The sequence below is a fragment of the Campylobacter sp. CNRCH_2013_0671h genome (assembly GCF_025773055.1).
In the GTDB taxonomy this organism is placed as follows: Bacteria; Campylobacterota; Campylobacteria; order Campylobacterales; family Campylobacteraceae; genus Campylobacter_D; species Campylobacter_D lari_D.
The window spans coordinates 57,672-173,014 of the sequence record NZ_JAKMTG010000003.1 but is presented as its reverse complement, the minus strand read 5'-3'; the positions used below and the strand labels follow the sequence as shown (position 1 = coordinate 173,014).

At 28.7% G+C, this 115,343-nt stretch carries 106 protein-coding genes, 2 tRNA genes and 3 pseudogenes (2 of these 111 cut by a window edge); 45 read left to right on the top strand and 66 right to left on the bottom strand.

The window, feature by feature from the left end:
- From L8X97_RS03625 to L8X97_RS03610, 4 genes are all read right to left on the bottom strand, one after another.
- Positions 1-228, bottom strand: the beginning of a protein-coding gene (locus L8X97_RS03625) for an ABC transporter permease (protein WP_263662656.1). Its footprint begins 1,065 nt before the window's first position; 228 of the gene's 1,293 nt are visible here — the first part of the coding sequence; it begins with the start codon at positions 226-228; its stop codon lies off the left edge, out of view.
- The gene (locus L8X97_RS03620) at positions 218-1,639 is read right to left on the bottom strand and encodes a Fe-S-containing protein (RefSeq protein ID WP_133319909.1); all 1,422 of its coding nucleotides are present in this window, start codon (positions 1,637-1,639) and stop codon (positions 218-220) included. Before L8X97_RS03620 ends, L8X97_RS03625 begins: the two co-directional genes overlap by 11 nt.
- A 77-nt stretch (positions 1,640-1,716) precedes the next feature.
- A complete protein-coding gene (locus L8X97_RS03615; RefSeq protein WP_012661874.1) occupies positions 1,717-2,238 on the bottom strand; it encodes a ferrirhodotorulic acid transporter, periplasmic binding protein in 522 nt (173 codons plus the stop codon).
- Complete coding sequence (locus tag L8X97_RS03610; RefSeq protein WP_263662655.1) at positions 2,235-4,286, bottom strand: FTR1 family iron permease; 2,052 nt, start codon at positions 4,284-4,286, stop codon at positions 2,235-2,237. Before L8X97_RS03610 ends, L8X97_RS03615 begins: the two co-directional genes overlap by 4 nt.
- A 285-nt stretch (positions 4,287-4,571) precedes the next feature.
- Between L8X97_RS03610 and L8X97_RS03605 the strand changes: the two genes are divergently transcribed.
- The gene (locus L8X97_RS03605) at positions 4,572-5,948 is read left to right on the top strand and encodes a cation:dicarboxylate symporter family transporter (RefSeq protein ID WP_263662654.1); all 1,377 of its coding nucleotides are present in this window, start codon (positions 4,572-4,574) and stop codon (positions 5,946-5,948) included.
- Here L8X97_RS03605 and L8X97_RS03600 read toward each other — a convergent pair.
- A complete protein-coding gene (locus L8X97_RS03600) occupies positions 5,945-6,802 on the bottom strand; it encodes a D-amino acid aminotransferase (protein WP_263661195.1) in 858 nt (285 codons plus the stop codon). The two genes, L8X97_RS03605 and L8X97_RS03600, sit on opposite strands and share 4 nt — an antisense overlap.
- 11 nt (positions 6,803-6,813) lie before the next feature.
- Complete coding sequence (locus tag L8X97_RS03595) at positions 6,814-7,791, bottom strand: glycosyl transferase family 90 (protein ID WP_263662653.1); 978 nt, start codon at positions 7,789-7,791, stop codon at positions 6,814-6,816.
- A gap of 131 nt (positions 7,792-7,922) precedes the next feature.
- On the opposite strand from L8X97_RS03595, the gene L8X97_RS03590 reads away from it, so the two are divergent.
- Entirely contained in the window at positions 7,923-8,414 is a 492-nt protein-coding gene (locus L8X97_RS03590) for a hypothetical protein (protein WP_133319905.1), read from the top strand.
- On the opposite strand, the gene L8X97_RS03585 is transcribed toward L8X97_RS03590, so the two are convergent.
- A complete protein-coding gene (locus L8X97_RS03585) occupies positions 8,411-9,334 on the bottom strand; it encodes a hypothetical protein (protein ID WP_263662652.1) in 924 nt (307 codons plus the stop codon). The genes L8X97_RS03590 and L8X97_RS03585 overlap by 4 nt on opposite strands.
- 3 nt (positions 9,335-9,337) lie before the next feature.
- The gene (rsmH, locus tag L8X97_RS03580) at positions 9,338-10,255 is read right to left on the bottom strand and encodes a 16S rRNA (cytosine(1402)-N(4))-methyltransferase RsmH (protein WP_263662651.1); all 918 of its coding nucleotides are present in this window, start codon (positions 10,253-10,255) and stop codon (positions 9,338-9,340) included.
- A 60-nt stretch (positions 10,256-10,315) separates the two neighbouring features.
- On the opposite strand from rsmH, the gene L8X97_RS03575 reads away from it, so the two are divergent.
- The 5 genes from L8X97_RS03575 (at position 10,316) to L8X97_RS03555 (ending at position 16,334) form a co-directional block, all read left to right on the top strand.
- On the top strand, positions 10,316-10,894 hold the full coding sequence (locus L8X97_RS03575) for a class II aldolase and adducin N-terminal domain-containing protein (protein ID WP_263659740.1): 579 nt from the start codon (positions 10,316-10,318) through the stop codon (positions 10,892-10,894).
- Positions 10,895-10,975: 81 nt separating this feature from the next.
- Positions 10,976-12,454: a peptidylprolyl isomerase gene (locus L8X97_RS03570; protein ID WP_263662650.1), complete on the top strand. Its 1,479-nt coding sequence runs from the start codon at positions 10,976-10,978 to the stop codon at positions 12,452-12,454.
- Entirely contained in the window at positions 12,451-13,830 is a 1,380-nt protein-coding gene (gene ftsA / locus L8X97_RS03565; protein ID WP_220566695.1) for a cell division protein FtsA, read from the top strand. Before L8X97_RS03570 ends, ftsA begins: the two co-directional genes overlap by 4 nt.
- 11 nt (positions 13,831-13,841) lie before the next feature.
- Entirely contained in the window at positions 13,842-14,948 is a 1,107-nt protein-coding gene (ftsZ, locus tag L8X97_RS03560; protein WP_039626779.1) for a cell division protein FtsZ, read from the top strand.
- A gap of 21 nt (positions 14,949-14,969) precedes the next feature.
- A complete protein-coding gene (locus tag L8X97_RS03555; protein ID WP_133319900.1) occupies positions 14,970-16,334 on the top strand; it encodes a nicotinate phosphoribosyltransferase in 1,365 nt (454 codons plus the stop codon).
- On the opposite strand, the gene ispG is transcribed toward L8X97_RS03555, so the two are convergent.
- A complete protein-coding gene (gene ispG, locus L8X97_RS03550; RefSeq protein WP_250322407.1) occupies positions 16,331-17,395 on the bottom strand; it encodes a flavodoxin-dependent (E)-4-hydroxy-3-methylbut-2-enyl-diphosphate synthase in 1,065 nt (354 codons plus the stop codon). The genes L8X97_RS03555 and ispG overlap by 4 nt on opposite strands.
- 67 nt (positions 17,396-17,462) lie before the next feature.
- Between ispG and L8X97_RS03545 the strand changes: the two genes are divergently transcribed.
- Both L8X97_RS03545 and L8X97_RS03540 read left to right on the top strand, forming a co-directional pair.
- Positions 17,463-18,335, top strand: coding sequence for a hypothetical protein (locus tag L8X97_RS03545; RefSeq protein WP_263662649.1), 873 nt, complete (start codon positions 17,463-17,465; stop codon positions 18,333-18,335).
- A 5-nt stretch (positions 18,336-18,340) separates the two neighbouring features.
- A complete protein-coding gene (locus L8X97_RS03540; protein WP_263662648.1) occupies positions 18,341-18,754 on the top strand; it encodes a DUF2972 domain-containing protein in 414 nt (137 codons plus the stop codon).
- On the opposite strand, the gene L8X97_RS03535 is transcribed toward L8X97_RS03540, so the two are convergent.
- The 4 genes from L8X97_RS03535 to L8X97_RS03520 are packed head-to-tail and all read right to left on the bottom strand — an operon-like array spanning position 18,747 to position 21,518.
- On the bottom strand, positions 18,747-20,591 hold the full coding sequence (locus tag L8X97_RS03535) for a primosomal protein N' (protein WP_263662647.1): 1,845 nt from the start codon (positions 20,589-20,591) through the stop codon (positions 18,747-18,749). The two genes, L8X97_RS03540 and L8X97_RS03535, sit on opposite strands and share 8 nt — an antisense overlap.
- Positions 20,588-21,058, bottom strand: a complete 471-nt coding sequence (locus L8X97_RS03530; protein ID WP_133319897.1) for a type II secretion system protein — start codon at positions 21,056-21,058, stop codon at positions 20,588-20,590. Before L8X97_RS03530 ends, L8X97_RS03535 begins: the two co-directional genes overlap by 4 nt.
- The gene (locus L8X97_RS03525) at positions 21,059-21,298 is read right to left on the bottom strand and encodes a hypothetical protein (RefSeq protein WP_133319896.1); all 240 of its coding nucleotides are present in this window, start codon (positions 21,296-21,298) and stop codon (positions 21,059-21,061) included.
- Complete coding sequence (locus L8X97_RS03520) at positions 21,285-21,518, bottom strand: hypothetical protein (protein WP_012661890.1); 234 nt, start codon at positions 21,516-21,518, stop codon at positions 21,285-21,287. Before L8X97_RS03520 ends, L8X97_RS03525 begins: the two co-directional genes overlap by 14 nt.
- Positions 21,519-21,672: 154 nt before the next feature.
- On the opposite strand from L8X97_RS03520, the gene uvrB reads away from it, so the two are divergent.
- Positions 21,673-23,646: an excinuclease ABC subunit UvrB gene (gene uvrB, locus L8X97_RS03515; RefSeq protein WP_263662646.1), complete on the top strand. Its 1,974-nt coding sequence runs from the start codon at positions 21,673-21,675 to the stop codon at positions 23,644-23,646.
- A gap of 16 nt (positions 23,647-23,662) precedes the next feature.
- On the opposite strand, the gene efp is transcribed toward uvrB, so the two are convergent.
- From efp to pheS, 8 genes are read right to left on the bottom strand one after another with little or no spacing between them, the layout of a single operon-like run.
- A complete protein-coding gene (gene efp, locus L8X97_RS03510; protein WP_263662644.1) occupies positions 23,663-24,232 on the bottom strand; it encodes an elongation factor P in 570 nt (189 codons plus the stop codon).
- Between the two features lie 60 nt (positions 24,233-24,292).
- Entirely contained in the window at positions 24,293-25,873 is a 1,581-nt protein-coding gene (gene serA, locus L8X97_RS03505; RefSeq protein WP_263659747.1) for a phosphoglycerate dehydrogenase, read from the bottom strand.
- Positions 25,870-26,349 carry a hypothetical protein gene (locus L8X97_RS03500; protein WP_263659748.1) on the bottom strand — a complete coding sequence of 160 codons (480 nt, stop codon included), beginning with the start codon at positions 26,347-26,349 and terminating at the stop codon, positions 25,870-25,872. Before L8X97_RS03500 ends, serA begins: the two co-directional genes overlap by 4 nt.
- Before the next feature lie 6 nt (positions 26,350-26,355).
- The gene (locus L8X97_RS03495; protein ID WP_263660222.1) at positions 26,356-28,023 is read right to left on the bottom strand and encodes a 30S ribosomal protein S1; all 1,668 of its coding nucleotides are present in this window, start codon (positions 28,021-28,023) and stop codon (positions 26,356-26,358) included.
- Between the two features lie 55 nt (positions 28,024-28,078).
- Entirely contained in the window at positions 28,079-28,915 is an 837-nt protein-coding gene (locus tag L8X97_RS03490) for a 4-hydroxy-3-methylbut-2-enyl diphosphate reductase (RefSeq protein WP_220566687.1), read from the bottom strand.
- On the bottom strand, positions 28,905-30,191 hold the full coding sequence (gene aroA / locus L8X97_RS03485; protein ID WP_263661202.1) for a 3-phosphoshikimate 1-carboxyvinyltransferase: 1,287 nt from the start codon (positions 30,189-30,191) through the stop codon (positions 28,905-28,907). Before aroA ends, L8X97_RS03490 begins: the two co-directional genes overlap by 11 nt.
- Positions 30,188-32,518 (bottom strand): phenylalanine--tRNA ligase subunit beta, encoded by a 2,331-nt coding sequence (gene pheT / locus L8X97_RS03480; protein WP_263661203.1) that lies wholly within the window; start codon positions 32,516-32,518, stop codon positions 30,188-30,190. Before pheT ends, aroA begins: the two co-directional genes overlap by 4 nt.
- Entirely contained in the window at positions 32,515-33,507 is a 993-nt protein-coding gene (pheS, locus tag L8X97_RS03475) for a phenylalanine--tRNA ligase subunit alpha (RefSeq protein ID WP_263662643.1), read from the bottom strand. Before pheS ends, pheT begins: the two co-directional genes overlap by 4 nt.
- Before the next feature lie 84 nt (positions 33,508-33,591).
- Here pheS and L8X97_RS03470 point away from each other — a divergent pair, with 84 nt between their 5' ends.
- Complete coding sequence (locus tag L8X97_RS03470; protein WP_220566684.1) at positions 33,592-33,957, top strand: histidine triad nucleotide-binding protein; 366 nt, start codon at positions 33,592-33,594, stop codon at positions 33,955-33,957.
- A 16-nt stretch (positions 33,958-33,973) separates the two neighbouring features.
- Here L8X97_RS03470 and pckA read toward each other — a convergent pair whose 3' ends face one another.
- The 5 genes from pckA to L8X97_RS03445 are packed head-to-tail and all read right to left on the bottom strand — an operon-like array spanning position 33,974 to position 41,439.
- Positions 33,974-35,548, bottom strand: a complete 1,575-nt coding sequence (pckA, locus tag L8X97_RS03465; protein WP_263661204.1) for a phosphoenolpyruvate carboxykinase (ATP) — start codon at positions 35,546-35,548, stop codon at positions 33,974-33,976.
- Positions 35,549-35,558: 10 nt separating this feature from the next.
- A complete protein-coding gene (locus tag L8X97_RS03460; RefSeq protein WP_263662641.1) occupies positions 35,559-37,337 on the bottom strand; it encodes a biotin/lipoyl-containing protein in 1,779 nt (592 codons plus the stop codon).
- Positions 37,338-37,395: 58 nt separating this feature from the next.
- Positions 37,396-38,730 (bottom strand): sodium-dependent transporter, encoded by a 1,335-nt coding sequence (locus L8X97_RS03455; RefSeq protein ID WP_133319885.1) that lies wholly within the window; start codon positions 38,728-38,730, stop codon positions 37,396-37,398.
- Positions 38,731-38,739: 9 nt separating this feature from the next.
- Positions 38,740-40,077, bottom strand: coding sequence for a sodium-dependent transporter (locus tag L8X97_RS03450; RefSeq protein ID WP_263662640.1), 1,338 nt, complete (start codon positions 40,075-40,077; stop codon positions 38,740-38,742).
- Between the two features lie 9 nt (positions 40,078-40,086).
- Positions 40,087-41,439, bottom strand: a complete 1,353-nt coding sequence (locus tag L8X97_RS03445) for a sodium-dependent transporter (protein ID WP_263661209.1) — start codon at positions 41,437-41,439, stop codon at positions 40,087-40,089.
- A 194-nt stretch (positions 41,440-41,633) separates the two neighbouring features.
- Between L8X97_RS03445 and L8X97_RS03440 the strand changes: the two genes are divergently transcribed.
- From L8X97_RS03440 to L8X97_RS03425, 4 genes are all read left to right on the top strand, one after another.
- Positions 41,634-41,957: a F0F1 ATP synthase subunit C gene (locus L8X97_RS03440; RefSeq protein ID WP_012661906.1), complete on the top strand. Its 324-nt coding sequence runs from the start codon at positions 41,634-41,636 to the stop codon at positions 41,955-41,957.
- A 29-nt stretch (positions 41,958-41,986) separates the two neighbouring features.
- Positions 41,987-42,072: transfer RNA gene (locus L8X97_RS03435), tRNA-Leu, on the top strand.
- Positions 42,073-42,102: 30 nt separating this feature from the next.
- Complete coding sequence (locus tag L8X97_RS03430) at positions 42,103-42,537, top strand: hypothetical protein (RefSeq protein ID WP_263662639.1); 435 nt, start codon at positions 42,103-42,105, stop codon at positions 42,535-42,537.
- 64 nt (positions 42,538-42,601) lie between these two features.
- A complete protein-coding gene (locus L8X97_RS03425; RefSeq protein WP_257928992.1) occupies positions 42,602-43,897 on the top strand; it encodes a methyl-accepting chemotaxis protein in 1,296 nt (431 codons plus the stop codon).
- Positions 43,898-43,908: 11 nt separating this feature from the next.
- Here L8X97_RS03425 and L8X97_RS03420 read toward each other — a convergent pair whose 3' ends face one another.
- The 9 genes from L8X97_RS03420 to L8X97_RS03380 form a co-directional block, all read right to left on the bottom strand.
- Positions 43,909-45,072, bottom strand: coding sequence for a metal-dependent hydrolase (locus L8X97_RS03420; RefSeq protein ID WP_263662638.1), 1,164 nt, complete (start codon positions 45,070-45,072; stop codon positions 43,909-43,911).
- On the bottom strand, positions 45,069-45,971 hold the full coding sequence (locus tag L8X97_RS03415) for an NAD(P)H-dependent glycerol-3-phosphate dehydrogenase (protein WP_220566678.1): 903 nt from the start codon (positions 45,969-45,971) through the stop codon (positions 45,069-45,071). Before L8X97_RS03415 ends, L8X97_RS03420 begins: the two co-directional genes overlap by 4 nt.
- 2 nt (positions 45,972-45,973) lie before the next feature.
- On the bottom strand, positions 45,974-47,392 hold the full coding sequence (gatB, locus tag L8X97_RS03410; protein ID WP_133319695.1) for an Asp-tRNA(Asn)/Glu-tRNA(Gln) amidotransferase subunit GatB: 1,419 nt from the start codon (positions 47,390-47,392) through the stop codon (positions 45,974-45,976).
- A gap of 123 nt (positions 47,393-47,515) precedes the next feature.
- Complete coding sequence (locus L8X97_RS03405; RefSeq protein ID WP_133319696.1) at positions 47,516-48,196, bottom strand: F0F1 ATP synthase subunit A; 681 nt, start codon at positions 48,194-48,196, stop codon at positions 47,516-47,518.
- A 60-nt stretch (positions 48,197-48,256) separates the two neighbouring features.
- Entirely contained in the window at positions 48,257-49,765 is a 1,509-nt protein-coding gene (locus L8X97_RS03400; protein WP_263662637.1) for a phytoene desaturase family protein, read from the bottom strand.
- Entirely contained in the window at positions 49,756-51,096 is a 1,341-nt protein-coding gene (gene radA / locus L8X97_RS03395) for a DNA repair protein RadA (protein WP_258108000.1), read from the bottom strand. Before radA ends, L8X97_RS03400 begins: the two co-directional genes overlap by 10 nt.
- Positions 51,097-51,137: 41 nt before the next feature.
- The gene (locus L8X97_RS03390; protein WP_263662636.1) at positions 51,138-53,012 is read right to left on the bottom strand and encodes a motility associated factor glycosyltransferase family protein; all 1,875 of its coding nucleotides are present in this window, start codon (positions 53,010-53,012) and stop codon (positions 51,138-51,140) included.
- A 5-nt stretch (positions 53,013-53,017) separates the two neighbouring features.
- Complete coding sequence (ftsY, locus tag L8X97_RS03385; protein ID WP_263659762.1) at positions 53,018-53,884, bottom strand: signal recognition particle-docking protein FtsY; 867 nt, start codon at positions 53,882-53,884, stop codon at positions 53,018-53,020.
- The gene (locus L8X97_RS03380; protein WP_263662634.1) at positions 53,884-54,429 is read right to left on the bottom strand and encodes a TlpA family protein disulfide reductase; all 546 of its coding nucleotides are present in this window, start codon (positions 54,427-54,429) and stop codon (positions 53,884-53,886) included. Before L8X97_RS03380 ends, ftsY begins: the two co-directional genes overlap by 1 nt.
- 66 nt (positions 54,430-54,495) lie before the next feature.
- Here L8X97_RS03380 and L8X97_RS03375 point away from each other — a divergent pair, with 66 nt between their 5' ends.
- From L8X97_RS03375 to L8X97_RS03360, 4 genes are read left to right on the top strand one after another with little or no spacing between them, the layout of a single operon-like run.
- Positions 54,496-55,125, top strand: a complete 630-nt coding sequence (locus L8X97_RS03375; RefSeq protein ID WP_263662633.1) for a 5-formyltetrahydrofolate cyclo-ligase — start codon at positions 54,496-54,498, stop codon at positions 55,123-55,125.
- Positions 55,049-56,602, top strand: coding sequence for a ribonuclease Y (rny, locus tag L8X97_RS03370; RefSeq protein WP_263660211.1), 1,554 nt, complete (start codon positions 55,049-55,051; stop codon positions 56,600-56,602). The genes L8X97_RS03375 and rny overlap by 77 nt, the downstream gene beginning before the upstream one ends.
- Before the next feature lie 8 nt (positions 56,603-56,610).
- Positions 56,611-57,174 carry a DedA family protein gene (locus L8X97_RS03365; RefSeq protein WP_133319703.1) on the top strand — a complete coding sequence of 188 codons (564 nt, stop codon included), beginning with the start codon at positions 56,611-56,613 and terminating at the stop codon, positions 57,172-57,174.
- Positions 57,171-58,430 (top strand): ComEC/Rec2 family competence protein, encoded by a 1,260-nt coding sequence (locus L8X97_RS03360; protein ID WP_263662632.1) that lies wholly within the window; start codon positions 57,171-57,173, stop codon positions 58,428-58,430. Before L8X97_RS03365 ends, L8X97_RS03360 begins: the two co-directional genes overlap by 4 nt.
- On the opposite strand, the gene L8X97_RS03355 is transcribed toward L8X97_RS03360, so the two are convergent.
- Genes L8X97_RS03355 through L8X97_RS03345 form a run of 3 tightly spaced genes read right to left on the bottom strand, consistent with a single transcriptional unit; the run spans position 58,377 to position 61,281 of the window.
- Positions 58,377-59,189, bottom strand: coding sequence for a YihY/virulence factor BrkB family protein (locus L8X97_RS03355; RefSeq protein ID WP_133319705.1), 813 nt, complete (start codon positions 59,187-59,189; stop codon positions 58,377-58,379). The two genes, L8X97_RS03360 and L8X97_RS03355, sit on opposite strands and share 54 nt — an antisense overlap.
- Complete coding sequence (locus L8X97_RS03350) at positions 59,189-60,571, bottom strand: FAD-linked oxidase C-terminal domain-containing protein (protein WP_133319706.1); 1,383 nt, start codon at positions 60,569-60,571, stop codon at positions 59,189-59,191. Before L8X97_RS03350 ends, L8X97_RS03355 begins: the two co-directional genes overlap by 1 nt.
- Positions 60,571-61,281, bottom strand: a complete 711-nt coding sequence (locus L8X97_RS03345) for a plasminogen-binding N-terminal domain-containing protein (protein ID WP_412175093.1) — start codon at positions 61,279-61,281, stop codon at positions 60,571-60,573. The genes L8X97_RS03350 and L8X97_RS03345 overlap by 1 nt, the downstream gene beginning before the upstream one ends.
- A gap of 127 nt (positions 61,282-61,408) precedes the next feature.
- Here L8X97_RS03345 and L8X97_RS03340 point away from each other — a divergent pair, with 127 nt between their 5' ends.
- From L8X97_RS03340 to tpx, 3 genes are read left to right on the top strand one after another with little or no spacing between them, the layout of a single operon-like run.
- Positions 61,409-62,566 (top strand): M23 family metallopeptidase, encoded by a 1,158-nt coding sequence (locus L8X97_RS03340; RefSeq protein WP_133319708.1) that lies wholly within the window; start codon positions 61,409-61,411, stop codon positions 62,564-62,566.
- A gap of 1 nt (position 62,567) precedes the next feature.
- On the top strand, positions 62,568-63,911 hold the full coding sequence (gene mgtE, locus L8X97_RS03335) for a magnesium transporter (RefSeq protein WP_133319709.1): 1,344 nt from the start codon (positions 62,568-62,570) through the stop codon (positions 63,909-63,911).
- An 11-nt stretch (positions 63,912-63,922) separates the two neighbouring features.
- Positions 63,923-64,441, top strand: a complete 519-nt coding sequence (tpx, locus tag L8X97_RS03330; protein WP_263659313.1) for a thiol peroxidase — start codon at positions 63,923-63,925, stop codon at positions 64,439-64,441.
- On the opposite strand, the gene L8X97_RS03325 is transcribed toward tpx, so the two are convergent.
- The 6 genes and pseudogenes from L8X97_RS03325 to waaF form a co-directional block, all read right to left on the bottom strand.
- Positions 64,438-65,823, bottom strand: a complete 1,386-nt coding sequence (locus L8X97_RS03325) for a replicative DNA helicase (protein ID WP_257938844.1) — start codon at positions 65,821-65,823, stop codon at positions 64,438-64,440. The two genes, tpx and L8X97_RS03325, sit on opposite strands and share 4 nt — an antisense overlap.
- Before the next feature lie 12 nt (positions 65,824-65,835).
- The gene (cysK, locus tag L8X97_RS03320) at positions 65,836-66,738 is read right to left on the bottom strand and encodes a cysteine synthase A (protein WP_263659312.1); all 903 of its coding nucleotides are present in this window, start codon (positions 66,736-66,738) and stop codon (positions 65,836-65,838) included.
- A gap of 96 nt (positions 66,739-66,834) precedes the next feature.
- Positions 66,835-67,137 (bottom strand): HU family DNA-binding protein, encoded by a 303-nt coding sequence (locus L8X97_RS03315; RefSeq protein ID WP_039619003.1) that lies wholly within the window; start codon positions 67,135-67,137, stop codon positions 66,835-66,837.
- 92 nt (positions 67,138-67,229) lie between these two features.
- Entirely contained in the window at positions 67,230-68,357 is a 1,128-nt protein-coding gene (locus tag L8X97_RS03310; protein WP_263659311.1) for a hypothetical protein, read from the bottom strand.
- An 8-nt stretch (positions 68,358-68,365) separates the two neighbouring features.
- Positions 68,366-69,869: pseudogene (locus L8X97_RS03305) on the bottom strand (MBOAT family O-acyltransferase).
- Positions 69,870-70,790: a lipopolysaccharide heptosyltransferase II gene (waaF, locus tag L8X97_RS03300; protein ID WP_263662631.1), complete on the bottom strand. Its 921-nt coding sequence runs from the start codon at positions 70,788-70,790 to the stop codon at positions 69,870-69,872.
- Between the two features lie 52 nt (positions 70,791-70,842).
- Between waaF and L8X97_RS03295 the strand changes: the two genes are divergently transcribed.
- Complete coding sequence (locus L8X97_RS03295; protein WP_263662630.1) at positions 70,843-71,643, top strand: glycosyltransferase family 2 protein; 801 nt, start codon at positions 70,843-70,845, stop codon at positions 71,641-71,643.
- A gap of 4 nt (positions 71,644-71,647) precedes the next feature.
- Here the strand turns inward: L8X97_RS03295 and L8X97_RS03290 are convergent, their stop codons facing one another.
- From L8X97_RS03290 to L8X97_RS03245, 10 genes are all read right to left on the bottom strand, one after another.
- Complete coding sequence (locus L8X97_RS03290) at positions 71,648-73,585, bottom strand: motility associated factor glycosyltransferase family protein (protein WP_263662629.1); 1,938 nt, start codon at positions 73,583-73,585, stop codon at positions 71,648-71,650.
- A complete protein-coding gene (locus L8X97_RS03285; RefSeq protein ID WP_263661224.1) occupies positions 73,585-74,349 on the bottom strand; it encodes an oxidoreductase in 765 nt (254 codons plus the stop codon). The genes L8X97_RS03290 and L8X97_RS03285 overlap by 1 nt, the downstream gene beginning before the upstream one ends.
- Positions 74,349-75,056, bottom strand: a complete 708-nt coding sequence (locus L8X97_RS03280; protein WP_263662628.1) for an acylneuraminate cytidylyltransferase family protein — start codon at positions 75,054-75,056, stop codon at positions 74,349-74,351. The genes L8X97_RS03285 and L8X97_RS03280 overlap by 1 nt, the downstream gene beginning before the upstream one ends.
- A complete protein-coding gene (locus L8X97_RS03275) occupies positions 75,049-75,951 on the bottom strand; it encodes a Gfo/Idh/MocA family protein (protein WP_263662627.1) in 903 nt (300 codons plus the stop codon). Before L8X97_RS03275 ends, L8X97_RS03280 begins: the two co-directional genes overlap by 8 nt.
- Positions 75,948-76,976, bottom strand: a complete 1,029-nt coding sequence (locus L8X97_RS03270; RefSeq protein ID WP_263659302.1) for a nucleotidyltransferase family protein — start codon at positions 76,974-76,976, stop codon at positions 75,948-75,950. Before L8X97_RS03270 ends, L8X97_RS03275 begins: the two co-directional genes overlap by 4 nt.
- On the bottom strand, positions 76,973-78,133 hold the full coding sequence (neuC, locus tag L8X97_RS03265) for a UDP-N-acetylglucosamine 2-epimerase (RefSeq protein ID WP_263662626.1): 1,161 nt from the start codon (positions 78,131-78,133) through the stop codon (positions 76,973-76,975). The genes L8X97_RS03270 and neuC (L8X97_RS03265) overlap by 4 nt, the downstream gene beginning before the upstream one ends.
- Complete coding sequence (gene neuB / locus L8X97_RS03260; protein ID WP_263662625.1) at positions 78,123-79,127, bottom strand: N-acetylneuraminate synthase; 1,005 nt, start codon at positions 79,125-79,127, stop codon at positions 78,123-78,125. Before neuB ends, neuC (L8X97_RS03265) begins: the two co-directional genes overlap by 11 nt.
- Before the next feature lie 20 nt (positions 79,128-79,147).
- Positions 79,148-79,552 carry a MaoC family dehydratase gene (locus L8X97_RS03255; RefSeq protein WP_258108296.1) on the bottom strand — a complete coding sequence of 135 codons (405 nt, stop codon included), beginning with the start codon at positions 79,550-79,552 and terminating at the stop codon, positions 79,148-79,150.
- Between the two features lie 3 nt (positions 79,553-79,555).
- Positions 79,556-79,969 (bottom strand): hypothetical protein, encoded by a 414-nt coding sequence (locus L8X97_RS03250; protein WP_263662624.1) that lies wholly within the window; start codon positions 79,967-79,969, stop codon positions 79,556-79,558.
- A gap of 288 nt (positions 79,970-80,257) precedes the next feature.
- Positions 80,258-81,265, bottom strand: coding sequence for an NAD-dependent 4,6-dehydratase LegB (locus L8X97_RS03245; RefSeq protein ID WP_263659299.1), 1,008 nt, complete (start codon positions 81,263-81,265; stop codon positions 80,258-80,260).
- 205 nt (positions 81,266-81,470) lie between these two features.
- Between L8X97_RS03245 and L8X97_RS08385 the strand changes: the two are divergent.
- Positions 81,471-82,201: pseudogene (locus tag L8X97_RS08385) on the top strand (glycosyltransferase family 25 protein).
- Here L8X97_RS08385 and L8X97_RS03235 read toward each other — a convergent pair.
- Genes L8X97_RS03235 through L8X97_RS03220 form a run of 4 tightly spaced genes read right to left on the bottom strand, consistent with a single transcriptional unit; the run spans position 82,191 to position 85,885 of the window.
- A complete protein-coding gene (locus tag L8X97_RS03235; RefSeq protein WP_263662623.1) occupies positions 82,191-82,862 on the bottom strand; it encodes a cytidylyltransferase domain-containing protein in 672 nt (223 codons plus the stop codon). The pseudogene L8X97_RS08385 and the gene L8X97_RS03235 sit on opposite strands and share 11 nt — an antisense overlap.
- Positions 82,859-83,974: a UDP-N-acetylglucosamine 2-epimerase gene (gene neuC / locus L8X97_RS03230; RefSeq protein ID WP_263662622.1), complete on the bottom strand. Its 1,116-nt coding sequence runs from the start codon at positions 83,972-83,974 to the stop codon at positions 82,859-82,861. Before neuC (L8X97_RS03230) ends, L8X97_RS03235 begins: the two co-directional genes overlap by 4 nt.
- Positions 83,971-85,002 carry a sialic acid synthase gene (gene neuB1, locus L8X97_RS03225; RefSeq protein WP_263662621.1) on the bottom strand — a complete coding sequence of 344 codons (1,032 nt, stop codon included), beginning with the start codon at positions 85,000-85,002 and terminating at the stop codon, positions 83,971-83,973. Before neuB1 ends, neuC (L8X97_RS03230) begins: the two co-directional genes overlap by 4 nt.
- On the bottom strand, positions 84,944-85,885 hold the full coding sequence (locus L8X97_RS03220; protein ID WP_263662619.1) for an alpha-2,3-sialyltransferase: 942 nt from the start codon (positions 85,883-85,885) through the stop codon (positions 84,944-84,946). Before L8X97_RS03220 ends, neuB1 begins: the two co-directional genes overlap by 59 nt.
- 95 nt (positions 85,886-85,980) lie before the next feature.
- Here L8X97_RS03220 and L8X97_RS03215 point away from each other — a divergent pair, with 95 nt between their 5' ends.
- On the top strand, positions 85,981-86,886 hold the full coding sequence (locus L8X97_RS03215; protein ID WP_263659295.1) for a glycosyltransferase family 2 protein: 906 nt from the start codon (positions 85,981-85,983) through the stop codon (positions 86,884-86,886).
- On the opposite strand, the gene L8X97_RS03210 is transcribed toward L8X97_RS03215, so the two are convergent.
- A complete protein-coding gene (locus L8X97_RS03210; RefSeq protein WP_263659294.1) occupies positions 86,858-87,919 on the bottom strand; it encodes a beta-1,4-N-acetylgalactosaminyltransferase in 1,062 nt (353 codons plus the stop codon). The two genes, L8X97_RS03215 and L8X97_RS03210, sit on opposite strands and share 29 nt — an antisense overlap.
- 57 nt (positions 87,920-87,976) lie before the next feature.
- Here L8X97_RS03210 and L8X97_RS03205 point away from each other — a divergent pair, with 57 nt between their 5' ends.
- Complete coding sequence (locus tag L8X97_RS03205) at positions 87,977-89,185, top strand: glycosyltransferase family 2 protein (RefSeq protein WP_263659293.1); 1,209 nt, start codon at positions 87,977-87,979, stop codon at positions 89,183-89,185.
- Here L8X97_RS03205 and L8X97_RS03200 read toward each other — a convergent pair.
- Positions 89,165-90,334: a glycosyltransferase family 2 protein gene (locus L8X97_RS03200; protein WP_263662618.1), complete on the bottom strand. Its 1,170-nt coding sequence runs from the start codon at positions 90,332-90,334 to the stop codon at positions 89,165-89,167. The genes L8X97_RS03205 and L8X97_RS03200 overlap by 21 nt on opposite strands.
- A 58-nt stretch (positions 90,335-90,392) precedes the next feature.
- Here L8X97_RS03200 and L8X97_RS03195 point away from each other — a divergent pair, with 58 nt between their 5' ends.
- Entirely contained in the window at positions 90,393-91,388 is a 996-nt protein-coding gene (locus L8X97_RS03195; protein ID WP_263662617.1) for a capsular polysaccharide synthesis protein, read from the top strand.
- Here L8X97_RS03195 and L8X97_RS03190 read toward each other — a convergent pair.
- The 4 genes and pseudogenes from L8X97_RS03190 to waaC all read right to left on the bottom strand — a co-directional run bounded on the left by L8X97_RS03190 (position 91,372) and on the right by waaC (position 95,993).
- Positions 91,372-92,545: pseudogene (locus L8X97_RS03190) on the bottom strand (glycosyltransferase family 2 protein). The gene L8X97_RS03195 and the pseudogene L8X97_RS03190 sit on opposite strands and share 17 nt — an antisense overlap.
- Positions 92,546-92,548: 3 nt before the next feature.
- The gene (locus tag L8X97_RS03185) at positions 92,549-94,096 is read right to left on the bottom strand and encodes a glycosyltransferase family 2 protein (RefSeq protein WP_263662616.1); all 1,548 of its coding nucleotides are present in this window, start codon (positions 94,094-94,096) and stop codon (positions 92,549-92,551) included.
- Positions 94,097-94,104: 8 nt separating this feature from the next.
- Positions 94,105-94,977 (bottom strand): lipid A biosynthesis lauroyl acyltransferase, encoded by an 873-nt coding sequence (locus tag L8X97_RS03180; RefSeq protein WP_263662615.1) that lies wholly within the window; start codon positions 94,975-94,977, stop codon positions 94,105-94,107.
- Positions 94,974-95,993 (bottom strand): lipopolysaccharide heptosyltransferase I, encoded by a 1,020-nt coding sequence (gene waaC, locus L8X97_RS03175; RefSeq protein ID WP_257938865.1) that lies wholly within the window; start codon positions 95,991-95,993, stop codon positions 94,974-94,976. Before waaC ends, L8X97_RS03180 begins: the two co-directional genes overlap by 4 nt.
- A 66-nt stretch (positions 95,994-96,059) precedes the next feature.
- Here waaC and L8X97_RS03170 point away from each other — a divergent pair, with 66 nt between their 5' ends.
- The 18 genes from L8X97_RS03170 to L8X97_RS03085 all read left to right on the top strand — a co-directional run bounded on the left by L8X97_RS03170 (position 96,060) and on the right by L8X97_RS03085 (position 114,440).
- The gene (locus L8X97_RS03170) at positions 96,060-96,839 is read left to right on the top strand and encodes a 3'-5' exonuclease (RefSeq protein ID WP_263662614.1); all 780 of its coding nucleotides are present in this window, start codon (positions 96,060-96,062) and stop codon (positions 96,837-96,839) included.
- A 58-nt stretch (positions 96,840-96,897) separates the two neighbouring features.
- Positions 96,898-97,884, top strand: a complete 987-nt coding sequence (galE, locus tag L8X97_RS03165; protein WP_263662612.1) for a UDP-glucose 4-epimerase GalE — start codon at positions 96,898-96,900, stop codon at positions 97,882-97,884.
- The gene (locus L8X97_RS03160) at positions 97,878-99,572 is read left to right on the top strand and encodes an ABC transporter ATP-binding protein (protein WP_263662611.1); all 1,695 of its coding nucleotides are present in this window, start codon (positions 97,878-97,880) and stop codon (positions 99,570-99,572) included. Before galE ends, L8X97_RS03160 begins: the two co-directional genes overlap by 7 nt.
- Positions 99,569-100,633 carry a glycosyltransferase gene (locus L8X97_RS03155; RefSeq protein ID WP_263662609.1) on the top strand — a complete coding sequence of 355 codons (1,065 nt, stop codon included), beginning with the start codon at positions 99,569-99,571 and terminating at the stop codon, positions 100,631-100,633. The genes L8X97_RS03160 and L8X97_RS03155 overlap by 4 nt, the downstream gene beginning before the upstream one ends.
- 1 nt (position 100,634) lies before the next feature.
- Entirely contained in the window at positions 100,635-101,735 is a 1,101-nt protein-coding gene (locus tag L8X97_RS03150) for a glycosyltransferase (RefSeq protein WP_263662607.1), read from the top strand.
- 1 nt (position 101,736) lies between these two features.
- Positions 101,737-103,875, top strand: coding sequence for an STT3 domain-containing protein (locus L8X97_RS03145; RefSeq protein WP_263662606.1), 2,139 nt, complete (start codon positions 101,737-101,739; stop codon positions 103,873-103,875).
- Positions 103,872-104,999, top strand: coding sequence for a N,N'-diacetylbacillosaminyl-diphospho-undecaprenol alpha-1,3-N-acetylgalactosaminyltransferase (pglA, locus tag L8X97_RS03140; protein ID WP_263662605.1), 1,128 nt, complete (start codon positions 103,872-103,874; stop codon positions 104,997-104,999). The genes L8X97_RS03145 and pglA overlap by 4 nt, the downstream gene beginning before the upstream one ends.
- Positions 104,992-105,594, top strand: a complete 603-nt coding sequence (pglC, locus tag L8X97_RS03135) for an undecaprenyl phosphate N,N'-diacetylbacillosamine 1-phosphate transferase (RefSeq protein ID WP_039626890.1) — start codon at positions 104,992-104,994, stop codon at positions 105,592-105,594. Before pglA ends, pglC begins: the two co-directional genes overlap by 8 nt.
- Positions 105,581-106,177: a UDP-N-acetylbacillosamine N-acetyltransferase gene (gene pglD, locus L8X97_RS03130; RefSeq protein WP_263662603.1), complete on the top strand. Its 597-nt coding sequence runs from the start codon at positions 105,581-105,583 to the stop codon at positions 106,175-106,177. The genes pglC and pglD overlap by 14 nt, the downstream gene beginning before the upstream one ends.
- Complete coding sequence (gene pglE / locus L8X97_RS03125; RefSeq protein ID WP_263662602.1) at positions 106,174-107,334, top strand: UDP-N-acetylbacillosamine transaminase; 1,161 nt, start codon at positions 106,174-106,176, stop codon at positions 107,332-107,334. The genes pglD and pglE overlap by 4 nt, the downstream gene beginning before the upstream one ends.
- Before the next feature lies 1 nt (position 107,335).
- Entirely contained in the window at positions 107,336-109,099 is a 1,764-nt protein-coding gene (gene pglF / locus L8X97_RS03120; RefSeq protein WP_220567226.1) for a UDP-N-acetylglucosamine 4,6-dehydratase (configuration-retaining), read from the top strand.
- A gap of 113 nt (positions 109,100-109,212) precedes the next feature.
- On the top strand, positions 109,213-109,590 hold the full coding sequence (locus L8X97_RS03115) for a chemotaxis response regulator CheY (protein ID WP_039619063.1): 378 nt from the start codon (positions 109,213-109,215) through the stop codon (positions 109,588-109,590).
- Positions 109,591-109,602: 12 nt separating this feature from the next.
- The gene (locus L8X97_RS03110) at positions 109,603-110,439 is read left to right on the top strand and encodes a 50S ribosomal protein L11 methyltransferase (RefSeq protein WP_133319740.1); all 837 of its coding nucleotides are present in this window, start codon (positions 109,603-109,605) and stop codon (positions 110,437-110,439) included.
- The gene (ftsH, locus tag L8X97_RS03105) at positions 110,439-112,361 is read left to right on the top strand and encodes an ATP-dependent zinc metalloprotease FtsH (RefSeq protein ID WP_263659278.1); all 1,923 of its coding nucleotides are present in this window, start codon (positions 110,439-110,441) and stop codon (positions 112,359-112,361) included. Before L8X97_RS03110 ends, ftsH begins: the two co-directional genes overlap by 1 nt.
- Positions 112,361-112,978, top strand: coding sequence for a phosphatidylserine decarboxylase (locus tag L8X97_RS03100; protein ID WP_220567229.1), 618 nt, complete (start codon positions 112,361-112,363; stop codon positions 112,976-112,978). The genes ftsH and L8X97_RS03100 overlap by 1 nt, the downstream gene beginning before the upstream one ends.
- Positions 112,975-113,685, top strand: coding sequence for a CDP-diacylglycerol--serine O-phosphatidyltransferase (gene pssA, locus L8X97_RS03095; RefSeq protein WP_133319743.1), 711 nt, complete (start codon positions 112,975-112,977; stop codon positions 113,683-113,685). Before L8X97_RS03100 ends, pssA begins: the two co-directional genes overlap by 4 nt.
- Before the next feature lie 61 nt (positions 113,686-113,746).
- The gene (locus L8X97_RS03090; protein ID WP_133319744.1) at positions 113,747-114,301 is read left to right on the top strand and encodes a hypothetical protein; all 555 of its coding nucleotides are present in this window, start codon (positions 113,747-113,749) and stop codon (positions 114,299-114,301) included.
- A gap of 49 nt (positions 114,302-114,350) precedes the next feature.
- Positions 114,351-114,440, top strand: a tRNA-Ser gene (locus L8X97_RS03085).
- A gap of 92 nt (positions 114,441-114,532) precedes the next feature.
- On the opposite strand, the gene L8X97_RS03080 is transcribed toward L8X97_RS03085, so the two are convergent.
- Entirely contained in the window at positions 114,533-115,036 is a 504-nt protein-coding gene (locus L8X97_RS03080; RefSeq protein ID WP_263662662.1) for a site-specific integrase, read from the bottom strand.
- Positions 115,037-115,077: 41 nt separating this feature from the next.
- Positions 115,078-115,343: the 3' portion of a hypothetical protein gene (locus L8X97_RS03075; RefSeq protein WP_263662601.1), read on the bottom strand. The gene runs 70 nt beyond the window's last position; only the last 266 of its 336 coding nucleotides appear in the window; the start codon falls outside the window, past its right edge; its stop codon occupies positions 115,078-115,080.

The window sequence follows — 115,343 nt, the reverse complement described above, 5'->3', positions numbered from 1 at the left end:
AGGCTCATAAATTTTATTACCCACTTCTACACTCAAACTTGCACCTTTAGGTAAAACTAAAATGTTTGATCCATAACTTCTTAATTCTTTTGTAATTTCATTACCTATACCCAAAGTAAGATTTAACATAGTAGCCATAAGTAAAGTAGCTAAAAAAATCGTTAGTAAGGCTAGAGATTTTTGGATTTTATTTTGAAAAATAGAGTTTTTTACAATCTTAACTTGCATAGTCATTTCCTAATAAATTATGAATTCTATATTTTGAAGATTTATTCATATCAATGTATTTTAAAGGATCGTTTTTAAACTCTTCATAATTTTTTTCATTAGCAAAAAAATATGTTCTTCCTTTATAAACATAAGATCTTGGTGCTTTTAAGTTAATAAGCTCGGTATGATCAATAGGATCATAAACTTTCTTTTCTACTACTTGAGTGAAAAAATTTACTCCATCTAAAATTTCTGAAAAAGGTATAATAACCTTACCATTTTCAAATTTATATTTCATAGGGATAGGATTACACCCACCTGCCTTACCTACACTTGGTAAGAAAATTCTAACATTACATGAAATACAAATTAACTCTCCACCTTTTTTAACATACCCCATATCTCCACATATACTACAAGCATCAAAAACTGCTACTGGAGAGTCTTTATCTTCTCTTTTGTTAATTAAGAAAAATCTTACCACTTTACCCTCATCGCTAATATAAGCAAAGCGATGTAAGTTATTATCTCTTAATATTGCCACATCAAAAACAAATTCATTATTTTCATTTGGCTCTACATAGGTTGGCTCGTCTATGGTGATTGGTCTTGAAGCATGCAAGTCATAAAAGAGAAAAATACAAAGACTTAAAATCATAGCACTAAAAATACTTGCACTAAAATTAGTTATAGTTGAATTTTTTGCTTGATTTTTTCTAAATTCTATATCAAAATCTTTTTTCTTGCTGTTTTCACTCACTCTTTGCTTTAGAGCTAAAACTATACAAATTCCTAGCAATAAAAACCATATATATGTATAAAATTTAGCATAATATACACTTTTTGCCACATAGCTTAAATATAAACTTTCTGTTTCTATCACACCTTCTCTCATAAGGTGCAATAAAATTTGCGCTAAAGCTTCATTTAGATAAAAAATCACGATAATGAGTAAAAATAAATTTAAAAATTTAAATTTAAATTCCCTTAGCCATCTTGTAAAAAGATAAACCCCAAAACACATCACAAAAGCAAGCAAAATAAGCCCAAAAGAACTAATCGCTAAAGAATCTAAAAAATTAGTGCTTAATATAGGAAAGTCTATAGAAATATGTAAGTATTTTATACCAAAAGCAAAAGATAATAAAAAAAGCAATATTGCTTGAATTTTTTCTTTTAAAAAATTATTTTTTATAAAAGAAAAAATGATAACACTTAAAAACAATAAAACAAATAAAACATCATTAGAAAAATACAACAAATCATAACTTAGTGTTTTAGCGCTAATAAAAAAAGCAAAATAAGAAAAAACAAAACCCACAAAAGCAAGTTTAAACACTAAAGAATTTTTTAGATTATAAAAAAATAAAGCACTTAAAAGTGCGTAAGAAAAAAATACTCCAAAAAAATGTACAAAATAAATCGACATGGGCTCTTCTTTGATAGAATTTATTTATAAAATCAATAATTTTATAAATAAACCCTAGCAAAAAGCTAGGGAAAAAATCACTTAGGTTTTCCTGTGTATTTAAAGTTGTATTTAACTGAAAATGGCTCAAACCATTTACCAACACCTGTTTCTTTATCAACATGGCGTCCAAAACCTTGTTTTTCTGGGCTTTCTATTAAAAATACTAACTCATAGTTTCCTATGCCTGTATCCATTTTTAAATTTGCACCATAGTGAGGGCCATCATCTGCTACCATAGGCATAAGAGTTCCTGTTTTTACTTTACCATTGTCAAGATTAGTTAGCTTATAAGCTATAGTTAAATAAGGAATCCAAAAACCTTCTGGAAAGCCGTTTTTATTACCCTTTAATGCATGAATATCTGCTTCAAGGTGAATATCTGCTAAACTTGCTGCAAGATCAATCCCTCTTGGCTCCATTTCGATTGGCTGCAAATAAACAGCTGCTATTTCCATACCATTTAACTCATAAGGATCGCCAATTGGTACCTCTGCTGCAAAAACTGAACTAGCTAAAATACTAGCTGCTGCACCTAAACTTAATAAAGTTTTTTTCATATTTTTTCCCTTTTATTTGAAATTTGCTTTGTTATAAAAATACCCATAATGAGTAAGATTAAAACCATAAACTGAGGTATGATGCTCTCATAGTAAGGATAAATTCCAAGCCATAAAATTCCTTCAAAATCAAAAGGAAGTAAGCTTGGTGTAATAACCTTGGCTTCTATGAGCTCACCAATGCCTTTGCCTGTAAAGACAAAGACCATATAAAAAATAATGTATGAAGTTATATAGAAAAATTGTTTTACTGGTATTTTTAAAGCACCAGCTTTTAATAAATAATAAAGTATTATAAGTATAATTAATCCACTAGCTAATCCTATAAATATAAAACTATAATCTGTGCTTGTTTTTGCATCAAATAATAAAGCTTGATAAAAAAGAATAGTTTCAGCACCTTCTCTGTATACAGCTAAAAACACACTAAACCATAAAGTTTTTGCTGAATTATTTGAGATAGCTTCAACTGCTTGAGTTTTTACATAATTTGCCCATTTTTTATTTTGCGCATTTGATAAAAGCCAAAAACCGACATAAAATAGTAATACAACAGCCACAAGCATAGTAATGCCCTCTAAAAATTCTCTACTTTGCCCTGCTTGTTCTTTAAAAATCCATGAAATAAAAAATGCAGTTACAAAACTTAAAAATACTCCACTCCAAAGTGCTGAATATACTATACTTAAACGCTTTTTATTGCCACTTTGAACTAAATATGAAACTATGGCTACAACAATGATTAAAGCCTCTAAACCTTCTCTTAAGATAATACCCAAAGCCCATATAAATAAAGACATAGGTGAAGATTCTTGAATTTTATCCAAAGAATTTTCAATTAATGTACCAAGCTCATCAAAATTCTGTTTTAATTCTTCTTTAGAAGCACTTGCTTTAATAAGTGCAACACCTTTTGAAAAATAACTTTCTATTTTTAATTTTAAAGCACTATCAATAGCACCAATTTTACTTTCCATACCACTTGCTTCAAAAATATCCAAATAAACATTTTGTAAAGCATCTATGCTATTTAAATTAAAACCATCATAATTTTGTAAAATATTATTAAGTGCAATTTTTATATCATCATATACTTTAGTATAGTTTTTAGTACTCATAACACTTTCATCAAAGCCTTTAACCTGAAGTAAAGCTAATTCTTCTTTGGGTAAAGCTAGGAATGCTTCATATAATAAATCTGATATGTCTGAAATTTCATCTCTTATAGCTTTTTCATCCAAAGTGTTATTGTTGATTTTTCTTATTATAGTTCTAAGTTTTGTTTGAATTTTTTTATCCATACCCGCTTTTGTGTATCTTGCTACTAAAACTTCTACCTTTGAATTTCTATAATCTTCGAATAATGCTGACTGGATTAAATCTTTAGCTTTTTGGTAATCTTTATTTACAAAAGCCAATGCTGCTTGATCAAGTTTTGAAATCATTGAATCCATTAAAAATTGCAATCTTGCATCCATAGCTGAAGCTTCTTGTAAGGCTAATAATGTTTCATCTTTTTGGATATTTTGCTCTTGAGTAGTTGAATTTTGAGTCAAATTTGATGATGTTTGTCCTTTAACATCCTCTCCAAGTAAAGATGCAAACATAGCTTCAGCTTGCGCTTGACGCTCTTTTTCTGCTTTTAAAGATGAGCTTTCAGCTGCTTTTTTATCATAATTTATATCACTAGCTTCAGCTTTTAATTGAAATCCTTTTTCTAATATAGGAACGACTTCATCTAAATCAAAATACAAGCTACTAATTAAAGCTTCTATCTTAGAAATATCTTCTTTATCTTTATACATTTTTCTTAAATTAATAAATTTACGCTCCATCACAATGACTTTTCTACCGACATTGCGACCAATAGAGCCTTCCATGGTTTCAAAATGCTGAAAATATGCATCTTCAGCTTTTTTCTTAGCTTCTAAATTTTTATTATCTTTATATAACACCATGCTTTCATTCAAAATTTGCTTAATATTTTGACTTTCTTTTTGATAATCAATATCCCTAGCAAGTGTTAAAGAACAAAATAAAAAAATCATTAATAAACTTATTTTTTTAAACACTATTTTACTCCGAAATGATATTCATTTTTAAAATCATAGTCACAAGTATAGTACTAGCTTTCTTAAATTTAGATAAACATTATCATTATTTATTTCATAATAAATCATACAAAAATACTACAAAATGCTACTTTTATCTACAAAATAAGATAAAAAATTATTATTTTTAGCTTTTATATTTATTTTTTATTTATTTTAACCATAAAAATAAGTTTTTCTTTGCTAATATGTATCGTTTTTTAAAATTACAAGGAGTTTTTTATGCTAGTTATTACTCATGAAAAACCAAGCAAGCTCAAAAAAATGTTAAAAAATTTAGGTTTTTGGGTGATTATAGGAATTATAGCTGGCATTTGCCTTGGCTTATTAGATAAGGAATTTGCATTAGCTAGTAAAATCGGTGTAGATTATTTTATACAAGCTTTAAAAATTCTCATAGGTCCTATTATATTTTTAACTATTGTTTTAGGTGTTATTAGTCTTGAAAGCTTAAAACAAGTTGGAAGCATAGGAGCTAAAGCTTTGCTTTATTTTGAAATAGTAAGCACTTTTGCTTTAGCTATTGGCATTTTTATGGCAAACATTATGGGACCTGGTAAAGGAATGAACCTTGATCCAAGCACTCTAGATCAAGAAAGTGTAGCTCAATTTGTTAATAAAAATATAGAAATAAGTGCACAAAATGAAATTTTGCATATTTTAAAAGACGCTATACCTACTGATATCATAGCTGCTTTTAGCGAAGGAAAAACTTTGCAAATCTTAGTTATAGCTCTAGCTTGTGCTTTTATTATTTCACTTATGAGAATTGATGAGAGAAAAACTATACAAAAAACCTTAGAAATTATGCAAAGTTTTGTTTTTAAAATCTTAGAAATCATTATGTATTTTTCTCCCATCGCTGCTTTTTCTGCAATGGCTTTTTTAGTGGCAAAATATGGACTTGATTCTTTATTAAATTTGGGTTATTTGCTTATTGTTATGTTGCTTGCTTCTTTGCTTTTTATCTTTGGAGTTTTAGGGCTTATTTGTTTTATTGCTAAAGTCAATATTTTTAAATTTATGCGTTTTATCTCAAGAGAAGTTTTAATAGTTTTTGCCACGAGTTCTAGCGAATCAGCATTAGCTCCGCTTATGAGAAAACTTGAAAAAGCAGGAATTTCAAAAGCCACTGTGGGCTTGGTATTACCAACTGGATATAGTTTTAATCTTGATTGTACTAATATTTATTTAGCTATGAGTTTAATTTTCCTTGCTCAAGCTTTTAATGTAGAACTTTCTTTAACTCATGAAATTAGCATTTTAATAGTGCTTATGATAGCCTCAAAAGGTGCTGTTGGTGTGACTGGATCAGGTTTTATTATACTAGGAAGTACACTTGCGGCTTTATCTAATATGCACATTGCAGAAGCTAACAATGGCTTAGGAGCAAGTTTGGGCGAGGTTTTACCTGTGGCTGCCATTTCTATACTTTTGGGCGTGGATAAATTTATGTCTGAAATTCGTGCTGTGGGAAATTTATGTGGTAATAGCGTAGCAGCTTTAATCGTAGCTATTTGGGATAAACAAATAGACTGGGAAAAGTTTCGCTACGCTCTAGATAATCCTAAAGAATTTACTAATGCGGGTTTTGATTAAAAAACCTCTTTTTGAATTTTTTCTACATATTTTTCTCTTAGTTTTTGGGTATAAAAGCCCACCTTACCATCATTAATTACCTTACTATCTGCTTTTATAATACCTAAAATCAAAAAAGTAGCCGCAGAAATAAACACCTCATCAGCCTCATACACTTCTTTCATACTAAAAGCTCTTTGATCTACTTTAAGATCAAGTTCTTTTGCAAATTTTAAGATATTTTTACGGCGAATTCCTGGTAAGATTTCATTAGAAAATGGCTTAGTGATTAAAGTTTTATCTTTTATAATAAAAGCTGAACTACTAGAAGCTTCCGTAACTAAAGCATTTTCTACCATAAAAGCTTCAAAAACCTTAGCTTTAACAGCTTCTTCTTTTGCAAGACATTGAGCTAATAAAGAAATTGATTTTATATCCCTTCTTTTCCACCTTAAATCAGCTGTTGAAATAACACTCACCCCATTTTTAGCAAACTCATGCTCAATCACCTTGCATTCAAAAGCAAAGGCCATAATAGTAGGTTTTAACCCCTTTAAAAGAGCAAAATTTCTACTAGCAACCCCTCTAGTAATTTGCATATAAAGCCCGCCTTCTTTGAGAGAATTTTTAATGATTAATTGTTTTAAAATATTTTCAAATTCTTCTTTTGTATAAGGAATTTGTAGATCAATTTGGGCTAAACTACGCTCAAAACGCTCCCAAAATTCTTCCTTATCAGCTATTTTTGCATTTACCACAGGAACTACTTCATAAATTCCATCTCCAAAGATAAAACCTCTATCAAAAATACTCACTTTAGCTTCGCTAGCTTTTATAAATTCATCATTTAAAAATACTATTTCCATCTCTTGCATAAACTCTCCTTTTAATCAAATAAATTAATAATATCTTTTGGTAAATCAAGCTGATTAGAATAATAAAAATACTTAGCTAAAACTAAAATTCCTATATAAAATTCTATCTTTTCATCTAAAAATTGCTCTATATAAGCATGAGCATTTTGTATGATTTCTTTTGCTCTATGTGGATTAGCTAAATAATAATCAAGCAAAGCTTCTACATTTTCATAATCATCATCAATCAAAGCAAAATGCTCATTTGGAACTAACTTTCCTTCCATAAACCAAGTTTCATAACGCATTTTTGGGGCTAAAACTAAAGAATTTGTTTTCATCGCCCACTTCAAGTTGCTTGCTACATCATTACCTTCTAATGAAAGTAAAAATTTAAACTGGGTTTGATAGGCTCTGCTAATTTTAAAATTTAAATTTTTAATCCATTTTTCGGCTTGAATTTTTCTACCGCCAACATGAGCAATATCGCAACGAGGATTATCAAAATATTTTTCAAAAAATTTAATACGATGAGGTTGATAAATTGCACCTCTAAAAAAGAGTAAGTCTTTTTTATCTTCAAATTGGTTTTTATCTTGTATAAAATCAAAATGTCTATTTTTGTCTAATTTTAAAATGATATTATTAAAGCCATTTTCAACTGGTCTTGATTTAGCTATGCTTGGATATTTAAGATTATAACTAATATCTCCAAAACCTTTAATCCATAAAAAATCATCATTAAAATACTTACTAATCGCATAAGCATCATAAGCATAGGAAGTTTTTTTAAAGGGAAATTTTCCTATTTTTTCATAATTTTGAAAATTTTTTATATCAAAAAAATCATTTTGCAAATTGTAATAATTTAAGCGAGTAATAATATTATCTATATTTTTTGATTTTAAAAGCTCTTTGAAAATATTTTGTAATTGATTTTGATAAATTTTTCTAGGTATAAAACTTTTAGCTATGCCTTTTACATTCATCATAAATCTAGAATCTGCCATCTTTTTCTTTCTTTATATGCAAAAATAATGTAAATTTTAACACAAGATTTCATTTACAAGACTTAAAATTTATCTTATTTAAAAACAAAAATGCTAAAATCACAAAAATCACATACTTACTAGGTAAAACAATGAAAATACAAGAATTTATTTTAAACTTTATTTTTAAAGTTTCAAATCAACCTGTTAATTTAAAAGATTTATTAGAAGCAAATGCCTTATTAAATGAAGGTATGATGATAGATCCTGCGAAATTAAATTTTAAATTTAAGGTATTTAATTCTTATCTTATATATACCCTTTTTTGTATAGCCATTTTAGTTCCTATGCTTATCATCAGCCATTATTTTTTAACAATTATTGATTTTCATATTAGTATCTTAAGTGCTATTTTTGTTACCGCTTGTGTTTTTGTTGGCTATGATATTTTTAAAATTTATACTAGAAAAGTAATAAGCAAAAGATTATTGAAAAAAGCCTGGACTTTACATTTTCCATATTTTGCTTATGAAAAATATTCAAAAATAGCAGAAAATATTTATAACCAAGCCATTAAAGAAGAAATTCCAAAAAATCAACTTGAACAATATGTTTTGGAGAAAATCATTCAAACACAAGATTAATCTAAAAAGTCTAAAACTTGATTTTGAAAATACAATGCTTCAAGCTGTCTTTGAAGCTCTTTGTTTTCTTCATCTAAAACTAATTCTTGCGATCTTAAATCTGCTATTTCTCTACTTACATAATAAATTTGATTTCTAATATAAATTTGTGGGAAAAATATCAATAAAGCAAATGCTATCATCAAACCTGCATATAATAAATTTTTAGGGGTTAAATTTTTATTTTCCTCACTTACTATGCTATCTAAAAGTTCGTATTTATCTTCTTGATTATATTCTTGGTTTTCTTCAAGCCTTACTTTTTCTTCTAAAATTTTTTGCTCTTGCTTAGCTAATTTTTCTTTTTCTTTTAATTCTTCTTGAGCTTTTTTTATTTTTTCTTGTTCGATTTTTTTTTGCTCTTTTAATTCTTGTTTGAGTTTGACTTTTTCTTTTCTTTTTTCTTTTAAATCTTGAAATTTTGAAGCGACAAAGACATTACTTTGAGTAAGAATTTTAGATATTTGAATAGAATCTTTTTTTTCTTGTTGTATTTTTTCTACTTTTTTTACTTCCTGCAAAGTTTTAACATTTTTAGATGACTTAAGATTTTTATCATTTTTTTTATCAAATTTTTCTTTTTGCTTTTTGAAAAAATTGAGTTGTAATTTAAAAGGCTTTTTTTCTTCTAATTTAACATTTATCAAATCTTCTTTTAAATAAATAGCGGATTGTTTTTTAGGTTTTTCTTTATATTCTTCATCAAAGTCTGTAAATTTAGGTCTTTTTTTACGCTGTATTCTATTTTTTAATATGCGATCGCTTTCATTGAAATTGTGCTCATACTCTTCATAAGGCCTACCTTCTTTAATAGCCCTAGAATACTTCAACATTTTTTCGCGTATATTTTGTTTTTCTTTTAAAAAATCATCTTCAATCATTATTTACCTAAAATAAAAAATTCTCATTTTTGCACAACTTGATCTACTATTATAGCTTATTTCTTCTTTGGAGGCACTTATAGCTTTTTTACTTAAAATTTTACCAAGACTATGTCCTTTACCGCATTCGCATTTTATAGCTCTTTCATCACAAATGCAGTCTTTTTCCCATCTTTTAAAAGTATTTTTTACTATTCTATCCTCTAAAGAATGAAAGCTAATAATAGCTAATTTGCAATCTTTTAATTTTACTTTTTCTATATTTTCAAGTAAGGATTTTAACTCACCAAGTTCATTATTTACTTCTATACGCAAAGCTTGAAATACGAGCAAAGCTAAAGATACATTGCGTCCTTTTAACTTAGCATTTCCTATAATTTGACTTAATTCTTTTGCACTTGTAATCTCTTTTTGACTTCTTGCATTGATAATTTTTTGAGCAAGCATTGAAGCAACCGGCGCTAGATCTCCATAGTCTTTAAAAATTCGTTCCAAAGCTTCCTTGTTGTAAGAATTCACCACTTCTTTAGCACTTAAAGGATTATTTTGATCCATTCTCATATCTAAAAAATCGGAATTTAGTGAAAAACCCCTATCATTTTTATCAAGCTGCAAAGAAGATACACCAATATCAGCTAAAATTCCTCTTATGTTTTGCGTTGAAATTTGAGTTAAAATATCTTTAAAACCTATATGATTAAAACTTATTCTATCTTGAAAATTTTTCAAAAACTCTTTGGAAAAACTTAAAGCCTCTAAATCTTTATCGCAAGCAATTAATCTTAATTTTTCATGAGCTTGCAATAATGCTTTAGAATGCCCTCCATAACCCAAAGTACAATCTAAAAAATCTCCGCTATCAAAATCATCAAAAGTATTTAAAACTTCTTGTAATAAAACAGGAATATGTGGACTTTGCAAAATATACCTTTTAATATTTTTTAGTATAATACCTTAGCTAAGTTTAAAACAAGGTTTTTAATGAATAAAGAAAATATTATTTCCCAAATTCAAATTCTATCCTCATCAATGTTTAAAAAAAATTTTTTTGGAATTTGCCATGGTTCTGTTTCAGCAAAACTTTCCCAAGGCTCATTTATTATCAATAAAAGCAATGCTTTTTTGAATCAATTAGATGAAAAAAATTTAAGTATCTTAAAATTTGCAAAAGATTATAGCTGGGATGAAGCAAGCAGCGATAGTGAAATACATAAAAGCATATATGAAAATATACCTGAAGCTAAATTCGTATGTTTTGCTTATCCAGCTTATACCTTATCCATGAGTTTAAATCATGATTTCATAACACCTCAAGATTATTTTGGAGAAATTTTTTTAGAAGAAATTCGAGTTTACAATCCTAAAAGTTATGAGGATTGGGATGATAGATCGCAAACTGAAATTTATCGTTATATGTTAGAACAAAAACAAAATTTTGTCGTTGTGAAAGGATATGGAATATTTGCTTATGGAAGAACAAGCTATGAACTTGGAAAAATAATAGATTTAATCGAAAATTCTTGTAAAATTATCCATTTAGCAGAGACAAATTTATCATAAAATCATAAAATTAATTTTTTATTAATCACAAATTACCTATAATTTATGGTTTAATTTAATTAATTATGGATTGGGGTAAAAATGCTCACTTGGATGCAGCATCATAAAAAATATTTAGTTATTACTATTTGGATTAGTGTTATTGCTTTTGTTGGAGCAGGTTTTGTTGGCTGGGGAAGTTATGATTTTAACACCGATAGATCAAATTCTGTTGCAAAAGTAGGCGATGAAAAAATAAGCTATGATGAATTTAATCTAAAATATTCTCAATTATTTAACTACTACTCACAATTAAACAATGGCAATTATACACAAGAACAAGCACAAAAAGATGGCTTAGATACTCAAGCTATCAATGAACTTATACAAGAAAAACTTCTGCTTTCTTATGCTAAAACTTTAGGTTTAAATGTAAGCGAAGAAGAAATTGCTTATGATTTAGCGCATCAAAAAATTTTTCATAATGCTTCAGGTGTTTTTGATAAAGATTTATATTATAATTTACTTGCAAGAAACAACTATACACCAAAAGCTTATGAAAAAATTATCCATGATGAATTATTGCTTAAAAAAATCAATGCTATTTTAAATTTACAAATCAAACAAAATGAGCTTGATATGTTTGGTGCAAGTTTTTTAATGCAAGATAATTTAAAAATTCAAATAATAAAACTTGATAATAAAAATATTCCTATTGATGAAAAAGAACTAAAACAAACTTGGGAAAAAAACAAAAACCTATATAAAACACAAAAAAGCTATGAGCTTGCAACTTATTTTTTAGATCCTAATACAATCACAGTTGTTGATAAAGAAATTCAAGCTTACTATGAAGAAAATAAAAATGACTATAAAGATTTTGCAGGAAAAATTCTAAGCTTAGAACAAAGCAAAGATAAAGTTATAAAAGATTTAAAACTTTCCAAGCTTAAACTTAAAGCTAATGAAAGCTATGTTGCTTTGAGAAAAAACGAGCTTAGTTTTGACAAAAACATCACAATAAGCGATGCTGATATTTATTACCCTTTAGAAAACATACAAAAAGCTAAAGAAAATGATTTTATTAAGCCTTTTAAATTTGAAAATGGCTATATGATTGCAAAACTTATAAAAATAAATCCTATACAGACTATGACTTTTAAGCAAGCCAAAAATGAAGTGAGCAAACTTTACATCAGAGAAAAAACTAAAACTTTATTAGAAGAAAAAGCAAAGCTTGCCCTAGATAATTTCCAAGGCATAGATATAGGAACTTATAGTCGCGACTCAAGCAAAGGGGCAAAAGTAGGTGAAATGATAAACGATGCTGAATTTAGTGAGTTTTTAATGCATGTATTTGACTCAAATAAAGCTAAATCTTATGTTTTATTTGATGATAAAGCAATAGTTTATGAAATTACAAAGCAAACTCTAGAAAACAAAGATAAAGAAGAAATTTATAAATTTATCATAGAACAAAGTGCCAAACAAACTAAACAAGCTTTACTTAAGGAAGAATTATTAAAAAAACTTATAGAATTATATCCAATCCAACGCTATTATAAAGGAAATACAAATTGAATATTTTAGGAATTGATTTAGGCTCAATACAAACTTGTGCTATTTTGGCACAAAAAAGCGAAGAAGGACTTAAAATCATTGGTTTTGGAAAATCAAAATCAAATGGTATAAAAAAAGGAGCAATTACCAATATAGAGCTTGCTTCAAAATCTATAGAAGAGGCAGTAGCCGATGCACAAATGATGTCAGGTGTGCATTATGATAAAGTAATTGTATCTATTTCAGGTGCTTATGCAAAAAGTGTAGACAGTATAGGTGTAGTTAATATACCAAATCATGAAATAGGTATTAAAGAAATTCACAGAGCAGTAAGCACAGCAAAACATACCGCAAATATACCTAGTGGATATGAAATCATTCATGTATTGCCTTATAATTTTAAAGTAAATGATCTTGAGCATGTAGAAGATCCTTTGGGAATGAGTGGAAATCGTCTTGAAGTTTCTACGCATATTGTAATCTCGCAAGAAGTGCATATTAAAAATCTAAAAAAAGCAGTTGAGCTTGCTGATCTTAGAGTAGATAATATCGTTCTTTCAGGATATGCTTCTTCTATCGCATGCTTTGATGATAGTGAAAAAGAATTAGGTGCTATTTTAATCGATATGGGTGGAGCAGTTTGCGATATGGTCATTCATGCGGGTAATTCTATACGATATAATGAATGCTTACAAATTGGTTCAGTAAATATCACTAATGATTTATCCATAGCTTTGCATACCCCACCAAAAGAAGCAGAAAAACTAAAATTAAATTATGCATCTTTAGCACAAAATGAAAACTCAATTATACAAATTCCATATATGGGTGATGAAAAAAGAAAAAATGAAGTTTCAGTAGAAGTTATATCTAATGTTATTTATGCAAGAATTGAAGAAACTATTATTATTTTGGCTAAAATGCTAAGTGATAATGCTTGTGCAAATCAAGCAGGAGCAGGCATAGTATTAACAGGTGGAATGACAAAATTTGCAGGACTTGACAAACTTGCTTCAGCTTATTTTGATAATAAAGCTGTTAGAATAGCGACCGCAAAAAAAGATACTATGGATGGCTTTAAAGAAATTTTTGAAGATGCAGAAAATAGCTGCGCTATAGGTCTTTGTTTATATGGTGGTGGACATTTTACTCCTTATGAATTAGATTCTAATGAAAAACTAAGATACAAAGGAGAGCCTGAATTTATCAACAAACAGATAAAACAAAATCTCACCATAGAAGAACATGAAGAAGAAAATAAAAATTTTGAAGAAATTTTTCAAGAACAGAGAGATTTTGAAGATGAAAAAACAGAATTAACAAAAGTTGAAACCAAAAAAGATAAAAAATCAAGTTTTATGCATAATTTTTGGAATAAATTAATAAACCAGTTCTAATAGGAGATACAATGAGCGAATATCTAGTAGAAGAAATGCAACACGCAAAAGGTGCAAAAATAAAAGTCATAGGCTGCGGTGGCGGTGGCGGTAATATGATAGATCATATGGTAAATATGGGCTTACATGATCTTGATCTTATCTCAGCAAATACTGATGCACAAGCTATAGCAAAATCTTTAGCAAAAACTAGAATTCAACTAGGTGAGAAAAAAACTAAAGGTTTAGGTGCTGGAATGCAACCAGAAATTGGAGCAGAAAGTGCAAGAGAAAGCTTTGAAGAAGTAAAAGCAGCTTTAAGTCAAAGTGATATAGTATTCATTTCAGCAGGACTTGGTGGTGGAACTGGTACAGGTGCAGCTCCTGTTGTAGCACAAGCTGCTAAAGAAGTAGGCGCATTAACTGTTTCGGTTGTAACTATGCCTTTTGCTTTTGAAGGAAAACAAAGAAAAAAATTAGCTGAAGCTGGCTTGGCTGAATTAAAAAAAGAAAGTGATTCTATCATTGTAATCCAAAATGAAAAACTTCTTAGTATACTTCCAAAAAAAGCAGGTATAAAAGAAGCATTTAAACTAGTTGATGATATCTTAGCTAGAGCTGTTAGAGGTATGGTGTCTATTCTTTTAGAAGATGGCGATATCAATGTTGACTTTGCAGATGTTAGAACTGTTATGAGCCATAGAGGTTTAGCTTTAATGGGTGTGGGTCATGGAGAAGGTGAAAATGCTATCATGGACGCATTATCAAGTGCTATAGAATCTCCATTATTAGATGGTATGACTATGAAAGGCGTTAAGGGCGTGATTATCCATTATAAAATTGGACCTGAATGCTCATTGATAGAAATTTCACAAGCTACTCAAAGCATTAGCGATATAGCAGATGAAAATGCAAAAGTAATCTTTGGTGCAACTACTGATGAAAGCATGGGCGATCGTGTTGAAGTAACTATCATTGCTACAGGTTTTGAAGATAAAGCTGAAATAGAAAGTGCTAAAGAACAAGAAGAAAGTAAAAAAAATAGCTATATGAATTTGCGCAAAGCTAGCGGTGGGTTTGATGAGGAAGTAATTTCTCAACTTGATGTTCCTGCTTTCTTGCGTCGTCAAATGGATTAATTTGTAAGTAAAAATCCTTATATGAATTCTTCATTATTATGTGATTTTTACGAACTAAGTATGGCTTATGCTTATTTTAAACAAAATATGCATAAGCAGATTGTTTATTTTGAAGTTTTTTTTAGAAAAGCTCCTGATAGTGCTTCTTATGCTATTTTTTGTGGATTAGAACAAATCATAAATCATATTAATCATTTTTCTTTCTCTAAAGATGACATAGATTTTTTGAAAAATACTAAAAAATTTGATGATGATTTTGTAAACTACCTTTCAACTTTAAAATTTAGTGGAGATATACTAAGTGTTAAAGAAGGTGAATGTATTTTTGCTAATACACCTTTAATGATTATCAAAGCACCTATAATAGAAGCTTTATTATTAGAAACTTTCATACTTTTAACTCTAAATCATCAATGTCTAATTGCCACTAAAGCTAGCAGAATTGCTCAAATTGCAAAAGAAAAATTACTCTTAGAATTTGGCTCTCGCAGAGCCCATGGAGAAAGCGCAGCTTTAAATGGTGCTAGAGCTGCTTTTATAGGTGGTTTTCATGCAAGTGCTTGTACTTTAGCTGGGAGAAAATTTAATATTCCTATTAGTGGAACCATGTCTCATGCTTGGGTACAAATGTTTGATGATGAGCTAAGTGCTTTTAGAGCATATTGTCAAATTTATAAAGATAATATAAGTCTTTTGATTGATACATATGATTATAAAAAAGGTATTGAAAATGCTATTTTAGTTTTTAATGAGTTAAATACGCAAGATTCTATGCAAAATTATTCCATCCGTATTGATTCAGGAGATTTGCTGAAAATCTCTAAATATATTAGAAAAAAACTAGATCTTGCTAACTTAACAAAATGCAAAATCATAGCTAGCAATGCCTTAGATGAGTTCATCATAGAAAAATTACTAAAAAACAAAGCTCCAATCGATGCTTTTGGTATTGGAGAAAAGCTTATTACTTCAGCAAGCTCGCCTATTTTTGGAGCTGTTTATAAGCTTGTTGCATTAGAAAAAAACAATCAAATCATCCCTAAAATAAAAATCAGCGCAAGCTCAAGCAAAACAACCTTGCCACATTTTAAAAAACTCATAAGGTATTATAAAAACAATAAAGCAAGTTTTGATATTTTATATACACATGATGAGAGTATCAAAAATTATCAAGGTTATACATATAAAAATTTACATGAGCTTATTTTTAAAGATGGAAAATTAATCTATGGGCTTCCTAACTTGAAAAATATTCAAGAGTATCATAAAAAAAGTGTTGATAGTTTGGATTTTAAACTAAAAAAACTTCAAAATCCAAGTATTTATAAAGTAAAAATTTCTAAAAAATTACAAAATATGCAAAAAACTTACTTAGAAAAAAATTAATCTTTTTCTCTAAGTTTTACTTCATCTTCTACTTCAAGTAAAAATCTATCAACAAGCTCATCTTCTTTTAATTTTGCTACCACTTCACCATGTCTTATAACTAAACCTTGATTTTTTCCAAAAGCAATAGCCACATCAGCACCCTTAGCCTCACCCAAGGCATTTACAACACAACCCATAACACTTATATTTAATGGTTCTTTTATATGTTTAGTTTTTTCTTCTACTATCTTAATCGCTTTAATCAAATCGCTTTGAATTCTTCCACAAGTTGGGCATGAGATGATATTTACTCCACTCTTTTGCACTCCACTATCTTGCAAAATAGCCCTTGCTACCTTAATCTCTTCTTCAAGTTCCCCTGTCATAGAAACTCTCATTGTATCGCCTATACCTTTTAAAAGCAAATTTCCTAAAGCAATCGAACTTTTAACCGTACTATGAAATTTAGTTCCTGCTTCAGTAACCCCTAAATGAAACGGATAATCACAAAGTGGTCTTAGAGCTTCATAAGCTTTTATGGTATTTTGCACATCTGAAGTTTTCATAGAAATTTTAATGTCAAAAAAGTCTAAATCTTCTAGTAATTTTATATTATACAAAGCGCTCTCAAGCATAGCCTCTATATTATAACCATATTTATCACTAAATTGCTTTTCTATAGAGCCATGATTTACCCCTATTCTAATAGGAATTTTTCTTTGTTTACAAGCTTGCACCACTTCTTTTATATTTTCTTTTGAGCCTATATTTCCTGGATTAATTCTCACCCCATCGATAAATTCAGCACAAAAAACTGCTAGCTTATGATTAAAATGTATATCCACTATTAAAGGCAAGGGGCTTTTTGCTTTGATTTCTTTTAAAGCTCTTGCATCTGCCATGTCCAAACAAGCTAAACGCACTATATTTGCACCGGCAAAATAAAGCCTATTAAGTTGCTCTAAACAACCTTCAATATCTCTTGTTTTAGTAAAAAGCATGGATTGCACAGAAATAGGTGCATCACCACCTATTAAAACATCGCCTACTTTTATTTGTCTTGTTTTATATCTTGTCATTAAAATCACTCTAAAAATATTTTTATATAATTTTAATAATTTAATCTAAAAATATCAAGGATTTAATATGAAAAATTTACTTAATTTTTTATCAGCTCATTTAGATAGCAAAAAAGCAAATTTTTTATTAAATTCACTCAAAACCAATCAAGATTATTTTTTTCAAAAATTTATACTAGATAATATAAATCATATTACAGCTTGGCTTAATAGTGACGATTTTAAACAATATGAAAATAAGACTTATCCACCATTAGTAAATCCAAAAAATATCGATATAGAACCTAGTGATTATTGCACAAAACTTGCTTGGAAACTAAATATACCTCTAGAAAATGCTAAATTTATCTATATTTCCCCTCATGGTGTTGGCGCTGCTGCTTTTTTAACACTACTCAATGAAGCATGCAATGTTTATTGCTCTGCTTCTTGGGTATCTCCAAACAACGGATATTACAGATATAATTTAAATTTTAAATCACTTCTTCAATACTCTCAAACAGCTATTAATATATCCGAGACAAATATTTTAGATTTGGATAAATATTTAAATTTAATTAGTTGTGATATACCTATACTAATTCAAACACGAGATCCCATATCTTTATTAAAACATTCATATGGAAGAGATTGGAGTAAAGTTCAAAGAAACTATAATCAAAATTTTAACTTAAATTTTAACTACCAAGAATATATTAATTTTTTAAAACCAAACAAAACTTACATGAAAGATGATTTTGAAAATTTACTAGAAAATACTTTTATAATGCATACTCTACTTAATAAAATTAACACAAACAATATTACTTATATAGATATGTGTGACTTAAACGAAAAGAAGGCTTATAATACTTTTATTAACTTGGCAGATAAATTTGATTTTACCCCCCCCATAATGATGAAAATCTTTTTAAAAGAAAAGAATTTAGAGGTTATATAAGATATTTGCTTCCTTTAATTTTTCAAGTAGATTATGAAATAAAATTAATTATTAATAGATATCATATAAGCAACGAGCAAATAAATATTTTTTCCTACATTAGCAATAATGATCTTAAAAATAACATTGGCATTTATATCGATAAAAATAAAATATCTAAATTTTTAAATCATAAAAATTATGCAAGAATCAAACAATATTTATCCAATTTTTTAGATGCAATCAAAGAAATTGTTGACTACACAGAAACAAATCTTATGAAAGAAGATGAAGTATTAGACTATCTCAAGAAAAACAAAACAGCAAGGCTAAAACTCAAAGATATATTAGATAAAGAACTGATACATATTAAAAATTTCCGCCCTGATATTGTGAAATCATGGAAATATTACCAAGAATTTGAAAAATTCTTTAACTAAAATCAACCGGATCTATATCGCAAGTAATATTTTTAAAATTTAAAGCAAAGTGCTCAAATTTTACAAGTTCTTGATGAGTATTAGCGCGCAATAATACATAAAAACGCCATTTTTTATTTAGCATTTCAATGCCACAAGCACCATGGCCTACTAATTGCACTTGTTTTAATTCTTGAACTTTATTAGCTATAAATTCACATAAATTTAAAGCTTTGTTTTTATCCTCATCTTCAATAATTAGCCTTAAAAGTCTTTTAAATGGGGGATAAAGCTCATTTCTGGCATTTAATTCATCTTTTAAAAAACTATCGTAATCTTGTATATATTTTTCAAAAAAAGATCTATTTTTAGTTTGTAAAAGTACCCTACCCTCACCCTTTCGACCTGCACGACCTGCTACTTGCATAGCAAGAGCCAAAGTCTCTTCCAAAGCTTTAAAATTAGGTCTGAATAAATACTCATCAAGACCTAAAATCACACTTAAATCCACATTGTGATAATCATGTCCTTTAGCAAGCATAGAAGTGCCTACTAAAATATCAATTTTTTCTTGATTAAAATCTTTTAAAATCATATCAAGCTTTTTTACACTGCTAATCTCATCACTATCAAATCTTTTTATGATAGGATTAAACTCAGCTAATTCTCTTTCTAAAAGCTCACAAAGCTCTGCTGTGCCCATTTTTTTAGCTTCAAGCATAACTCCATTGCAAGTTGGGCAGGTTTGATCGATTTCTTTAGTAAAATTGCAATAATGACATTTTAATGCATTTTTATTTTTGTGCAAACTCAAAGCAATAGAACAAAAAGGGCATTTAATAGTATTAGCACATTCTTTACATAAAATTTGTCTAAAATTTGCCCTTGTAGGTAAAAATACCACAGCTTGCTTTTTATTTCTTAAGCTAATTTTTAATTCTAAAAGTAATTTTGACGAGACACTAAGCTCGCTCTCATCATATAAAAACTGCTTTTTGCTTTCAAAAAAGGTTCCTTTAAGTCTAAAACAAGGATGTTTATAATAACTTACAACACTTGGAGTAGCCGAACCTAAAAGAACTTTTATATGCATTTTTTTTGCTACAAATAAAGCCAAATCTCTTGCATTGATTTTTGGATTATTAGAAGCTTTATAAGAATTATCATGCTCTTCATCAATAATAATCAAACCCAAATTCTTAAAAGGTAAAAACAAAGCCGATCTAGCTCCCACCACCAAAAGAGCTTTTGAATTTGTTAAATCTTGCAAGTATTCTTGCTTTTTTTTCTTAGTAATTTTAGAATGCCACAAGAAAAAATGCTCACCAAAATACACTTTTAATCTTTTTTGCATTTGCGGAGTTAGAGCGATTTCTGGCATTAAAAGCAAAACTTGCTTTCCTTGCTCTAGATATTCTTTTATCAAGCTAATATAAATTTCAGTTTTACCACTTCCTGTATCGCCAAATAATAAACTAGTTTGTTTAGTTTTTATAAATTCCAAAGCCTCTTGCTGGTTTTTACTTAAACTAGGTGCTTTTTCTATATAATTTTTTTCATTTTTATACTCTTTAATGCTTTCAAACATACCCAAAACAAAAGCTATTTTACTAGCATAATAATAAGCAATAAATTGAGCAAGTTCGTATTGGTATTGCGTTAGTTTAAAACCTGTTTTTTCTTTTATAGCTTGGGTTTTAAAATCAGGCTTTGAACATTTTTGTAAAATTATAGCTTTGAGATTTTTTTTCCTTGCAAGATCAACTATCACTTCATCTAAAATTTCAATTTCTTCTTCACTTTCATAAATTAAGGTATCTAAATAATATCCTTTTATAGCAAGTTGATAAAAATTCAAAACCCATAATCCTTACAATTTAAACTCACACATTCTAAAAAAACTTTTTCACCATTATAAGAAAAATCTATGTAATTTTTAGCATTTATAAAAAATCTATATTGAGTATTTGCTATTTTCATCCATGATTTTTTACTTGAAACAATTGGCTTATCTAATACACTATATGTACAATGATTTGTTTTTTTGTAATTTTGCAAACTATCACAAAAAAATAATTTTTGATTTTCACTATTTATCAAAGCTTCATCTAAAATGGCTGGAAAATCCTTACTTTCTTTAAATAAAAACTGATTTTTGAGTAAGGCCAAAGAAGCATTGATGAGCTCTACCTCACTTTTTGCTTGGATAAGTTTAGCATCATTTTTTCCAAAAGAAAAATACGGATAAGCAATTGTGCTAAGAATAGCAATAATCATCATACAAAAAATAAGCTCTACTAAAGTAAAAGCTTTTTTTACTTGCATTTATTGTATTTCTTCATCGATAGTGTTTATAAGTTTGTTGAGTTCTTTTTTTAAGATATAATTTTCGTAGCTAAGTTTTACAAAAGCATTAATGAAATTTGCAAGTTCTATCTTACCTGTGCCTCCAGAAATTAAAGCAATTTCATCTTCAAGATGATTTGCAAATTCATTACTGCATGTTACAACAAAGTCTTTCGCATAGACATTGATTGTAACTTTTCTTTGATTATTGTTTGCCAAGAACTGCCTCTATTTTTTTGATCACATCTTCACTTTCAATATTTTTATTTTTAAGCTCTTCTTCCAAACGCGCAATTTGATTGTTTTTAGCTTCATTTTGTGCTTTTACGCTTACTAATTCATTTCTTAAATTTTCATTTATTTCACATACTTCATTATATTTAGCCAAAAGCTCATTTACTTTATCTGTCATTGTGTTGATTATTCTTTCATCATACATAATTTTTTGCCTTTATTGATTTTATATTTTAGAGTATTTTAAACACATATTGTAACAAAAAAAAATTTAATTTTGCATAGCTTTTTGTTTTAAAATTTAAATTTTTAAAAAAAATTTTGTGTAAAATTAGTAAAAATACAAGTTAGGAAAAATTATGTTTGAACTTACTAGCGAATTTAAGCCAAGTCCTGATCAAAAGCAAGCTATTGATGGTATAGTAAAAAGCATTAAAGCAGGCAATAAATACCAAACCTTGCTAGGTGTTACAGGTAGTGGAAAAACTTTCACTATGGCAAATATCATTAAAAACTTAAACATGCCTACTCTTATCATGAGCCACAATAAAAGCTTATGCGCGCAACTTTATAGTGAATTTAAAGGCTTTTTTGCAAATAATCATGTGGAGTATTTTATAAGCTATTATGATTATTATCAACCCGAGGCTTATATACCAAGAACCGATGTTTTTATAGAAAAAGACAGCTCTACTAATGAAGACTTAGAAAGATTAAGACTAAGCGCAAGTGCTTCGCTTTTAAGTTATGATGATGTTATTTGCATAGCTAGTGTTTCAGCAAATTATGGTTTGGGAAATCCAAGTGAGTATGTGGGTATGGTTTTGATTTTAGAGCTTAATATGCAAATAAATCAAAAAGAACTTTTAAAAAAACTTGTAGATATGGGTTATAAACGCAATGATAATTTCTTTGACAGAGCTGATTTTAGAGTCAATGGAGATATAGTAGATATATATCCAGCTTATTATGAGGATGAAGCTATTAGACTTGAATTTTTTGGCGATGAACTTGAGGCGATGTATCATTATAATGTCTTAGAAAATAAAAAAGGTAAAGACTTAAAAAAATTTATACTTTATCCAACTAGTCAATTTAGCGTAGGTGAAGCTAGACTTAAAGAAGCTATAAAAGGTATAAAAGCTGAATTAAATAAACGCCTTGCTTATTTTGAAAATGAAAATAAACTCGTAGAAGCACAAAGACTAAAACAAAGGGTAGAATTTGACCTTGAAATGCTTCAAAGTACTGGCATGTGTAAAGGAGTTGAAAATTATGCCTTGCATTTAACAGGGCTTAAGAGCGGCGATACACCTTATACGCTTTTTGATTATTTTGCCATTAAAAATCAAGATTTTTTAGTCATTGTAGATGAATCTCATGTATCTTTACCACAATTTCGCGGAATGTTTGCAGGGGATAGAAGCAGAAAGCAAACTTTGGTTGATTATGGTTTTCGCTTGCCAAGTGCCTTAGATAATAGACCTTTGATGTTTGATGAATTTATTAATAAAAATTGTAAATTTTTATTTGTTTCAGCCACACCTGCACCTTTAGAACTAGAATTAAGCAAAGAAAATATTTTTTATCAAATCATGCGTCCAACAGGGCTTTTAGATCCTAAAATAGAAATCAAAGATAGTGAAAATCAAGTAGAAATTTTATACGATGAAGCTAAAAAAGTTATAGATCGTAATGAAAGAGTTTTAATAACCGTTTTAACTAAAAAAATGGCTGAAGAGCTTAGTAAATACTACTTAGAACTTGGCTTAAAAGTAAAATACATGCACTCAGAAATTGATGCAATTGAGCGCAATGAAATCATCCGTGGCTTAAGAAGTGGCGCTTTTGATATTTTAATCGGGATTAATCTTTTAAGAGAAGGACTTGATTTACCTGAAGTTTCCCTTATAGCGATTATGGATGCAGACAAGGAAGGCTTTTTAAGAAGCACCACCGCACTCATTCAAACGATGGGACGCGCGGCTAGAAATGTCAATGGAAAAGTATTACTTTTTGCTAAAAAAATCACAAAATCTATGCAAGAAGCTATCGATACTACCAATGAAAGAAGAACCCTACAAGAAGCTTATAATAAAAAGTACAACATCACACCAACCTCAGTAAAAAGAAACATAGAAGAAAGTTTAAAACATGAGCTTGAACAAGGAGAAATTTATCGTAAAGGCAAAGAACTTGAAAAAATGCCTGCGAAAGAACGCGCTAAAATAGTAAAAGAATTAAGAAAACAAATGCTAGAAGCAGCTAAAAATCTTGAGTTTGAGAAAGCGGCAATGCTTAGAGATGAAATTAATAAATTAAGAACTTTATAATCCCTTAAATAAGGGATTATTTATTTGCTCTTTCTATATACTCTCCACGCACAGTATCAACGCGGATTACTTCCCCTTCTAATACATGGAAAGGAATTTGCACTACTGCGCCTGTTTCTAAAGTAGCTGGTTTTTTGTTTGAGCCTTGAGTATCACCTTTAAAATTTGGTGCTGTTTCAATAATTTTAAGTTCCATTACTTGAGGTACTTCCACACCAATTGCTTTTCCATTGTGAAATAAAACATCTACCAAGGTTCCATCAAGCATCCATTTTTTAGCTTCACCCACATCTTCATCGCTAATTGCAACTTGCTCATAAGTTTGGGTATCCATAAATTGACAATTTTCACCATCATCGTATAGATATTGCATTTGTTTTTCTTCTAAATTTGGAGATTCACATTTATCCCCTGCATGGAAAGTTTTTTCCAAAACCTTACCATCGATAAAAGATTTAATTTTAATACGAACAAAAGCAGGACCTTTTCCTGGTTTTACATGTTGATATTCTACGATTTTAAAAGGAATACCATCAATTTCTATTTTTAAACCTTTTTTTAAATCTCCCATTCCATAAGAAGCCATATATTTTCCTTAATTTTAAAATTAAAAAATAATTGTAACAATTAAGGCTTATAAAAAGCCTTAAATTTCTGCATATTCTGCAAAAATACAAGCATCAATAGCTCTTAATTCCTCAAGCAAAGCTTTTGAAATTTTTGTATCAAGCAAAATTACAGCCAAAGCTTTTCCAAAGCCATTTCTACCAAGTCTAAAATCAGCTATATTGACATTATTTTTGGCTAAAATTCCGCTAACATTAGCAATAACTCCTGGTATGTCATTATTGTTTAAAATTATCATTTTCCCTTTTGGTTTAAAATCTACATCAAAACCATTTAACTCTACTATCCTTTGTTCATTTTCACCAAAAATAGTCCCTGAGATAGAAAGGTTAGAATTATCTGTAATTACTTTTATAGTGATTTTATTACTATAACCACTACTTGGTAGAATACAAGAAGAAAGTTCTACGCCCTTATCTTTAGCTACAAAATGTGCGTTAATATAATTAATATTCTCACCTAAAATTCCTCTTAAAACACTCACTGTTGCAAAAGTTAGTAAAGACTCATTATACTCGCTAATTTGTCCTTCGCTCTCAAGTTTAATAGCCTTAATAGGAGTTTTATCAAGCTGAGCAGCCAAAAAGCCCATTTTGGAAATAAGCTCAATATAAGGTGCTACAAAACTTGGTAAATCTTCAGTTTTAATCGGTAAATTTAAAGCATTAGGATAAGAAATTCCTCTTGCAGCATTTAAAGCTTGCTCGCATGCTTGGATAGCGATATTTTCTTGACTTTCTAAAGTGTTTGCACCAAGATGAGAAGTAACAGAAACATTTTCAAAGTCTAAAAATGGATGATTAGTTGCCGGTTCTTTATTAAACACATCAATACCAAGCCAAGCTATTTTACCACTTTTTAAACCTTCACACAATGCATCTTCATTATAAAGACCACCTCTGGCACAATTTATCAATCTTACCCCATCTTTCATTTTAGAAATTTCTTCAAAAGAAATCATATCTGTTGTTTCTTTTGTTTTTGGCGTATGTATGGTAATAAAATCACTTTGAGTTAAGATTACATCTAAAGAATTCACACACTCTATACCCAAATCAGTCATTTTAGAAGCTACCACATAAGGATCATAAGCTATAACTTTCATACCAAAAGCTTTTGCACGTACAGCCACTCTTGAACCTATATTACCAAAACCTATAACTCCTAAAGTTTTATTCATAAGTTCAACACCATACCACTTTTCTCTTTCCCATTTTCTTTGTATTTTTAAAAAATTATGAGCATTTACAAAAGATCTTGCAGAGCATAATAAATGATTCATAGTAAGCTCAACTGCTGCTATGGTATTAGCCGTTGGTACATTCATTACTATAATGCCTTTTTTAGAGCATTCATCTATATCAACATTATCAACCCCAACGCCTGCTCTAACTAAAGCTTTTAAATTAGAACATGCATTGATAAATTTCAAATCCACATCCGTTGAACTTCTAGTAATAGCAACATCTACATCATTTAATTTTGTTAAAAGTTCATCTTTAGGTAAATGTGCTGCTTCGATAAGCTCAACATCATCAGCTTTTCTTAAAAGTTCTACGCCTTTGTCTAATATCGCATCACATACAATAATTTTTTTCATAACCAAACCTCCTTTAATTTTGCATTTATGTTATAAATTTTTAATTTGTCGATCAGTGTATTTAATACTTTTTCATTATTTGTATCTAAATAAATTGCCACTTCATCTTTACTCTGTGTTAAAGTGTATTTGATAAAAAAAGAATGCAGAGTTTGCTTTAAACAAAACATAGAATAAACATCATTTTTATTTACATCGAGCATATAAAATTTTTGTTTTGGCTTTACTACAGAATCATCCATATTAAAACTCATATAAAATTCATTTGCTGCTGGAGAAAAATCATTGATTTTAATATTTGAAAGTTTATCTTGCCAAGTTTGTGGTAACTCTTTTTTTATTTCATCAAAAGAATATTTAACATTTTGTGAGATAGGTAAATTCCCAATATCTACATATCTCACCATAAAAATAAAAACAATAAATAAAATTAGGCTTAAAAAACCTAAAATACCATAAAGGGTATATTTTTTCATTTTTTATTATAAAAGTTGATCTTTGATAATATCACCTAAAGTTACTTTGTCATTATCATTGATTTCATTTAATGCTTCTCTTTCTTTCATTCTTGCAAGGCTTTTTACGCTTAAACGAATTCTATTTTTCTTTTCATCAATGAAAACAATCAAAGCTTCTATTGTATCACCTACTTTTAAACTTGAAAAATCAATATTTCCCAAATCCTCTTTATGAATAAGCGCATCAACGCCTTCTTCAAGCTCTACAAAAACTCCAAAATCTTTAATATCTCTAATTTTACCAGAAATAACATCATTTACTTGGTGTTTTTGAGCATAAACTTGAACAGGACTTTTTTGTAATTCTTTAGTACTTAAAGAAATTTTTTGATTTTCTTTATCTAGTCTAATGATTTTAACTTCTACAACATCACCAACTTTATACATATCTTTACATTTATCACTTCTATTCCAAGAAGCATCTTCATTATGCAACAAACCTTCTAAATTAGCAATTTTTATAAAGGCACCAAAATTAGTCACGGAAGTAACACTGCCTTTTAGCACATCACCTACTTTATACGATTTTAAAAACTCATCAAAAGGTTTTGCTAATAAATTTTTTAAAGAAACTCTAAGTCTTCTTTCTTTAGCATTAATTTCAATCACTTCCACATCAAGCTCTTGACCTTCATTAATATAATCTTTTGGATTTTTAGCATTTTTATCCCAAGAAATTTCACTTATATGTAAAAATCCTTCTATATCATTTCCTAAATCTACAAAAGCACCATATGGTTCTATATTTGAAACCGTAACTTTAATAGTATCACCAACTTCTAAACCATCTTTAATTTCATCCCAAGGATCAGGCATGGCAAGTTTTATAGATAAAGAAAGATGTTTTTTATCTTTATCATATTTAATCACTTTTACAGGAACTTTATCACCTTCATTATACAACGAACTAGGATTTACTGGTCCTTTATAAGAAATTTCACTATAATGAACTAAACCATCAACACCACCTACATCAACAAACATACCGTAAGTAGTGATTTTTTTAACAACACCTTCTATAATTTCTTCTTGATTTAATACATTTGAAATAATTTCTTTGCGTTTTTTTCTTTCCTCATCTACTATTTTTTTTCTAGAAACTACTATACTCTGAGCTTCTTTATCTATTTTTATAATTTTAACTTTAAAAGTTTTATTGATAATATTATTTGAATCTTTAAAACTGCTTTGTGATTTTGGTAGGAAAAACTCCACTCCATTTTCATCCACAGCTACAAAGCCACCTCTATTTTTACCAATGATTTTTACATCAAATATACTTTCATCATCTTTATAATTGTTAATAAATTCTTTAACTTTTTGTTTTCTTAAAGCTTTTTTATGAGAAAGTAAAGATCTGCCACCGCGAGAACCTACTATAGCAACTTCTAATGTATCACCTTCTTTGAAGATAAATTCGCCTTTTTCGTTTTGAATTTCTTCTGCTACTAAAATACCTTCTGATTTTTGTCCTACATTTACAAATACCTCATCGCCTTTAATCGCGACAATTATACCTTGTGTAGTTGCCTCCTCATCAGACTTAAAAGATTCTTCAAGCATTTGCTCAAAATCTTCTTCTATGATAATATCCTCTAGTCTGTTTTGAACTTTTTTGTTCACCTCGCTCATTGTGGTCCTTTGTTTTAAATTTTAATTGTTGATTATAGTATTGTTTTCTTTAAACTTAGTTAATTTTGGTGTATTCTTTGATTTTTTCCAAAACCAAATCAATCACCCAATCAGGTGTAGAAGCACCCGCACTAATGCCACATTTTTCTTTACCACTAAACCATTCTTTCTGAATTTCTTTTTCATTTTCGATTAAATAACTATCTTCACAATAGTTTTTTGCTATCAAAAAAAGCTGTTTAGTATTGGCTGAGTTCTTCCCTCCAACTATTATCATTACATCACTTTTTTTAGCAAGTTCATTGATTGCTTCTTGATTTTTAAAAGTCGCATCACATATTGTATTAAAAACACGCACTTCCTTAACCCTAAGCATTAAAAAATTTACAATTTCCATAAATTTTTCTATCTTTTTTGTAGTTTGTGATACTACTGCAATTTTAGAAGGCAATTTAATATCAAGCAATTCTTTTTCATCAAGCACTACATAAGCTTTAGTACTTACATAACTTCTAACCCCTTTTACTTCAGGATGATTTTCATCCCCAAAAATAACAACTTCATAACCTTCATTGCTCATTTGTTCACAAATTTTTTGAGGTTTAGTCACAAAAGGACATGTAGCATCAAAAATTTCTATATCTTTTTGCTTTAATTTTTCTAAATCTTGCTTTGTAATACCATGGGTTCTAATAATGGCTTTTTTTTCTGCGTTTAATTCATTGATATCATTTAATGTTTTAACATTATAATTTTTCCAAAGTCTTGTGATTTCTTCATTATTATGAATTAAAGGTCCTATAGTAGCTGCATCTTTAATCTGCTCGGCTTTTTTAATAGCTCTTTTTACTCCAAAACAAAATCCATAACTTTTTGCTAATTCAATCTCCAATCTTAGCTCCTATTTGCTTTAAAATCTCAATAAAATTTGGAAAAGAAGTTTTGATGCATTCACTATCATCTACTTCCATTCCACATCTTAAACCTAAAATTAAAAAACTCATCGCAATTCTATGATCTCCAAAGCTTTCTATTTTAGCATTTTTAACTTCGCCGCCTTCTACTTCAAAGCCATCTTCAAATTCTTTTACTTTTATGCCACATTTTTGCAAATTTAATACAATTGATTTGATTCTATCACTTTCTTTTACGCGCAATTCTTTAGCATTTTTTATAATGCTTTTTCCTTTTGCACAAGCAAAAGCTATAGCCAAAGCTGGAATTTCATCAATCAACCATGCGATATTTTCACTCACATTTACCGCCTTTAGAGGCGTACTTTCAACACAAATTTCTCCAATACTTTCAAAATCTTCATTAGTAATATTATAAGTGATCTTTGCACCCATTTTTTCTAAAATTTTAAAGGCTTCAATGCGTGTTTTATTTAACAAAACATTTTTTAAGACTACTTTTGAATGAGGTAAAATACAAGCAGCTAAGGCAAAGTAAAAGGCTGATGATGGATCATTTGGTACACATACTTCAAATGCTTTTAATTTTTCTTTTAAAGGATTGATTTTGATAAAAGTTTTATCCTCATTTAAATACTCAATGCAAGCTCCCATTTTATTAAGCATAATCTCACTATGATCCCTTGAAAGCTCAATTTCTTTAAAATAACTTTCTTTTTTGGCAAATAAAGCTGCTAAAATTAAAGCTGATTTTACTTGAGCTGAAGCAATATTACTACTAAAGTCAAAACCATCTAACTTAGCCCCTTGTATGCAAATAGGCGCTAAATTTGCGTTAGCTCTTCCAAAAATCTTAGCTCCTAAACTCATCAAAGGCCCACTCACTCGCTTCATTGGCCTAGCATTTAAATAACAATCTCCACTAAGAACAAAAAATTCATCTTCAATAGCACTTAAAAAACCTATTAAAAGTCTCATAGCTGTACCTGAATTTCCACAATCTAAAACGCAATTTGGAGATTTTATATATTTTGGAGCTTTAATATAAATTAATCCATCAATTTCTTCAACTTCAGCTCCTAAAGCTTGAATGATTGCTAAAGTATGTAAAGTGTCTTGTGCTTTTAGATAATTTTTAATCTTACAAGTTCCTTGAGTAAGCAAAGAAAAAATAGCAAAGCGATGAGATATAGACTTATCAGAAGCTATATCTTCAAGCTCTACTTTAAAAGAATCAATAGGGCTTATCTTCATCGAAGTTTTAAACCATGCTCATCATCTAAAGCTTTGATAATTTTATCAATATATTCAAGGATAATATTATCTTCTAAGGTTTTTTCAAAATCTCTAAATACCAAATTAATAGTCAAGCTATAAAAATCGCCTAAATTCTCATCTGTATATAAATCTACCACTCTAAAGCTTTCTAATCTTTCGATATTTAATTTAGCAATAGTGTGTTTGATTTTTTCATATTCAAAACCCTTAGGTATAACTATACTTAAATCCCTGCTCATAGATGGAAATTTAGAATATGCTTTAGCGGTTTTAAAGTCTTGTTTTAAGCCTTCCAAATCAAGCTCACAAATATAAGTTTTAACCAAATCCCTTTCATTTTCTATACTTAAATGCACTCTACCTACAAAACCTATACGCTTGCCGTTTTTATATACATTTGCTTGTTCATATGGACTTAAAAATGCATATTCTGATTTTTGTAAACTAAACTCACCTATAATGCTTTTTAATTCTGCTAAAAAGGTATAAAAATCCACTAAAACAGGCTTGGCCTTATTTGTGATTTTAGCTTCTTCTTTATAACCACTAAAGATCATTGCAAATTTAGCATGCTCATTTGAAAACTCATCAAAAACACTACCACACTCAAAAAGTTTAATTTTCTTTTTTGAATTTCTTAGATTAAAGCTTACTGCATTTAAAAGATGATTTATCAAAGTACTTCTTAAAGTATTAAGTTCGTTAGTAATAGGATTAATGAGTTTGTTTTTAATACATTTAAATCCTAGCTGACTTAATTCTTCTTCATTATCTAAAACATAATGCACACTTTCAAAATATCCATTGTTGCTTGCTTTTAATCTTAAATTTTTAAGCTCTTGATAATCAAAATATACTTGATTTAAACGATTTTTTTCTCTAAATTCTAAAGCTTTTGATGGGATATTATCAATACCGATAATTCTTACTATTTCTTCACTAATATCAGCTATATTTACTATATCACTACGGTGAAGTGGAATTTTAATATTAAATTGTTCATCATTTACCACACTTATTTCAAAGCCTAGTTTTCTAAGAATTTTGACTAAATTATTTTTATCTATAGGCATACCAATGATTTTATCAACCTCTGCACCAAAAATCCCAATAATATTTGCTTCATTTTCTTTAAAAACTTGTTGGCTTCCTGAAAAAACACTCATTGCACTAATTTTTAAGCACTCATTAAATAAATACTCCATTCCCAAAGAAAGCTTAGGCTCACTGCCTCTTAAAGAACGATATATAGTGTCATTTTTCTTTTTATAAAAGGCTATTGCGTTTGCTATAGTTTGAGGATGAGTATAGCTTGCTTCTATAATGATGATTTTACTCTCATCATTGATTTTAAATTTATCTTCTTGCTCTATACCTGCTAAAGCAATCAACTCATCTTTATAATAAACCCCATACTCCCCATGTTCTTGAGTTTTAATCTCTAAAACAATCTTTTCATCAATTTGACAATCTTGACAAAGCTTATGAAAATCATAAGCACAAAAAATCACTCCACTTGCATGAGTTGCATAAGTTAAAAGATTTTCTATGTTGTTATTTTTATATGCTTCAATCAAAGCAAGGCGAATTTGTATCGTGATATTTAACTTAAATTCTTCTTTAATCTCTAGTGCCTTATAAGCAAAAAATCCTTCAACATCACTTTGATTTTTAACACTTAGTATTCTTCCTATACCTACGCTATTTTCACCTTCTTTTAAAGGATTTAATTCTTTTAAATTTAAATCAAGCGCTGCACTTAAATCTCTAGCAACACCATATAAACTCAAGCAATCCCCGCGATTTGGAGTAAGTTCTATTTCAATTAATTCATCATTAAATAAATCATATTCATTAAGAGCTTTTCCTAAAACTAACTCTCCCATACTTTCATCTAAAACCATAATGCCTTCATTACTTTTTCCAAAACCAAGCTCACTAGAAGAGCAAATCATACCCATAGATTCAACCCCTCTAAGTTTAGCAGGTTTTATCTCAAGTCCGCTAGGAAGCACTGCGCCTACTAAAGATACGGCCACAAATTGATCTTTATCAACATTTTTTGCCCCACAAACAATTTGTAAAATTTCATTCCCAACATCTACTTTACAAATATTCAATTTATCTGAATTTTCATGTTTAACTTTTTCTAAAACCTTACCTATTACAACTTTTTGGGGAGCTTTAACACTTTTGAAACTATCAACTTCTAATCCTATAGAATTTAAAGTATTTACTATAGTTTGTGTTGGTATTTCACTTAAATCAATCCATTCATTTAACCAATTTCTACTAATAATCATCTAAATTGCTCCAATAATCTTAAATCACCTTCAAACATAGAACGCAAATCAGGAATTTTATGTAAAAGCATAGCAAAACGCTCCACACCCAAACCAAAAGCATAGCCACTTACATTTTTATAACCAACAAATTTATAAACATTAGGATCAACAACACCACATCCTAAAACTTCAAGCCATCCTGTTTGCTTACAAACCCTACATCCACAACCTTTACAAAACACACAAGAAATATCTACTTCAGCAGATGGCTCTGTAAAAGGAAAAAAGCTTGGTCTAAAACGCACTTTTACATCGCCAAACATATGTTTTAAAAAATGTTCTAGCATATCTTTTAAATTTGCAAAATTAACTTTATCACCCTCTTCTACCACAAGTCCTTCTACTTGATGAAACATAGGGGTGTGGGTAATATCAAAATCTCTTCTAAAAACTGCACCTGGTGCTATCATTCTAATAGGTGGTTTTTGAGATAGCATAGTTCTAATTTGCACCGGAGAAGTTTGAGATCTAAGCAAGGTTTTACCTTCAAAATAAAAAGTATCTTGCATATCTCTTGCAGGATGATTTTGTGGTAAATTTAATGCTTCAAAATTATGAAAATCATCCTCGATCAAAGGCCCTTTTTCTATACTGAAATTTAAAGCTGTAAAATACTCTATGATTTTATCCATAGTTTGCATGATTGGGTGCAAAGCACCTGCATTTGAAGTTTCATCAAAAAAGCTAAAATCTTGCACATCTTGTTTCATTTTTTCATTTAAAGCTTTTTCTTCTAATTCTTTTAATTTTATTTGATAAGCTTCATTAAATTCATCTCTTGTTTTATTTAAACCATTAGCGAATTCTTTTTTTTCTTCACTTTGCAAATCTTTTAACTTTGCAAATTCTAAAGTCAAAATACCTTTTTTTCCCAAAACACTTACTTTTATATTTTCAAGTTCTGCTAAAGTATTTGCAGAAGCAATTTTTTCTATCATATCTTGCAATTTTAGCTCCAACTAAATTTTTTTTAAACATTCTAATGTAAAATTATTTAAAATTAGCAAAAATAATAAAAAAAGGACTACTAAATGAGAGAAAAAACCGTATTTGAACTAATCGTAGAAGGAAAAATTCCTGCTAATAAAGTTTTAGAAAGTGAAAAATTTTTAGCTTTTCATGATATTAATCCTAAAGCACCTATTCATATTTTAATCATTCCAAAAGAGCATTTTGAAAACTTTCAAGAATTAAGACCTGAATTAATGAGTGAAATGACACAATTTATCCAAGAACTAGCTACTCTTTTAGGACTTGATAAAAGTGGATATAGATTAATCACAAATTGTGGAAAAAATAGCGGACAAGAAGTTTTTCATTTACATTTTCATATGTTAGGTGGATTTGAGCTTCCAAAAAATAAAGAAACCCAAATCAATCCTCAATCTTTATTCTAAAAAGAGCTAACTCTTTTTAGATAGCAGGACCAGCTAGTTTAAATTCTGCTCCTTCTTTTACATCTTCATAGCGTTTGAAATTTTCTATAAACATTTTTGCAAGCTTTAATTTAGTTTCTTCATAAGCTTTTTTATCCTCCCAAGTATTAACAGGGTTTAATAACTTACTTTCTACACCCGCTAATTCTTTTGGAACTGCAAGATTAAATAAATCATAGTTTTCAAACTCACAATTTTGTATGCTACCATCTAAAATCGCATTAATACAAGCTCTAGTAGCTTTAATACTCATTCTTTTGCCTACACCATAAGCTCCACCGCTCCAACCGGTATTTACCAGATAAACATTTACATTATGCTTGCTGATTTTTTCGCCCAAAAGTTTTGCATAAACAGTTGGGTGTAATGGCAAAAACACTTCTCCAAAACAAGCTGAAAAAGTCGCAACAGGTTCGGTAATGCCTCTTTCAGTACCTGCTACTTTAGCAGTATAACCACTTAGAAAATAATACATTGCTTGTTCTTTACTAAGCTTACTAACCGGAGGTAAAACACCAAAAGCATCCGCTGAAAGGAAAATGATATTACTAGGATGACCTGCACTAAGGCTTGGCTCGTGATTTAAAATATGCTCTATCGGATAAGAAACTCTAGTATTTTCAGTTTTAGAACCATCATTGAAATCAACGCTTAAATCATCTTTTAAAACTACATTTTCTAAAAGTGCATTTTGCTTTATAGCTCCATAAATTTCTGGTTCACTTTGAGGATCAAGGTTAATACATTTTGCATAACAACCTCCTTCAAAATTAAACACACCCTCATCATCCCAACCATGCTCATCATCGCCTATTAATTTTCTTTTTGGATCAGTTGAAAGAGTAGTTTTACCTGTACCACTAAGCCCAAAGAAAAGCGCTACATCACCTTTTTCTCCAACATTAGCACTACAATGCATAGAAAGTTTATTTTCTAGTGGAAGCCAATAATTCATCATAGAAAAAATTCCTTTTTTCATCTCTCCACCATACCAAGTTCCACCAATTACTGCTATATTTTTTTCTATGTTAAAAATAACAAAAACCTCTGAATTTAAACCATCTTTTTTATAATCTTCATTAATACATTTGCAAGCATTATACACCACAAAATCAGGTTTAAACTCACTAAGTTCTTCTTCTTTTGGACGAATAAACATATTTTTTACAAAATGTGCTTGCCATGCAATTTGAGTTACAAAACGCACAGTTTTACGACTTTTTAACGAAGCTCCACAATATGCATCTTGGATATAAATATCACTATTACTAAGTTGTTTTTTAGCTTTTGCTAAAAGCTTTTCAAATAATTTCTCACTAATAGGCTGATTAATCTTACCCCAAGCAATGTATTTTTGCGAAGGATCTTGTTTTACAAAATATTTATCTTTAGGACTTCTTCCAGTAAAAATTCCTGTATCTACACTAAAGGTGCCATTTTTAGTACATACACCTTCATTATTGTTTTTTTCGTGCTTTAAAAGCTCATCATAACTAAGATTGTGAAAAACTTGTCCGATATTTTCTAAGCCTAAATTTTCTAAACCTTTCATCTTTACCTCCTTATTTATAAGTCATTAAAGCTTGACCTTCACTTACGCTCTCACCAGCATTTACTAAAAGTTCTGCAATTTCTCCATCTTTACTTGCACTAATCTCAATTTCCATTTTCATAGCTTCAAGTACAGCTACAACTTGACCTGCCTTTACACTATCATTTTCTTTAACTAAAATTTTAAATACATTTGCATTCATACTTGCAACAATAGCATTATCACTTACTTGAGTTTTTGCAACTTTTGCATTATCTGCACTTACTTTTACAGCACTTTTAACATTAACATCTCTATCAAAACCTGCACTTACTTCTACATGGTATTTGTTACCATTAACTGAAACGGTAAATTGATTTTCATCGATAAGACTTGATTTTAATTTGCTATTTTTTCTAACATTAACCTTAGCTTCGCCTTTTAAGAAAGCTATGCCTTTTTCTTTACAAGCTGCAACGATAAAAATATTTTCTTCACTTGTTTCTAAATTTTCTTTTTCTAATAAGTTTTTAATATAAGCTATACTTTTGCTCTCATCAGCATCAGCAATATCTGTGGCTAATTTTGTAGTTGGTTCTAGTTTTAATTGCTCACTTGCAAGCTTAATTACTTCAGGATCTGGAGCAACGGGAGTTTTTCCAAAATATCCTAAAACCATTTTTCCATATCCATCTGCAATTTTTTTCCAAGGACCAAACATTACATTATTAAAAGCTTGCTGGAAATAAAACTGCGATACAGGAGTAACAGAAGTACCATAACCACCTTTTTCTACTACTTCTTGCATAGCTTTTATAACTTGAGGAAATTTATCTAAAATATTATTATCTCTCATCATTTGCGTATTAGCAGTTAATGCTCCACCTGGCATAGGTGAAAAAGGTATTAAAGGATTTACCGCCGTTGCTTCAGGTGGTAGAAAATAATCTTTTAAACAATCTTTTAATACTTCTTCGTATTTTAAAATTTTTTCTTCATCTAAACCAAGATCAAAATTGCTTCCTTTTAGAGCATGAAGCATTGTTAAAATATCAGGTTGAGAAGTACCACCACTAACAGGAGCTGCAGCTAAATCTATACCATCAACACCTGCTTCTAAAGCCGCTAAATAGCATGCTATGCTTACCCCTGCGGTTTCATGCGTATGTAATCTTATATGCATATTTTCAGGCAGGTTTTTTCTAGCCATTTTAATAACTTCATAAATTTTATTTGGATTTGAAGTTCCGCTTGCATCTTTAAAACAAATACTATCAAAAGGAATTTGAGCTTGTAGGACTTCTTTTAAAATTCTTTCATAAAATGGCACATCATGCGCACCTTTACATTTTGGAGGTAAATCCATTAAAGTAATGGTAATTTCATGTTTTAAACCATGTTTAACTATACATTCTCCACTAAATTTTAAATTATTTACATCATTTAATGCATCAAAATTTCTTATTGTAGTTGTGCCGTGTTTTGCAAACATTTTTGCATGCAAATTGATAATTTCTTTACTACCTGTATCAAGTGCTACGGTATTAACCCCTCTTGCAAGAGTTTGTAAATTTGCATCTTTTCCAACGATGGCTCTAAATTTGTCCATCATTTCAAAAGCATTTTCGTTCAAATAAAAAAATAAACTTTGGAATCTAGCTCCACCACCAAATTCAAAATGCTTAATATCTGCTTCTTTAGCTGCTTCTAGGGCAGGAAAAAAATCATTCATTAAAACTCTAGCACCATAAACAGATTGAAAACCATCCCTAAATGTGGTATCCATCACATCAATTAACTTTTTAGCCATAATTTTTCCTTATTTTTACATCTTTGCAATTATAACTCTACTTTCTTAAAAAATAAATTTATAAAATTTGATTTAACATAATGATAATAATCGCAATAGGTGCAACAAATCTAAGTAAAAAATACCATACTTCAAAAATACTTCTACTCATAAACTTAGAAAATAAATTGTAAATTTTTATTTTTTCCACAAAAAATCCTACGAAAATAGCACTTGCAATAGCTCCAAGTGGGAGCATAAAATTAGAAGTTAATTTATCTAAAATATCAAAAAAACTTAAACCAAAAAAACTAAAGCTAGCCCCATAATTAGCACTAAAAGATAAAATACAACTCATTCCCAAAAGAAAGACTACAAAGCCTATAAAAACCAAAGCTTTTTTTCTTGAAATTTTATATTCATTTACAAGATAAAAAGTAAAAGGTTCTATCATAGAAACTGCTGAAGTAATCCCTGCAAAAAATAAAGCTAAGAAAAAATAAAAAGCTAAAAAATGTCCAAAGATAGCACCTAAATTAGAAAATAAAGTTGTTAAAGATATAAATACAAGCCCAGCTCCTTCTGCAGGATTAGCATTAAATTTAAATATAAAAGTAAATACAATAAGTCCCATCATCAAACCTATACTGATATTTAAAAGCACAATTATGGCCGAACTTGTAATTAAATTTGTATCGTCTTTTAAAGAGGCTGCATAAGTGGTAATACAACCTATACCTAAACATAAAGTAAAAAAAGCAAGACCTAAAGCTGTTAAAACAGAATTTAAACTGAGCTTGGTAAAATCAGGATAAAACAAATAAACAAAAGCTTCCTTAAAACCATCTTGAAAAAAACAATATACTAGCATTAAAACAAGCATAATAAACAAACTTGGCATAATCCAAACATTAAGTTTTTCTATACCGCTTTTAACCCCTCTTGAAACAACAAACAAGGTAAGAAAAAAAGCAATTAAAAAATACAAACTACTTTCTAAAATACTATTTTGTATTAAATTTCCAAATAAAGCTCCTGCTTCTTGAGTATTGCTAGGTAGATAATAAATCGAAGTTATCATGTATTTTAAAACCCAACCCATAATAACAAGATAAAAAGATAATACAAAAATTCCACCGAGCATAAAAAATCCAGCAAATTTCCATTTTTGAGCATATTTAGTTGCTAAGCTTTTATAAGCATTTACAGGATCACTCTGACTTAATCTTCCCATAGCAATTTCAGCCAAAAATACACAAAATCCTATACTAATAGTCAAAAGCAAATACAAAAGCACAAAAGCAAAACCACCATTTTGGCCTACTAAGGTTGGAAATTTCCAAGCATTTCCAAGCCCTATAGCTCCACCTGCTACTGCTAATACAAAACCTATTTTAGAAAATTTATCATTCATTTTAACACCTTAGAAAAAAAGCTGTCTGGCCATGATTAAAATAACCGCTAATGGAGAAATGTATCTTAAAAAGATATACCAAATTTCAAAATATATCCCACGCATAAATGGGTAAAATAAAGTTTGTAAAGCTTCTTTTTTAAGCACAAAACCCACAAAAAATGCTGTAATTAAAGCAGAAATTGGCATTAATAAATTTTGTATGAAAAAGTCTAAAATATCAAAAAAACTTTTCCCAAAGAAATTTAAACTTGATGCACTTACATGATAAAAAGAAAGTATAGATAAACTTCCAAGAAAATAAACAATCATACCCACAAAAACCAAAGCTTTTTTTCTTGAAATTTGATAACGATTTATAAGATAAAAAGTAAAAGGTTCTATCATAGAAATAGCCGAAGTAATCCCTGCAAAAAATAAAGCTATAAAAAAGGCTATGGCTAAAACATTTCCCAAAAACCCTAACTTTGCAAAAAGCGTTGTTAATGATATAAATATAAGTCCTGGACCTTGTTGAGTAGGATCGGCTCCGAATTCAAATATAAAAGTAAATACAATAAGTCCCATCATCAAACCAATGATAGTATTAATAATGATAATATTTAAAGCACTGCTTATAAAATTTGTTTTATCGGGCAAACTTGCTGCATAAGTTAAAATCACACATACACCCAAAGACATACTAAAAAATGCAAGCCCTAGTGCATCTAATATAGAATTAACACTTAATTTTGAAAAATCAGGTACAAATAAAAACTCACTTGCTTTAGAAAAACCATCCATACTAAAAGAATATCCAAGCATTAAAATAAGCAGTATAAATAAGCTTGGCATCATCCAAACATTGAGTTTTTCTATACCACTTTTAACACCTTTTGATACTACATAAAAAATTACTATAAACACAAAAGTAAAACATATAAATTGAGATAAAACATCATTAGAAAGTAAATTTCCAAAAATAGCGCCTGCTTCTTTTGTATCTTTAGGTAATTCAAAAAACCCAAAATAAGCATATTTTGCTATCCAACCTATAACAACACTATAAAAAGACACTAAAATAATAGCACCAAGCATAAAAAATCCCGCAAATGACCATGCCTTTTTATTTTTTGGCGCTAAAGTATAATAAGCATTTACAGGATCTTTTTCACTAAGTTTTCCTATGCTAAGTTCAGCCAAAAATATCACAAAAGCCACACCCAAGGTTAAAAGTAAATATACCACCACAAAAGCTGAACCACCATTGTTACCCACTAAAGTTGGAAATTTCCAAGCATTTCCAAGTCCAACAGCTGAACCTGCTACCGCTAATACAAAGCCTATTTTAGAAAATTTTTCATTCATCTTTTAACCTTAAAAAAATAATTGTTTTGCCATGATTAAAATCACAGCTAAAGGCGAGATATATCTTACAAAAAAATACCAACACTCAAAGTATTTACCCCTCATATAAGGATAAAATAAAGTTTGTAAAGCTTCTTTTTTAAGCACAAAACCTACAAAGATTGCACCAAATAATCCACCTAAAGGCATCATTAAATTTGAAGCAATAAAATCTAATATATCAAAAAAACTTTTTCCAAAAAATTCTAAAGAATCTTTACTCCACTCAATTCCTGATAAAATACACAAACTTCCCAAAAAATACACAATGAAAGCTATAAAAATCAAAGCTTTTTTTCTTGTAAAATTATAAGAATTGATTAAATAAAAGGTTAAAGGTTCTATCATGGAAACTGCTGAAGTAATCCCTGCAAAAAACAAAGCTATAAAAAAAGCCACAGCTAAAATATTTCCCAAAGGTAAAAAGCCAATTGGGTCAATATTTGAAAACAAACTCATCAAAGATACAAAAATCAAACCTGGACCTTGTTGAGCTGGATCTCCATTAAATTCAAATATGAAAGTAAATACAATAAGTCCCATCATAATACCAATAATAATATTAATAATGATAATGTTAATAGTGCTTGTAATAAAATTTGTTTTATCAGATAAACTTGCAGAATAAGTTATAATTGAACCCACTCCAATAGATAAAGAAAAACAAGCAAGCCCTAATGCACTTAAAAATGCTCCTACACTAAGCTTAGAAAAGTCTGGAGAAAACAAAAACTCACTTGCTTTAGAAAAACCATCCATACTAAAAGAATATCCAAGCATTAAAATAAGCAATGTAAATAAGCTTGGCATCATCCAAACATTGAGTTTTTCTATACCACTTTTAACACCTTTTGATACTACATAAAAAATTACTATAAACACAAAAGTAAAACATATAAACTGAGATAAAACATCATTAGAAAGTAAATTTCCAAAAATAGCGCCACTTTCTTCTATACTTTTTGGTAAAGGAAAAAACCCAAAATAAGCATACTTAACAATCCATCCTATTATCACACTATAAAAAGAAACAATCAAAATAGCACCTATTAAAGAAAAACCAACTATAGACCAAGCTCTTTTGTGTTTTGGAGCTAAAGTATAATAGGCATTTACAGGATCTTTTTCACTAAGTTTTCCTATGCTAAGTTCAGCCAAAAATATTACAAACCCTACCCCCAAAGTCAAAAGCAAATATAAAAGTACAAAAGCTGAACCTCCATTTTGTCCTACCAAAGTTGGAAATTTCCAAGCATTTCCAAGTCCAACAGCTGAACCTGCTACCGCTAATACAAAGCCTATTTTAGAAAATTTTTCATTCATAAAGATAACCTTAATTTTATAAAACTATAAAAATTTTTAATGTAGCTAAAAAAAACTTTAATTTATTTTAAAATATATAATATTAATTTAAATTTCAATAATTTTAAAGTTATATTTGTATATAATTTCGCTTTTATAAATCACGAGTAGGGATACGCAAGCCGAAAGGATTTAAATTTTTACAAGGAAAAACTATGAAAAAAATCGTATTTTTAATGCTAGCTTTAAGCGGTTTTGCATTTGCAGCTGAAGGTTCTATGAATCAATGGTTAGCTTCTTTTTCTATCTTAGCAGCAGGTTTAGGACTTGGTGTTGCAGCTTTAGGTGGAGCTATCGGTATGGGTAATACTGCAGCAGCAACTATAGCAGGTACTGCTAGAAACCCTGGTCTTGGTGGTAAATTAATGACTACTATGTTTATTGCTTTAGCGATGATTGAAGCTCAAGTTATTTATGCACTTGTTATTGCTCTTATCGCTCTTTATGCTAATCCATTCCAAGCATTAGTAGCAGCTTAAAAATTTTCAAAGCCCTCTTATGGGCTTATGCGGTTATGGTGGAATTGGTAGACACGCCATCTTGAGGGGGTGGTGCGCTCAGCGTGTGCGAGTTCAAATCTCGCTAACCGCACCATTTTTATTTTTTAAGGATTATCAAAACAAAATGACTTTCTATATTTTAGTCAGTGCAATAACTTTTTTAATTCTTTTTTTTGCCATAAAAAAATATACTCTAAAACTAGATGAACAAGCCTTACTTGAACCTATTAAAAATGATATTTATCCTGAATTTTGTGATCTAATTAACGAAGAGATAAGAAATATAAAAAATAATCTTTTACAAAATACCTTTACACTCCAAGATGAAAATTATAAAGATGAATTTTTAGAGAATTTAAGCAATATGAGTAGAAAACTTAATCATATCCAAACAATGAATTTAAGTAAAAGAAATAATGCTTTATGGGAAGAAACACTTTTTGGATTTTTAAAAGAGCTTGAAGAACTTAACAAACAATATCTAAATGACAATGAGAAAATTAACGATGAAATAAGAAATTCTCTCCAAGAAAAATTTTATAATTTAACAAAAAGCTAATATAAACAAATTATTTATTTTAAAAAGCACTATATAATTCCGAATTATTTTATAAAGGGGTTTTATGTTTATCAACAAGAAAAAAATTAATGAACAAATTACTCAATTAGAGCAATCTAATCAAACTTTTCAAGATATACTTAATGCTATTAGCAAAACTATGGCCATGATAGAATTTCAAACAGATGGAACTATTATTAATGCTAATGAAAATTTTCTAAAAACTATGAATTACTCTTTAAATGAAATCAAAGGTAAACACCATAGTATGTTTTGTTTACCAGAGGTTGTAAAGTCGCAACGCTATGTTGATTTTTGGAGAGATTTAAAAAGCGGTATATCAAGAAATGGACTTTTTAGACGTATTGCAAAAGGCGGGAAAGATATTTATCTTGAAGCCAATTATCTTCCTATTTTAAACCAAAACAATGAAGTGTATAAGGTTATTAAATTTGCAAATGACATTACTCAAAGAAACTATGAAATGCTTGATCTAAAAAACACCATAGATGCTGCTAATCGTTCTATGGCTATTATTGAATTTAATCCTTATGGAGAGATTTTAAATGCTAATGAAAACTTCACTCAAACCATGGGTTATTCACTAAGTGAAATCAAAGGAAAACACCATAGTATGTTCTGCGAGGAAAAATTTAGAAATTCCAAAGAATATACAATTTTTTGGGAAGAGCTAAGAAGTGGTAAATTTCAATCAGGAAAATTCATACGCTTTGGTAAAAACAACAAACTAATCCATTTAGAAGCAAGTTATAATCCTATCAAAAATGATGATGGAGAAATTTACAAAGTTATTAAATTTGCAACAGATATTACCGAACAAGTTGTAAGAGATGAGGAAAAATTAAAGCTCATTAGTGAATTAGCTGAACAAAATGACAATCTCACTCAAGAGGGCGATAGTGTTATAGAAAATACGGTTCAAAATATTCAAGGCATTGCTGATATGATGAACAATAGTAGTAATCTCGTATCATCATTAAATGAGCAATCAGAAGAAATTAAAAATATCATTCAAACCATTAGCGATATAGCTGATCAAACCAATCTTTTAGCTCTAAATGCAGCTATTGAGGCAGCGCGTGCAGGTGAGCATGGTAGAGGTTTTGCTGTTGTTGCTGATGAAGTTAGAAATCTAGCTGAAAGAACTGGACATTCAGTAAATGAAATCACTACTACCATTAATTCTATCAGAAATGTAACAGCTGAAGTTGTACAAAGCATTAAAGATGGCTTAAGTGGCGTAAATCAAAGCGTGGATTTAGCCAAAGAAGCTAGAGAATGTATGGAAAAAATTAGAAATAGTTCAGCTCAAGTAGCTCAAGCTATGCAAGATAAATAAAAGTTTTTAGCTTAAAGGCTAAAAACTTTTCCTGCTATAAAACTTTTTTCTACCTTACCTTGCAAGATATCATTTGCATATAAACCTTCTCCATTAAAAGAAAGTTTTTCATCAAATACAACTAAATCAGCATCAAAACCAAGTTCTATTTTACCTTTATTTAATCCTAAAAATTGCGCTTGATTATAGCTTGTAAAATCACATAATTCTTTCCAAGTTAAGATACCTTCTTTTACTAAATATGTAAAACATAAACTCATATATATAGCTATGGCATTAACTCCAAAATCTGCTTCATCAAAAGCCAAATCTTTTTTAGTGTTAGGAGCATGTAAAGAACTTAAGAAAGTAATTTTCTTATCTTGAAGCAACTTTTTAAGATTTGTTACTTCATCTTTTGTTCTTAATGGAGGTAAAATTTTTGCTTGAGTGTTAAAATTTTCACAAGTACTTTCATCTTTGATTAAATGATGGATTGAAATTTCACTATATTGATCATGTAATAATTCAAACGATCTTGTAATTGCTAAAGAGCTAAAACAAGCTTTATTTTTATAAAATTCCACTAATTCTTTCATTTTTGCCACTTCACTAGTTTCAGCTATATCACTAATTCCTATAAGTCCTAATTCAAAGCTTATTTGTCCATCATTCATTACTCCATGATCGTCAAAACTCTCATCAAAACACTTTAAAAATACAGGGGTTGATTTCATATTGGCATATTGCATACATTGTCTTAAATAATTTGCTCCTAAAGTACTTGAAAGCTCTAAGCCTTTTGCACCCATATCAATTAAGGTAGCAATATTTTTTAATTTTTCTGTTTTATCTAATACATTAATAGTAGGTAAAACATTAATATCTAAAGATTTTAATTTATCAAAATAAAGCGCATAACCTTGAGTATTAGCTTCTAAACTATCTTTTAAAACAATAGTCCCTACCCCACCTTTTAAGCATGCTTTTTCAAGATCATATAATTTATCTATACTAAATTCATTATCAAGCAAACTAACATTTAAATCAATAAACGAAGGAAGTAAAGTTTTGCCTTCTATATCAACAATATACCCATCATCATTTAAATCATTAGCAATTTGAGTAATTTTCCCATCTTCTATTTTAAGATCAAGCTTTTGTTCGCCATAAATTTTTGCATTTTTGATGATCATGATATTTCCTCCTTTGATGACATCAAATCTTTTAAAGATTCCCAAGCATTCTTACCCTCTAGCATTAAGACTACTTCGTTAACAATCGGGGTATAAATTTGAAATTGTTTCGATAAAGAATGTATAGCATAAGCAGTTTGCACTCCTTCAGCTACCTCGCCAAGTTCCATTAAAATATCTTTTATATTTTTGTCACTAGCCAAATTCAAACCTACTCTATAATTTCTTGATAAGTTACTTGAAGCTGTTAAAAATAAATCTCCAGCCCCACTAAGCCCTAAAAATGTTTCTTCTTTAGCATTAAAAAATTGTCCAAAGCGGTGCATTTCTACTAAACCTCTTGAAACTAAAGAAGCTCTTGCATTATTGCCTAAATTTAAACCATCGCAAACTCCACTTGCAATTGCTAAAACATTCTTATATGCACCACAAATTTCAGCACCTTTAACATCAGAACTTGTATAGGTTTTAATATAATTTGGAAAAAAACTTGCAAATTGATTACAAAGCTCTTGATTTTTACCACTAATAACCAAAGCACAAGGTTTTTTTTCTAAAACTTCACTTGCAAAAGAAGGACCACTTAAAAAACAAAGTCTATCACTACTTATAAACTCACTAAAAACCTCATCCATAAATTTTAAACTTTTACAATCAATACCCTTAGAAGCTACAAGAATTTTTTGATTTAAATCTTTAAAATTATTTGCAAGCCATTCATGCATTCCTTGAGCATATAAAGCAAAAACTAAATATTCATATTCTAAAGCTTCTTTGGTACTAACAAAATAAGAAAGATCTTTTTCGTGAAAAGAAGTTATTACGCATTCATTTTTAACGCTCAATGCATCATATAAAGCACTTCCCCATTTTCCTGCACCAACAACTGCTATTTTCATATTTAACCAAGTTTTGCTTTTAAAATTTCATTTACCTTAGCAGGATTAAATGCACCCTTACCTGCTTTCATTGCCTGACCGACAAAGAAACCAAAAAGTTTATCTTTACCACTTTTATATTCAGCTACTTTATCTTCATTGTTTGCTAAAATTTCATCAATAATCTTTTCAATAGCACCATCATCACTTACTTGTTTTAAACCAAGTTTTTCAATAGCATCATCAATTTCAACTTCTGTATTTTCAAATACATAAGCTAAAATATCCTTACCTGCTTTAGCGCTAATAACACCTTCTTCTATACGTTTGATCAAAACAGCTAATTTTTCTTGTTTTATAGGTGAGTTTTCTATAGTCAATTCGCCTTTTAGAAGCCCCATTAACTCTGTCGTAAGCCAAGTAACACAAAGTTTTGGATTTAATTTTTGATTAATTAGATACTCAAAATATCTACAAAGCTCTAATGAAGAAACAATCACTTCACTATCACTTTCTTTAATACCCAATTCACTCACAAATCTAGCTTTTTTCTCATCAGGAAGTTCAGGTATATCTTGATTTAGCATTTCATCATCTAAAATTACAGGTAAAAGATCAGGATCAGGGAAATATCTATATTCAGCAGAATCTTCCTTACCTCTCATACTTCTAGTAACTAAATTAACCGTATCAAATAATCTTGTTTCTTGCACAACTTCTTGATCGTATTTTCCATCTTCCCAAGCTTCACTTTGGCGTTTTACTTCATACTCAATCGCCTTTTGAATAAAACGGAATGAATTTAAATTTTTAATCTCCACTCTAGTATAAAGCTTATCATCACCCTTTGGACGAATACTAACATTAGCATCACATCTAAAACTACCTTCTTGCATATTTGCATCTGAAATATCTAAAAATCTTATAATAGAATGTAATTTTTTCAAATAAGCCACTGCTTCATCGGAACTTCTAAGTTCAGGTTCACTGACAATTTCAAGCAAAGGCGTGCCTGCTCTATTTAAATCTACTTTTGAAAAATTACTCTCATGTATATTTTTTCCTGCATCTTCTTCTAAATGAGCCCTAGTGATACCTATGCGTTTATTTTCTCCATTTACATTGATAAATAACTCACCATTTTCCACTATAGGAATATCAAATTGCGAAATTTGATAAGCTTTTGGTAAATCAGGATAAAAATAATTTTTTCTATTAAAAATACTTTTTTTATTTATAGTTGCATTAACTGCTTTTCCAAATGCTATGGCTTTTTTTACCGCTTCTTGATTTAATACAGGTAAAGCACCTGGTAAAGCTAAACATGTTGGGCATACATTAGTATTTGATTTTTCTCCAAAAGAAGTCGCACATGAGCAAAAGATTTTTGTTTTTGTATTTAATTGTGCATGAACTTCAAGTCCTATAACAACTTCAAACATTAAAATTTTCCTTAGAATTTTTTGTTTATTCTAGCGTTTTTTATTTCAAAAAGAGTTTAAAAAAGAATAAAAGAAGAAGATTAAAAAAGAAAAAAGCAAAAAATATCTTTTGCTTTTTAAAAATTAATGATGCTCATCAACTACAGTTGCACCTGCTAAATAAACATAAGTTAAAATCATAAAAATAAAAGATTGTAAAAATGCCATAAAAGTTAAAAGCATATAAGCAGGCAATGGCGCAACCCAAGGCACAAGAGCTAAAATAACTGCTAAGAATAAATCATCTCCCTTGATATTACCAAATAAACGGAAAGATAAAGAAATAACTCTTGAAAAATGAGAAACCACTTCTATAGGAAACATCAAAGGTGCTAGAATTTTCACAGGTCCCATGAAATGTGCAAAATACTTAAAAAATCCTTGAGTTCTAATACCTTCAAAATGATAATACACAAATACTATAATAGCCAAAGAAGCACTAAAATTTAAACTTGCTGTTGGAGCTTCAAAACCAGGGATGATTCCTATGATATTACTAAAAAATACCATAAAACCTATAGTTGCAACTAAAGGTAAATATTTTCTAGCAGCTTCATCGCTACCCATAGTATCCCTACCCATGCTTAAAATGCCTTCCATATAAGCTTCAGCCAAATTCTGACTACCTCTTGGGACAATTTGCATAGATCTTGTAGCAAGTTTTGCTAAAATCAAAGAAATCACAACCACTATACCCAAATGAAAAAAGTATGCAAAAGTGTGGCTAGAATCTATAAAAGAACTAAATAAAAATAAATCTTTCATTAAAAATCCTTAGCAGAATAAATATTTCAAAGCTAATATTATAAAAAAATTGCTTATATTTTAATGAAAATTCATTTTATTAGCACAAAAATATCCACCCAAAATCGCACCTGTAAAACCACCTCCAGGAAATATAAAAGCATTAGCAAAATATAAATTTTCTATACTTTTACTTTTATAATGCAATCTATATTTAACCCCTTCTTGATCTTGAGAAAATCCATAAATTGTACCCTCATAAGCTTTAGTATATCTTTGTATAGTTTTTGGCGTGGCTAATTCTTGATGGATTAAGTGTGAACTTAAATTTGGAAAAATCTCATCTAGTCTTTGCACTATGGCTTTTAATACTTCTTCTTTTTTAACTTTATAATCTTGCTTATTTAAATCCCACTCTTGATAATTTGAACTAAAAGCTACAACACCTATGTATTTATCACTAGCTAAGCCACTATCAACCTTAGAATAATTCACAAAAGCCATAGGCCTTTGTTTAATATCTAGTTTTAAAATATTAGTGTTTTCATATGAACTATTTAAAAAATCATCTTCAAATATAAAATTACAATAATCCATATTTTCATAAATTTTAGAAATATCTTTATCATAAATAAAATAAGCGCTTACTAAAGAACAAGCACGCTTTTTAGATTCTATTGCTTTGATTTCTTGGGTTAAATTTAACTCTTTAAGCAAGTCTTTATATACGATTAAAGGATCGCAATTTGCGATGATATTTTGCGCATGGATGGTATGTTTTTGATTATTTTGAATGTATTCTACTCCATAAGCTTTTTGTTCTTTTGTGAGTATTTTAACAACTTCAGCCTTAGCTAAAACCTGCCCTTGATTTTCTTTGATAACCTCAGCCAAAGCATCACTTAAAGCTTGCGAGCCACCTTTAATATACACTCCACCATCATAATAATGCTTTTGAGCAATGCCATGAAAACTGAAAATAAATTCTTTACTATCATGATGATAATAACTCATATTTGCATTTAAAATCTTTTTTAGCTTATCATTTTTAATATAAGCATTTAAAACATCATAAACTTTTTTATTAAACAATCTATTTTTAATAAATATCCAAGCAGTGTCAAAAGGAAACAACAATAACTCACTTAATTTTAAATCCCAAGGAAATCTTCGAATAGCATAAGCTTGCGTTTTTATAGCTTTAAAATATTTATCTATACCTTTGCACTCTTGCGGAAATTCTTTTTTCAAAACTTCTTTTACTTTTTCTATACTATGAGGTAAAGTTAGATTATAATTTTTACTTTTAATACTCCATGCACTTGGTAAAGGTAAAATTTGAATTTTATTCTTTATACCAAGCTTATCAAAAACCAAATGCTTCATATCAGTTTTTGCTTCACCTAGGTCCATCTCATGAAGTCCCGCATCAATCAAAGCGCCTTTTCTTTTAAAACAAGTAGCACAACCACCAATTAAAGAATGCTGTTCTAAAACTAAAACCCTTTTTCCATTTTTAGCTAAAAAAGCGCCTGCACTTAAGCCTCCAAGACCTGAACCTATAATGATTACATCAAATTTTACATCCATTCTAAAACCTCACGCAATTCTTTAGCTACAAAACATTTTAAGCCAAGTTCCTCCATAGGTTTTACAGGTACTATGGCATTTTTAAATTTTTGCATTTTAGCTTCTTTTAAACGCACATCAAGTGAAAATACTTCTTTGATTTCACCATTTAAACTAAGCTCACCCACAAAAACACTATCTTTGCTTAAAGGGCGGTTTTTAAAACTTGAAATAATTGCTGCAACCACCGCTAAATCTGCTGCAGTTTCACTAATTTTTACCCCACCACTTACATTAATAAAAACATCATAATGCCCCAAGGGAATTTCAAGCTTTCTCTCTAGTAAAGCTATGAGCATATCTAAACGATTTTTTTCATAGCCTGTTGCACTACGCTTTGGATAAGCACTCTCACAAACTAAGGCTTGAATTTCTAGCACTAAAGCTCTGCTTCCTTCCATCACTACACTCAAAGCACTACCACTTACTGCCTTACCACGCGTAAAAAATCTATTAGCTATATCTTTAGCACTAATCAAGCCTTTGGAAGTCATTTCAAAAATACCAACTTCGGAAATATTTCCAAAACGATTTTTAAAGCCTCTTAAAATTCTTATTTCTTTATTGGCATCGCCTTCAAAATAAAGCACTACATCTACCATATGCTCTAAAATTCTAGGTCCAGCTATAGCCCCATCTTTAGTGATATGTCCTATGATAAAAGTGCTAATATTATTGGCTTTAGAATAGCGCATCAACTCAAAAGTAATTTCTCTAACTTGAGTGATACTACCTGCTGCTGAAGTAATTTTATTAGAATATAAAGTTTGAATAGAATCAATAATTAAAATTTCATAATCTTTTTTAGAAAGCTCGCTTAAAATATCTTCCAAGCAAAGCTCAGTAAGTAAAAATAAATTCTCACAATTTGCATTTAAACGATCTGCACGCAGTTTGATTTGAGATTTACTCTCCTCGCCACTTACATAAAGTACTTTTTTACCACTTTTAGCCAAATTCGAAGCAATTTTTAATAAAAGTGTGGATTTTCCAACCCCAGGTGAACCCCCAATTAACACCAAAGAACCCACAACAAGCCCACCACCTAAAACTAAATCAAGCTCATTATCATCAGTGCTAATGCGTGTGAAATTTTCTGCTATAACATCATTTATACATACTGCAGAACTTGGGGTGTTTGAGAGTGAATTTAACTCTTTTAAAACCTTAATTTGTTCTTGCTTTAGCTCAACAAAACTATCCCAAGAACCACATTCAGGACATTTGCCTAGCCATTTACTTTGTTGATTTCCACAAGCTTGACATTCAAATAAAATGTGTTTTTTAGCCATAAATATTACCTAAATTTTTAAAAAGATTATATATTTTATTTTTAAATATTATCTAGTTGTCTTTTTCGAATCTCATCTTTTAACGGATCTAAATGTTTATTTATCTCATCTTTTGCCATTTTTATATTTGCTATTAAAATTTCAAATAAAAATATATGATCTTTTACCCAAGCTATATTCTTATCAAACCATTCTTCATTAGTCCTTGGATTAATCACATAAATTCTTGCTAAATTAAATTCAAATTGCTGCAAAAAAGGTCTAATAAATTCATATAAAAAAGTTTTACAATACTCATCAAGCTTAGTTTTATAAAAATCTAAATTTTTTATACTTTGGATAATCAAACTCTTCTTATCTTCAAATACCTCCAAAGATTGAATTTTATTTTCTATTTGAATCAAATTTTCAAAATAAAGTTCAAATTCTTTAACAAATCTATCGCAAAACTCTAAATTATCATTAATTACTTTATAACTTTGCAATAACAAATCATCTTGAGCATTCTTATCTATTGGCGATGGTTTTTCAAAAGGCTTTGTTAAATTTTCATCTAAAAATTCTTCACAACACTCTTTAAATGGTTTTTCTATAGTGCCTTCTATCCTAGCTCCACCTTCTGTGGCATTATAAAATTTAAAACCTTTTTTATTAGCTATATAATTTTGTATAGTAAATCTGAATGTATTCCAAGTACTATGAGTAAAAACTTCGCCAATTCCCCCATAAGCTATAGCTTTTTCCTCAACATCATTTAACTCTTCATCTTCATAATAATATCCACTGGCATGAGTTTTTCCATCTTCTCCATATGATAAATCTTGACCTATAAAAATAATATTTTCATGATTAAAATCACACGCTAATTGTAAAGCATTATAAGCTACTGTTCCGCCCGATGGAGATTTTCCAAAACCAAATAAATCAATTTTATTAAAAAATATGGTTGGATATGGAATTAGTAAAAAGTCTCTATTAGTGTTTTTTAAGTATTTAATCACTAAAGGGTGTACTAAGGTTAATAAAATAAATACTATATTATTATCTATATTTTCATAATTTTGCTTTAACAAATCAGCACTAAAATGAGTTCTTTCACTCATTAAAACAAAATCGGGTTTAATATTATTTTTTGCCAAAATAGAATAAGAACTATCAACACAAAATATACTAAATTTATCTTGATATTGTTTTAGTAAAGGAAGTTGCTTGTTTAAAGATGGGCCAGTAGAAACTATAATAGCTGATTTAACTTTTTTATTTCGCATAAGCCATAAATTTTTCAAGGGAGGATTTTTTATCATATTTGGTAAATTATAAATATATTGCACCAAACCTTGCAAAGAATCTTTAATATCATTACCTTGATGCAAAATAATAATTTTTAAAATTTCTGAAATTTTTTTGTTTAATTTGAGAATGTTATTTTCAAATTTTTCATAGTATTCATTATGTATGTGCATATCATATATTCTTAAAAAATTGTAAAAAGGTTTCATATAAAGTAAATACTCTAAATCTTGATTTGAAATTTCACTATTTAAAATGATTATTTTTCGCTCTTTTAATTCATTCGAAAAATCTAAAACACTAAACACACTATATAACAATTCTAAATCATCTTCAAAAACAACTATATGCTTTAAATTTGGATTATTCAGTAGGCATTTATACAAAACACCGCTACCAAAACCATAAAAATATAAAACAGGATATAGTAGATATTTATTTTGATATAAAGCAATGGTTTCTTCTAAATATTTTTTTGGGTTTTTATATAAATATTCTCCATTTTGATTTATCCAATTTAGTTGATCTACCCCCCCCCTATTATCCATCGCCCAAGTGCTACTGTGTTTTTGCTTTAATTTTTCCATCAAGTAAGGATTATTTAGTGCGGATAAATTTTTTAACAAAAAGCTCATTTATACATCGGTTCCAATATAGCTTCTAAATAGTCTTTAATACTAAATTCACATAAATCTTGCATTTTTTCCCCTACTCCTACATATAAAATAGGAAGTTCAAGCTCTCTTGCTATGCTAAATAAAGCTCCACCTTTGGCAGTTCCATCAAGTTTTGTAATAATCACTCCATCAAGTTTTACTAAATCATTAAAAGCTTTTGCTTGCAAAATTCCTGCTACACCTTGAGTGCCATCAAGTACAAGGATTTTTCTATGAGGAGCTCCTTGCATAGCTTTATCACTTATGCGAACAATTTTTTCAAGCTCATTTGCAAGATTTTTTTGATTTTGCAAGCGTCCTGCTGTATCTAAAATAACCCTATCATAGTTTTTTGCCAAAGCTTTAGAAATAGCATCATAAGCAACTGCCGAAGGATCATGTCCTTGTGAAGTAGCTATAATATCTATATTTAATTTTTGTGCCCATAATTTTAACTGCTCTATAGCTCCTGCTCTAAAAGTATCACAAGCTCCAAGTATAACTTTTTCACCATTTTCTTTATGCAAATGTGCCATTTTAGCAATACTTGTAGTCTTACCTACCCCATTTACACCTAAAATCAAATCCACAAAAGGCTTAGCATTAGCAAGTTCAGGCTTATCATAAATAAAATAAGTCCCCATAACACGCTCTAAATCAGCCTTTTTAACCTCATCACTTGGAGGAAGATAGTAAATAATCTCTTCAACTATCTCATATGCCACATCAGCTTCTAAAAGCATCTCTTCAAGCAAATCTTTTGTAATGATTTTATTTGAAGCCTTAACTAAATGGATGCTTTCTAAAGTCTTTTTTAAACCATTTTTTAAAAATCCAAACATTACATTATCGCTTTTTGTATATCTATATCTAACATTTCTTCAGGAATTAAACCCAAATACTCTTTAACTTTTTCACCCTTTGCATTAAATAAAACCATTGTTGGTATAGAGCTGATATTTAAAACTTTAGAAAAAATAAAACTATTCTCTCCTAAAACTGAAGGAAAATTCATCTTTTCTTTTTGTATAAACTCCAATAATTCTTGTTTTTTATCTTCTTCTAAAAAAAGCGCTATGACTTCAAATCTATCTTGATATTTTTTATTTAAATTATTTAAATGTGGAATTTCAGCTTTGCATGGCTCACACCAACTTGTAAAAAATACAAACAACTTAGCTTTAGCCGTATCATCAAAATTAAATTCTTGTTCATGATATTTCACATACATTTTTCTACCATCTAAAAATTTCAAAGTAAAATCAGTATTTTCACTTTGACTTAAACTTGCATTATCAGTATTTTCATTACTAGAATTTTCTTTATCACTTGAGCATGAAGTAAAAAAAATCATAGCAAAAATTGCTAAAAAAATTTTAAATTTCAAGTCATATCCTTATGATTTTTTAAGCTTAAAAGTATAACATAAAAAGTTAAAAAACCAAGGAAAGCTTTGATAAAAAATGACTTTAGAATAAAACAGAAATTTAAAATGAAATCGAAACTAAAATTTCAATACAAAAGAGATTTTTTAGTTTTTCAAGAAGTAAATAAAATTTTAAAATCTTGTAAAAATTATAAAAATATCCTTATATATATTCCTTTAAAATATGAAATTAATCTTTATAAATTCAGACATTTTTTAACAAAAAAATACCGAATTTTTGTTCCATTTATGCAAGATAAAAGTTTAAAGGTAGTAAAATTAAGGTTAACTCTTGATAAAAAGAGTTTTGGGGTATATGAACCAAAAGATTCTTTTTTGCAAACTCGTATAGATGTTGCAATCATCCCTGTTATAGGAGTAGATGCAAAATTAGGAAGAGTTGGTCATGGCCAAGGATTTTACGATAGGTTTTTTGAAAATATTTCTTATAAAAAACCTTTAGTTATTTTCACACAAATGATGGATGCAAAATCTCATCAAATTTTTAGTCAAGACCATGATATAAAAGGAAATTTTTATATAAACCCTTATAAAAAATATTTTAGGAAAGTTAAAAACAATGATAGAAATATTAGTCGCATTAATAGCCGTTTTCATAGGCGGAGGGATTGGATATATAGTCGCCAAAAAGATTAATGATGCAAATTTCAATATCTTTTTAGAGCAAGCAAAAGCAAAAGCAAAAGCCATTGAATATGAAGCTGAGCTAACACTTAAAGATGCTAAAAATTCAGTTGCTGAGGCTGAATTTGCAGCAAAGAAAAAATTTGATGAAAAAATTCAAAAACTACAAAAAGAGCATTCTATTAAGCTAGAAGAACTCAACAAAAAAGAACAAAACCTTCATTATCAAGAAAAGCTTCATGAAGAAAACAAAAACAAATTAGCAAAAGAGCAGCAAACTATAAAAGCTTTACATGAAGAAAATGAAAATTTAAAACAAAGCTACGAAACAAAGTTAAATGATGTTTTAAAAATTCTTGAACATTCAGCTGGTCTCACACAAGAAGAGGCAAAAAGTATAGTCTTGCAAAAAGTAGAAGAAACCTCAAGAGCTGAAATTGCTCATATTGTTAGAAAATACGAAGAAGAGGCTAGAAATGAAGCCAAAAGAAAGGCTAATTTTATCTTAGCACAAGCTACTTCAAGATTTGCAGGAGAATTCGCTGCTGAAAGGTTGATCAATGTGGTAAATATCAAAAATGATGAGTTAAAAGGACGCATTATAGGTAAAGAAGGGAGAAATGTTAAAACCTTAGAAATGGTTTTGGGTGTTGATATTATCATAGATGATACGCCTGGAGCAATTATAGTAAGTTGTTTTAATCTTTATAGACGCGCCATTGCTACAAAGGTGATTGAACTTTTAGTTGAAGACGGTAGAATACAACCTGCAAAAATAGAAGAAATTCATGAAAAAGTTTGCAAAGAATTTGAGGATAATATCTTAGAAGAAGGTCAAACTATAGTAATGGATTTAGGACTTAATAATATCCATCCTGAAATTGTTAAATTAATAGGAAAATTAAGATATAGAGCAAGTTATGGACAAAATGCTCTAGCACACTCTTTGGAAGTAGCGCATTTAGCTGGAATCATAGCAGCTGAGTGTGGTGGCGATGAAAAACTAGCAAGAAGAGCTGGAATTTTACACGATATAGGCAAGGCTTTAACGCATGAATTTGAAGGTTCTCATGTAGATTTAGGAGCTGAACTTTGCAAAAGATACAAAGAACATCCTATAGTGATTAATGCAATTTATGCTCACCATGGACATGAAGAGGCTACAAGTATAGAATCAGCTGCAGTTTGCACAGCAGATACACTAAGCGCTGCACGCCCTGGAGCAAGGCGTGAGGTGCTTGAGGCCTTCTTGAAACGAGTTAGCGAACTTGAAGATATAGCAAAAAGTAAAGAAGGGGTTAAAAAAGCTTATGCTATTAATGCTGGTAGAGAAATTAGAGTTATTGTTAATGCAAAATTAGTCAATGATGATGAATCTGTACTTTTAGCTAAAGAAATAGCTGAAGAAATTCAAGAAAAAGTTCAATACCCTGGTGAAATAAAAGTTAATGTCATCAGAGAGCTTAGAGCTGTTGATTTTGCAAGATAGAGTTTTTCATGCAAGAAATGATTGATAATCTTAGCACTTATGGTTATTTGATTTTATTTTTTTATTCTTTTGGTGGAGGAATGGTGGCCATACTTGCTGCCGGGGTACTTTGCGCAAGTTCAACTAAACTTGATTTGCATTTATGTATATTTTTAGCCTTTTTGGCTAATACCATAGGTTCAACCCTATTATTTATTCTAGGAAAATATTATAAAAAAGACATAATGCCTTATTTTAAAAATCATAGAAGAAAAATCGCTCTTGCTATGATAAAAATCAAAAAATATGGAGATTTACTTTTAGTAGTGCAAAAATTTATTTACGGGGTAAAAACTATCATTCCTATAGCAGCAGGCCTTTGCAAATTTAGCTTTGTAAGATTTTTTATCATCAATACCCTAGCTAGTTTAATTTGGGCTATAATACTTGGTTATGCTGGATTTATTTTTGGAAACACCTTAAAGGAGGCTTTTGAAATTTTTTCAAATCATCCTTATATAGCACCTGCCTTTATAATCACTTTAATTTTTATTATATGGTTATACTTATCACGCTTTTCTAAGAAAAAATGAATTTAAAATTCTCTATAAAAGATCCTTATAGAGAATTTTTAATTTTATTATTATGTTTTTTAGCAATTTTTAGCCTAAATCTCACTTATGAGTATAAAAAATACCAAAATTTTAAACTCACAAAACATTTATTGCTTAAAAATAATATCATTATATCTAGCTATCAAAAAACTAATAAAAAAGGTAAAAAATACCAAGTTTTTAAAATTAAAAATTCTGATTTTGTTTTTTACACTACTAGTTTTAAAGATCTAAATTTAAGTAAAAATGATATTATAAATCTTAGGATTATTACTAAAAATATTAACTTTAAAGATTATCTTAGTAAAAATTTTTTTGTACCAAGTTATGATTTTCATAAAACTAATACTCAAAAAGAAAATATCTTAGTGGAGTATTTTTTAAATCAACATCAAAATGAAAAAATCAAAGAATTTTACGGGGCTTTATTTTTTGCAAAAAATGTATCAAGTGAGCTTAGAAATGATGTAAATTTTTACAATATCGCGCATTTAATTGCTATTAGTGGATATCATTTGAGCTTGCTATTTAGCTTTTGCTTTTTGATTTTTGCTCCTTTATATGCCTTTTTTCACAAACGATATTTTCCTTATAGAAGTTTAAAACTTGATATTAGTATTTTTGCTTTCTTGCTTTTAATTTTGTATATATTTTTAATAGACTTTAGCCCTTCTTATATAAGAGCTTTATGTATGAGTATTTTTGCTTTTTATCTATTTAGCAAAAATATTAAAATTTTGAGTTTTAAATTTTTATTCTTAAGTGTAATTTTATGTATAAGCTTATTTCCAAATTTATTATTTAGCGTTGGCTTTTTGTTTTCAAGTTTAGGAGTATTTTATATTTATTTATATTTACATCATTTTAAAGATAATTTTTCAAAAAATTATATTCATATTATTTTTATAAATTTTTGGACTTTTTTAGCAATGATGATTCCTGTATTATATTTTTTTCCACTTATTAGTTTTCAACAATTTTTAGGTATACCTCTAAGCATATTATTTGCTTTATTTTACCCTATAAGTTTATTACTGCATTTATTATCTTATGGAGATGTATTAGATGAAATATTATTAGCATTATTTGATTTTAAATTAAATAGCATATTGTTACATATACCATTAGAAATTTATCTTATTTATATATTTTTATCCTTCATGGCTATTTTTCATCGTTATTTAGCTCTTTTTGTAATTTCTCTTGGTTTTATTCCCTTTATTTTCTTGATTTAAAATCAAATAAACCCTTAAACCCAAAAGATAAATAATCCAAGAAATATAAATCCACAAAAAGAAAAACAATATCACAGAAAAAGAACCATATACATTTAAATAAGTTTTATTATATACAGCATAATACACAAAAATCATCTTAGAAATATACCAAATCACAGAAGCACCAAAAGAACTAATAAGCAAAGTTTTTAAATCACCTTTTTTACTCACTGAACTTGAATAAGATGTAAAAAACAAAGCCCATATAATCACATAAGGTAAAATCTCAAAAAAATTTAAAGCAATATTAAAATCATCTAAGGTTTTTTGTATAAAACCTGAAATGTAAAAACTCACTCCAAGTCCAAGTGGAGTTAATGTTGCCAAAGTCCAATAAGAACTTATACTATGCCAAAGACTTTTAGAGTCTTCTTCTAAAAGCTTATTAATAACATAATCATAACCTGAAAAAAATGCCAAAGAAGTCAAAGCCATAGCTAAAAGACCAATTAAACCAAGATTGACACTATTTTTTAAAAAAGTGTTAATATATTGTGTTATTAATTCTTGTTGAGTTGGGATTAAAAAAGTAAAAATTAAATTTTTAATTCTTTCTTGATACATTTCAAAACTTGGAATTTGAGTAAAAACCCAAAAACATAAAAATAAAAGCGGTATTAAAGATAAAATAGTATAAAAACTCAAAGCTGCAGCATAATTTAAAATTTCTTTATCTCTTATGCTTAAAAGAATTTTTATGAAGTTTTTAAAATTCATCAAAGTCCCATTTTAAAAGGATTAAGTATATTATTTGGATCAAATGCTTTTTTGATATTTCTCATCAAGTCCATTTCAGCTTCGCTAAAAGCAAGCTTCATAAAAGGAGCTTTTGAAATGCCTATACCATGCTCTCCACTTAAAGTCCCACCCAAAGAAACTGTAAGCTTAAACACCTCTTCCACAGCTTCATAACCTTTTTTAACCAACTCAGGATTATTTTTATCACTTACCATTACATTAGTATGTACATTACCATCGCCAGTATGACCAAAACAAGGGATTTTAAAACCATATTTTTTAGAAATTTCAGCTATGCCTTTTAAAAGATCAGGCAGTTTTGAACGCGGCACCGTAATATCTTCATTAAGCTTTAAATTTCCATACATTGCTATACTTTGAGAGCAGTTTCTTCTAGCAAACCAAATATTGGCTGCTTCTTGCTCATCTTTTGCTATTTTAAACTCTCTAACGCCAGATTCATAAAAACTCTCTTGCAAAATTTTTAAATCTGCTTCAATAGCCTCTTCTACATTGCCATCTACATCAGCGATTAAAATCGCACCCGCATCCATAGGTAAGCCTTTTTGGAATTTTTGTTCTAATGCTTGTATACTTAATTGATCTAAAAATTCCATAGATACAGGAGTCACACCTTTAGCTAAAGTTTTATAAACTGCATTCATTGCTTCATCAATGCTGTTAAAAATCCCCATAGCTGTCTTTTTAAACTTTGGCAAAGCTACTAGTTTTAAAGTAATCTCACTAAGCACAGCCAAAGATCCCTCACTTGCTATTAAAATTCCAGCTAGATTATAACCCGCTACATCTTTTATAGTTTTTTTACCTGCTCTAATGATTTCTCCATTAGGTAAAACAGCTCTTAAAGCCATTACATAATCTTTAGTTATACCATACTTAGCAGCTCTCATACCCCCTGCATTTTCGCTTACATTCCCCCCTAAAGAAGAATACTCCATACTAGCAGGATCAGGTGGATAAAATAAACCATATTCTTTTGCTTTTTCTTGTAAAGCCATATTTATCACACCAGGCTGCACTACTGCAACTAAATTTTCAAGATCAATTTCTAAAATTTTATTCATATGTTTTTCAAAGCTTAACACTACTCCACCATTAATAGCTAAGCTTCCACCGGTAAATCCACTACCTGAGCCCCTAGGAATAACGATGATTTTATTTTCATTACAATATTTTAAAATTTGACTAATATCATTTTCATCTCTTGGAAAAAGCACTCCATCAGGTAAATAATGCTTTTTAGTAGCATCATAACTATACGCTCTTTTGTGGATAGGATCAAAATGAGCATTTTCAACCCCTAAAAGATCTTGAAAAAATTTTTGATGGATTTCTTGCATTATTTGTCTCTAGTTAAGCTAATTAATTTTTCATAATATACATAATAATTTCCAATTGCTTCATCATTTAAGCTAAAAATATCGCTTTTATAACCTGTAATTCTTGAATAAAATGGAATTTGCAAACTTTGAGCTTGAGGTATGTTAAATTCTTCTATCTTGCCAAAATCTTGACAATCAACTATCTCAGCTTTATTTTCTAAAGCTACCACTAAAAGCCCAACAGCATTTTTTGAACAAAAAGATCTAAAATCTGATCTTCTTGGAGTTTGGCGGTATTCTTGTATCATATGAGCACCAAATAAATCAGGGTGTAAAAAATAAAGTCCATTTAATTTTTGAGCTATAAAATCATACACATTTTTATCAGGAGCTATAATCAAGGCTCTATCATATAAATAATTTAAAACTATTTTATCGCCTACTTGTGGCAATACATTTGGTAAAGGCATAGCATCTTGAGCTAGCATATCAAAAACTTTAAATTGTAATTTAACTAAGCCATTTTCACGCCCTATCACACTAGCTCTTGCAATAATTGATTTTTGTGTATCAATTTCATGCACAACTATACCACTTGAGTGCAATAAAATTCTAGGATCATCTTTTATATAACCATAAATATCATCTACTTTTTCAAGTTTTGTTTGTATTAAATCAAAATTTTTAGCTTGCAAAAATGCTAAAAAACAACAAAGCATTAAAATAATTCTTGACAACTGATACTCCTTAAAAAAGTGTAAAAATTAAATTATATTGTATTTTCCTTACAAAATTGTAAGAAAAATTAAGTAAAATACAAATTTATGTTTAAATTTTAGAAGGCTTTAAAATACCATGAAAAAAATTTTCATATCTTTACTTATATCGATAAAACTTTTTGCTATTTCAAGTGTTGAAGAACTTTCTTGGGAGAATGGCAAAACTTTACTTGATTTTTTACAAGATCACTCCATACCTTTAAATTTATACTATAATCTTGATGCTGAAGATAAAGAACTAAGTGCAGAAATTGCAAGTGGTATTAAATACCAAATGTTAAAAGATGATCAAGGAGAATTAGAACAGGTTTTAATCCCAATCAGTGATGATTTACAAATTCATATTTACAAAAACACTGAAAATAAATTCGTATTAAGTTTTACTCCAATTTCTTATACCAAAGAAAAAAGAACTATTCGCGTAGCTATTAACAATTCAGCTTATCAAGATGTTTATGATGAAAGTGGTAGCGTAACCTTAGCAAGAGCTATGGTAAGAGCTTTTAAAAATAGTGTTAATTTTAAAAATGTTAGAAAAGGCGATAGTGTAGTATTAATTTATGAGCAAAAAAGAAGACTAGGAAGACTTTTTGGCGATATTAATATCCAAGCAGCTTTAGCTAATATTAGAGGTAAAGAATATTCTGTATTTTTATATAAAGATTCTTATTATAATGCTCAAGGAAAAGAGCTTGAAAATTTCTTTTTAACTAAACCTGTCAAATATACAAGGATTTCAGATCGTTTTACTAGAGCAAGATACCATCCTATATTAAAACGCTATAGAGCACACCTAGGTATTGACTATGCAGCTCCAACGGGTACTCCAGTTAAAAGTGCAGGAGATGGAACGATTAGCTTTGTTGGGACAAAAGGTGGTTATGGTAAGGTTGTACAAGTAAAACACATGTCAGGCTATATGACTTTATATGCTCATCTTAGTCGCTTTGCAAAAATCAAACGCGGACAAAAAGTTAAGCAAGGACAAGTGATTGCTTATGTAGGCTCTACTGGTATGAGCACTGGACCACATTTGCATTTTGGACTTTATCTAAATAATAAAGCAATTAATCCTGAAACTATAGTTAAAATTCCAAAATCAAGCTTAAGTGGAAAAAACAAAGAAGAATTTTTAAAAATGGCAAAAGAGTATGAAAACCGCTTGCAAAGCATTGATGAAAATTATAAAAATCCACCAAAAGAACAAAATATAGAAAATTCTATGGAGCTTTGAGATGATGAATGATTTTTTAGAAGCACAAGAACTTTTAAAAAATACTTTCAAAGATCAAAGTACCTATGAAATCAATGAAGCCTTAAAAACTATTAAAAGGCATGATGAAGAGCTTTATTTAAAAACTCTTAAATCTTTTGATACTTACACACTTGCAAATGTAGCTACTATAACGCCTGAACATATCTTAGAAGATATTTTAGAAAACTTAAGCATTATAAAGATTGCAAAAGCAGTAGAAGAGCTTGAAAGTGATGATGCAACAGACTTAATTAAGCGTTTTGAAGAGCTAAATCCACAAAAAACTTTAGCTATTTTAAACCGCTTAAGTTCAGAAGATAAAGAAGAAATTTTACGCCTTAAAAATTATGATGAAAATACCGCTGGTGCTTATATGCAAACAGAAATTTTCACAGCCTCTATTAATGAAAGTATAGAAAAGGCCATTAAAAGATATAGAATTTTAAAGCATTCAGGACAAGTAGATCAAATTTTTCAAGTTTATATCATAGATAAACAAGGAAAACTTTGCAATGCTATCAACCTAAGCGATCTCTTGCTTTGGGATTTTAAACTAAGTTTTGCAGATATTATTAAAAACAACAATGAAAAATATAAATGTTATAGCATTAAAGATCATGAAGATATACAAAAGGCTATTGATATAGTAGAAGATTATGATTTAAGTGTTTTGGCTGTTATAAATGATGATGGAGTGCTTTTGGGTAGAATTACTTATGATGATATTCATGATTTAATCCAAGAAAATGCAACAGAGCAAATTTATAATTTAGCCGGAGTTGATGCAGATGTTGAAGAAGAAAGTGCTTTTAAAGCAGCTAAAGCAAGAGCTTTTTGGCTCATGATTAATCTTACAACTTCATTAATTTCAGCTAATATCATCAGTCTTTTTTCAGGTGAAATAGAACAACTTGTAGCTCTAGCAGTACTTATGCCTATTGTAGCTTCCATGGGAGGTAACACAGGCTCACAAGCCTTAGCGGTAACAGTTAGAAAACTCTCACTCAATGAAGTAGAATTCAAAGATGCTAAAAAAGTTATATTAAGAGAGAGTGGAATTTCTTTATTAAATGGGCTTATATTTGCAAGCGTTATGAGTATTATAGCTTTTATATGGTTTAAAACAGCCCTTTTAGGACTTGTTATAGCTTTGTCAATGCTAATCAATCTAGCCTTAGCCGGTTTTGTAGGCTCTTTTGTGCCATTAACTTTGAAAAAATTTAAAATTGATCCTGCGGTAGGTTCAAGTGTTGTGATTACTGCAATTACTGATGGTTTGGGTTTTTTCAGCTTTTTACTTTTAGCTAAGATGATTTTATTATAAAAAGGAAAATTGTGTCAAGCATTATATATAAAAAACAAAACATAAAACTCATAGGAAATCAACTACAAATTGGCGATAATGCTCCAAAAGTGACTTTAAAAACTAAAAATCTTGCCTCAGTAGAAATAGCACCACCTGGAAAAACTCAAATTTTACTAACTTTTCCTAGCTTAGACACTCAAGTATGCTCCAAACAAGCTAAAGAAACTAACAAAAGATTGGCATCTATAAAAAACATTGAAGTGATTGTTGTTAGCATGGACTTACCTTTTGCTATGGATCGTTTTTGTGCAACTGAAGGAATTGATAATATCATAGTTGCAAGTGATTTTGCCTTTAAAGATTTTGGCACTAATTATGGAGTATTAATACATGATAGTATATTTGCAGGATTATTAGCAAGATCAGCTTTTGTAGTTAAAGATGAAAAAATAATATACAAACAGCTCGTAAAAGAGCTGATGGGAAAAATTGATTTTAAAGATTTAGAGCTTTTTATACAAAACGATTATCGCTATTCTTTAAATTAACCTTCAAAATTGGTAACTATAAAATCTTCTTTTGGAGCTTCAATAAAGCACGATTTTTCTTTTAAGAAAAGCAAATCTACATGCCCTACAGGACCATTTCTATTTTTACCTATAATAAGCTCAGCTTTTTCTTGCACAGGATTTGGCATAAATTTTCTCTCATAAGTTTTGCCTTCATTTTTGGCTTTATTTTCTCTTTCTTTTTCTTCTTGTTCTCTATAAACCTCATCTCTATATACAAATAAAATCGTATCTGCATCTTGTTCTATAGCGCCACTTTCTCTTAAATCACTAAGCATAGGTCGTTTATTTGCTCTACTTTCTAATGAACGATTTAATTGCGAAAGTGCCACTACTGGCATATTTAATTCTCTTGCTAAAAGCTTTAAACCTCTTGAAATTTCACTCACCTGCAAATGCCTATCATTAAAAGCTGAATTACTCATCATAAGGCCGATGTAATCAACTACGCAAAGCTCAATACTCTCATCTTGAGCCTTGATTTTGCGTAAAATTGAACGAATGTCTGCTATGCTAGCATAACCACTATCATAAATATAAAGATTTTTTTGTGCATATTCATTACAAGCATCACCTACCCTACTCCACTCATCATCGTTTAAATCTGCGATTAGAATTTTTTGCAAAGGAATGGAAGTTTTTGCACTGATTAATCTTTGCATGATTTGCGTAGCAGGCATTTCTAGTGAAAACATCACAACACCTTTATTTTGTCTTAGTGTTTTTTCTATAAAATTTAAACAAATTGTAGTTTTTCCCATGCCAGGGCGTGCTGCGATGATTACAAGATCGCCAGGTTTAAAACCTTTTGTCATTTTATTAAGCTCACTAAAACCTGTATCAAGTCCCAAAATATCTTTATTTTCAGCTTCTTTTTGCTTTTTAAACTCATCCATAAGCTCAGACATCACCATAGTCATATCCTTAATACTATTACTATTTACACGGTTTGTAAGATTAAAAATTTCTTTGCCTATTTCATCTGAGATTTGAGAAATGCTTTTATCTTCATTTACCCTTGTAGGTATAGTATAAGCAAAATTTAAAAGTTGGCGTCTAATGGATTTTTCTCTTAATTCATAAGCGTATTTACTCACATCTGCTATGGAAGTAGTAGCTAAAACTTCAGCTAAAATTTGCTCATCTACTTTTTTATGTTTTCTTATAAAACTTGCACTTATAGGCTCGCCTGCATTCACACAAGCTAAAATAGCTTTATAAATATCTTGATGAGCTTTGAGCGAAAAATCATTAATTTCAATATCCGAAGAAACACTAAAAAAAGAATCTTCACTATATATACAAGAACTTAAAATCGCCCTTTCAAGATCTAAATCAAAATGCTCATTATTTTGACTCATACACACCCCTAATTATAAATTTGCAAATAAATCAGTTGACAAATATCGCTCGGCTGTATCATTTAACATAGTCAAGACTTTTTTATCAGGGTTTTCTAAAGCAATTTTTCTAGCCATATATACATTTGCACCACTTGAAATTCCTGCCATTATGCCATTTTTACCAAGCTCTAAGGCTGTATTTATAGCATCTTCATTGCTTACACAAACTATCTCATCTATGATTTTTTGATTTAAAATTTTAGGGATAAAATTTGCACCTATACCTTGAATTTTATGGCTTGCAGCGGTATTTTGACTCAAAAGTGGCGAAGATGCGGGTTCTAAGGCTATGATTTTGACATTAGGATTGTGTTCTTTTAAAATTTCTCCTACCCCGCTAATAGTTCCACCTGTACCAAAACCTGCTAAAAAAATACCAAGATCGGGTAAAGCTTTTAAAATTTCTAAAGCAGTATTTTTTCTATGTGCATTTTTGTTGTTGATATTTTCAAATTGACTTATCATAAACGAATTTGGAATTTCACTCAAAAGCTCATTAGCTCTATCAAGCGCCCCTTGCATACCTTTGCTTGCTTGAGTAAGCTCTAGCTTTGCACCAAAAAAACTCATCATTTTTCTACGCTCAATACTCATAGACTCAGGCATAGCTATGATAAGTTTAAGCTTTAAGCTTGCACAAATCATTGCTAAAGCTATGCCGGTATTTCCACTTGTAGCTTCTATAATGGTTGTTTCTTGATTGATTTTACCTTCATTTAAAGCTTGTTTTATCATCTCCACAGCCGCTCTATCTTTTATAGAATGACTTGGATTAAAATACTCGCATTTAGCATAAAGATTTGGAGCAAATTCTTTTAAAGAAATAATCGGGGTATTACCTATACAATCTAAGATATTATTATAAACTGACATTGTCTTCCTTTAATATTTTTAAAAACAATATCAAAAGAAAATTAATACTTAACTATGAAGAAAAACGCAAAAGTTTTTTAACTTTTGCGCAAAGAATTATTTTTTAGCTTTTTTAGCAGTTTTAGCAGCAGCAACTGCATCTTTAAGGTTTTTACCTACTTTAAATTTAGCAACTTTAGTAGCAGGTACTTTAATAGTAGCACCAGTGCTTGGCACTCTAGCTTCTCTAGCAGCTCTTTCAGCTACAGAAAATGTACCAAAACCGATAAAGCTAATGCTATCACCTTTAGCTAATACATCAGTAATAGTAGCGATTACTGCATCAGTAGCTGCAGTTGCATCTTTTTTAGTTAGCCCAGCAGTTTGAGCAACTTGAGAAATAAAATCTGCTTTAGTCATAAAAAGCTCCTTGATTAAAAATGATTGTTAAGTTTAACACATTTATCAAGCTTTTGCAAGAGGTTTTCATGCAAAAAAAGCTTTTATTTACACTATTTATCTAAAATACCGCTTGCTTTTATTTGCTCAATTAAAGGATTTAAATCATAATTTTTGATTTTTTCTTCCGTAATTTTAAAATACTCATCCATATTTTCAGGCGTTAAAATGTTTGTTTGGTTTTTAATAGCATCAAGTTGCATTGAATTCATGTCTATATTATAGTGATTTAAGTCTTTATAATTTGCAATATCATCTGCATAATCTAAATCATCAAATCCATATATTTTAACATTTTCAAGTGTTTTTGACTTTAAAATAATATATTTTACCAAATCTACCCATTGTTGGTAATATTGAAAATCAACCTGTGCCATCTTGTGATAAACTCTAGAATAAGTTGGTAAGATTAAAGAAAACTGGACATTTGGATACATTTTAGCATAGTTAAATATGTAAATATCAATATGATTTTTTAAAACATTAAGATCTATACTCGAATAATCATGTATGTAATTTCCATTGTATAATTGCACAATTTTTTTAATATCCTTTCGGACACCCTCTTCTATATTTTTAATCCAATTTCCAATCCCTCCAAATTGTTTTTGTGCAATTGGGCTTTTAATCCATTTTGGTAAATTTTCTAACTCAGTATCATCTCCAACACATTTTTTATTACTAGAAAATTTCAATGCGCAGAAAATAAATTTTTTATTAAGATAAATTTTTAAATCATTATAGGTGTTTTGATCATATAAATAGCTAAAATTAGAAAAATTTTGAAATTTTACATCCATAATTGCAAATTCATCTAAAGATATTACTAAATGTTTAATAGTATGTTTTTTCAATATATAGTCTAAAATAATCTTTCTTTGTTCAAAAGTGCTTCCACCTATTGATAAATTGATAAATTGCCCTCCAAGTTTAGAAGTTGCTTCAAAAGATGAAGTATTTTGAAGCATTGAAGTTCCAAAAATTATAGAATCAAATTTATTGTGATCGATTATACCTTTGGAGCTAATAGTTAAATCATTGTAATACGTTTTTTTTCTAAACCAAGGTTCATGATAAAGCTGCAATGGATCGTACACATAAAGCAAAACTCCTAAAAACAATATAAAAGGCAAAGGTATTAATAAAGAACAAATTACAAATTTTTTATATGATTTAAACATTTTTATCCTTAGAAATTAAAATAAATAAATTCAGTATAAGGAACCACTCCTAAAGTTATCAAAGCTATATATAAAAAAAGCATGACTAATAAAGAATTTATATAACTAGCTTTAAACTTTTCAAGTTTTTCAATACTATTTTTAAACCCAATACATAAAATCATACAAACGATGATGTAAATTAAAGTTTCATTACTACCACTAATTTGCGCTAAAGATTCTTTCATTCTATGCCATTTTATTGGCAATTCCATCCAAGTTATACCAAACATAGCTTTTAAAAGATTTATAGCACCTTGAAGATTTTCGCTTCTAAAAAATATCCACGCAAGGTTAATAAAATTAAAAGTTACAAACCATGCAAATATTTTATAAATGATGCTTTCTTTAAATTTTGCATTTGGGGTTATAAATGAATATATTCTATGAAGTACCATAGCTAGTCCATGCAACACTCCCCATATCACAAAACCCCATCCAGCTCCATGCCATACTCCACTTACAAAAGCCACTATAAAAAGATTTCTTAAATTTATAATCTTAGAAACCCTATTACCACCCAAAGGTATATATAAATAATCTTTTAAAAATTTACCTAATGTTATATGCCATCTTCTCCAAAAATCACTTATATTTAATGCTTTATAAGGAGAGTTAAAATTAATAGGAAGTTTTATACTAAAAAACAAAGCTATACCTATAGCCATATCACAATAGCCACTAAAATCAAAATAAAGCTGAAAAGTATAAGATAAAGAAGTTGCCCAAGCTTCAAAAATATTTAAAGTACCTCCATTTTCAACTATCTTAAACCCTGCATTAGCCCAAAGCGCAAAAGAATCAGCAATATATACTTTCTTAAATAAACCCATAGAAAATATAAATAATCCTTTAGCTATATTTTCCCAATTAATAAGAATAGAATTATTCCAAAGCATACTCTTAAATTGAGGCATCATTTCTTTATGATGTACTATTGGACCTGCTATAAGTTGAGGAAAAAATGTTATAAACAAAGCATAATCTAAAATATTTATTTTATATGTATTTTCACTTTTTAAACTTTCTATATTTGTTCTTTTATAACAATCTACTAAAAAAGCAATTTGTTGAAAAGTAAAAAAAGATATAGCTAAAGGTAGTAATATATGCGGCAAAGGAATATTAAAATCTAGTTGGACTATTTGAAAAAATACATTAAAATTTTCTAAAAGAAAATCAGTGTATTTAAAAAAAGCAAGTAAAGCTAAATTAAAAAACACACCACTATAAAATAATAGCTTTACCCCCCCCCCTATTAAGTAAAATTAAATTTGCAAGATAAAAATTCACACCCATAGAAAGCAATAAAATCAAAACATATTCAACCTTCCAAAAAGCATAAAAAAATAAACTTGCTAAAACTAAAAATAATTTTGCGCTTTGAATATGATTAAATTTTTTAAGTATATAAAATATAATTAAAACTATAGGTAAAAATATAAATATAAATTCATAAGAACTAAAAACCATTTACACTCCTAAAATATTTTTTGCTAAATTTATTACCACTTCAGGCTTTAAATCTTTCATACATTTATGGTGTTTTAAAGGGCAGACCTTTTGCATACAAGGCATACAAGCTAAATTTAAATGTGCTATTTTAGCATTTTCTTGCCAAGGCGAGGTTTGACTAAATTTAGTCGAGCCAAAAATAGCTACCGTTTTCACCCCATAAACTGCACCTATATGCATAGGACCACTATCGTTTGTGATGAGCAAATCAAGCATAGAAATATTTTTACATAAAGCATAAATACTAGTTTTGCCACAAAGATTTTTTGATTTGATACCTTCTTTTAGAAAAAAATACTCAATTTCATCACAAATTTCTCTCTCACTTTCTACTCCAAAGATTAAAATTTGATGAGTTGAGCTAAATTCTTTTGCTACCCTTGCAAAATAGCTCGCTTCCCATCTTTTCGCACTTCCAAAATGTGCACCCGGGTTTATACCTAAGATTTTTTGAGTTGATTTTGCTTTTATAGGGAGTTTTAAAGCATTTGAAGTGGCTTTAAAATTTAAGGCTTTTTCTATGAAATTTAAGTATTTTAAGACTTGGTGTTCTTCTTTTAGAATATTTTTATCAAAATAAAATCTTTTTTTTGCTTTGATTAGATTTAAAATGATCTTGCTTGAAAATGCCGAGCGAAACGAAAAAGCTAGATCAAATTTACCAAGGTTTTTTCTAGCTTTTAAAATTTGCCTATATCTTTGCTTTTTATTTTCTACTAAAATTTGAGCATTTTCAAAGCGTTTAAAAAGCTCTGTGCTTACAAAAGAACCATAAAAAGTAAATTTAGCTTGAGGGTATTTTTCTTTCATAGCATAAATAGCCGCACTAGCCATCACCGCATCACCAAGCCAAGTAGGAAGGTTGATAAAAATATTCATAATTTTCCTTAAAAATAAAAGCTATAATTATATCAAAAAATAAAGAGCTAAAATGAGTCAAATTTCCATCATACTACCAACCTATAATGTGGAAAAGTATATTGCTAGAGCATTAGAAAGTTGTATTAAACAAACTTTTAAAGATATAGAAATCATTGTGGTAGACGACCTTGGCAATGATAAAAGTATAGATATAGCTAAAGAATATGCTAGTAAAGATGATAGGATAAAAATCATACATAATGAAGAGAATTTAGGAACTTTTGCTAGTAGAAATATAGGTGTATTAAATTCAAGCTCACCCTATATAATGTTTTTAGATCCTGATGATTATTTAGAGCTTAATGCTTGTGAAGTTGGACTTGAAAAAATCAAAAATGTAGATATGGTAGTGTTTGATGCATATGTACATAGGGTGAAATTTAAGAAATTTTATAGATTTAAACAAGATGAACTTTTTAAAAAAGATGAATTTTTGGAATTTTTACTTAAACAAAAGCATTTTTGTTGGAGTGTTTGGGCAAAAGTATATAAGAAAAATTTGATTTTAAAAAGTTTTGAGCATGTTGATTTTAAAGAAAAACTTTGTTATGGAGAAGATGTGCTTTTTAACTATATAATTTTTATGCTAAGTGAGAGCTTTTTTGTATCGAAAGAATGTACATACCGCTATGAATTTAATGACAATGGTAGATATGAAAACAAAAATAAAGAAATTTTATGGCAAAATTACAAAGATAAAAAAAGAAGTTTTGAGCTTATAAAAAAGCTCTCGTGTGATTATAAAAAATTTAATGAAAAATTACTTGAAATTTTTGAAATCGATTTAATAAATTTAAAAAATAGATTATAAAATATCAAAAATTGACATTTTTTAAAGCTCTTTGTTCGATTTTTTCTACTAAATTTAGAAAACCTTTTTCTATAAGCTCATCTTTAGTTGTAACTATACTTCTTTGTAAAACTTCCTTTTGAGAGTCTATATGAGCTATGATTAATTTTATCCAATCTAGGTGTTCTTTTATCCAAAGCATTGATTTATTGTAACTATCTTCTTGTGTTTTTGGATTTAACACATAAATTCTTGCTAAATTTAATTCAAATTGTCTGATTAAAGGTCCATTTAACAAACCACAACGATATATGCTAGTTTTAAGTTCATCAATTTGTTTTAATATTAATTCAAACATATGTATAGAATCTTGAATATCTAAATTATCAATATGTAATAAATTTTTATTTATAGATATATTTCTTTCGCATAATTCTTTTTTTAAATTTTCATATTGTTTAATGTTTTTTATAATTTTGAAATATGCTTTTAATAATAATTCATTTTGTTTATTTAAATTTAAATTTTCAAGTTTTGTAAAAGGCTTGTTCAAATCTTTTTTTAATAATTTTTCACATATATGCTTAAAAGGCTTTTCAATAGTTCCATTTATTCTTGCTCCACCCTCAGTGCAGTTGTAAATTTTCATATTCATCTTATTAAAAGTAAGAATATCATTTTCAAGTACTTTCTTAAAAAAAATCCATATAGATGAACTCTCAATATATTTACCACCACCATAAGCTTCAGTTTTTAAATTTTCTTTGTATAAACCTTCATCATCTAAATCATGTTCTCCGTATATATGTCCAATAGCATGCGAAACTTTACTTTCACCATAAGCTAAATCTTGCCCAATAAATATTATATTACTATGTTTTAAATGAACCGATAAATAACAGGCCATATGAGCAACACTCCATCCCATGTTAAAATACCCAAAATCATTTAAAGAACAATATTTAAAAAAATATTCTGGAGTTGAAACTATCATATATTTTCTTTTATTTTTTTCTAAATACTTAATAGTATTTGGATGAGTAACCGATTTAATAACAAATAATATATCTTTATCAAATTCACCAAAATCATTGTTAAAAAATTCACTAGTAAAATCAGTTCTCTCGAGTGAAAAAACATAATCAGGTTTAATATTTGCTTTTGCAAGTATAGGATAAGCACTATCAGCACAAAATATACTGGCTTTGTTTTGGTATTGTTTTAAAAGTGGAAGTTGTTTAGTTAAGCTAGGTCCTGTTGAGACTATTATAGCTGTATCACTTAAATTTTTTCTTTTATTTAATAATTCTTTATAGCTTGGATTGGCTATCATTTTAGGAATATTTTGTGTAAAATGTTTTATACCTCGCAAGGCATCTAATGGATCATCTCCAATAGAAATTATATTTTCTTTTATAGCATCTTGTATTAAAGAATTTAATTTCAAAATTTCTTCTTGATACTTGCCATCATAATAATCACAATGTATCTCTAAAAAATAAGTCCTTAAAAATTTAAATATCAAATTGCTTAAAAACAAATTTTTCAAATCATTGATATTTTCATTATTTGGATCTAGTAGTAATAATCTATTTTCTTTTAATTCCTTAGAAAAATCTATCGCTTTGAACATAGTATAGATTATATTTACATCAGGTTCAAATACTAAAATAACCTTATGATTTGGATTTTGCAAAAGAGCTTTGTATAAAATTCCATTTCCAAAACCATAAAAGAATAATATAGGATATAAAAGATATTTATCATTGTATAAATTTAATGTTTTATTTAATTCTTCTAGCGGCTTATCATAAAGCCTATGCCCCTCCCCCCCCCCATCTATAATATTTATATCTAAATTATCATCACCTTGCACTATTTGATAAGTTTGATTTACTTTTTTTAATTGCTCTTTTAAATTATGATCAAACACTGCATTAATATTATTTTCTAAAATACTCATCAAAGTCCCCATCCATCATCTACTATTATAGTTTGTCCTGTTATAAATTTAGAATAATCTGACATTAAAAATATCAAAGTCCCGCACACATCATTAGCATCTAACATACCTTTGGAAGCACAACACTTTCTATAAGCATCTAAAAACACTTGGGGTTGATTGTCTTTTATACCGCCAAAGGCTACACTATTTACTCTTATATTTGTATTAAAAAGCTCCTTAGCAAGCCAAACACCAAGATGATTAATACCAGCTTTAATCACACTATATTCTAAGGAACTTTGCATAGAAGTTCCTTTATAATTTTCAAATTTAGGTGCATACACACCCATAATTGAGCTTAAATTAATAATATTTCCAAAGCCTTGCTTTTTAAAAAATTTTACCATTATATTAGCTATAAAAATAAAACTAGCTAGATGCAAATTCAAACTTTCACAAATTTGTTCATAACTTGCTTCATAATAAGCAATTTTCCCCCAATCTTTACTCACAGGATAAGCACAATTAACAAAAGCATCAATTTTTCCAAATTTTAAAACAGCTTCTTTTAAACAATCTTCAATTGCTTTATAATCGTTTATATCAATTTTTTTGCTTAAAATGCGTTCTTTATTATTTAATTTTAATACTAAGTGAAATAATCCTTCCTCATTAATATCTGCAATGATAATTTTTCCATTATGTTCTAAACACGCCTTGCTCAAAGCACTCCCTATACGGCCACATGCTCCTATTATAAATACTACTTTATCTTTAATCATTAAAAATCTTCCTGTTTTAAATTAGCCTTTTTGATTAAAAATTCAACTATTTCAAAATCAAACTCACTATCTATATCAAAAGCTGTCTTTTCATCCATTATATACAAGCTCGTATCTTTTCCAAATAAAGTATCATTTTTTAACAATTTTTCCCTAGTAAAAATATAAATACTAGCATTCATATCATAACATTTTGGAGCACTTTGACGCGTAGCGAAATTTCCTTCTTTAGACTTTTTTACCTCATCATTATCTACTTCTATTAGATTAAAATACGGGTTGCGTCTTGCTGGAGTAGCTGTAATTAAATTTGATTTTTTTTCTTGTTTAAAAAGCTCATATGCTTTGCAAATATCTTTACTATTTCGCAAAGGCGCAGAAGCATCAAGATCTATTATGGTGTTAAATTTGATATTAAAATACTCTTCGCTTTTTAATAAAGTATCTTTTATAACAGGCAATTTAGCACTATCATCTTTTGCCAAATTTTCATCTCTTTTGAAAAAAACTTCTCCGCCATATTTTAAAGCAACTTGTGCTATTTCATCACTATCTGTACTAATTACAATATGTTTAAAAAGTTGAGAATTTTTTGCTTGGATTATGCTATAAGCAATTAATTCCAAATCATTAATTTTTCTAATGTTTTTATTTTTAACCCCTTTACTACCACCTCTTGCACATATTGTGCATAAAATATTATTCACTAGATCTCCTTTTGACTTCATCACATAATTTTAAAACATCAAAAGCTTCATAAAGATTGCACACACTACAATCCTTTTCTATAATTTTTTCATGAAGACTTATTAAATTTTTTATCGTATCACTTTGGCATTCTTCCACCTGCAACGAGGTAGTTGTTCCAAAAATGTATAATTTATTATTGACTAAATCTGCCTTATAAGTTTTATCACGAGAATGCAAAACAATCTCTCTTTTTGTAAATTTAGAAAAATAATCAAGTTTGATATGAATTAATTCTTTTTTAGATTTTAAAGATAAAAATGCAAAATCATCACTATTAATTTCAAGTTCAGAAATTTTTAAATTTTGAGCATATAATAATTTTAATTTTTCAAAAAAATAATACGCTAAATCAAGCTCATGGGATAAATCCAATAAAACTCCTCCGCCTAATTCTTTTTTTGCACTATAATTTTGAGTATAATCACAAATTCTCCAGTTTGGTAAATATGATGAGCAATTAAATTCAACAAAATAAATATATTGATCTTTTTGTATAATAGTTTTTATTTTTTCCACTAAAGGATGAAAGCGTAGCAAATAAGCTACATAAATATAATTACCATTGATAGAGTTAAACTCTCTATATTTTTCAAATAAAGGCTTTTCAACTAAAATAGTTTTGCCTTTTACTTTTTTATCGATTGATTCTAAAGTTTCATAGTGATTTATCGTTATAGTTGCTATAACAAATAAATCAATTTCTTCTAACTTTACTTCTTGCAAGCTCTTAAAGCATTGCAAATCATTCTTTTTATAACTTCTTGAAACTACGCTAACTTCATAACCTAAGTGCTTTAAAGCTAAGTAGTGTTTTTTTCCTATACTACCAAATCCTACAATCAAAGCTTTCATTGAAAATCCACAATCGCCTTTTCATATTCTTCAAGTCTTCCTATATCAATCCAATAATCTTGCAATATATAAGAATTTATTTTTAATTTTTTATCTAACAATCGCTTAATCAAATTAGGCATATCCAAATACACATCTTTTTTGATATACTTTAAAACTTCTGGTTCTAATACATAAATTCCAGCACTAACTAAAAATTTCTGCATAGGTTTTTCTTCTATATCTTTTATATCATTGTTAGAAATTTTCACAACACCATAAGGAATTTGTTGCTCAAATTCTCTAAGTACCACACTCATCACTGCTTTACTTTTTTTATGCTCTTGAATAAGTTGATCAAAATCAAGTTTAGTTAAAATATCTCCATTCATAACAATAAATGATTTTTTCATATCTTTCACCAAAGACAAAGCCCCGGCAGTGCCAAGTTTTTGTTTTTCTTTAATATAAGAAATTTCAACACCCCAACTTTTGCCTTCTTGAAAATAATCACAAATAACTTCTTTTTTATAATTTACACAAAATATAAACTTTTTAAAACCTTGTTCTTTGAAATTTAAAACAATATTTTCGAGTATTGGTTTTTTACCTATTTTTAACATAGGTTTTGGAGTATTTTTGGTAAGTTCACCCAATCTACTTCCAAGACCTCCAACCATTAGAACTACTTCATTTTCAAAGCTTTTTTCTTTAAGAATTGAAGCAATAGATTTTATAGCTATGACTTCATTTTCGCTATTTAAGACAGGAAAATCATAAATATCAGTTTGACTAGCTAATTTTAAAAGCTCTTCTTTACTTGTATTTTCTTTAATAGTTAGCGAATTCTTAGTATAAATTGTTTCTATACTATCTTCAAGCTTTTTGCCATTTAATAAAGCTCTTCTAATGTTAGAATCACTAATTACACCTAAAAATTTATCATTTTCTACCACCAAAGCTATTCTAACACGCTCACTACCTATAATTTTTAAAGCTTCTTGTATGCTTGCATTTTTAGCAAGTTTTAATTTTTCAATACTCATTGCATATCCACAAATTTTTTATATAAAATTTTTTCCAAAGAAATATTTTTTAAAATATCCTTTATCATTAGACTTGTATTTTTACCTTCACACTCAAAAGGATTAATGAAATTTTTTAGCTTATCTTGATATTCTTTGGTATTAACATACAAAAACGCTTGTTTTAAATGATAAATATCACAATTTATAATATTATCAGCAAAAATTCTTCCTTCTTGCCTGTTACCTATATTGATACAAGGAATTCTTAAAAAAGGACTTTCGCAAATTCCACTAGAGCTATTTCCTATAAGCATATTTGCTATTTTCATTAAACTTAAGTATCTTTTAGAGCCCAAATTATCAAATAACTTTGCTTTATGAGATTGTTTTATACAATACTCATTTAAAAGCTCATTAATATATAAGCCATTCTCATCAGCATTTGCTTTCGTAAAAATTAAAGTAGAATTTTCCAAATTATCTAAAAATTCAAGCAATAATTTTATTTCTTTTTTAACGCTTGATTTTTGTATCGTTTGAGGATGATAAGTTATTAAATATATATTTTCATCAAATATCAAATTCAATTCTTTTTGCAAATCTTCCTTGTTTAAAAAATTCATATTATTGATATTTTCTCCCCCTAGAGAACCTACATTAAAAACTCTATCTTTACTTTCTCCAAGTTGCAAAATTCTATTTGCATAAGTTTGAGTACTAGCAAAATGCAAATGCGCCATTTTACTAATAGCATGCCTAATGCTATCATCAATAGCTCCCAAGGTAAGCTCACCTCCACAAAGATGCGCTAAGGGAATTTGCATTACCAAACAAGCGCTAGCACAAGAGAGTATTTCATATCTATCGCCTAATATCACCACAATATCAGGTTTTAATTCTTCAAAAGCTTCACAAAGTGAAATTTGTAAAAGCCCCATACTTTTACAAATACCTACGCCGTCATTGTTATTAAGCAAAATGGAAATTTTTTTATTTACTTTAAATTCTTTTTCAATCTCTTGATAAGTAAAACCAAAATCTTGACTTAAATGAGCTGCTGTAACAATAAGCTGCAAAGTTAATTCATTATCTTGTTCAATGTATTTACATAAATTTCTTAACAAATACCATTCAGCCCTAGTGCCACTAATAACACAAATTTTTCTATTCATCAATTAACTCATCTTCAGCATAATCTCTACTAGCAATTTTACCTAAATATTTATCATATTTCATACCACAAATTCCATCCCCCGGTCGCTTTGTGGTAAGATTTTCTTCACTAAAACATTCGCCCTTTTTTATAACTTTTTTAGCTACAAGAGATTTTCTAGCAATGGCTTTGTTTTTAATTTCGCTTTTGCTTGGAATTTTAACACCATTTCCAAAAGCTTGTTCTAGCTCTCTTATGGATTTAATCATAGCTTTTAATTCTTCAGGTTCTAAGGAAGCTTGATGATCAGGCCCTTGCATACTTTTATCTAAAGTAAAATGTTTTTCTATCACACAAGCTCCCATAGCTACAGCTGCTATAGGTATAGTTATACCCAAAGTGTGATCAGAATATCCTACGGGCAAACAAAAGGCTTTTTTTAAAGTTTGCATAGCCCTTAAATTTACATCTTCAAAAGGTGTAGGGTATTCTGTATTACAATGTAAAATAATGATTTTATCTCTTTGAGTACCATTTTGCACCAAAATATCTAAAGCTTTTTCAATCTCACCTAAAGTAGCCATTCCTGTTGATAAGATGATATTTTTATTAAAACTAGCAATTTTTTTCAAGTAAGGAAGATTAGTTAATTCTCCGCTTGGAATTTTAAAAATTTCTATATCAAATTTTACAAGCAAATCAATACTTTCTAAATCAAAAGCAGTGGAAAGAAATTTAATATTAAATTTTTTACAATGTTCTATTAAAATTTCATGATCTTGTTTAGAAAGTTCTAATTTTTTAACCATATCAAACTGGCTTTGATTTTCATCAGTAGCTTGGAGTTGATACTCTGCTTTTTTGGCATTTTTACTTATACAATTTTCAGCTACAAAAGTTTGAAATTTTACAAAATCAGCCCCAGCTTCACTGGCTACTTCTATAAGCTTTTTAGCTAAATTTATATCACCATTATGATTAACTCCAGCTTCTGCTATAATTAAGGTTTTTTTCATGATATTTTCACTTTTTTGTATCATGGGACAAATATCTCAGCTACCCCGTCAATTGCTATTTTATTTTTTATTTTACAAAATGTTTTAAAATAAATTCTTTTTTTAGCAATATTAACTTTAATCACTTCAATTTCAGCTTCAACCTCGTCTCCAATATAAACCGGCCTCTTAAAATTAAGATTTTGAGAAACATAAACACACCCTTTACCTGGTAGTTTTGTGCCAAATAAAGAAGAAAAAAATGAAGATACAAAAAATCCATGTGCTATTTTTTTCTTATATCGACTCTTCAAAGCATATTCTTCGTCTATATGAATTGGATTTACATCGCCTGATAATTTTGCAAAATTTTCAACATCCAAATCTGTTATCACTCGAGTACAAGAAGCCTTCATTCCTATATGTATTTTATCAATATTAATCATATTTTATATTCTTTTCTTTAAATTTTCTTTATTTAATTTTATCGCAGGGTTTCCAAAAACTACTTCATTGTCCTTTATATTCTTTGTTACGACAGATCCAGCTGCAATTGTAACATTATTTCCAATCACTAAAGGTTTGTCATTTTTACCTTGATGAATAATAGCTCCTGTTCCAATATATACATTATTACCTATAATAACATTACCATTGCATTTTACAGAAGGCGCAAATGTCACATTATTACCTATAACACAATCATGAGCCACATAACTATAAATATTAGCTTGAAAGTTAACACCAATTTTGCAATTGGAAGTTAAAGTAACGAAAGGACAAATAATAGCTCCTTCTAAAATGATAGACTGATTTGATATGAAAGATTTAGAACTTATAAAACTAAAAACACCGATTTTCATTTTTTTAATTTTATTATAAACAATACCACGAATTTTAGGATTTGATATTGCAATTATTACACTGTCATTTTCCTTGAAATGATAAAAATCCTCACATCCTAAATATGGAGATTGAAAATTATATTTGTTATATGTTTCATTTGTTATATCAAAATAACCATCTACCCCCCCCCATTGTGTATATTATTTAACTTATTATCATAAGAAATGTACTCTGTAATTTCATAAGCAAAACTGCTAGCTCCAATTATATATTGACTCAAAATATACTCCTTTTTATTATAGAAATTAAATATTATAAATATCACTTTTATATTTTTTTAAATTTAAAGGTTTACTAAACCACTCTATAGTTTGAGCTAAACCTTTTTCTATATCATATTGTGGTGAAAAGTTAGTAAGGCTTTTGATCTTGCTATTGTCACACCATAGCCTAAATACTTCACTATTTTCGGGTCTAACGCGTTCATTTTCTGTGATAAATTCTACATTTGATTTCATAAGTTTTTTAATGAGTTCTAAAGTATCTTTTATGCTTATTTCATAATTTGATCCTATATTTACCACTTCACCTATAGCCTTTTGGCATTTAGCTAACTCTAAAAACCCTAAACAAGTATCTTTCACATAATTAAAATCTCTAGTAGGACTTACATCTCCAAGCTTTATTTGTTTAGCTCCATTTGCAATTTGAGTGATGATAGTTGGGATCACCGCCCTTGCGCTTTGCCTTGGGCCATAGGTATTAAAAGGTCTTGCTATGGTCAGTGGGAGATTGAAAGCATTATAAAAACTCATTGCCATAGCATCAGCACCTATTTTGCTTGCTGAATATGGACTTTGTGCTTGCAAAGGATGTTTTTCATCAATAGGTACATACAAAGCCGTACCATAAACCTCGCTTGTACTTGTATGAATAATACGCTTTACATTATTTTCTAATGCACTTTGGCAGATATTTAAAGTACCCTTTATATTAACATCTACATAACTATCTGGAGCAACATAAGAAAAAGGTATGGCTATTAAAGCTGCTAAATGGAAGATGATTTCTACATCTTTAGTGATATTTTTACAAAAATGTGGATCTCTAATATCTCCACAAACTACTTCAATATCTTTTAAACACTCTATATCTTCAAGCCAACCCCAATAATTAAAAGAATTATACTGGCTTAAAGCTTTAATCTTATAACCATAAAACAAAGAATTCTTGTCTTTAGTTTGTGTATAAAGCATTTCAACTAAATGCGAACCTATAAAACCATCTGCACCTGTGACTAATATATTCTTCATTATAACTTCTCATATATTTTTTGTGCAATAATAACATTTATATAAAAAATAAAGCAATTTTATGGCAAAATTACCAACATAAAAAGCAAAGTTTAAAATGCATTAAAAAATTAGCTAGTGTTTTTTCATATAAGCATTTTAATGGAAAAATATTAGAAGTTTTAGAAAAAGAAATTTTAGGGTTAGAGAGTAGAGTTTGAAAAAAATAAAAGTTTTTATCATCAATCTAGAACACTCAAAAGATAGAAAAAATTTTATGCAAGAACAAATTCAAAAACTCTTCGCGTGTAATCCAAATTTAAAAAATCAACTAGAATTTGAATTTTTTAAAGCCATCGATGGTTCTAAAAATGAGCATTTGCAATTAAAAGTCACTTCCCATGGTGGTGTCAATTTGCACTTGGGCGTGAACTTAGCGATAGTGAAAAATCATGCTTTGCATCTCATTATAGTTTATGGGAAAAATGCCAAGAACTTAATAACCCCATCATCATTTTAGAAGATGATGTCATCTTTAGCGATGAGTTTTTAAACAACTCAAATATCATTGAAAAATTACTAAATAACTATGAATACATAAGATTTTATTACCTTTTTGATAAAAAAATACACCATTTAAATAATAATTTTTATATAAGTTACGAAAATATTGGTGGCACGCAAGGATATTTTATACACCCAAATGCTGCAAAAAAGTTTATTGAAAAAGCGAGATATTGGTTTAAGCCTGTAGATGATTATATGGATATGTATTATTATAATAAAATACAAAACATTATATATAAACCATTTTTGCTTGACTTAAATCATGTAGAAACTACTATAACACAAAGAAAAAAGAAACTTAGCATACCATCTAAAATTATAAGAGAAATTATAAGATTTTATTTTTTGATTTTAAAATTTACATATAATAAAAAACATCTTAAACAATAAAACCTTTGATAATTCTTTCAACTTTATTCAAATCTTTTTCACTATCTATATCCAAACTAGCTTTTTCATCCATTATATAACAACTCGTTTTTTCTTGCAAAAAAGTTGGGTTATTTAAAAATAAATTTGACTTTACTATATAAATTGCACCATTACTCATATAAGTTTTTGGTAATTTTTGCCTAGGCATAAATGGATATTTGTTATTACAAATTCCTTTTAAGTTGCCATTATCATCTATAAAAGCTTTTAAAATTTTATTATCGCATTCTACAACACTTATTAATGCATTTGAGTTTTCATTTTTAAATTTTAAAAAAGCTTCGTCTATATGTACATTTGTCCTTAAAGGGGAAGTGGGTTGTAATAAAACAATATTTTCATAATCTTTGTAAAAACTCAAGGTATGTAATACAACCTTATCACTAGTTGTATCATCTAACGCTAACTCTTTAGGTCTTTTTAACACATCTACACCTTGAGTTTTTCCATATTCTAATATATCACTACCATCGCTACTTAAAACAATTTTATCTACATACTTTGAATTTTTTGCCGCATTGATAGTATAATACAACAAAGGCTTATTGTGTAAAAGAGCTAAATTTTTATTTTTTATACCTTTTGAACCAGCTCGAGCAGGTATTATAGCTAAAGTCATTTTTTATCCATAAATATTTTTTGCTTGTTTATAGTAAATAAAATATTATTTTTCAATAACCTATAAAATTGCTCAGAACTATTTAAAATTTCTAGTCTTTTGTTTATAATATTAGTGCATTTGCTAGTATTTAAAATAGCTTCTAATATATCCTTTTCCTCTGCATTTACTCTTATTGTTTTATTAATGTCAGTTCTACCATCTTGTCTTGAGCCAACTAAAATTCCATTTACATTAAGATATAAAGCTTCTTTTATTATACAACTTGAATTTCCTATGATAAAATTGGCATTTTTTAACAAACTTATAAAATACTCAAATCTTAAAGAAGGAAAAATTTTAAATCTTTCATTATTTTTAAGCCTTTCATAATTTTGCAAAATCAACTCAAATCCTAAATCATTATTTGGATAAATAACTATATAATTTTTCTCACTTTTTATAAGAGCATTTACAAATTCTTCACTTTGTTTATATAAAGAGTTTATTTCGGTTGTAATTGGATGAAATATAGCTATGGCATAATTTTTAAATTTTATATCATAATATTTTTTTGCTTCATCTAAAGATATAGTATTATTTAGCAATTCTAAATCAGGAGAACCTATAATGAAAATGGATTTCTCATCTTCACCCATTTGTATTAATCTTTTTTTTGCTATTTCATCATTTACTAAATGAATATGTGCTAATTTACTAATAGCGTGTCTTAAGCTCTCATCTATAGTTCCTGAAAGCTCTCCGCCTTCTATATGTGCCACTAAGATATTATTTAAACTTCCTACTATAGCAGCAGCTAAAGGCTCTACTCTATCACCATGCACTACTATCAAATCAGGCTCTATCTCATGTATAAATTTAGAAAAACCATCTATTGTTGATGATAAAGCCTTATCCATCTGATAATACTTATCGTGATTTATATATTTATATATATTTTTAAAACCACATTTTTCTATTTCCATATAAGTAGAGCCAAATTTTTTACTCATATGCATACCGGTTACAAATATAAATAATTCAAATTCATTTGAATTATCAACTTTCATCATTAGTGATTTTATTTTAGAAAAATCAGCTCTAGTTCCACTAACAAAAACTATTTTTTTCATTCAAAATCATCCCATGTTAGTTGTATATTATTTTTTATATCTTTTTTTGCTCTTTTTCCAAGTATGGCTTCAAAATCCTTTGCACTTATGCCACCTTTTGAAGGTCTTTTTACCCAAATATTATCCATAGATAAAATTTCACCCTTTTTTATATCTTTTATACTTACTACACTAGCAAATGCAAAATCAATGGTCACTTGCTCTTCTTTTAAAGGATTTTTATTATTATCGCCTCTTAAAAGCACCATTTCTTGTGTTTGATTTATAAGATCTTTTAAAGTGCTTTCATCCATAGAGCAAACTATATCAGGGCCTTTTCTATCCATAGTATCCGTAAAGTGTCTTTCTAGCACACTTGCTCCAAGAGCTATTGCGCCTATACATGCAAGATTGTTTGTGGTGTGATCACTGAGTCCATAAAGACAATTAAATTCTTTATATAGTTCTAACATAGCTTGTAATCTTACTAAGTGTGATGGGGTTGGATATAAATTTGTAGTATGAAGTAAAACAAAAGGTATTTCATAATCTCTAAGTATTTTAACTGTGGGTTTTATACTTTCTATGCTATTCATACCGGTACTTATAATCATAGGTTTTTTAAATTGTGCTATATGTTTTATTAAAGGATAATTATTGCATTCACCCGAGCCTATTTTATAAGCACTTACACCCATATCTTCTAAACGATTTGCAGCAGCTCTGCTAAATGGAGTGCTAAGATATACTAAACCTTGCTTTTCTACATACTCTTTTAAAGCTAGTTCATCTTTATAGCTTAATGCACATTGTTCCATAATCTCATAAATGCTAATATTTGCATTACCTGGTATAACATTTTTAGCTTCTTGACTCATTTCATCTTCGACTATATGAGTTTGGTGTTTTATTATCTTAGCTCCTGCTCTTTTGGCTGCATCTACCATAAATTTTGCTATCTCTAAACTACCATTATGGTTTATGCCTATTTCAGGGATTATCAAAGGATTTTTCTGAGAAATAGTTAATTTTTCTATTTTTATTTGCATATTTTTCCTTTAAGTAGTGTTTTATGTCACTTGGAAGATGGAATAAGTCTTTAAATAGCTTATAATATATATTTTGTTTAAATTTTGAATTTTGATTTTGTATCCTGTATATGGTATTTTTATATTCGGAATTTGGTATCAAAATATCATTTATATAATTACTCGGTTTATTTTTTAATATGAAATTACTATTCTCTATAGGTGCTAAATCTATATATTTACTAATTAGGCTATTTTCATTTAAGGTATAGAAATTAACTTCATATTGCTTCTTCAGCATTTTTAAAGCTTGCAAATCAAATTCTTTAGAATGTCTTTTATTGCTGTCACCAATTTCAAACTCTGGAATTAATTTTAAGATATTGTTATTGTTATTTTTAAATACATATATATTATTTTTATCATCATAAAAATCGATACCTGTCAAATATATATTTTTATATCCTAAAGCAACAGCAGCAGCACACATATAAATTCCAGAAGTTATTCTTTTGTTTTCATAAATTTCATTGTATTTCACAAATGTAAGAAAATCATTTATTTTAGCTAATACTTCATGTCCTAATAATGCATCACAAAAATAACTAGGAAATAATTTTATAAAACTCTCATCATCTATTAATGGCAAATTAAAAGTGGAACATATTATATTTTCTATATTGTATTCTTTATTTTGTATAAGTTGCTTTGTTGTATAGTATTGCTCAAAAAATACAAAAGAATTAAAAAAAGCATATTTTACATTTCTACCTACAAAATATCTATCTTCAAAATAAAATTGATTACATCTAAAAACATCAAATTCTTTTGGTAATCTTTTATAATTTATCTTTTTTAAACTAGGTCCATTGCCACAAATTACAGCATTACCCCCCCCCTGCATTTATATTACCCTTCATTATTGATTCCTTTTTTTATAGTTTTATAATATTAAATGATATTTTGCTATAATTTTTAGAAATAAATAAAAGAGTATATATGAATAATCCTTTAATATCAATTATACTACCAACTTATAATGTAGAAAAATATATTGCTAGGGCATTAGAAAATTGTATTAACCAAACTTTTAAAGATATAGAAATCATTGTAGTAGATGATTGTGGAAGCGATAAAAGTGTAGATATAGCTAAAGAATATGCTGGCAAAGATAATAGAATAAAAATCATACATAATGAAGAAAATTTGAAACTTTTAAGAGCAAGATATGAAGGTGTTAAAGTAGCAGCTTCACCTTATATTATGTTTTTAGATCCTGATGATTATTTAGAGCTTAATGCTTGTGAAGAATGTGTTAAAATTTTGAATAAAAATAATAAGATAGATTTAATATTTTTTGATGCATTTGTGTTAAACAACAATAGTAAAATAGAAAGAAAATTAAATTTTCAAGAAAAAAGCTACATAAAAAAAGATTTTTTAAAAAAGCTACTAAAAACCAAAAATCTATTTTGGACAATGTGGGGAAAAGTCATAAAAAAAGAATTATATCTCAAAGCTTTTAGTCTAATACCACTGGAAAAAAATACCAAAATTAATATGGCTGAAGATGTTTTATTATATTATCCTTTAATAAATATCTCAAATGCTATATTTTATTTGAAGAAAAATTTATATAATTATCAAATAAGCAACTCCTCTATAACCGGAACCTTAACATCACTAAACATAAAAACAAATATACAAGAACAAGATAATGTTACAAATCTTCTAAAGAAGATACAACATAACTATAATTTTAATCTAGCTTTGCTGTTTTTAATTAATTATTTTTTATTGATTGAAAAATATGTATTATCAGGTAAGAAAAATTCTCTCTATTTTAAAATCAATATTTTTTTTAAAAAAAATCAATTTAAATTTTATCGCTTTCTAAAGATGTAAGCTTTTCATATATTTGCTTTAATACTTTATATTTTAACATTTCAAAGTCTATTTGATCTTTTAATTTTTCTTTATAATCCCTAATAAATTCATCTAAACCAATCCAAGCCAATTGATTGTAATCATTTTTTCTGTAACTTTTAATAAATGGAAAATGATAATTATTAAGTTCTGTATAAAAGAAAACTTTTTTTTCAAAAGATAAAACTTCATAAGATTTTGCAAATTTTGATTTAATATCAACTATATTCCAATTAAAACTATCCCCCTTAATTAATACTTCTTTCCAAAATAAATTAGTATTTTGTATCAATAAGCAATCTCCCGGGGCTCTTAAAATCATTCCATCTTTATCCCGATAAACATAAAAATTCCCATCGTTAAATACAAAATCTATTCTAGAATAACTAACCACATGATAATCTTTTTTGGGTATATAAAAACTCTTATATAATTTTTTAGCATCATAGTAATGGTCCACATCTATTTTTATAAGCCATTCTCCTTGAGGAATAAAGCTTGCAACATAATTATAATAGCTATAAAGTTTATTTTCTTCACCTTGCGGATTTTCAATTTGTACTTCGTAAGGATATTTTACTGGTATAAAAGAAGGATATTGCTTGCAAAATTCTAAAATAATCTCCTCGCTTCCATCAGTACAATCATTATATCCTATAACACCTCTTTGCACAGCAGGTAATATGCTTTCTAAAGAAGCTCTTAAGGTGATAGCTTCATTTTTCACTCTTATAAAAGCCCAAGGATTTAAAGGAGATTTTGGATCTTTTGAATTCAAATCAAAATCAAAAAAACCTTGATGTTTTTTCACACCATAAATAGCTCTGTTAATCTCGAGAAAATAATTATTAGAAAACAAGTTCATTTTATTTACTAAATCTTCATTTAATATAGAATTTACTTTTTGTAAAACAATAGTCTTATTGTCTAAAAAAAATCTTATTTTTTTTCTCACATAACTTATAGGTATAAAAAATAAAAATATCTTTATAATCACTTCTCTCGTTTTCATACTCTCTTATTTTTCTTTTTTAGATATAATACAAAAAACAACCAAGTGAAAGTGTATATGAATAATCCTTTAATTTCCATTATTATACCGATATACAATGTAGCACCATACCTAAAAGAATGTCTAGATAGCGTTATCAATCAAAGCTATAAACATTTAGATATTATTTTAATAGATGATGGAAGTGATGATGGAAGCTTAGATATAGCTTTAGAATATCTCAATAAAGATGAAAGAATATTTTTAATCTCTAAGGAAAATGGAGGATTGAGTTCGGCAAGAAATATGGGATTAGAATTTATAAAAGGAACTAAACTTAGAAGCTTTTTTGAAGATGAGAAAAAACAAGATATAATCTCTTTTGCCTCAACTCATACCTTTGACAAAAATACAAAAATAATTAACAAAGAAACTATAAAATCAAATTTTATACCTATTCAAAAAAGATACATAAAAACAAATATAGAAAATATAAATGATTTATTAGTGCAAGAGCTACCAAATTCTATAATTCACTTTTTAGATTCAGATGATTATTTTTTAAATGACTGTATAGAGCTTTGCGTGAAAGAAATGTTTGAAAAAGATTTGGATATTTGTGCACATGGATTTGAAGAATATCATGAAGAAAATTCTTGTTTTTTAAAAAAACCGCCAACAGACCTAATACAAAAAAGTAAAAAAATATTTTTTAATACCGGTATAGAGCTATTGCAAGAAAATAACTTTTTTCAGTTTTATTTTGCTTGGCAAGGAACTTTTAAGGCTAAAATTTTAAATCAATATAATCTTCGTTTCACTCATGGAATTTATCATGAAGATCATGATTTTGGAACTATATTGTTTTGCTTGGCTAAAAAAGTTTTTTATATCAATACAACCTTAATGATATATAGAATTAGAAAAGGCTCCATAACAAATATCCAAAATACCTTAATACCACAAAAATTACCTAAATATCTAGAGCCGCTAAAAGAGCATTTTAGCGATTATAAAGAGCTTAGAGAATATTTTCACCTATACTGCCTACTAGTTATTTTTTTAAAAATACAAAAATTTGACAATCAAACCTCTTTTTTAAAAAAATCATCAAAAAGTTATTTGTACTCTATAGCACAAAAGAAAATTACAAAAGATCCTCTAAAAATCCGTGAGAATCTATATAAGTACTTAAAATTTGTTAAATTATATAAACTATATTACATAATTAGATTATGCATTAGACATCCAAAAAAAATAATCTCATTATTTAATAAAACTCGATAATAATCTAAATATTTTATATTGAATCTTTGATATCTTATAAGATTTTAAATCTTTAAGTTTTCTCTGAACACACAGTGGGTCTTTGCTAAATTTTTTTATCTTAAATGCATTTTTTATATAAAAATATAAAATAGCTTTTTTTAAAAACAAAGAGATGGTTTTATCTTGATAACTATTAATAAAATTAATTAGCTCTAAGGCTATTAACACCCAACTAGAATATCTAAAATATTCCTTTGCTAAAAATGCATCTCCATTAAAAGCATCTAATATATTTCTAAAATGAGGAAGTATGTTATCTTTAATGATTATCTTATCTTGATTTGTTGATGAATTTGTTCGAATTCTGTAATAATAAAATACTTTAGGGTAAACATAAATACTCTTAGCTTGTGAAAAAAGCAAAATTCCAAATAAATGATCTTCGGCAAAAATACCATCTTTAAATTTTATTTTTTTATCTATTATATGATTAAAATTTATCATACCTGAACAAGCAAAAGAAAAATCTTTCATCTTGCTTCTTGCTAAATGTCGCAACCATTCTAATGGAGTAATCTTTTTTTCTTGTTTTATATTAATATCTTTTAATCTACTACTTTGACTTTGATTTTTACAAGATATTTCATAGTATTTTGCTTCATCAAACCACACCACTTCTACCCCATCCATTCTAGGTACACATTCTTCTATGCAGTTTAATTCCCAATAATCATCAGAATCTAAAAAGATAATATAATCTATAATAGGATAAGTAAAGTTAGTTAAATCTTGTTCATTATTAAAAGCTTTATAGCTTTTATATACAGTATATATTTCATAAGAATTATTACCTTCTATATTAAATTCTATTAAAGAATTTTCTTTTAAAGCTTGAGTTTTGTTTTTGAGTTTATATTCTCCACTAAAATATTCTATGCCTACATTTCTAGCTGTACTTTGTCCACCATTTTTTTTATCAAAAAGAGTTATTCTTTTATCTTTTAGAGTATATTCTTTTGCAATATTGAGTGAGTTTTCATCTGTACTACCATCATTTACGAGTATGATTTCTAAGTTAGTATAGGTTTGATTGATTACACTATCTAAACATTCTTTTAGATATTTTTCTACATTGTATATGGGGATTACTACGCCTACGGTTTTCATATATACATAACCTTAATTATTTTTGATATTATATCAGAAAAACTTTTGAGGAATATATATGCAAATACAACAAAACAATTCTTTAATTTATAATACTTTAACAAAAAAACTAAGCTCATTTATACCTATAAAATCAATAAGAAGAAAATTAAGAAATCATATTCAATATAAGTTAGAACACCCCAAAGTGGCTAATTATCTTTTAAACAACTATATAAACCCTTTTTTAGATGGGAAAATTCCTCATTTTAATTTTGAAAAAAAACATCATTTTAAAAATGATAAAATTATTTGGCAATTTTGGTATCAAGGTAAAAATCAAGCTTCGCCTATGATACAACAATGCTTTAACTCTGTACAAGAACAAATGAAAGATGACTACACAATCATCATTCTAGATAAAGATAATATAAAAGATTACCTTGATTTTCCATCATTTGTTATAGAAAAATTAGAAAATAATTTTTTTGGAGAAAAAACTATAACTTTTTTTTCAGATCTTTTAAGAGTATGCTTACTTGCAACTTATGGAGGTATATGGTGTGATGCAAGTATATTTTTAAGCTCTAAAATTCCTAGTGAACTTTGTAATAAAGATTTTTTTATCTTTGAAAGATCAAAAACAAAACCTAGTAAAGAGAAATTGAAAAATTTTATCAAAAGTGGGTATTTTTCTTATGGATATTTTAACTGGAATGATGATTTTAAGGTTAAAATGCTAAGTAGTTTTATGATAGCCAAAGCAAGCAATACTTTTATTCAAACTCTAAAAGATATTTTAATAAATTATTGGAAAAATGAGCAATCAAATGAAAATCACTATTATTTTGTACTGCATATCATATTTGAACTTTTAAAAGAACATGGCTTTGTAAATGATACCTATAAAAATATGAGTGATATAGAATGTCATTTATTACAATTTAGCGCCAAAGAAAAATTTAATCCAACTCTTTGGGAAAAAATTCAAAAGCAAAGTTTTTTACACAAACTCACGCATTTTAAATCTATAAAAAAAGATTCAATGATAGATAAAATCATTTTGCAAAGTTGATTTTATCTAAAAATACCTTTTATTTTTTGCCAAATTTTCCAAAGATCATAAGGAATTTTTGTTTGGATAAAAGGTTTTATTATAGGTAATTTTTCTTTTAAATTTAAAGGATCTTTTTTAAATTTTTTAATCCTCAAAGCCTTTTTTACATAAAAAGGCAGAAAGGTTTCCTTTATAGCTTGAAAATTTTCATTTTTTTGATCTTTAAAAAATTCTATCAACTCTAAAGCTGTTATCATCCTACTTGCTGCTTTTAAATAGTTTTTTGCCTCTTTAGCATTTTCTCCAAAAAATTCATATAAGTCTTTAAAGTACTCTGATACATTTGCCTTTGTGACTTTCTTATCATGATTTGATATACTATTTGCTCTCAAACGGCACAAATACAATCTTTTTGGCAAAATATAAATATTATTAGCACAGCTAAATAAAACCATACCAAAATGAATATCTTCATTGATGATTTTGTTAATAAATTTAAGTTTTAATTGTTTTAAAAATGAAAAATCTATCATACCACCCCAGCTAAACGAGATATCCCTTGAACCTACTTTTATAGCTTGCTTAGCATAGTCTCTTGGAGTGATAGTACATTCTTGAGTGAAATTAAATATATTCATCCTTGTTTTTTGACCCTTATCTTCTATACCATCATCATAAATACAAGTATGGTCAAACCATAATACATCTACATTTTGCATTCTTATAACACACTCTTCTATGCAGTTTAACTCCCAATAATTATCAGAATCTAAAAAGATAATATAATCAATCTTTGGAATTTCTAATTTATCATCTACTAAAGCATTTTTATATTTATAAATTTTATAAATATTTTGTGGGTTATTGCCAACAATCTTAAAAATATTTAATTCATTTTCTTTTTCAATATATTGTATTTCATATTCACCATAAAAAAATTCTATACCTACATTTCTAGCACTACTTAAACCACCATTTTTTTTATCAAAAAGAGTTATTCTTTTATCTTTTAGAGTATATTCTTTTGCAATATTGAGTGAGTTTTCATCTGTACTACCATCATTTACGAGTATGATTTCTAAGTTAGTATAGGTTTGATTGATTACACTATCTAAACATTCTTTTAGATATTTTTCTACATTGTATATGGGGATTACTACGCCTACGGTTTTCATGCCTTATCTCCAAGTTGTTTTTTCATTTTTTATAGTTTCAAGATAAATTTGATGATTGATTTCAAGCATATTTTTACTATTTTCTTCATGGTAGATATGATAAGCCAGAGCATTAAATTTAAGCCTTTTAAACACTCCCTCATTAAATAAAAATCTAGCTACAAACTCACTATCTTCCCTGCCCCAACCTATAAATTTTTCATTAAAACCTTCAATGGCTTCAAAATCACTTTTATAAAAACTCATATTGCAAGTTTTACTACCTTTAACAAGCTGTGATTTTTTAAAAAATTTCTTAGTTAGTTTTGAAAATTTATATATACATTTAGCTAAAAAAATATTTCTTTGATTTTTAAAACCTTTTTTATTAAATGTCAAACTAAAATCATTTTTGCTTAAAAGTTCTTTGCTTTCATTTTCATTTAAAATAGTTCTTGAGCCTTGCAAAATAGTCTTTAAACTAGCAAATTTTAAATGATCACTAATGAAGTTTTTTTCTAAAATCATATCACCATCGATTAAAACAATATATTCACTATTTGAAGCTCTAATCGCTTTGTTGCGGCTTGCCGCAGCACGAAATCCCTCATCTTCTTGCCAAATATGCTCTAACTTACAAGGAAAATCCTTTTGATAAGCTTGTATAAGCTTAGCCGTATCTTCCCTGCTTCCATCATCAGCTATTAAAACCTCATCTGGTAAAGGCTCTAAGTTTTTAACGCTATCAAGCACCAAAGCAAGCCTTTCTTTTTGATTATAGGTTGTGATGATTAAAGCACAAGTTTTTGGCTTTTGTTTTTTTAACTCATATAATTTCATATATTTAAAAAAGGCCCCAAGACCATTGCAAGTACTTATGATAAAGCCTTTATAGCCATAAAAAATCCCTTTTTTCAAAACATAATTTCTAAAAAAAGTCCAAATTCCTCTTAGCAATGCCTTGCAAACACTACTTTCTCTGTGTAAATTTTGCAAAGCCCAAAGCTTAGAGTATTTTTGAAGCTTATCTAGCAAACTATCGATATCATCAAACGCAAAATGTCTCAAACCATTTTGCAACTTAATCTTTTTGCTATCTTCATGTAAAATCAAACTCTCATGCACCAAATTTTCATTAAAACTAGTATGGGTTTTATTAAACACTCGCATTACATGATCAGGCCACCATCCACAAGCTTTAATCCACTCTCCATTATATAAATTTTCTCTTGGTAAAGCTATGATATCTTCTTTATTAGGCTCAATTTGCCCTAATTCTTGTAAAAATTCTTTCTTAGTAAGCTCATCTGCGTCAATATTAAAAATCCAATCATTACTAGCATAACTTATGGCTAAATTTTTCAAAGGTCCAAAACCTATAAATTTATGCTGATAAATCTTGATATTTTTATAACTTTTACTAAATTCATAAGCAATTTTTAAAGTATCATCATTGCTATCATTTTCTATCAAAACTATCTCGCCAAATTCTTGCAAAGATTCCAAGCAAGCTTTTAAAGTTTTTTGAGCATTTTTAACAATCATTATCACACTAATTTGCTTTAAATCCATTTTATACCCTATAAATATAATTCATGATTGTATCTTTTAAATCTCTTATGAAAGAAAAAATACTCATCAGGTTTAAATTTAATCATCTCTTCACAACACTTTGCTTGATACTTAGTAAGCTCTTCTATACTTGCCTTGCTTGCATCTAAAGCCTTAAAAGTTTTTACAAAAAATTTCTCATCTTTTTGATACACAAAACAAGGTAAAATCATAGCATTTGTTTTTTTAGCAAGTACACTTGCACCTGCTATGAAATTTACTTCTTGGTTAAAATATTGTATTTTTACACTTTCACTATCCACTGCATCTTGATCGGTTAAAATTCCAAGCGATCTACCTTCTTTTAAGGCTTTTAGCATTTTTCTAAGCCCGCCCTTTTTTTCTATAAGCTCTATATTAAATTGCGTGCGATTTTTACTTAAAATTTTATCCATTATCACGCTATCAAGTGCTCTTCCAACTATGGAAATTCCTTGAAATTTAGCTCCAAAAGACAAAGCCAAAAGCTCCCAGTTACCATAATGAGCCGTAGTTACAATCAAGGGTCTTTTACTTTGCATTATATTTAAAATTTGCTCCTCATCATCAAAGCAAATTTTATCGATAATTTCTTCTTTGCTTGCATTTTGATTTTTGATAAAATCAATCCCAAATTTAGCAAAATTTTTATAGATATTAAGACTAGTTTCATCACGCCATTTTTGATCTTTTTCAGGAAAGCAAATTTTTAAGTTTATGTCAATGATTTTGCGGTGTTTGTGATTTAACTTATAAGTGATTAAAGCAACCAAATTTGCAAAAGAATTTAAAAGTTTTACAGGTAAAATCTTCACAAGGGCTTTTAATATATAAAAAAGGCTTAGATATACATAATTTATCATTTTTCTAAAAGCTCACAAGCTAGTTTAAAAATATCTTTTTCATCGATATTTTGTATGCAAAAATCACTTTTATCTATATGTTTTGAATGCAGTATTTTTTTACCTGCATTGATTGTTTTGTTGATATTTGTTTCATAAGTATTTCTTTGGCTAGGAGTAGCACCAAAAATCGTTATAGAAGGCTTGTTTAATGCAAAGGCTAAATGAGTAGGCCCGCTATCATTTCCGATAATTAAATCACTTGTCTTAGTTAAAGCACAAAGCTCACTTAAGCTTAATTTTGGTGCAAGTTCTATTTTCAAATGTTTTAAATTTAAAACTATATCTTTAGCAAAATTAAACTCATTAACATTACCCCAACCAAGCATGATTTTTGCACTAGTAAAATACTCTAAAAGCATTCTGCAAAGTAGTATCAAACGCTCTTTTGGGTAAATTTTATTAGGCATAGATGAGCCTACATGTATGAGTATATTTGGCGCACTTTCACTTAAAGAAAGCCTTTGTTCTAAGCTTTCTTTTAACTCATCATCTACACTAAAACAGCTTTGTTTTAACTCTATGTCACTATGATCAAAATGTTCATTTAACACATAAGCTACCAAAGAAAGATTACGCACGATAATATTTTCTTCATAATTACACGCAAATTTATGTGTATAAAAATTACTCGCAAAGCTCTCTTTGATACTTTCTTGATCAAAACCAAAAGTATTAGCACATAAAAATTTACTCACTAAAGCAGATTTAATCAAACCTTGCAAATCAATCACAACATCATATTTGTTTTGCCTAGCTTCAAAAAGCATAGCAAAAACTTCTTTGAATTTTCTATCTTTTAAAGGCAGGGCATATACTTCATTAATCATTGGATGATCTTGCAACAATCCTGCAAATCTTGCATCTACAAACCAATCAATACTCGCCTTAGGATAATGCTTTTTAATAAATTGCAAAACAATCACCGCATGGATGATATCTCCAAGTGCGGATAACTTAACCAAACCTATTTTCATATGCTACTTTATTTTTAAATTTTCTGTTATGATTTTAACAAAGATTTTTTTAAAAAAAGGTTTATCATGCAAGAATATATTTGTGTTTTTGATTGTGAGAGCATTCCTGATGTAGAATTGATAAAACATCTTTATGATTTTAATGGCGATGATTTAAGCATTAGCAAGCAAGCTTTAGAAAGACAAAAAGAAGAAAGTGGAAGTGAATTTTTACCCCTACCTTTTCATAAAGTTGTAAGCATTTGTGCAGTGATTGCAGATAAATTTGGAAATTTCATCAAAGTCAATAAAATCAAAGGCGAAAATGAAAAACAAATGCTAGAAGAATTTTTTAACTTCATAGACAAACACCAACCCCGCCTTGTAAGTTTTAATGGTAAAAGCTATGACATGCCTTTGCTTGTTATAAGAGCATTAAAATACAATATCAACGCAAGTGCTTATTTGGACGCAAGCGATAAATGGAATAACTACAAAAGCAAATTTGTAGAAAATAAACATTGTGATTTATTAGAATCTTTAGGAAGTTTTGGTCAAAAAGGCTTAAGACTTGACACGCTTTGTGCTATGGCAGGACTTCCTGGAAAATATGATGTGCATGGAAATGAAGTATTAGAACTTTTTTATCAAAACAAATTAGAAAAAATTCACGAATACTGCGAAAGTGATGTGTTAAACACCTATATGCTATTTTTAAAATACGAACTCATTAAAGGTAATTTAACCCAAGAAGATTATCTTAATATTTTAGAAAATTTCAAAGAAGAACTTTTGCAAAAACATAGCGATAAAAGCTATCAAAAGCCATTTTTAGAGGCCATAGAAAAAGAAAAGAGCAAGTTTTAAATTAATTAAGAAAAGTATATTAAAATAACTATTATTAAATATCACAAAAAGGATAAAAATGAAAATTTTAATCACCGGTGGCGCAGGATACATAGGCTCTCATACTTTAAAACAATTTTTAGAAACAAATCATGAAATTTGTGTATTAGATAATCTTTCAAAAGGTAGCAAAAAAAGTTTGGATGAACTTTCTAAAATCAGACCTTTTAAGTTTTTTGAGCAAGATTTAAGCGATTATGCTGGGATTAAAAAACTTTTCAAAGAAGAAAAATTTGATGCAATTGTGCATTTTGCAGCTAGTATTGAAGTTCCTGAAAGTATGGAAAATCCTTTAAAATACTATATGAACAATACCGCAAACACAAGCAACTTAATCCAAACTTGTTTAGAAACAGGTGTGAAAAAATTCATTTTTTCTTCAACCGCAGCTACTTATGGAGAGCCACAAACTCCTATCGTAGATGAGCAAAGTCCATTAGTACCGATTAATCCTTATGGACAAAGCAAACTAATGAGCGAAAAAGTCTTACAAGATGCTAATATGGCTAATCCTGAATTTAAATATTGCATTTTAAGATACTTCAATGTAGCAGGTGCTTGCATGAGTTATCCTATAGGTCAACGCTATCCAAAAGCTACTTTACTTATCAAGGTTGCTGCTGAAGTAGCCACAGGAAAAAGAGAAAAACTTTATATTTTTGGTGATGATTATAATACTAAAGATGGTACTTGTATTAGAGATTTTATCCATGTTGATGATATTTCAAGTGCACATTTAGCTGCTTTAGAATACCTAGAAAACAATGAAAGTAATATTTTCAATGTAGGATATGGACACGGTTTTAGCGTAAAAGAAGTTATTGAAACTATGAAAAAAGTGAGCGGGGTGGATTTCACAGTAGAACTTGCACCAAAAAGAGCTGGGGATCCTTCTGTGCTTATTTCAAATGCTGATAAAATCAAAACTCTAACCAATTGGAAACCAAAATATGATGATTTAGAATTAATCTGTAAAAGTGCTTATGAGTGGGAAAAACAGTGTTAAAAAAACTTTTTTTCATACTCAATGCTCATGATAAGAAATTTTTATTTGCTTTGCTAATTTTTTCTATTTTTATAGGATTCATAGAAAGCTTTGCTATTTCTTTGATCATGCCTTTTGTATCAGTGGCGAGTAATTTTGAGCTTTTAGAAAAAAGCTCCTATTTTCAACCTGTATATGAGTATTTAAATTTACCAAGTTATAAGATTATTGCTTATTTTGGCTGTATATTAATCGCCTTTTATATTTTTAGAGCCTTTTTAAATGCCTTTTATTTTCATTTGCTTGCGCGTTTTTCTAAAGGGCGTTACCACAGCCTTGCTTGTCGTATTTTTGATAAATACTTACACCTTGAATATGAAAATTTTACTAACAAAAATCAATCAGAACTTTTAAAAACTATTACTCAAGAAGTATTTCATTTAAGCACTTTAATTAGTGCTTTTTTACTTATGCTAAGTGAAAGCTTTGTGGTGTTTTTACTTTATACTTTATTGCTAATTATCAACTATAAAATCACCCTAGCTTTAAGTGCTTTTTTACTTTTAAATGCTTTTATTTTGATTAAAATCCTCTCACCCTTGGTAAAAAAAGCTTCCATAGCTAGAGAAGAGGCGATGAAAAATTATTTTGAAATTTTAAATGCAAATTTAAACAACCTTAAAATCATCAAACTCAAAACCAAAGAACAAAGCACACAAAAGCTTTATGAAATTCAAAGTGGGCTTTTTGCCAAAGCAAACATTAGCAATGAAAGCATGTCAAGCATTCCTAGAATTTACCTTGAAAGTATAGGTTTTTGTATGCTTTGTTTTATTGTGGTGTATTTAGTTTTAAGATATGAAAGTGATATTTCATCTATCTTAGCAACTATTACTATTTTTGTGGTGGCTCTTTATAGGCTTATGCCAAGTGCTAATCGTATCATCACAAGTTATAATGAAATCACATATTATAAAAACTCTTTAGATATTATTTATAATATGCTCAATGAAAAAGAAGAAAAACTAGGCGATGAAAGTATTGAATTTAAAGAAAAAATCGTTTTGAAAAATCTTTTCTTTGCTTATAAGGGTAAGAAAAACTTATTTAAAAATTTAAATTTTGAGCTTAATAAAAATGAAAAAATCGCTTTTATAGGTAAAAGTGGAAGTGGTAAAAGTACTTTAGTTGATCTTATCATAGGACTTTTAAAACCAAGCGATGGAGCTATTTTTGTAGATGGAATTAAGCTTGATGAGAGCAATATAAAAAGTTTTAGAAGTAAAATTGGCTACATACCTCAACAAATTTATCTTTTTAATGATTCTATTGCTAAAAATATTAGCTTTGGAGAAGAAGTAGATGAAGCGCTTTTACACAAAGTGATCAAACAAGCTAATCTTGAAAGCTTTGTAAATTCACTTGAAGATGGAGTGCATACTAAGGTAGGTGATTCAGGTTCGTTTTTAAGTGGAGGCCAAAGACAAAGAATAGCCATAGCAAGAGCGCTTTATCAACAACCTGAAATTTTAGTTTTAGATGAAGCAACTAGTGCTCTTGATCAAGAAAGTGAAGCAAAAATCATGGAAGAAATCTATAAAATTTCAAAAGATAAAACCCTCATCATCATAGCCCATAGGCTCTCAACCATACAAGGTTGTGATAGAGTATTTGAAGTAAAACATGGGCATTTAAAGGAACAAGTATGAAAATCACTTTCATCATAGCTACTTTAAATTCAGGCGGTGCTGAAAGAGTATTAGTCACTTTAGCTAATGAACTTTGCAAAAATCATGAAATAAATATTATTAAATTTCACAAAGAAGACTCTTTTTACAAGCTTGAGCCAAAAATCAAACTTTTTACCCTAGAGCAGTTTGACTTTTCCACTCTTTATAATAAAATAGCCTCGCGTATTAAAAAATTCAAAGCCTTAAAACAAGCACTTAAAGACCACAAAAGCGATGTTTTTATCTCATTTTTAGATACAACTAATATTGCTTGCATTTGGGCAAACAAAGGTTTAAATACACCTTTAATCATTAGCGAGCATAGCTCTTATACTTATTTAAAATCTAAAATTTGGAAGTTTTTACGCCGTATAAGTTTTCCTCATGCAAATGCTTTAACCGTGCTAAGTAATGATGATAAAAATTACTATGAAAACTTTGTTAAAAAAGTTATCAATATGCCAAATCCTTGTCATTTTAGCCCTGTTAAAGAAAATTTAGAAAAAGAAAATAATGTCATTTTCGTAGGCAGACTTGATCATAATAAAAATGCTTCTATGTTTTTAAAAGCCATAGCAAGGCTAGATACAAATTTACAAAATCAATACAATTTTTTCATAGCAGGCGATGGAGAATTAAGACAAGATTTAGAACAAGAAGCCAAGAATTTAAATATCAAAGTTAATTTTCTAGGTAAAGTTGAAAATATGCAAGATCTTTATAAAAAAGCAAAAATAATCTGCCTTTGCTCTTTCATAGAAGGCTTGCCAACGGTTTTGCTTGAAAGTTTATATTATCAAGTAGCACGCATTAGCACTAAATACACAAGCGGCCATAAAGATTTAATTGATGATGGAAAAGATGGATTTTTAGTAGATTTAGATGATGAAAAAGCTTTAAGCGAAAAACTCGCCCTTTTAATGCAAGATGAAAATTTAAGAAAAACACTATCACTTAATGCACAGCAGCGATGTAAAGATTATGAAGTGGCCAATGTAGCACAAAAATGGCTTGATTTAATCAAAGAAGTAAGGGTTTAATATGAAAAAACTAGCAATTTTTATTTATTCTTTAGGAAGCGGTGGTGCTGAAAGGGTTGTATCTACGCTATTGCCTGTATTAAATTTAAAATATGAAGTACATTTGATTTTAATGAATGATAAAATATCATATGATATTCCTGAAGTTAATATCCACTATCTTGAAAAATCAAATCCAAGCGAAAGTAATTTAGCTAAATTTTTAAAACTACCCTTGCTAGCTATAAAATACAAAAAACTTTGTGAAGATTTAAAAATCAACTTGCAATTTGTATTATTAAATAGACCTAATTATATTGCGTTAATGGCAAAATCCCTAGGACTTAAATCAACCCTTATTATCAATGAATGCACTACTCCAAGTGTGATTTATAAACATAATAATCTAAATTCTTTTATCAATAAATTTCTTATTAAAAAACTTTATAACAAAGCAGATTTAATCTTAGCAAATTCTATAGGAAACAAAGAAGATTTAATACAAAATTTCAATATAGAGGCTAAAAAATGCGATATTTTATACAATGCCATAGACTTAGAAAACATTATAGAAAAATCTAAAGAAAAAATAGACTTTAAAGATCCTTTTATATTAAGTGTTGGTAGGCTTGATCATGGTAAAAATCATGCTATGCTTATAAGAGCTTATGCAAAAGTTAAAACTGATTTAAAATTAGTCATTTTAGGCGAGGGCATTTTAAAAGATGAGCTTTTAGCTTTAATAGAAACTTTAAATTTAAAAGACAAAGTCTTTTTACTAGGTTTTGATAAAAATCCTTATAAATATATGAGCAAATGTGACTTTTTTGCTTTTGCTTCAAGTTTTGAAGGTTTTTCCAATGTTTTAATCGAATGCCTAGCTTGTAATACTGCCGTACTTTGCACTGATCATAAAAGTGGCGCAAGGGAGCTATTTTTAGATGATGAGTTTGGACTTTTAGTAAAAGTAGATGATGAAAAAGCCATGCAAGAAGGCTTAGAAAAAATGTGCAATGATGAAGCATTAAAAGCTTCATATAGACAAAAGGCTTTTTTGCGTGCAAAAGAATTTGATAAAATTAGCATAGCAAAGCAATTATTTGAATTTTTCAACAAGGCATAAAATGAAACTGCAACAAAATTTCACTGATAATAATTCTATAAAATATACCTGTATTTTAATCCTTATAGCCTTTGCTTTTAGTGTTTTGTGTAGGTTATACTGGGTGGCTTGGGCAAGTGAGTTTTATGAGTTTTTCTTTAATGATCAACTTATGATTACTACTAATGATGGCTATGCTTTTGCAGAAGGTGCAAGGGATATGATAGTAGGTTTTCACCAACCTAATGACTTATCTTATTTTGGAAGCTCACTTTCTACTTTGACTTATTGGCTTTATAATATTTTGCCTTTTAGCTTTGAAAGTATTATTTTATATATGAGTACTTTTTTTGCTTCTTTGATTGTTGTGCCTATTATATTAATCGCAAGAGAGTATAAACTCACTACCTATGGCTTTATAGCAGCCTTACTTGGAAGCATTGCAAATAGTTATTATAACCGCACTATGAGTGGGTATTATGATACTGATATGCTAGTGTTAGTTTTGCCAATGCTTATTTTGCTTACCTTTATACGCTTAACTATTAATAAAGACATTTTTACCCTACTTTTAAGTCCGGTTTTCATCATGATTTATTTGTGGTGGTATCCATCAAGTTATTCTTTAAATTTTGCCATGATAGGACTTTTTGGTCTTTATACTTTAGTATTTCATAGAAAAGAAAAGATTTTTTATCTAGCTATTGCTTTAATGATCATAGCTTTAAGTATACTAGCATGGCAATATAAACTTGCTTTGATTGTATTGTTATTTGCTATTTTTGCCTTTAAAGAAGAAAAAATTAATTTTTATATGATTTGGGCTTTGATTTTTATTAGCATTTTGATATTACATTTAAGTGGCGGTTTAGATCCTGTTTTATATCAACTTAAATTTTATGTTTTTAAAGCTTCTGATGTGCAAAATTTAAAAGATGCTGCCTTTATGTATTTTAATGTTAATGAAACTATTATGGAAGTAAATACTATCGATCCTGAAGTATTTATGCAAAGAATTAGTTCCAGTGTTTTAGTATTTGTCCTTTCTTTTATAGGTTTTATCTTGCTTTGCAAAGATCACAAAAGTATGCTTTTGGCTCTACCTATGCTTGCACTAGGTTTTATGGCTTTAAGAGCTGGGCTTAGATTTACCATTTATGCAGTTCCTGTGATGGCTTTGGGTTTTGGGTATTTTTTATATACATTTTTTAATTTTTTAGAAAAAAAACAAATCAAACTTAATCTAAAAAATAAAAACATCTTGCTCATACTCATTGCATTTTTTAGTATAAGTCCTGCCCTAATGCATATTTATTATTATAAATCCTCTACTGTTTTTACTTCTTATGAAGCTAGTATTTTAAATGATTTAAAAAATAAAGCTCAAAGAGAAGATTATGTCGTTGCTTGGTGGGATTATGGTTATCCAATACGCTATTATAGCGATGTAAAAACCTTAATTGATGGTGGAAAACACTTAGGAAAAGATAATTTTTTCTCATCTTTTGTCTTAAGTAAAGAACAAATTCCAGCAGCTAACATGGCAAGACTTAGCGTAGAATACACTGAAAAATCTTTCAAAGAAAATTATCCTGATGTTTTAAAAGCTATGGTAAAAGATTATAACCAAACAAGTGCTAAAGATTTTTTAGAAAGTTTAAATGATAAAGATTTTAAATTTGATACCAATAAAACTAGAGATGTATATATTTACATGCCTTATAGAATGTTGCGTATCATGCCCGTGGTAGCACAATTTGCAAATACAAATCCTGACAATGGAGAGCAAGAAAAAAGTTTATTTTTCTCTCAAGCTAATGCCATAGCTCAAGATAAAACAACAGGTTCTGTTATGCTTGATAATGGAGTAGAAATTATTAATGATTTTAGAGCTTTAAAACTAGAAGGTACAACTATACCTTTAAAAGCTTTTGTAGATATAGAATCCATCACTAATGGCAAATTTTATTACAATGAAATTGATTCAAAAGCTCAAATTTATTTACTCTTTTTAAGAGAATATAAAAGCTTTGTGATTTTAGATGAAAATCTTTATAATAGTGCTTATATACAAATGTTTTTATTAAATCAATACGATCAAGATTTATTTGAGCAAGTCACTAATGATGCAAGAGCGAAAATTTATAGGCTAAAAAGATGAAAATAGGAATTTTAACCCATAGCGCAATGAGTGTGTATTATTTTCGTCTTGCACTCATTAGAGCTTTAGAAAAAAATAATCATGAAGTTATAATCATCACTCCAAAAGATGATTTTGCTATTAAGTTACAAGAGCTAGGCTATAAGGTTTGCTTTTATGATTTAGCTAGATCAAGTGTTAATCCTTTAATTGTTTTTAAAAATCTACTTAGTTTAAAAAATACACTCAAAAGCTTAAATTTAGATCTTTTACAAACAAGCGCTCACAAAAGCAATACAACAGGTATTATAGCAGCTAAAATGGCGGGTATTAAATACACTTTTGGTTTAGTTGAGGGCTTAGGAAGTTTTTATATAGACGATGATTTTAAAAGCAAATTAGTAAGAATGAGTATTAATTTACTTTATAAAATTTCTTTTAAACTTGCTAATGGTTTTATTTTTGTCAATGAAAGCAATGCTTTATTTATGAAAAATTTAGGCTTAAAAGAAGAAAAAATCAAAATCATAAAATCCGTAGGGCTAAATTTAAAACAATTTTTACCTTTAAAAATTAGCACAGAAGAAAAACAAGCTTTTTTAAAAGAACATAATATGCCTGATAAACCTATCGTTTTAATGATTTCAAGAGCACTTTGGCATAAAGGAATTAAAGAATTTTATGAAACAAGCCAAATTTTAAAAGATAAGGCAAATTTTGTTTTAGTGGGTGGAAGAGATGATAATAAATCTTGTGCACCATTAGAATTTTTAAACTCAAATAATGTTTTTTATCTTGGCGCAAGAAGTGATATTGCACATTTATTAAATTTATGCGATATTTTTGTTTTACCAAGCTATAAAGAAGGCTATCCAAGAACGGTTTTAGAAGCACAAGCTTGTAAAAAAGCATGTGTGGTAAGTGATGCTGAAGGTTGCATTGAAGCAGTGAATAATGCCATAGACGGTTTAATTTGTAAAAGCAAAGATAGCAAGGATTTAGCTGAAAAAATCGCAGTTTTACTAGAAGATGAAAAACTAAAAAATACTTTAGCACAAAATGCTTTTCTTAGAGCGCAAAATTATGATGAAAATATCATAGCTTTGAAATATCTTGACTTTTATAGGGGTTTTATAAATGTATAAAAATGGTTTAAAGCGTGTTTTTGACTTTTTTTTGGCTTTGATTTTATTGATTATTTTTTTACCCTTTATAGTGCTTATAGGTATTGTTTTAAAAATCGTTCAAGGAAGTGTGCTTTTTAAACAAGCAAGACCAGGATTAAATGAAAAAATTTTTTATATTTATAAATTTAAAACTATGAGTGATGAAACCGATGAAAATGGAGAATTACTTCCTGATGAATTACGCTTAAAGCCTTTTGGTAAGCTAGTTAGAAGCTTGAGTTTAGATGAATTACCGCAGCTTTTTAATGTATTAAAAGGCGATATGAGCTTCATAGGCCCAAGACCTTTACTTGTAGAATACTTGCCCTTATACAATCAAGAGCAAAAAAAACGCCACGATGTAAGACCAGGCATTACAGGTTGGGCACAGATTAATGGACGCAATGCTATTTCTTGGGAGCAAAAATTTAAATATGATGTAGAATATGTGCAAAATTGCTCTTTTTTATTTGATCTTAAAATCTTTTTTATGACCATTATTAAAGTTTTAAAAAGAAGCGGGGTTAATAAAGAAGGAGTAGCTACAACGGATAAATTCAATGGACACAACTAAAAGTATTTATATATATGGTTCTAGTGGGCATGGTTTAGTCTGTGCTGATGTAGCTAGAAATTTAGGATATGAAAAAATCATCTTTTTAGATGATAATAAAGGCTTAAAATATCACTCCAATTTAGAAAAACACGATATGTTTATTGCTATTGGCGCAAACTCTATTAGAGAAAAACTTTTCAAAAAAGCAAAAGATGATGGATTTAGATTAGTTAATTTGATACACAAAAGTGCTATTATTAGCCCAAGTGCTTTTTTAGATGATGAGGGTATTTTAATCATGCCAAATGTCGTAGTTAATGCTAAAGCTAGCATAGCAAAAGGTGTGATTTTAAATACTGCTTGTGTGATTGAGCATGAGTGTTTTGTAGATGAGTTTAGCCATATTAGCGTTGGAGCTAAACTAACAGGAAATATAAAAATAGGAAAGCGTTGTTTTTTAGGAGTTAATTCAAGTGTTATTCCTTGTATAAGTTTAAATGATGATATAACTTTAGGCGCAGGAGCAGTTGTAGTTAAAAACTTAACTTCTAAAGGCATTTATGCTGGAGTTCCTGCCAAGAAAATAAAGGAGGTAAAATGAGATTTTTTCTATCAGCACCACATATGAGTGGAAAAGAATTAGAATACATACACAAAGCTTTTGAAAGTAATTATATAGCACCTTTGGGTGAATTTGTTAATGCCCTAGAACAAAGTATTAAAGATTATACAAAAAGTTCTAACGCACTTGCTCTAAATGCAGCCACTGCAGCTATTCATTTAGCTTTAAGAGTTTTGGGCATCAAAGAAGGCGATATAGTTCTAGCTTCAAGTTTTACCTTTATTGCTTCAGTAGCACCTATTTCTTACATGAATGCTACGCCTGTATTTATTGATTGTGATGAAACTTATAATTTAGATGTAAATTTATTAAAAAAAGCTATCAAAGAAAGTCCTAAAAAGCCAAAAGCTCTTATTTTAACACACCTTTATGGTAATGCTTCTAAAATGGATGAGATCGTCCAAATTTGTAAAGAAAATGAGATTTTTTTAATCGAAGATGCTGCTGAAGCTTTGGGAAGTTTTTACAAAAATAAAGCCTTAGGTACTTTTGGGGATTTTGGAGTATATTCTTTTAATGGTAATAAAATCATCACAACAGGTGGTGGTGGCATGCTTGTGAGTGAAAATCATGCTAATCTTGAAAAAGCAAGATTTTATAGTACCCAAGCTAGAGAAAATTGCCTTCATTATGAGCATAAAGAATATGGCTATAATTATAGAATGAGTAATATCTTAGGTGCAATCGGTACTGCTCAAATGGAAGTTTTAGAAGAAAGAGTGAGTAAAAAGCGTGAAATTTATAGCTGGTATAAAGAATTTTTAAGTGGAACTTTTACTTTTTTAAATGAGCTTGAAAATACCAAGTCAAATCGCTGGTTAAGCACTGCTTTACTTGATTTTGATTTAAATAAACTTAATACTTATGAAAAACATTGTATATGTGAAAATAAAAATGTTCAAATTCAAGATAAAATTTTAAAAATCATACAAGTTTTAAAAGATAATAAAATCGAAAGTCGTCCACTTTGGAAGCCAATGCATTTGCAAGAACTTTACAAAGGCTGCGGTGCTTACTTAAATGGTAATAGTGAGTTTTTCTTTAGTAATGGAATTTGCCTTCCAAGTGCAACTACTATGAGCAAAGCTGATGTAGAGGAAGTTTCTACTTTAATCTTAAACACCTTAAAGGACTAAGATGGATTATAAAAGCAAACGCTTAGGATTTTTTCTAGGTGCTGATATTTTACTTTTTGTTATAAGTATTTATTTGTCTTTTTCTTTACGCTTTAGTGCAGACATCCCAAGTGAATTTTATGAAGGTATGTTTAAAAGTGCTGTGATTTTGATTTTACTTAAAATCATTTTTCTAGCTTTTTTTAAAATTTATCAAGTTGCTTGGAGATTTTTCTCCCTTAATGAAGCGCGTAAATTAGTCATCGCTTTAGCTTTGGCTGAGCTTGTATTTTTAGCAATTTATTATTTTTATGATGATTTTTTTAATCCTTTTCCAAGAAGCGTTATAGGAATAGACTTTGTTTTATCTTGTATGCTAATTGGAAGTTTGCGTATAAGCAAAAGAATGATAGTTGATTTTAGAAAGCCAAAATACAACGAAGAACATCCTTGTATAGTAGTTGGCGCCACTTCAAAGGCTTTGCATTTATTAAAAGGAGCTAAAGAAGGGAGCTTAGGACTTTTCCCTGTAGCTGTAGTAGATGAGCGTAAAAATTTAATAGGTACTTATTGTGATAAATTTATAGTTGAAGAAAAAGAAGCAATCAGAAAATATACCGCTGAAGGAATTCATACTGCTATCATTGCTTTAAAACTTGAGCAAGAAGAATTAAAAAAGCTTTTTGATGAACTCATTGCTTATGGGATTAATGATATAAAGCTTTTTTCTTTTACGCAAAATGAAGCAAGAGATATAAGTATCGAAGATTTATTAGCGCGTAAGCCAAAAGATTTGGATAATGCTTGCGTGATTGATTTTATCAAAGATAAAGTAGTTTTAGTTAGTGGAGCTGGTGGAACTATAGGAAGTGAACTTTGCAAACAATGCATTAAATTTGGTGCAAAACACTTAATCATGCTTGATCATAGTGAGTATAATTTATATAAAATAAATGAAGAATTAAGCTTACATAAAGAAAAAATCGAACCTATTATGATGAGTATATTAGACAAAGAAGCGTTGGAAAAACTTTTACAAGAAAAAAACATAGATTTGATTTTACATGCAGCAGCTTACAAACATGTGCCTTTATGTGAGCAAAATCCACATTCAGCTATTTTAAATAACATCATAGGTACTAAAAATTTAATCGATCTTGCAAAAGCTTATAAGGTTGCTAAATTTGTTATGATAAGCACTGATAAGGCTGTAAGACCGACTAACATCATGGGTTGCACAAAAAGAATTTGTGAACTTTATACATTAAGTTCAAGTTGTGAAAATTTTGAAGTAGCTTGTGTGCGTTTTGGTAATGTTTTAGGGTCAAGTGGAAGTGTAATACCTAAATTTAAAGCTCAAATTGCAGCTAATGAGCCACTTACTCTTACTCATCCTGATATAGTGCGTTATTTTATGTTAGTAGATGAAGCTGTGCAACTTGTTTTACAAGCTGCGGCTATTGCCAAAGGTGGAGAATTATTTGTACTTGATATGGGTGAGCCTGTTAAAATCATGGATTTAGCTAAAAAAATGCTTTTACTTTCTAATAAAAAGTTAGAAATCAAAATCACTGGGCTTAGAAAAGGCGAAAAACTTTACGAAGAGCTTTTAATCCATGAAAATGATTTAAAAACTCAATATGAAAGTATATTTGTTACCACTAGTGATCTTAAAGATTTAAAAATTTTAAATCAAGAAATAGAAAAATTACTCCACAGCACAGATCCTGCAAAAGTTTTAAAGGAGATTGTGCCTGAATTTAATCACAATAAAAACGGAGAGTGATTAAATTCTAATTTTATTTTAAAATGATATAATATAAACTTTTAATTGATTAATAAAAATAAAAACGATACAATTACAGTTTTATGTAATCACATCAAGACAAAGGAAAAAAAGTGAAGTTATTAGTAGTTGATGATAGTTCTACCATGAGAAGAATAATCAAAAATACCCTTGTAAGATTAGGCCACAAGGATGTTTTAGAAGCTGAACACGGGGTTGAAGCTTGGGATTTACTTTCACAAAATGATGATATTAAAATTTTAATTACTGACTGGAATATGCCTGAAATGAATGGCTTGGAATTAGTAAAAAAAGTAAGAGCGGAAGAAAAATATGCTGATATGCCAATTATTATGGTAACTACAGAAGGTGGTAAAGCAGAAGTTATCACCGCCTTAAAAGCAGGCGTAAATAACTATATTGTAAAACCTTTTACTCCTCAAGTGTTAAAAGAAAAACTTGAAGATGTTTTAGGAACAAACGAAGGCTAATTATAAGTTTTTATGCAAACACATTATTACGAACTTTTTTTTCAAACAGACAAGGAATATTTAGATTTATTCCTTGATCTTATCTTTTCTCTAGAGATAGACGCTATAGAAGAAAAAAACAATGGTATTTATATAAGATCAGAAGAAGATATAGAACTCATTAAAATAGCCTTGCATGATTTTCATCAAAAATTATGTCAAAAACTAAATACTCATATTAATTTCCACTCTACCTTAGAAAAAAAAGAAAATAAAAATTGGATAGAAGAGTATAAAAAAGGTATACAAGCTTTGACGATCGATAATATCCATATTCACACCACTTGGCAAGAAGCTAAACAAGATAAAATTAATATCATTATAGATCCTGCTCTAGCTTTTGGCTCAGGACATCATGAGAGTACTTATACTTGTATAGAATTTCTACAAAAATATACAGATAATTCCAAATTTTGTTTAGATGTGGGTTGTGGAAGTGGAATTTTAAGCATTATCATGGCAAAACTTGGAGCCAAAGTACAAGCTTGTGATACAGATGAATTAGCTATAGTTGCAAGTAAAGAAAACGCAAAATTAAATCAAGTTAGCTTTGATGATATTTGGGTAGGTTCTATTAATAAAAGCTTACATAAATATGATATAGTTGTGGCAAATATCATTGCCGATATATTGATCATACTAGAAAAAGATCTTAAAGAAAAAACCAAAGAAGGTGGAATTTTGATCTTATCTGGTATATTAAATAAATATGAAGAAAGGATTAAAAATAAATTCAAAGATTTCACTTTGTTAGAATGCAAACACAAAGGAGAATGGTTGAGTTTAGTTTATAAAAAGGAATTGCAATAATGAATAAAAAACCAAATGATTTAAAAGATAATCAAAACAATAATAACTTTTTTAACAAAAATCCCATTTTTATTTTTGCCATTTTTGCCATTGTGATGATTCTTTTATTTAAAGGATTTTCAGATGATGGTAGCATAGGTATTATGGGCGGAGAAAACACTAAAAAAGTTACTTATTCTGAATTAAAAACTTTAATTGAAAATAATCAAATTGCCCAAGTTAATATAGGTCAAACTACTATAAAAGCTGTATCTAAAGCAGGAAATATGGTATATATTACCAAAAAAGTTCCAAATGATGCTACTTTTGTTCCTTTACTTGACTCAAAAGGCGTTTCCTATGGTGCTTTTAATGAAAGCAATTGGTTTATAGATATCTTACTTTCTTGGGTTTTGCCAGTATTTATTTTCTTTGGTATATGGATGTTTTTAGCTTCTCGTATGCAAAAAAATATGGGTGGATCTATACTTGGTATAGGAAGTTCTAAAAAACTTGTAAATTCAGAAAAACCGAAGGTTAAATTTAATGATGTTGCAGGTGTTGAAGAAGCAAAAGAAGAAGTTAAAGAAATTGTTGATTTTCTAAAATACCCTGAAAGATACATCAATCTTGGAGCAAAAATTCCAAAAGGACTTTTGCTTGTTGGTCCTCCAGGTACAGGTAAAACTTTGCTTGCAAAAGCAGTGGCAGGCGAAGCTGATGTGCCATTTTTTAGCGTATCAGGTTCATCTTTTATAGAAATGTTTGTAGGAGTTGGTGCTTCTAGAGTAAGAGATTTATTTGAAAATGCTAAAAAAGAAGCTCCAGCTATTGTATTTATAGATGAAATCGATGCTATAGGTAAATCACGTGCAGCAAGCGGTATGATGGGCGGAAATGATGAAAGAGAGCAAACTTTAAATCAACTTCTAGCTGAAATGGATGGTTTTGGTACCGAAAGCTCACCAGTAATTGTTCTAGCAGCGACAAATCGTCCTGAAGTACTTGATGCAGCACTACTTAGACCGGGGCGTTTTGATAGGCAAGTTTTGGTAGATAAGCCTGATTTTAAAGGTAGATGTGATATTTTAAAAGTCCATATGAAAGATGTTAAAATTTCACCTGAAGTAAAAGTAGAAGATATTGCAAGATTAACAGCAGGTCTTGCGGGTGCTGATTTGGCAAATATCATTAATGAAGCGGCTTTGCTTGCAGGTAGGGATTCTAAAAAACATGTGGAGCAAAAAGACTTAGTAGAGGCAGTAGAAAGAGCCATAGCAGGACTTGAGAAAAAATCACGCAGAATTAATGATAAAGAGAAAAAAATCGTAACTTATCATGAGTGTGGCCATGCTTTAATAGCTGAAACTACAAAAGGTGCTAAAAAAGTAAGTAAAGTTTCTGTTATTCCTCGTGGTTTAGCAGCTTTAGGATATACACTCAATACCCCTGAAGAAAATAAATTTTTAATGCAAAAACATGAACTTTTAGCTGAAGTTGATGTACTTTTAGGTGGACGTGCAGCTGAAGAAATTTTCATTAAAGAAATTTCAACAGGTGCAAGCAATGACCTTGAGCGTGCAACTGATATTATCAAAGCTATGATTTCTATGTATGGTATGAGTGAAATTGCTGGCTTAATGGTACTTGAAAAGCAAAGAAATACTTTCTTAAGTGGTGGGCAAACTGTAAAAGATTATTCTGATAAAATGGCTCAAGATTTAGATGAGTATGTAAAGAAAACATTGGATGAACGCTATGCAGGTGTAAAAGAAATTTTAAAAACCTATAGCGGTGCCATAGAGGTGATGGTGCAAGCACTCTATGAAGAAGAAACTATTGATGGTGCCAAAGTAAGAGAGATTATTAAAAACTATGAAGAAGAAAATAATCTTCCAACACGCCTAGAAGAAAAAGAGCAAGAAGCTACTAAGGAAGACTAATGAAAACAAATTTTATTGCAAAAACTGGTTGGAGTTTGCTTATAGTTCTAGCTATAGTTTTTGCAATATTTCAATTTATATGGGGATTTTCTTGGCTTTTATGGTGTATTTTTATATTTTTTATTTATCTTTTTAGAACTAAAAAAATTGATTATATAGCAGATCCAAACACCATTATAGCTCCCATAGAAGGAAAAATCAAATGTATCAAAACAAGCTCATATAAAGAGCTTGGCGAGTGTATAGAAGTGCAAATTATCAATAATATTTTTTCCCAAGGAAATATCATAGCTCCGCTTGATATGAATATAGAAGAAACTAGAATAAGGCATGGACTTTTTTTATGTCCATTTATGAAAAATACAAATTTAATGGGTGAAAGAATGTTGTTTTTAGCTAATTCCAAGAGCAAACAATGGGCATTACGCGTTATTTTTGGAGCATTAAATAGAAAAGCTCATATTGATGATTTTGGTCATCATTTAAGCCATGGACAAAATATAGGTTTTATGTTTGATGGCAGTGTGAGTTTATTACTTCCAAAAGACACTAGAATTTGCGTAAATGAAAATGATAAAGTACGCATTGGTACATTAATAGGATATTTAAATCCATGAATTTTAAACTAATTTATATTTTACCTAATCTTTTTACAGCCGCTTCCATATTTTTAGGTATTATTTCAGTGATTGCTTCTATTAATCAAAACTTTGATAAAGCATTAATTTATATTATTTTATCATTAATTTGCGATGGTTTAGATGGACGCGTTGCAAGAGCTACCAACTCTACTTCTAAATTTGGAGTTGAGTTTGACTCACTAGCTGATTTAATAGCCTTTGGTGTAGCACCTGCTATGCTTTTTTATATGAGCATAGGTTATGAATATGGTCGTTTTGGCTCATTAATAGCTGGTTTATTTGTAGTTTTTGGCGCTATACGCTTGGCAAGATTTAATGTCACAACAGGAACTTATGAACCATCGGTTTTTATAGGTCTACCTATACCAACAGCAGCAGTTGTAAGTGCTTTATGGGTAAGTGCTTATTTATATTATGATTTTTTACATGATTTTTCTTTAATAATAATATGTATCCAAATGCTTCTAGCCTTTTTAATGGTAAGCAACATAAGGTATCCAAGTTTTAAGAAAATCGATCTAAAAAGAGCAAATGTTTTGAAGGTGTTAATCCTTTTAGTAATTTTATTTTCTATGCTTTATCTGTATTTTTTAGAAAGTGCATTGATTATTGCTAGTTTATATGTGCTTTATGGGATTGTTCGTAGTTTTTTTACCCTAGCTCGTAAATTTAAAAAATATTAATTTTACTTTCACTTCATTTTCTATCAATATACTTTTCATTATTTTTCAAAAAGGAGTAAAAATGAATAAAAACAAATTATTCAGACAAATTCACATTTACATTAGTTTATTTTTCTTACCACTTGCATTTTTATATGCAATCACAGGTTTTGCTTATATAGCTGGTTTTGATGGAGAAAGTGGAGCTAAAATTCAAAATTACAAAGTTCAAGCTATTATTCAAGAGGGTGCTGAAGCTGAATTTTTAATTGATTTTTTAAAGAAAAACAACTTAAAAATTCCTTCATCTTTGGAACCAAAACTCAACAAAAAAGGCGATGGTATAGAACTTGGGACTATAAATTATATAGCAAGTATTATAAAATTAGATGAGAATGACTATGAAATTACAACAAAAGATAGAAGCTTGCTTGGAAATATGATTTTGCTTCATAAAGATAAAGGTATGTGGTACTTTTCTGTACTTGGGTTAGCTTTTGCACTTGCCATGATAATACTTTATATTTCAGGACTTTTAATCACTATTATAGCTATACGCAAAGATAGAGGTAAACAAATAGCAGTTTTAGGTGCTGGTTTTATTATAACTTTAATCATAGCTTATTTCAGTGTATAAATTTAAGGTATATCTTATAAACAATAAGATATACTTTCCCTTTTAATATGGACAGATGGGTGAGTGGCTGAAACCACACCCCTGCTAAGGGTGCAGATCTTAACGGGTCTCGAGGGTTCAAATCCCTCTCTGTCCGCCACTATCTGAATACTATTTTTCCATAATAAAAGGGTATGAAAGAAATAAAAAAATAATACTTAATATTATAATTATTTATTATAACTATTATTTTTAATAAATATTTATATCAAAATCAATATTCTTTTCTAAATTATTTATATAAGAAACATAAACTTTATAAACCATTTCACAATTTGAATGACCTAAGATTTTACTTAACTCAATAGGACTTAAAGACTTTGATAAAAGTGCATTAGTTGCAAATGTATGACGCATTGAATAAAGTCGTCTATATTCTAAATTTAAATCTTTTAAAATTATTTTCCAATAATTTCGACTAAAAACATAATCATCTTTATAAGGATCTGAATACTGAGTTTCCAAAAGATAAGTATTATTTTTGTATTTATGAACATACTCATATAAATCACTATAAATAACATTAAATAAAGGTATTTTTCGAATGCTATAAAAAGTTTTAGGAGTACTTTCTCCAAATCGCGACCGAGTAGAGTTTATATTTATAGTTTTAGCTTTAAAATCTATATCATTTATTTTTAATGCCAAAATCTCACCAGTTCTCATACCAGTAAAAAAACCTAATTTTAAAAATATTTGAAATTTATCATTATATTTTTTACTAAAATCAATAATTTTTAGAACTTCATCTTTAGAAAATGGCTTAATGCGTTTTTTTGATGTTTTGGAAGTTTTATATTCTTTGTTGGATTTTTTAAAATTATTTCATCGTCTAAAGCTAAATCAAATATCTGACTTAAAATACCTAAATAATGCTTTTTTGACTTAATACTTACATCATTAATATTGCTTATCCAGTTTTTTATAATGGATGGTTTAATTTCACTTATATCATATTCAAAAAAATAAGAAAGACGATTTTTAATAATACCATTAACTTTAT

What these genes read in the sequence shown, in the direction of transcription:
- L8X97_RS03150 (WP_263662607.1), top strand. Translation starts at nt 100,635, where the DNA reads ATGAAAAAACTAGCAATTTTTATTTATTCTTTAGGAAGCGGTGGTGCT.
- L8X97_RS03245 (WP_263659299.1), bottom strand. Translation starts at nt 81,265, where the DNA reads ATGAAGAATATATTAGTCACAGGTGCAGATGGTTTTATAGGTTCGCAT.
- rny (WP_263660211.1), top strand. Translation starts at nt 55,049, where the DNA reads ATGATAGAAATATTAGTCGCATTAATAGCCGTTTTCATAGGCGGAGGG.
- L8X97_RS03620 (WP_133319909.1), bottom strand. Translation starts at nt 1,639, where the DNA reads ATGTCGATTTATTTTGTACATTTTTTTGGAGTATTTTTTTCTTACGCA.
- L8X97_RS03545 (WP_263662649.1), top strand. Translation starts at nt 17,463, where the DNA reads ATGAAAAATTTACTTAATTTTTTATCAGCTCATTTAGATAGCAAAAAA.
- uvrB (WP_263662646.1), top strand. Translation starts at nt 21,673, where the DNA reads ATGTTTGAACTTACTAGCGAATTTAAGCCAAGTCCTGATCAAAAGCAA.
- L8X97_RS03430 (WP_263662639.1), top strand. Translation starts at nt 42,103, where the DNA reads ATGACTTTCTATATTTTAGTCAGTGCAATAACTTTTTTAATTCTTTTT.
- L8X97_RS03290 (WP_263662629.1), bottom strand. Translation starts at nt 73,585, where the DNA reads ATGAGTATTTTAGAAAATAATATTAATGCAGTGTTTGATCATAATTTA.
- L8X97_RS03235 (WP_263662623.1), bottom strand. Translation starts at nt 82,862, where the DNA reads ATGACTTTAGCTATAATACCTGCTCGAGCTGGTTCAAAAGGTATAAAA.
- mgtE (WP_133319709.1), top strand. Translation starts at nt 62,568, where the DNA reads ATGATGAATGATTTTTTAGAAGCACAAGAACTTTTAAAAAATACTTTC.
- aroA (WP_263661202.1), bottom strand. Translation starts at nt 30,191, where the DNA reads ATGAAGATAAGCCCTATTGATTCTTTTAAAGTAGAGCTTGAAGATATA.
- L8X97_RS03210 (WP_263659294.1), bottom strand. Translation starts at nt 87,919, where the DNA reads ATGAAAACGAGAGAAGTGATTATAAAGATATTTTTATTTTTTATACCT.
- L8X97_RS03530 (WP_133319897.1), bottom strand. Translation starts at nt 21,058, where the DNA reads ATGCAAGTAAAAAAAGCTTTTACTTTAGTAGAGCTTATTTTTTGTATG.
- L8X97_RS03590 (WP_133319905.1), top strand. Translation starts at nt 7,923, where the DNA reads ATGAAAATACAAGAATTTATTTTAAACTTTATTTTTAAAGTTTCAAAT.
- L8X97_RS03215 (WP_263659295.1), top strand. Translation starts at nt 85,981, where the DNA reads ATGAATAATCCTTTAATATCAATTATACTACCAACTTATAATGTAGAA.
- L8X97_RS03295 (WP_263662630.1), top strand. Translation starts at nt 70,843, where the DNA reads ATGAGTCAAATTTCCATCATACTACCAACCTATAATGTGGAAAAGTAT.
- galE (WP_263662612.1), top strand. Translation starts at nt 96,898, where the DNA reads ATGAAAATTTTAATCACCGGTGGCGCAGGATACATAGGCTCTCATACT.
- L8X97_RS03200 (WP_263662618.1), bottom strand. Translation starts at nt 90,334, where the DNA reads ATGAAAACCGTAGGCGTAGTAATCCCCATATACAATGTAGAAAAATAT.
- L8X97_RS03185 (WP_263662616.1), bottom strand. Translation starts at nt 94,096, where the DNA reads ATGGATTTAAAGCAAATTAGTGTGATAATGATTGTTAAAAATGCTCAA.
- L8X97_RS03270 (WP_263659302.1), bottom strand. Translation starts at nt 76,976, where the DNA reads ATGAGTATTGAAAAATTAAAACTTGCTAAAAATGCAAGCATACAAGAA.
- L8X97_RS03325 (WP_257938844.1), bottom strand. Translation starts at nt 65,823, where the DNA reads ATGAGTCAAAATAATGAGCATTTTGATTTAGATCTTGAAAGGGCGATT.
- waaC (WP_257938865.1), bottom strand. Translation starts at nt 95,993, where the DNA reads ATGAAAATAGGTTTGGTTAAGTTATCCGCACTTGGAGATATCATCCAT.
- L8X97_RS03195 (WP_263662617.1), top strand. Translation starts at nt 90,393, where the DNA reads ATGCAAATACAACAAAACAATTCTTTAATTTATAATACTTTAACAAAA.
- L8X97_RS03610 (WP_263662655.1), bottom strand. Translation starts at nt 4,286, where the DNA reads ATGATTTTTTTATTTTGTTCTTTAACACTTGCTAGGGATATTGATTAT.
- L8X97_RS03360 (WP_263662632.1), top strand. Translation starts at nt 57,171, where the DNA reads ATGAATTTAAAATTCTCTATAAAAGATCCTTATAGAGAATTTTTAATT.
- neuB1 (WP_263662621.1), bottom strand. Translation starts at nt 85,002, where the DNA reads ATGCAAATAAAAATAGAAAAATTAACTATTTCTCAGAAAAATCCTTTG.
- pglD (WP_263662603.1), top strand. Translation starts at nt 105,581, where the DNA reads ATGGACACAACTAAAAGTATTTATATATATGGTTCTAGTGGGCATGGT.
- L8X97_RS03460 (WP_263662641.1), bottom strand. Translation starts at nt 37,337, where the DNA reads ATGGCTAAAAAGTTAATTGATGTGATGGATACCACATTTAGGGATGGT.
- L8X97_RS03440 (WP_012661906.1), top strand. Translation starts at nt 41,634, where the DNA reads ATGAAAAAAATCGTATTTTTAATGCTAGCTTTAAGCGGTTTTGCATTT.
- pheT (WP_263661203.1), bottom strand. Translation starts at nt 32,518, where the DNA reads ATGATTATTAGTAGAAATTGGTTAAATGAATGGATTGATTTAAGTGAA.
- L8X97_RS03555 (WP_133319900.1), top strand. Translation starts at nt 14,970, where the DNA reads ATGAATTCTTCATTATTATGTGATTTTTACGAACTAAGTATGGCTTAT.
- L8X97_RS03455 (WP_133319885.1), bottom strand. Translation starts at nt 38,730, where the DNA reads ATGAATGATAAATTTTCTAAAATAGGTTTTGTATTAGCAGTAGCAGGT.
- L8X97_RS03350 (WP_133319706.1), bottom strand. Translation starts at nt 60,571, where the DNA reads ATGCAAGAAATCCATCAAAAATTTTTTCAAGATCTTTTAGGGGTTGAA.
- L8X97_RS03445 (WP_263661209.1), bottom strand. Translation starts at nt 41,439, where the DNA reads ATGAATGAAAAATTTTCTAAAATAGGCTTTGTATTAGCGGTAGCAGGT.
- L8X97_RS03425 (WP_257928992.1), top strand. Translation starts at nt 42,602, where the DNA reads ATGTTTATCAACAAGAAAAAAATTAATGAACAAATTACTCAATTAGAG.
- L8X97_RS03145 (WP_263662606.1), top strand. Translation starts at nt 101,737, where the DNA reads ATGAAACTGCAACAAAATTTCACTGATAATAATTCTATAAAATATACC.
- pglE (WP_263662602.1), top strand. Translation starts at nt 106,174, where the DNA reads ATGAGATTTTTTCTATCAGCACCACATATGAGTGGAAAAGAATTAGAA.
- L8X97_RS03090 (WP_133319744.1), top strand. Translation starts at nt 113,747, where the DNA reads ATGAATAAAAACAAATTATTCAGACAAATTCACATTTACATTAGTTTA.
- L8X97_RS03355 (WP_133319705.1), bottom strand. Translation starts at nt 59,189, where the DNA reads ATGAATTTTAAAAACTTCATAAAAATTCTTTTAAGCATAAGAGATAAA.
- L8X97_RS03340 (WP_133319708.1), top strand. Translation starts at nt 61,409, where the DNA reads ATGAAAAAAATTTTCATATCTTTACTTATATCGATAAAACTTTTTGCT.
- L8X97_RS03415 (WP_220566678.1), bottom strand. Translation starts at nt 45,971, where the DNA reads ATGAAAATAGCAGTTGTTGGTGCAGGAAAATGGGGAAGTGCTTTATAT.
- L8X97_RS03365 (WP_133319703.1), top strand. Translation starts at nt 56,611, where the DNA reads ATGCAAGAAATGATTGATAATCTTAGCACTTATGGTTATTTGATTTTA.
- pglA (WP_263662605.1), top strand. Translation starts at nt 103,872, where the DNA reads ATGAAAATAGGAATTTTAACCCATAGCGCAATGAGTGTGTATTATTTT.
- L8X97_RS03205 (WP_263659293.1), top strand. Translation starts at nt 87,977, where the DNA reads ATGAATAATCCTTTAATTTCCATTATTATACCGATATACAATGTAGCA.
- ftsZ (WP_039626779.1), top strand. Translation starts at nt 13,842, where the DNA reads ATGAGCGAATATCTAGTAGAAGAAATGCAACACGCAAAAGGTGCAAAA.
- L8X97_RS03310 (WP_263659311.1), bottom strand. Translation starts at nt 68,357, where the DNA reads ATGTTTAAATCATATAAAAAATTTGTAATTTGTTCTTTATTAATACCT.
- L8X97_RS03180 (WP_263662615.1), bottom strand. Translation starts at nt 94,977, where the DNA reads ATGATAAATTATGTATATCTAAGCCTTTTTTATATATTAAAAGCCCTT.
- L8X97_RS03450 (WP_263662640.1), bottom strand. Translation starts at nt 40,077, where the DNA reads ATGAATGAAAAATTTTCTAAAATAGGCTTTGTATTAGCGGTAGCAGGT.
- L8X97_RS03170 (WP_263662614.1), top strand. Translation starts at nt 96,060, where the DNA reads ATGCAAGAATATATTTGTGTTTTTGATTGTGAGAGCATTCCTGATGTA.
- neuC (WP_263662622.1), bottom strand. Translation starts at nt 83,974, where the DNA reads ATGAAAAAAATAGTTTTTGTTAGTGGAACTAGAGCTGATTTTTCTAAA.
- L8X97_RS03575 (WP_263659740.1), top strand. Translation starts at nt 10,316, where the DNA reads ATGAATAAAGAAAATATTATTTCCCAAATTCAAATTCTATCCTCATCA.
- ftsY (WP_263659762.1), bottom strand. Translation starts at nt 53,884, where the DNA reads ATGTTTGGATTTTTAAAAAATGGTTTAAAAAAGACTTTAGAAAGCATC.
- L8X97_RS03500 (WP_263659748.1), bottom strand. Translation starts at nt 26,349, where the DNA reads ATGAAAAAATATACCCTTTATGGTATTTTAGGTTTTTTAAGCCTAATT.
- ispG (WP_250322407.1), bottom strand. Translation starts at nt 17,395, where the DNA reads ATGACAAGATATAAAACAAGACAAATAAAAGTAGGCGATGTTTTAATA.
- L8X97_RS03600 (WP_263661195.1), bottom strand. Translation starts at nt 6,802, where the DNA reads ATGCAAGAGATGGAAATAGTATTTTTAAATGATGAATTTATAAAAGCT.
- L8X97_RS03400 (WP_263662637.1), bottom strand. Translation starts at nt 49,765, where the DNA reads ATGGATGTAAAATTTGATGTAATCATTATAGGTTCAGGTCTTGGAGGC.
- L8X97_RS03470 (WP_220566684.1), top strand. Translation starts at nt 33,592, where the DNA reads ATGAGAGAAAAAACCGTATTTGAACTAATCGTAGAAGGAAAAATTCCT.
- gatB (WP_133319695.1), bottom strand. Translation starts at nt 47,392, where the DNA reads ATGTTTGAAGTTGTTATAGGACTTGAAGTTCATGCACAATTAAATACA.
- efp (WP_263662644.1), bottom strand. Translation starts at nt 24,232, where the DNA reads ATGGCTTCTTATGGAATGGGAGATTTAAAAAAAGGTTTAAAAATAGAA.
- L8X97_RS03100 (WP_220567229.1), top strand. Translation starts at nt 112,361, where the DNA reads ATGAAAACAAATTTTATTGCAAAAACTGGTTGGAGTTTGCTTATAGTT.
- L8X97_RS03255 (WP_258108296.1), bottom strand. Translation starts at nt 79,552, where the DNA reads ATGATTAATATTGATAAAATACATATAGGAATGAAGGCTTCTTGTACT.
- serA (WP_263659747.1), bottom strand. Translation starts at nt 25,873, where the DNA reads ATGAAAAAAATTATTGTATGTGATGCGATATTAGACAAAGGCGTAGAA.
- L8X97_RS03420 (WP_263662638.1), bottom strand. Translation starts at nt 45,072, where the DNA reads ATGATCATCAAAAATGCAAAAATTTATGGCGAACAAAAGCTTGATCTT.
- neuB (WP_263662625.1), bottom strand. Translation starts at nt 79,127, where the DNA reads ATGAAAAAAACCTTAATTATAGCAGAAGCTGGAGTTAATCATAATGGT.
- L8X97_RS03495 (WP_263660222.1), bottom strand. Translation starts at nt 28,023, where the DNA reads ATGAGCGAGGTGAACAAAAAAGTTCAAAACAGACTAGAGGATATTATC.
- L8X97_RS03110 (WP_133319740.1), top strand. Translation starts at nt 109,603, where the DNA reads ATGCAAACACATTATTACGAACTTTTTTTTCAAACAGACAAGGAATAT.
- L8X97_RS03615 (WP_012661874.1), bottom strand. Translation starts at nt 2,238, where the DNA reads ATGAAAAAAACTTTATTAAGTTTAGGTGCAGCAGCTAGTATTTTAGCT.
- cysK (WP_263659312.1), bottom strand. Translation starts at nt 66,738, where the DNA reads ATGTCAGTTTATAATAATATCTTAGATTGTATAGGTAATACCCCGATT.
- L8X97_RS03275 (WP_263662627.1), bottom strand. Translation starts at nt 75,951, where the DNA reads ATGAAAGCTTTGATTGTAGGATTTGGTAGTATAGGAAAAAAACACTAC.
- L8X97_RS03220 (WP_263662619.1), bottom strand. Translation starts at nt 85,885, where the DNA reads ATGCAGGGGGGGGGTAATGCTGTAATTTGTGGCAATGGACCTAGTTTA.
- pckA (WP_263661204.1), bottom strand. Translation starts at nt 35,548, where the DNA reads ATGAAAGGTTTAGAAAATTTAGGCTTAGAAAATATCGGACAAGTTTTT.
- L8X97_RS03285 (WP_263661224.1), bottom strand. Translation starts at nt 74,349, where the DNA reads ATGATTAAAGATAAAGTAGTATTTATAATAGGAGCATGTGGCCGTATA.
- radA (WP_258108000.1), bottom strand. Translation starts at nt 51,096, where the DNA reads ATGGCTAAAAAACACATTTTATTTGAATGTCAAGCTTGTGGAAATCAA.
- L8X97_RS03570 (WP_263662650.1), top strand. Translation starts at nt 10,976, where the DNA reads ATGCTCACTTGGATGCAGCATCATAAAAAATATTTAGTTATTACTATT.
- L8X97_RS03250 (WP_263662624.1), bottom strand. Translation starts at nt 79,969, where the DNA reads ATGAAAATCGGTGTTTTTAGTTTTATAAGTTCTAAATCTTTCATATCA.
- ftsH (WP_263659278.1), top strand. Translation starts at nt 110,439, where the DNA reads ATGAATAAAAAACCAAATGATTTAAAAGATAATCAAAACAATAATAAC.
- pglF (WP_220567226.1), top strand. Translation starts at nt 107,336, where the DNA reads ATGGATTATAAAAGCAAACGCTTAGGATTTTTTCTAGGTGCTGATATT.
- L8X97_RS03595 (WP_263662653.1), bottom strand. Translation starts at nt 7,791, where the DNA reads ATGGCAGATTCTAGATTTATGATGAATGTAAAAGGCATAGCTAAAAGT.
- L8X97_RS03405 (WP_133319696.1), bottom strand. Translation starts at nt 48,196, where the DNA reads ATGAAAGATTTATTTTTATTTAGTTCTTTTATAGATTCTAGCCACACT.
- L8X97_RS03520 (WP_012661890.1), bottom strand. Translation starts at nt 21,518, where the DNA reads ATGTATGATGAAAGAATAATCAACACAATGACAGATAAAGTAAATGAG.
- L8X97_RS03585 (WP_263662652.1), bottom strand. Translation starts at nt 9,334, where the DNA reads ATGATTGAAGATGATTTTTTAAAAGAAAAACAAAATATACGCGAAAAA.
- L8X97_RS03605 (WP_263662654.1), top strand. Translation starts at nt 4,572, where the DNA reads ATGCTAGTTATTACTCATGAAAAACCAAGCAAGCTCAAAAAAATGTTA.
- pglC (WP_039626890.1), top strand. Translation starts at nt 104,992, where the DNA reads ATGTATAAAAATGGTTTAAAGCGTGTTTTTGACTTTTTTTTGGCTTTG.
- L8X97_RS03155 (WP_263662609.1), top strand. Translation starts at nt 99,569, where the DNA reads ATGAAAATCACTTTCATCATAGCTACTTTAAATTCAGGCGGTGCTGAA.
- L8X97_RS03315 (WP_039619003.1), bottom strand. Translation starts at nt 67,137, where the DNA reads ATGACTAAAGCAGATTTTATTTCTCAAGTTGCTCAAACTGCTGGGCTA.
- waaF (WP_263662631.1), bottom strand. Translation starts at nt 70,790, where the DNA reads ATGAATATTTTTATCAACCTTCCTACTTGGCTTGGTGATGCGGTGATG.
- pssA (WP_133319743.1), top strand. Translation starts at nt 112,975, where the DNA reads ATGAATTTTAAACTAATTTATATTTTACCTAATCTTTTTACAGCCGCT.